Below are 115,343 nucleotides of genomic sequence, written 5' to 3' on the forward strand. Positions count from 1 at the left end.
TTCCATGAGGTGCCGCTATGGAGCTTGGTCACGCTGATTACCGCACTGTGCAGGGCACTGACGTTGCGGCTGACAATGGTCTGCAGCGCAGTTACGATATGCGCGGCGGCCACAATCGGATCAATGCCCGCTTCCGGCACAGCCGCATGCGAACCGGAGCCGGTCACCTCGACCACAAAACCGTCCGCAGCCGCCATTAGCGGTCCAGCCGTAATGCCGATGGTGCCGACCGGCAGATCCGGCTTGTTATGCATGCCGAAGATGGCGCGGACATCCTTCAGTACTCCGCTGGCGATGAGCTGCCGCGCACCGCTGGCTTTCTCTTCCGCAGGCTGGAACAGCAAACGGACCGTTCCCTTCAAGCGGTTCTCCTCCCGCTTCAGCAGCAGCGCAGTGCCAACCAATGCCGCAGTATGGAAATCATGACCACAGGCATGCATGTTGCCGGGATAGATGGAGGCATACGGCAAGCCGGTCTCCTCCTGAATCGGCAAAGCATCAATATCTGCACGCAGAGCGACAACAGGTCCGCCATGATGCCCGCCGATTTCGGCCACTACGCCCGTCTCCAGACCATAATCAATCACCTTGATTCCGGCCTGCTCCAGCAGCGAAGTCAGATAAGCTGTTGTTTCATACTCTTCATTGGAGAGCTCCGGATGCCGGTGCAGATGGCGGCGTATCCCGGTTAGCTGCTCACTGAACGCCTGTGCTCCAGAAATCACGGCCTCACTAGACATGACACCCTCCCCTTTCATATATCAATCATCTTCTAAAGACAGACATCCGGGTGCTCACACCTTCGCAGGCACCTCAGCCAGCGCTTCGCTCAACAGTTCAAAGGAACGCAGCCGCTTGTCAAAAGGCTGGACATTTGTTGTGACTATGAACTCATCCACACCGGAGGCTTGCTGAAGCGCCAGCAGTTCCTCCCGGACTTTTTCCTTTGTCCCTTTCGTAATGACCGGTTCTTTCTCTTCGATCGTATATTCCCCTTTGCTCTGCCGGGCGAATTCCTCGGCCTGCTCCCGGGAAGCTACTGTCAGTGTCTTCCCCCCGGCGAGATGAATCCGGTACAGCTTCTGGGCTCCGGCCAATTCCCCGGCCTCTTCGCCTGTTTCCGCTGCCAGCACAGCAAGCGCGATAATGGCTTGCGGCCTACTACCGCCTGAGGAAGTGAAGCTGCTGCGGTATACCCGGATCGCTTCCAGCGCTTCTGCCTGATCCCCGTTGATGAACAGGGAGAAGACATAAGGAAGACCCAGACTGGCCGCGATTTCCGCACTGGCTACGCTGGCGCCAAGCACATACAGCTCAGGGGCCACTGCCGGGATGGGCCCGGCTTTTAGCCCGGCCAGAGGATGGTCCTGCTCCAGCCGGTTATGGATATATTTCTCCAGCTCTATAATTTTGTCCGTTAATGCAGCCGGCTCGGCATTCCCTTGCCGCAAAGCCTGTGTGCTGCGGGGCAGACCGCCGGGAGCACGCCCTACGCCAAGATCCACACGTCCCGGAGCGAGCGAAGCCAGGACATTGAAATTCTCCGCTACCTTGTAGGGACTGTAATGCTGGAGCATAATACCGCCGGAACCGATGCGGATGTGTTCCGTCCTGGCCAGCAGATGAGAGATCAGCACCTCCGGGGAACTGCCGGCCACCTGCTCGGAGTCATGATGCTCCGACACCCAAAACCGCCGGAACCCGAGCTGTTCGGACAGCTGTGCCAGCCGTATGGTATGCCTGAAGGCCTCCTCCGCTGTTTCCCCGGGATAAATCGGGCTTTGATCCAGTACACTGATCTTGATCGCCATAGCGTTCCACGCCTCCTATATCGAATAATTCAGTTCCGGCGTGATCCGCTTCAGGAACTGTTTAGTCCGTTCTTCCCGGGGATGATTGAAGACCTCCACCGGTGTTCCTTCCTCCACAATGAGGCCGCCATCCATAAAAACCACATGGTTCGCGACATCCCGGGCAAAACTCATCTCATGCGTCACCACAATCATGGTGATGCCTTCCTTGGCAATTTTGCGGATGACCGCCAGCACTTCCCCTACCAGCTCCGGGTCCAGCGCCGAGGTTGGCTCATCGAAAAGAATAACCTCCGGTTCCATCGCCAAGGCCCGGGCAATCCCGACCCGCTGCTGCTGGCCGCCGGACAACTGGCTGGGATAGGCGTCCAGCTTGCTCCCAAGGCCCACCTTTTCGAGCAAAGCGATACTCCGCTTCCGGGCATCCTCCTTAGGCAGTTTTTTCACCACCAGCAGACCTTCCATCACATTCTCAAGCGCCGTCTTGTGCCGGAACAGGTTGTATTGCTGAAAGACCATCGCCGTCTTTTGGCGCAGCTGATGGATTTCCTTCTTGCGGGCATGTTTGCAGTTAACGCTGAAATCGCCGATGGCAATTTCTCCGCTGCTGGGCTTCTCCAGATAATTCACACAGCGGAGCAGCGTGGTTTTGCCGGAACCGCTGGGGCCCAGAATAACCACCACTTCACCTTTGGTCACCGTTAGATCAATATGATTCAGCACCTGCTGGCGCCCGAAAGACTTCGATATCCCCCGCAGCTTAATCATGCCACTCCCCCCCGGTTGTACAGATTGATCCGCTTTTCGATCAGGGCCGCCGCCCGCTCAATGAGAACGGTGAGCCCCCAGAATATCAACGCCGCCGCCAGATAAGCCTCGAAGAACTTCCAGTTCGTGGACGCCACAATCTGTGCTTTGGCATTTATGTCCACTACCGATACGGTAAAAGCGAGCGTTGACCCGTGCAGCATCCCGATTACTGAGTTGGACAGGTTGGGCAAGCTTGCCGCCAGCGCCTGCGGACAAACGATCCGCCGCAGCGCTTGCGGCGTCGTCATGCCTACGGCATGCGCGGCTTCCAGCTGTCCTTTGTCCACGGCAAGCAGGCCGGAGCGGACCACCTCGGACATATAGGCACCTGCCGTGATCGAGAAGGAAATGTAAGCAAAGCCGATCATCGGAATCGAGGCCGCCCGGAAGCTCCAGCCATAATGGACCGCCAGGCCGTCAATGATCATCGGCAGCCCGAAATAGATCAGCAGCAGATGTGTCAGCATCGGGGTGCCGCGGATAAAGGTCACATACCCTGCGGCAACCGGATATAAGACCGGCACCTTATATATCCGGATCAAGGCCACGCAAGTCCCGATGAGAAAACCAACCAGGACAGAGACAATTGTAATGTATAAGGTAGTTGGGATTACGCTCAGCAGCTGCAGGAACGCTGTCCATATAAATGACGGGTCCAGCTTCATAGGCCGACACCTCCTTTACCCGACTCCATCTCGGCGATGATCCGCCGGTAGGATCTGTTTCTGTGGATGCCAAATGTTTTCTTGACCGGGCTGTTCCGGTCCTCATGCCGCAGCAGACGATGCTCCGCCATCCCCAGCAGCTTCTCAATCGAAAAGCTGATGACCAGATAGATCAGGGCGAGCGCAATGTAAGTTTCAATGAAATGCTGCGTAACCGCACCCAGCGTCTGCGCCTTACCCGTCATCTCCATTACACCCAGCGTGAACGCGAGTGATGTGTCCTTGAGCAGCGCAATCACCAGATTGGAGAAGACCGGTACGGCAATTGCCAGCGCCTGGGGCAGGACAATCCGTGTAAACGCCTGGTACCCTGTCATTCCCGCCGCATAGGCTGCCTCCACCTGTCCTTTATCCACGGCTGTTACAGAAGCACGGATCATCTCCGACATATACGCTCCCGTATGCAGGCCGTAGGTTAGAATCACAAACACCAATACCGGTGCCCGGGTTACGTCCACTTGAACCAGCTTCAGGATCTCGGGCAAGCCGTAATAGAACAGGAACAGCTGGATCAGAATGGGCGTGCCACGGAAGAATGAAATATAAATCTCCGAAAGCGTCCTGAGCACCGGCACCTTATACAGTCGGGGAAGGGCCACGATAAATCCGACAATGATCCCGGCCAGCAGCGAGCTGACGACAATCAGCAGCGTTGTGCTTAACGTGCTCAGCAGCTTGGGCAAGAAAGACCAGACATAACTGAAATCAAAGGGCTCACCCATTCATTCACTCCCCTCCCCATGTTCAACAAAGCTAATCATTTCACTTCATCCGCGGTAACATCCGCTCCAAGCCATTCCGTGCTCAGTTTGCCCAGTGTGCCGTCCGCCTTCAGTTCCTTTAGCGCTCCATCAATGGCATCGGCCAAGGTCTGGGAGTCCGCATCATCCTTGCGCAGCACATAAAGAATGTCGGCGGATGACAACTCGTCGCCTACCGCTTTCAGCTTGCTTTGCGGGTCGATGACAGGCAGAACGAAATCTGCTGCGAGCGTGGCGTCCACCCGTCCCGTGGTGATCTGGCTTACGGTATCGTTGGCCGCCCCATTTTGATACACAATGCTGATGGCATTGTCATGTTCCTTGTTATAGTTCTCCAGGATTTGAGCCTGTGCGCTGGTTGCGCCGGTTAAGGCCTTTTTGCCTTTCAGATCGTCCAGAGACTGAACTGTGTTATTGTCCTTAGCCACAATAATCCGGTTTCTCCAGTGTGCATAAGGCTCTTTATTAAAAAGATACTTTTGTTCTCTCTCCGGATTTTTCTCCATCACGTGCGCCACCAGATCAATCTTCCTGGTGTCCAGACTCAGCAGCAGATTGCTGAAATCCATCGTCTGCAGTTCAAACTCATATTGCGCCAGGCGGTTGTCGATCTCCTTGAGCAGTTCTACATCGAAGCCGGTAAGCTTGCCGTTCTCATCAATAAAGCACACCTGGGGAAAACCGGTTCCTGTGCCGACAATAATTGGGGTCACCTTGGCCGGCTCAGCCGCAGCTGCCGTATCTTTATTCCCAGGTGCAGCTTCAGCTGCATTTCCGTTACTGCCGGCGCTGCTGTTGTTCCCGCATCCCGCGAGAGCCAGGGCCAACACCGTCCCCAATACGATTCCGATGCTCTTTTTGACCTTTTTCATCTGTTTATCCCCTTTGAGTGTTGGTTTGTTTGTATTCAAGCGTCTTACGCATCAAATACATGATGCCGTCCCCGTTCTGCGTCTCGATCTCGTGAATCCGTGCATACCCGCGCCGTTCGTACATCGGGACCAGCCAGGGGTGTTTATGGGCAGTTGCCAGCGTAACGGCCGGTGCACCCAGCTGGCCATGAATGACATGCTCCTCCACCCAATCAAGCAATTTGCCGCCGTAACCTTGTCCGCTGCTATCCGGGTTGACCGCGAACCATTTGATAAAAGGCAGCTCCGTAAAGGCCTTGACCTCATCACCTTTGGACAAGGTTATGGTCGCTAGAATCGCACCGTCTTTCTCCAGTACATAACAGTCATTGGTCGCTATATTGTCCTGAATCAGGGCCAGGTCGGCATTGGCTGCCGGCCAGTGCAATCCCAGCTCACGGATGAGCGCGTAGGCACGATAGATAACATCCAGCAACACCTCCGCATCCCGCAGCTCTGCGAGCCGTACCCTCTCACTCATCCTCCAACCCCCCTTTTGAATTTAACTTCATAATTCCTATCAACATAGTCGTGATTATGGGTATGAAGTTAACTTTATCACTGCACTGCCGGCTATGCTAATAGAGTTATTCTATCTGTTTATACAATTTGTCGATTGCCCTGAATGGCCGCTCCCGTCTCCAGAAGCGTATCGATAAATCCGGCATTCTCGCCGTTCAGCGTAATCAGATTCGTCCGCAGCGAAATGCCGGCTGTCTCGGCAACTTCAACGGGAATCAGCTTGCCGGATTCCACTTCCTCTTGCGTACTCAAAGCCGGCAGGAAGCAGATGCCCGCTTTGCGGATCACCAGCTTCTTGGCGGTTTCCAAATTATCCACGTGATACACGATGTCCGGCGGCTGTTCCAGATTCTCGAACACCCGGTGCAGGCGCATCCAGTCGAGTGATCCGCATTCAAAAAACACCAGCGGCTCCTTCCGGATATCCCGGATCGAAGCCTGCCCCGTCTTCGCAAGCGGATGCCCTTCATAGACATACAGAGAAATGGGATCGTCCCAGAAGGGATACGATTGGAACACCGGATTTACTACCTTGCGGATAAAGGCCAGATCGATATCCTTTGATTTCAGCTTCTCAATCAGATCATCGGTGGGGGCTGTGGTCAGCTTAAATTGAACATGGGGGTATTTGTGTTTCAGATGAATCAGCAGATGGGGCAACACGTAGTTGGAGACGGAGACGGTACTGCCGATTCTCAGCTCATTCGGAATCGTTCCTTTGGATTGAAGCTGAAGTTTGCCCTTTTGATAGACCTGCAGAATTTGCTCGGCATAAGGCAGGAACTGCTTGCCTTTATCCGTCATTTGAATCTGCCTGCCAAGCCGGTCGAACAGCTTGCTGTCGAGCTCCCGTTCCAGCGACTGAATCCGCGCCGTAACCGTCGGCTGTGAAATATAGAGCACATCCGCAGCCTTATTGAAGCTTCCATAATGATTGATGTAGACAAAGGCCTCAATATTCTCAATGTTCATTCAGGTTCCCTCCACAACGAATTCATTTAAGTGTATTATTCCTATAGATTAACACCGAATTATAGCAGTACGTGACCGTTAAGATTGTATTTATCTTAGTCACGGGCCCTTTTTTTGTCAACAGACAAAACGTATAGAACTTTTCTATTTAATTATCAGAAAATTTTAATTCCGTTTAAATACATCGGTTTTATGTACTATAATCAATACAAAACATGAATTTGTGTACATGAGGAGGGCAAAAATGAACAACATCAAAGAGGTCACGGTGCGGGAAGCCACGGTGCGGGACCGCGAAGCCATTGCTGAAGTTATGCTGGAAGCTTACAGTGAATATGCCGCCCTTCTCCCCGGGGAGTTCTGGACGTCGTATCGTGATTCCATCCGGAGCTCCGTCTACAGCGCCGGACCTGCGGCCTGCATTATTGCCGCTATCGATCAGGATATCGTCGGCAGCGTCCAGTTGTACCTCTCGTCGGCGGCGGCTTACGGGAAACCTGAACTGGGCATTGAATCACCGATTATCCGCCTGCTGGCGGTATCTCCACGGGCCCGCGGGCAAGGGATTGCCACCCTGCTGATCCGCGAAGCCGCACGGAGAAGCCTTGCGCTGGGAGCCCACACGCTGAACCTGCACACCTCTGATATGATGGCTTCCGCCATCAGGCTGTACGACAAACTTGGCTTCCGGAGAGCTTATGAGACGGATATGGTGAACGGTGACAGGCTCGTCAAAGGCTACCGCCTGGACCTGTTCAGTCTCCCACTTGCACAAGATACCGTCTCCTGAGGCATTTTTGCCTCTCAATTGGGCTTTTTCCGCTACAACCGCTCATCCTGAGGCATTTTTGCCTCCCAATTGGGCTTTTTCCGCTACAGCCGCTCATCCTGAGGCATTTTTGCCTCACAATCGGGCTTTTTCTGCTACAACCGCTAGCTGCGGATGATCCGCTTGGCCTTCGCCGCCTGCAGCCACTGCGGAAATTCATTCAGCAGCCGGTCATACAGCTCTTCATCCGAGACCGCCTCGATGCGGTCCATATGAATAAAATTGGCATTATCGACCACACGCCCCTGCATGGTGTCCAGCTTCTTCAGCACCTCAAAATCGGAATCCCCAATGCCTACAAACTGCCAAAATATCGGCTGGACAGAGGCAGCTGTAATGATTTTCCGGACCGTCTTGACCATCCCGCCGTCGTTGATGAAAATGATAAATACAGGGGTAGACTCATCCTCTTCCACTGTATACTTGCGGATGACATCCTCCATCACCGGCGGCTCATTGTTGCGGCCAAACTTATGGATGTTCGGGTTGCTCAAGATGCTTGAAGACACATAATTCTGGAAATCCCGCTCGGTCACAGGCGGCAGCCGGCTGAATTCCGTGTCGTATACCCACACATCTAGCGAGCCATTATCGTCAAATTTGCTGGCTACCGCCAGAATCCGCTCCACCACTTCCTGTACAGTTCCATTGCTGTACAGGTTCCGCATGGAACCGGTAATATCAAGCACAATTCCAACCCTCGCGGTTACGCCCGTCAGCTGCTTTTTTTCCAGCGTGGACTGCAGAATTTTTTTACGTAAATCAATGGAGGATAATACGTTCGTAGCCACGGGTACCGGCGGTGCTGCAGGCCGCAACAGTTCTGCCGTTGCCGCTGCCTCCGGCTCCCCTCCCTCTTCCAGCTCCAGTCCGTAATGGGTGCAAAGGGCCGCCAAACCTCCATTAAAACCGCTGCCGATCGCACTAAACTTCCATTCCGCGCCATGCCTGTACAGCTCTCCAACGACCACTGCTGTTTCTGCGGACAAATCAGCACCATACTCAAAACGGAAATATTCTTCGCCGCTGTCCTGATCGACCAAAGATAAATAGGCACCCGAGACGGCCAACATGGAATGTCCCAGCTTCTCGCCCTCATAAATGGTCAGGGTTACTGCTATTCTGGCAACGTCCGCAGGAAGCTGGTTCAATGAGACCCGGATGGCCTCCTTATCCCCTTGCTGTACCACGGAATGCTCAACCGTCCCGCCCATAAACAAGGGATTTCCATAAAATATAAAATGCTCATCCCGTTCACAAATGTCCTGTTCGGACAGTAGAAAAGCAGCCGCATCGACCCCCATTTCTTCCTTCCCGGCCGTCCAGCCGAAACGCAAGGCAAGGTTCCGGATGCTGTGCCCTTTGGTAATGTCTACCTTTTGTCCTTTTACAATTTGCATGCTTCATCTCCTGACCGTCAAGGTTCGCACCCTGCTCTGTTTATTTAATGAATATCATAGTTGCATCTTTTTGTAAATTCAGCGGATTGTGTTTAGTCTCCCCCTCCTTTAGTATGGGAGTATACACATGAGAGGGTGAGGAGCTTTTTAACATGGACTTTACCGCAATTGACTTTGAAACGGCTAATTCAAGCCGCTCCAGCGCATGCGCCTTGGGGCTTGTGGAAGTTACGGCAGGACGGATCAGTGCAGAGCATGTCTGGCTGATCGATCCGCAGCAGCGGTTTGACGGCATGAATATATCGATCCACGGGATTACCCCTTCCATGGTTCACGGCAAACCAACTTTTGCTGAACTGTGGCCCACGATTGAACCCCTGCTCAAAGGAAGGGTCGTCGTGGCGCATAATGCCGCTTTTGACATGAGTGTCCTGCGCTATTGTCTGGACGGCGAGACCCTCGCCTATCCGGAGTTTCAGTACCTCTGCACTTATATTCTGGGTAAAAAAATGCTGCTGGACCTGCCATCGCATAAACTGAATGTTGTCTCCCAGCATTTCGGGATTGCCCTCAGGCATCACGATGCCCTGGATGACGCCCGGGCCTGCGCAGCCATCATGCTCAAGCTGATGGAGCAGGAGGGACAATGGGACCCGCTGCTGCTGGCCGCCAGCCGGGGTTATCAGAGCGGGAAGATGTACGCGGGCGGCTACACGCCTTTCTCCGTACCGAAGAAACCCAAGAAGAAACGGGCCGTTAAGGAACTGCCCTCCGCAGCTTCCCGTTCGGTGACGGGATAACCCGGCAGAGCGCTTGTGGCTGACCAAAGGGACAAGGACCACAAGGACCATAACAAAACACCCAACAGGCGGGTTTTCCGCCGGATTGGGTGTTTTGTTGTATCCGTCTGTATTCTAAATCTTCAGGCGGTACACCGCCTTATTCTCAAGCCCCCGGATGAACGGAGTCCATTCATCCGTCTCCGGTGTAGTGTCAAGTGCATCCTCCACCATTTGCAGCTTGGCGTCCATGGCATCAATGTGATGCAGGGCGACCGCCTCGGCGGTCTGCGGCTGCACCGGACTGCCCCATTCCCCCAGATTATGATGAGACAACACCAGATGCTGCAATCCAAGCACTTTTTCCGAATCCAGAGCAATGTTGGAACGAATCGCCGCCTCTGTAATCCAGTTCGAGGCCATAGAGATGTGTCCGATCAGCTTACCCTGAACGCTGTAGTCGGAGACAATTCCGAGCTGCGAGATCATTTCCTCGGGTTTGGCGATATCATGCAGAAGGATACCGGCTTTCAGCAGATCGGGATTCAGGAACGGGCGCTGTTTGCACAGGAAATCGCCTATTTCCAGCATGCGCACGATATGATACGCAAGTCCGGCAAAATAAGCATGATGATGTGTCTTCGCCGCCGGATAATGCATCAATTTCTCTTCTACCTTGTCGACACAAAAAGCGACGATGGTGGCAATCTCCGGATCCTTGATGCTGGCCATCACATTTTTAATGGTATGAACCAGATCGACGGGGCGGATCGGCGCTGAACGGATAAAATCAGTCAGGGCTACGCCGTCGGTTTCGTTAACCAGTCTCATTTTGGACACTTTAATTTGCAGCTTTTCTCTGTAGGTATGCGCAAGTCCGCGCACCTTGACCAGCCCCATCGGAAAAAAAGTCTCTTTATCCGCCGTACTGACATCCCAGAATTTAGCGGACAGCTGTCCGCTTGAATCACCCAACACCATATCAAAGTAATCCTTTGGAGGATTACCATTCGTTTGTTTAACCGTCAGCTCCCTCAGTAGATAAAAGCCGACAAATTCATCTTGCGGAGCTAGCTGTTTGATCATTGTCATGTAGAAGCCTCCCATTAATCACAGGCTTGGATACCTGCTCTGTCTACTACACTTTTGACATACACCTGCGAAATTCCTTTAAATTCACAAAAAGCCCACGGAACACTATGCCCGTTTTCATTGTGCCTTGAATACAATCATGCTATTTTTAAACGATCCCAAGATTACGGAAAGGGGTTTCTGCGATGAACCCACAGCCTCCTATCGGAGTCATACTTGCCCAAATCGGAACGCCCGCCGCACCCACCGCACAAGCCGTGCGTCCTTATCTGCGGCGTTTTCTCTCCGACCGCCGGATCATTGATTATCCGCCGCTCCTCTGGCAGCCTCTGCTGCGGGGGATTATCCTGCGGGTTCGCCCGCGCCGGTCCGCCCGGCTGTACAAAGAAATCTGGAGCGAATCCGGTTCTCCGCTGCTGCTCCACTCACGGGCACAACAAGCCGGCCTCCAGAAGCTGCTTGGGCCTGACTACCGGGTTGAGCTTGGCCTGGCCTACAGTGAACCCGGTATGGAACAAGCCATGTCCCTGCTGGAGAAGGCCGGTGTGACACGGATCATCATAGTTCCGCTGTTCCCGCAATATTCTTCCACGACCACTGCCTCCGTCTATGATGCGGCTTGCTTTGCCGCCCTTGGACGCCACAGCGCCGGCGGACCGGTGACCAAACGTTTTGTGCCAACGCTCCGTTTCATGGAAGCGTATTATGATGCTCCGGGCTATATCTCGGCCATGCAGGCCCATTTGCAGCGTCAATTGGCCGATCTGCCGGAAGAACCGGATTATTATGTGCTCACTTTTCACGGCATTCCCGAGCGGTATGCGGATACCGGTGATCCCTATCCGCAGCAATGCAAGGAAACAGCCCGGCTGCTGGCTGCCGCCATGAACTGGGAGGAGGGACGCTGGCAGGTAACGTTTCAATCGCGGTTCGGACGTGAGCCCTGGGTAGGTCCTGCCACAGCGGAGGTGCTGGGGGAGCTGGCAGGACGGGGCATCCGCCGGCCAATGATTTTCTCACCGGGACTGGTTACGGATTGCCTGGAGACTCTGCACGAGCTCGCTGTAGAAGGCCGCGAGTTATTTGCCGCCGGCGGCGGGGACGCTGCGAACTTCTGTGCCGCTCCATGCTTGAATGCAGACGGGCAATGGCTGGATTTCCTGGCCCGCAATGTGATCGACAACGCCGGGAGCTGGCAGCCGCAGAAAAGCCGCCTCCCCGCAGAAATATGCGAAGAAAGCGGCTTACGATAAAAACATCTATTCAATCCGTCTTAGGCGGTAAGTTGTTTGTATTTCCGGGTCAGCTCTTCGAACCATTGTTTGTCCTGCAGCGCCAGCGCGAAGTCAATCAATTCGGCAATCTCGCTCGGCTGAAGCTCCGGCGAATCATTAAAGGAGATCTCGGCCGTAGCCGCTGCAGCCCCGTTGGCCCCTTCGGCAAAATCAAACGAAAAGTCGAGCTTGATCTCACTCTCCATAAATTCGTTGCGCAGGAAGTACAGCACCTCACACATAAGCACAGGTCTGACATGATTATCGGCGAAGACGCAATCCATAACTTTTGCCCAATACTGCTGATTGTTGAGGTGCAGCTTATCGTTGGTCAAGAGATACTTTTCTCCTTGAAAATCATTAACAAATCTCAGCTCAAGCGGCTCCATTTTGAAAATTGCGGCAATTTGCTTTTTGGCGATACTCACAATATCCTGCGTTTCTAATCTGATCATCTCTCACGCACCCCATCTCTCTTATTTGGACTTTCCGTAATTTCTCTGCATACTCGCGGCAACTTCATACCATTCATTAATTATTTATTTAAAATTATTATCGTCTAATTCGTATACTTTGTTAATGCTTTTTACTGAATTCGTCAAATAAATGTTTCATTTTTTTGAGATTTGTTTAATATATGAGTCTTTTGCGTGCTGACACCCTCATTTACACAACTAAAAACCCGTCAGCATTATGCTGGCGGATTTTGGCAGGAGCTTTTCAGTTGCACACTTCATAAATCTAAATCTAAAAAACCGGGACAGCCGGGTCTATTTTACAAACAGCGGCACCAGCTGAATTCCCTCCTCCGGGGAGATCCGCACCAGGCCTTTGTCAGACAGGCGCAAGGTCGGGATGACCGCCAGGGCCAGCAGAGATAGAGTCATGAAAGCATAGTTCAGGGTACAGCCCGCGTCGTACAACGCTTTGCTGACCGCCGCCGACTGGGCGGCTGCAGTCTCGAACGGCTCGGCGGACATAAGCCCGGCGATGGCAAGCGGGAACAGGGTTGTTCCGGCTGCCGTTAGGACGGCTACCCCGCCCTGGACATCGACCACCGCGTTGACCGCTTGGGCCATTAATTCGTCATCGTTGCCGATGACCAGTATGTTGTGGCTGTCATGGGCAACGGTCATGGCAATGGCGGCCGGCTCATGGAAACCGATGCCCTCCACCACGGCCACGGATTGATTGCCGGTACCGTGGTGGCGTTCGAGCACGGCGATTTTGCACAGGCCAGCTACTCCGTGAACCTGAAGTTTCCCGTTCACTACCGGAATCGTATGGATACGCTCAATTGTCTCCACATGATTCTCCAGAACCTGAATGACCCGGGTGGCGATGCTGCCAGAGGCAATCGGCGCAGGGATAATAAAGTCCCCGGCCACCGGACGCTGCGGTAAATGAACCGAAGCCAGCACCTCGTCCGGATAGGTGAATGCAGGCAGATCCGTTGTCATAACTCCGTTCTCGGCAACCACCACACCGGAAGCAATGGTGAGCACTACATTGACATCAGCCAGATTGCCATCCAGCAATATGATATCGGCACAAGAGCCGGGCGTAATCGAGCCGATATCCCGGGCAACCCCGAAACGCTCGGCCGTATTGATCGTCGCCATTTGAAAGGCGGTGACTGGCTTCACGCCTTGGGAGATGGCATGGCGGACCACAAAGTCCATATGCCCTTCATCCCGCAGCGATTCCGAGCTGCGGTCATCGGTAACGAGCAGCATCCGCCGCGGGTCCAGCCCATGTTCCGTATGTGCGGTAATCGTTTGGGCAACGTCATGCCAGGCAGAGCCGCGGCGCATTTTGGCATACATGCCCAGCCGTACCCGTTCAATAACATCCTGCGCCGTAACACATTCGTGATCGCCGCTCACACCTGCTGCCGCATACACCGGCAGTCTCCAGTCACTGGACGGCCAGGTGAAATGACCGTCCGCTACCCGGCCTGCACGCAAAGTCTCCTGAATCTCGCCGATCATTTTATCATCACCGTACACGACGCCGGGAAAGTTCATCACTTCGCCGAGGCCGATCACATCCGCGCCCCAGGTATAGGCTTCGGCCACTTCCGCAGGTCCGATGGATGCGCCGGTGGTTTCGATGTCCGCCCCGGCCGCAGGCACGCAGGAAGCTACCTGCATGTAGGCGGCCAGCGGAGTGCCGCGCATCTCGTCGAGCATCAGCTTGATGCCCTTCAGCCCGAACACATTGGCAATCTCGTGCGCATCAAAAAAGCCCCCGGTGGTCCCCAGCGGCAGCACCGCCCGGGCGAATTCGGTCACAGTCAGCTGGGTGCTCTCAATATGGCAATGTCCGTCAAGCAGCCCCGGTGCGATATATTTGCCGCTTGCCTCAATGACCCGGGTGTCATCGCCGATCATATGGGAGACATCTTTGCCGACATAGGCGATACGGCCCCCTTGAATGCCGACAGACATTCCTTCCAGAATCTCGCCGGAGCATACATTGACCAGCTTTCCTCCGGTAATGACCAGTGAAGCCGGCCGATCGCCCCGGGCCGTAGCGACCAGTTCAGGCACACAGTCGGCTAAAGGTTTTCTAGTAAAAGTCATTATTTTTTCTCTCCCCTCGTCTACTTCCCCAGCGTGTATTAAATAGCAGTCTGCAAACCGCCGTCCTCCCGTTTACCCGTGCTTCGATTGAGAGAGAGGTTCTGATGTATTTAGTGCAGCGTAATCGCCTTTCGGATACTCAAAAGTCCATTCTGATGTATTTCGTACAGTGTAAAATTAGAAAACAGGCGTTTTTCAGTAATCCCCGCTATTTCTGATGCATTAAATGCAGTCAAATCGAACATCAAGGCCGGTAAACCCGCAGCCTGATGTACAAAATGCAGCGAAACACCCCTTTAAACCTTGGTGTGGTGTGCCGTTCCATGCATCCATAAGGCGAAATATCTCCCTCTTTCCCCGTAGCAAAAACGGCATGACGTCCATGGACGAAAGGCCGCTGTATGGCAGTGCTCGGCTTCTCAAGTATTCCACTGATTATCCACTTTCCGCTTCATATACGTCAAGCGCCGCCTGTACTGCGCGGCCGCAGGCTACCGGATACCCGTGGCGTTGCAGAGCGGCTTCCAGAGCCCCAAGCAGCCGCAGCACGTTGTTCTCACGGCAGCTGAAGCCCATTGTGCCGATGCGCCAGATCAGCCCTTTCAGGGGGCCGAAGGAGCTGGCGATTTCGATGCCAAAGTGCTCCAGCAGCAGCGAGCGCACGGCTTCGCCGTCGATCCCTTCCGGGATAAGCACACAGGTCACGACCGTCAGCTTGCAATCCGGATCGCCATAGAGCGCAAGCCCCATCGCCGTCAGCCCGGCCACGAGAGCCTGCTCATGCAGCTTATGCCTCGCGTACCTCGCTTCCAGCCCTTCCTCCAGCACCAGCCGCAAGCCTTCGCGCAGCGCATAGAGCATGGAGGTCATTTCCGTATGATGATTCAGCCGGGCGGGGCTCCAGTAGTCCTGAAGCATGCTTAAATCGAAATAATTGCTGCGGACAAAAGAGTGCTCCCCCGGCTGCACCTCCCCACCTCTCAGCCCGCGCTCCACCCGCTTGCGCTTCAGCAGCTTTGCTTCGGCGCGCGCATTGTACGTGACCGGGGCCATTCCGGCTGGCACCGACAGGCATTTCTGGGTGCCGCCGACAACGGCATCCAGCTTCCAGGCATCCGTCCTGACGGGAATGCCGCCGATGGTCGCCACAGCATCCACGATCAGCAGCGCATCTTGCTCCCGGCAGGCCTGCCCGATCTCCGCCAGCGGCTGCACACGCCCCGTAGAAGTCTCGCCATGCACCAGAGCGACAACATCGGGCCTTATCCTCTTCATGGCGGCGATGATCTCCCCCGGCTCGAAGACGCTGCCCCAGCCGGTTTCTATCGTATGCACCTCCGCACCGCAGCGCTCGGCTATCTCATGGAGAAGATGCCCGAACCGGCCGTAGACCGGCACCAGCACCCGGTCCCCCGGCGCGATCAGGCTGACCATCACCGCTTCAATACCGGAGCGGGAGGTGCCGTCCACCGGATACGCCCACTGGTTGCCGGTAGCGAACAGCTCGCGCAGCATCTCCATCGTTTCATTCATGATACCGGTAAATTCCGGGTCAAATTGGCCCAGTACCGGAAAAGACATCGCCCGCAGCACACGCGGATCAACCTCCACGGGTCCCGGGGTCATTATGCAGCGCAGCGATGGCGACAAGTCTTCATACCGCTTCATGAGCCTTTCCCCCTCTAATGTTCAGTAACGCATAGCTGCGGTACACATCTATATTCCTGTCTCCTTATATGCAAGATCATATAACAAGGCCGTCAGCACCTCGAGGCCGGCCGCCAGCTCCCCGGGTGAAGTGTATTCCTCCGGCGAGTGGCTGATTCCAGCCCGGCTCGGCACAAAAATCATCGCGGTTCTACACCTCGGGGCGAACAGTTGGGCGTCATGCCCGGCACCACTCACCATCCTCCGGTGCGTCCGGCCCTGCTCCCGGCAGATCCGCTCCAGTCTTTCGTATAATCCGCTGTCCATCAAGGCCGGAACGGCACAGAGCGCCCGGGTCATCGTCAGCTTCAGCCCGCGCCGTTCCGCAATTTCCTCATAAGCCGAGATCACCCGGTTACAAAACCGCTCCAGTGCGTCTTCCTCACTATGACGAATATCGAGTGTGAACAGCACTTCTCCGGGAATTACATTCGGCGTATTCGGCTTAACCTCCAACCTGCCGGCGGTAGCCACCAGCGGTTCCCCCGCCTCAAGTGCCGCGCGTTCCAGCACCATCAGCATCTCGGCAGCACCGGCCAGCGCATCCTGGCGCATGTGCATCGGGGTCGTCCCGGCATGATTGGCTGTTCCGTCCAGCGTAACCGTGAACCGTCTCTGACCGGCAATCGCCTGAACGATCCCAATCTGGGTCGCCGTCTTCTCCAGGATAACCCCCTGTTCAATATGCAGCTCGACAAAAGCGCCAATATCACTCCTCAGCGCGGTTTTGCCGGTTCCTGCAATACGAACCGCACCGTTGCCTGCCGCCTCTTCTTCTCCGCCAAGTCCACAACCGCTCAGCGCCGCCGCAAGTGTCACTCCCTCAGCATCGGCGACCCCCTCCGCTTCACTTCCGTCATACAACCCCGTCACCTGGCCGGAGCCCCAAAAAGTAAGCGGAAACCGGCTGCCCTCTTCCTCGCAAAAAGACACTGCCTCCAGTGTACGCAGCGGCTGCCCGAACGTACGCCGCAAGTACCCCAGCGCCATAACCGCAGCAGCGATGCCATAAGCTCCGTCATATTTCCCGCCGCTCACCACAGTATCGATATGGGATCCGGTTACAATCACTTTCGCCGCCGGATCAGCGCCTTCCAGCCGTCCATAGACATTACCAACGGGATCTGACCTGACTTCAAGTCCGAGTTCCGACATGGTTGCCAGCACCAAAAGCTGGGCTTCCCGCCACTGCGGCGTATACAGCAGCCGGGTCACCCCCGGGCCGGGGGCGCTGAACAACGCCAGCTCTTCCAGCAGCTCCTGCATCTCTAGCGCATACTCCAACGGCATTCCGGCCTTCATCGGCCGATCCGGCCTCCGGTGAGTCGCAGCCACTGGCCACCCCCGCCTGAAGGCACTCCGTCTTCCGCAGTATACACGACCGTTCCACGGCTAAGTGTAGCAGTGACTTTGCAGGATAAAGTCATGCCGGTATAAGGACTATGCTTATGGCGATACAACAAATCATCAGCGGCAAGGGTGTAGGCACCGTGAGGGTCCAGGAGGACCAGGTCGGCATCAAGACCAACAGCAATGGAGCCTTTGCGGTCCTCAAGCCCGAAGCGCCTGGCCGGAAGCTCTGAGAGCAGCTGTGAAATCAGCGTCACCGGGAGGCCCCTGACATGCACGCCTTCATGGAACATCAGCTCCAGGCTGCTCTGTGCCCCGGAAATCCCGCCCCAGGCTTCAAAAAAAGACAACCCCGGCTCCAGCTTGAGCTCCGGCGGACATGGGGAGTGGTCCGAGGCAATAAGATCAATTTTGCCTTGTGCCAGCACATGCCAAAGCTTCTCCTGTTCTTCCCGGCTACGCAGCGGCGGTGCACACTTCGCCAGCGGGCCAAGGTAATCCATATGCCGCTCGTTAAGCAGCAGGTAGTGGGGGCATGTCTCCGCAGATACATCCATTCCGCGCATCTTCGCGGCGTGGATCTTCTCAATGGCCGCCGCCGTGCTGATATGCACAAAATGCAGCCTGCAGCCGGTCCGCTCGCTGTACAGAAGCGCTCTCGACACCGCTTCAAGCTCTGCTTCGGCAGGGCGGGCAGCCGCAAAGTCGCGGGCGCTGTTCCGGCCCTCCGAAGAGGCCGCCGCTGACAATACAGCGGTCATCTCTTCACTTTCGGCATGCAGCGCCAGAATGCCGCCGAATGAGGCGATTCTGACCATCCCCTGATACAGGGTTTCATCATCAACTTCACGGAAACGTCCTTCGCCTTCCCCTCCGGGATTGCTGATAAACGCTTTGAACCCGATTACACCGCACGCCGCCAGTTCTTCCAGATCGTCCAGATTCCCTGGCACCAGCCCTCCCCACAGCATATAATCCACAGCGGAATTCCCGGCGGCGAGTCCAGCCTTCAATTCCAGCGCGGCTTTGTTCACCGTTGGCGGATTGCCGTTCAACGGCATATCGGCATACGTGGTGCAGCCACCGGCAGCAAGTGCCGCCGAACCGCTGCGGAAGCCCTCCCAATGGCCAAACGCCGGTTCATTGAAATGAACATGCATATCGATCATGCCCGGCAGCACATATTGTCCTTCGGCATCCATGATCAGGGTGTCCGGTGCAAGGGGCAGCGATTCACCCAAGGCGGCAATACAGCCGCCGCTGATGCCGATGTCCAATTTCACCACTTTGCCGGGCAGCACTACCGTTCCATTTTTGATCACCAGCTCATACAAATCCTTCATGAAACGCCACCTCCGGTCATTCAATTGGTCTTAGCTTCCCCGGTACGTACTGTATCCCCCCGGAGCCATGAGCAGCGGACAATGATAATGCTCAGCTGGGCTTCCTATGTTAAAGCGAATGGGAATGTGTTCGAAGAAACAAGAAACCGGCTCTCCCTCCGCCTCTCCGGTTGCTCTCTTGCGGAAATAATCTCCGGCCATAAACAGCAGCTCGTAGCTGCCCGCTTCCATCTCCGCCCCTTCCAGCAGCGGAGTATCCAGCCTGCCGTCACGGTTGGTGACGGCTTCGCACAGCAGCTCGGCAGCTCCTTCCTTCAGCCGCCGGAGCTGTACCGCCACCCCGGCAGCCGGAGTGCCCTGTGACAGGTCCAGCACATGCGTTGTCAGCCGTCCGCTCATAACATCAGCCCTCCCTCACCAAATCACGCAGGCGGAATCCGGTGATGTGGCCGATTTCCGCCTGCGCCTGCGCCCATTCTTCGTCCCGGGAACGGTGAACCCGCTTCCCGATGGCTTCTATAATCTCATCTTTGGTTTTGCCGCGCACTGCCAGAATAAAGGGAAACTTAAATTTGTCGGTATACTTCCGTTTCAGCTCATTCAGCAGCGTAAATTCCTCAGGCGTCAGCCGGTCCAGTCCGGCTCCCCGCTGCTCGGCTGCCGACAGCGGTGTGACCTGAAGCCGGGTGGCGAGATCCGGATGAGCGCTCAGCAACGCCGCCACCTGTCCGCGTTCCGCCTGGCACGCCGTGTCCAGCATCGTCTTGTGCAGTTCCTCGACAGAGCGGAAAGGAATATGCCGGTAAGCTCCCTCGGCGACCCAGGGCGAATGCTCAAAAATCCCGCCCAGGGCCGCGATGAACGCCGCCTTGTCCATGGCGTTAATCTCATCCAGTGTTACAGTAAATGACGGTGTCATCTTTTTTACCAGCCCCTCTCTTCGATTATGAATTCAACACAGCAATTATCCCTGTAGCCCCTAACGCCAGCGCTAGGTTCTTTGGCCCCCAGGCTAAAACCGTTGCTCCCGGATATAAGGCACACCCAGTGCCTCCGGTGTACCGGAAGGTTTGTTGCGGTTGCGGTACCCCAGGTACATCAGAACGAGTATGGTTACGATGTAGGGGATCATTTTGAGAAAATAGGGCGGCACTGTGCTGCCCAGCAGTTGAATACGGAAGCCGAGGGAATCCAGTGCTCCGAAAAAGCAGGCGCAAAATAGCGCACGCAGCGGATTCCACCTGGCAAAGATGACCAGCCCGACCGCAATCCAGCCGCGGCCCGCCGTAAGACCTTCGTTCCAGGTCGGTGCATACGCCAGCACCATATCCGCTCCGGCGAGGCCAATAAGGGCCGCCCCGGCAATTACATAACTGTAGCGGATCAGCTGAACACGGATGCCCATGACATCCGCCGTCGCGGGATTGTCGCCGACTGCCCGCAGATGCAGCCCCCAGGATGTCCGGTGAATCAGCAAATGCAATACGAGTACCAGCAGCAGGCTGAGCCAGGTCAGATAATCCATGCGGCCAAAAATCGGGCCCAGTACCGGGATCGGCTCCAGCCAGGGGAGATGCAGCTTGGGCGAGGTTCCCGGCAGCGGAATGCCGCTGACCGGTTTGCCCAGATAGGCGCTGAGGCCGCTGCCGAACAAGGTCATCGCCAGGCCCGACATAGTCTGGTTTGCACGCAGCGTCACACAGAGGAACGAATGCAGCAGACCGAACACAGCGGTCACCGCTACGGTGGCCAGCAGGGCAAGCCATAAATTGCCGGTGCGGAGGTAGACAATACAGGTGGTAACCGCCCCCATCAGCATTAGCCCATCGGCTCCAAGCTGGATAATTCCGGCACGTTCATTGAGAATGCCGCCTAAGGTGGCCAGCAGCAGCGGCGTTCCAGCCGAGATTGCGGCGATTAACAATTGTGTAGTGAAATCCATGGCCTAACTCCTTTCCGGGCTAAACACTCCGGCGTATGCGGAACCGGTGAATCATTTCCCCGGCGATCAGAAAAAACAGAATGGAGCCCTGCAGCATTTCCGAAATCGACGAAGGGAGGCCAATAGTCTGAACGCTGTAGCCCCCGACGATCAGGCCGCCGAACAGTACCGAGGTCAAGATCAGACCCAGCGGATTAAGCTTGGCGAGCCAGGCCACGATGATTGCCGTATAGCCGTATCCCGGCGAGATACCCTGCATCAGCTTATGCGTCACACCCGACACCTCCGCCATTCCGGCCACTCCGGCCAACCCGCCGCTGATCAGCATCACGATTATAATGTGGCGCTTGATATGAATCCCCGCATAACGGGCAGCCGCCGGATTGGCGCCCATCAGCTTCAGCTCATACCCCCAGCGGGTGAAGCGGATCATCAGGAAATAGATCAATACCGCTACAAGCCCGAATACCAGCCCGATATGCAGCCGTGTGCTTCCGAGAACCGGCAGCGACTGCGCTGCGGTAAACATGGGTGAGCCGGGAAAGTTAAAACCTTTCGGATCTTTCCAAGGCCCGAAGACGACATAATCCAGCGCAAGCAGCGCCACATAATTCAGCATCAATGAGGTAATCAGCTCATTCACGCCGAAATGAGTCCGCGGCACAGCCGTCATCAGCCCCCAGAGCGCTCCGGCAGCAATGCCCAGCAGCAGCATCAGCAGAATGGACCAGAAGGAAGAGAGTCCCGGACAATAAATCGTCACCGCCGTAGCCGCCATCGCACCTACGGTAAGCTGTCCTTCCGCCCCGATATTCCAGACGGAAATCCGGTAGGCCACGGCGATGCCGAGGCCGCAGAGGAGCAGCGGAATCGCCTTTACCATCGTCTCAGTAAAGCCGTAGGCGGTGCCGAAAGCGCCGCGGAACATTCGCTCATAGACGGTTATCGGGCTCATGCCATTAGCGGCAATAAAGATCGCGCACAGCACCAGAGCCAGAACGACCGACAGGATCGGTGTCCACCAAGGGGATCGCGCCCGGCTTGAATCATATTCGAGCCGGTAAGACATCCGCCAGACTGACTTGCCGGGAGGAGCAGGACGGGATACTGCAGCATTGCTGCGGTTCTCCAGACTCATACCGCATCCCCCTCTCTGCTCCGAACTCCGGCCATCAGCATGCCGAGGGTCTCCCGGTCCGCTTCTTCATGTGTTTTTTCACCGATAATCGCGCCGCCGTACATCACCAGAATCCGGTCAGACAGCTGGAGCAGCTCATCCAGATCCTCCGAGATTAGCAGCACCCCGCTGCCTGAACCGCGCAGCTCCATCAGCAGCTCATGCACACCCGCCGTGGCCCCGACATCCAGCCCCTGCGTCGGGTGAACGGCAACCATCAGCTTCGGACGATGGCTGACTTCGCGGGCGAAGAGCAGCTTTTGCTGATTGCCCCCGGAGAGCTGCTGGACCGGAGTGTCGAGCCCCGGTGTCTTGACGTCGAACCGCTGCACCAGCTCCTGCGACCAGGAACGGTTTTTGCCCGTCTTCAGAAATCCGTAAGTGGAATGGTCGGTACTGCGGTACGATTTGAACAGCAGGTTATCCACGGAACCGAGACGGCCGGCGAGTCCGCTCTTCATGCGGTTCTCGGGCACATGGGAAATGCCCGCGTCGATCGCCCCGCGCACCGAAGCCAATTTCACCGTATTCCCGTCAAATATAATTCCGCCCTTTTTCCAAGCCCGAAGTCCCGTCAGCACCTCTGCCAGCTCCTTCTGTCCATTGCCGGCCACTCCGGCCACCCCGACGATTTCCCCTTTGCAGACACTTAAGGACAGGTTATCCAGCGCCTTGCGCCCATGATCGGCAAAGACCTCCAGATTCTTCACTGTAAGCAGCGCTTCACCCCCGGCTGTTTCCCGCTCCCGCCTCTTAATCGTGACCTCCCGGCCTACCATCAGACGGGCCAGCTCCAGCTCATCGGTATCTGCCGTCGCCAGCGTGGCAATCATTTTGCCCTTACGCATGATGGAAATGCGATCCGTGGCTGCCATAACCTCCTTCAGTTTATGAGTGGTCATAATGACCGTTTTGCCTGCCTGTCTCATTACACGCAGCGTATGAAAGAGCTGCTCCGCTTCCCCTGGCGTCAGCACGGAGGTTGGCTCATCCAGGATGATAATATCCGCGCCGCGGTACAGCGTTTTGACAATCTCGACCCGCTGCTGCTCACCGACCGACAGCTGCCAGATGGGACGGTCTGCGGGAAAGGCCAGCCCGTAACGCTTCGCCAGTTCTTCTATCTCCTGATACTTGCGCTTGATGTACCCGCCACCGCGCCAGAAAGACGATTTTTCGCCAAGCACGATATTCTCCGCAGCCGTGAGACTCTGCACCAGCCGGAAATTCTGAAACACCATTCCGACGCCGAGTACAGCCGCATCTTTTGGGGAACGGATTTTGGCCGTTTTTCCGTGAATGAAGATTTCTCCCTCATCGGCCCGGTACACCCCTGACAGCATGCTCATGACCGTGCTTTTGCCCGCCCCGTTTTCGCCCAGCAGCGCATGAATCTCACCCGCATTTGCCGAAAAATCGACTTGATCGCTTGCCGTCACCGTGCCGAATTTCTTCACAATTCCGCGCATCTCCACCGACGTTGTCAACATGATGGAACGCCTCCTCCCCCTTATACTTATAGTACGGGTGGGGAAGGTCCCTCCCGGAACCCGCCCCACCCATAGTGTTCTGCTTCAGTATGCAGTTTCGTCAGGAGGACTATTGCGGAATTGTACCTTCCACGCCGTTGACGAGCCAGTTCATGCCCAGCACTTCCTCAAGCGTCAGCTTTTGGCCGTCCTGAATCTTCACATTGCCCTGGTTATCCGAGACTGGCCCGGTGAAAACATTAAGCTCTCCGCTGATGATCTTGGCCTTGGCTTCCTCCACCAGCTGCTTCACCTCATCCGGCACCTTGTTGCCGAACGGAGCCAGCTCCACCATGCCGTCCTTCATGTCTCCGGAGTACTGCTCGCTTTTCCAGGTTCCATCCATAACGGACTGTACGGCTTTTACGTAATAAGGGCCCCAATTCCATACCGGGTTCGTCAAATAATGATCAGGTGCGTATTTGCTCATATCAGAGTCATTCCCGCCTGCAAAAGCACCCCGTTCCGCAGCAGCTTGCAGTGTCGCAGGGGAATCCTGATACGCCAGCAGCACATCTGCACCTTTGTCGAGCAAGCTGATCGCCGCCTGGCGTTCGGTCGCCGGGTCATACCAGGTATTCGTCCAGACGACGCTGACCTTGGCTTCCGGGTTCACGCTTTGTGCACCCAGGGCAAAGGCATTCAGGTTATAAATGACCTCGCTGATCGGAAAAGCGCCAACATAGCCGAGCTGATTATTTTTGGTCATCTTGCCGGCGGCAATTCCCGAAAGGTAGCTGGCCTCATAGTTTTTGCCGAAGTAGGTTCCCATGTTCTCCGCAGTCTTGTAGCCGGAAGCGTGGAGGAACTTCACGTTAGGGAACTTACCGGCTACATTCAAGGTGAAATCCATATATCCGAAGCTCGTGGTGAACACAATGTCATGGGTTTGCGCCAATTCGGTAATAATCCGTTCCGCGTCGGCACTTTCGGGGACATTCTCGACGAAGTCCGCTTGGATGCCAAGCTCCTTCTCCATGTACAAGCGGCCTTGATCGTGCTGGTAAGTGTACCCGCCATCACCGGGAGGCCCGATGTAGACAAAAGCGACCGTGGGCTTCTCCGCCGCCGGCTCTGTTGCTACTGGCGCTTCCCCGTCGTTACCCGTATTTGCCGCTGGCGCCTTTGTTGCCGCCGTATTCGTGGTCGCTGCGTTGTTGCCGCCACAGCCCGCCAGGATTACCGCAAACAGGAACATGAATGTCAAGCTGAAGGTTAAAGACCGGCCCCTTTTTTTCATACTTCTCCTCCTCCAAACTTATCTCCCCTAATGGCGACAGCCATTAATGTATCTCTACTATACTGAGACACCACCATCGCGTAAATTTAGTTGACATACGTTTGGTCCCACTTCTAAAAATAGCCGTTTCCTTTGTGCCTCATGCATGAAGCGGAGGAGGAGGTCACTTCATGGAGTTATATTTCATTACACTCAACTTGGAATTTGCACATCCGTCCCGTTATGCCCGCCTCAAACCTCAGCCTTAGCTTCCAGCACAACCCCTTTATAGTCTGGTGACCGCAAGAGCCCGGCCATCCCTTCATCCTCATTCAACCCTTGCAGGGCATTAAACATTGCTTTGGAAAATAAAGCCGGCGGCATCAGCAAACCGCAGCCTGCATCCGCCACGTAGTCCAGCTCCGGCGACTGTCTGAAGGTGTTGATCAGCCGGTTCACATGCAAGCTCGTAACCCCCGGCTGATCCGCCTGGGCAACAATGACGGCATCCGGCTGCAGCGGCAACACGGCATTCAGCCCGCAGCGCAGAGAGAACGAGAGGCCCAGATGGGCGGTCAGACAGGTCTCTGTGCGTCTTGCGCTTTGCTTGTTCACGGCTGGAGGCAGCCATTCCAGTGTATCATTCGCGCGCACGACAACTACCAGCGGCTCCAAGATGCAACACTCCAGCTCACGAAGCGAAGCCCTGCTGCCGGGAAACTCCTGAAGCTGCTGCCGGGCAGCTTTTGATATCCCCGTCCGCCTGTTATGTCCTGCTGCCAAGTATATACCGGCCACTTTCAATGTTCTCCACTCCTTGGGGCAGCTCCTAAAAGCTGCCTATTTAATATATGCCCGTGTAATCCGGGCACGTTAATCCCGGCCCAGCATTCTGCGGAACATGAAGACCAGCTTCATCCTCATCAGATCATTGATTTTTTTGAAGTCCACCTCCAACAGCTCGCTTAGCTTATCGATCCGGTAGGTCGCGGTATTGCGGTGGATAAACAGTTTTTTGGCGGTTTCGTTGACATGGCCGTCATTCTCCAGATAAACCTCCAGCGTATGCAGCATTTCTTTCACATATTCCGGCTCCCGGCTGAGCAGCCCGCGCAGACTGTTATTCACATACTTCTCCATCACAGCCGCCGGGATCTGTCCGAACAGGAGATTCAGCTCAAGCTGGCGGTAATGCACCACATTCCCGAACCTTCCCCATTGCTGCGCCATCCCCATACATTCCTTGATCTCGGCAAAAGCCTCCCTCAGCCCTTCAGGCTTCGCTTGGCAGCTGCTGACCGCAGCAAACGGGGTGAATCCTCTGTTCAGCTTCAGGCGGTGAACACATTCGCCGACACTGTCCCGGAATTGTTCCTGAGTATGCCGGTCACCAGGATACAGGGACAGCAGCCCCTCAGCAACGATAAGGTGGATGCCTGACAATTCCCGCAGTAACGTATGGGAGGCGTACTCTTCTTTGCAGCGGAGCAGCTCGCTTTGCCGCCCTTCCCCGGCGGCCGCCACGTCTGTCAGCATCAGCTGAAACGGTGACTTCAGCAGTTCTATCCCCAGCTTGTCGGCAGCCTGTGCCAGTTCACTGCAAGTGAGGCTTCCGCCCAGATAATGCCGCAGCAGCGCGCTGAATTCCCGGTGCTCAGCTTGCTCCAAATAATCATGCGCACCCGTGCGGATATGATACGAAATCAGCTCGGCCCCTTGAACGAATAAACTTTCTTCCACAGGCAGGAGCAGCGGATCAATGGAACAATATAAAAGATATCCGGAGCACTCTCCCCCTTGCTGAAGCGGAATCCGGTAGCCCGATTTGTCGCCGATCCGCAGGCGCTGGTTGCGGGATGGCCAGGGCCAGCCCTCCAGCAGCTGCGGATCTGCATACTCTGAATTATTGTATATAACAGAGCCATGGGTGCTGATTACGGCAAGAGGATGCCCAATCACATTGGATACAGAATCGAACAGCGGAAGACCGTGCTGCGAATGGAGCGCTAGTCGCATTAGCTCCCTCTGTTTCTCCAGCATGCTCTGCAGGACACTGGTGCTGCGCGTAAGCTCAGCGCGGAACAACCCATTCATCTGATCAGAAAAGGTAAACTGAAACGGCAGCTCTATCAGCGGAAAATTCAGCATTTCCGCTTCGGCGACCAGCTTCTCGGGCACCGCATCCCAGAATCGCCCCAGCTTAATGCCAAGACCGGCCGATCCTCTGCGGTTCAGGGTTTGCAGCAAAGCGGAGGCCTCTTCGGGATTGTCTTTGATCAGATATGCCGTAGTCAGCAGCATCTCCCCTTCCTTGATCCAATCCGAGATATCCGGGGCATCCATGACATTAATGGATTTGACGATCCGGTGTTTGCCTTTGGAACCGGCAATCAGCCGGGCTTCCGATAAAGGATAAATGGACAACGCCTCTTCAACCGTCAGATGCATGTAAGCCACCCCTCCATTATATGGGACTTGTAAACTTCCCAACGTTCTATAATGTTACTTTATGTAACATTATAGATAAAATGAACAGGATTGAAAAGAGAAAATGTGATTCACAATAATTAATGTTAATTTAAATAACATATAAATAACATGAATTACCACTCTCCCTCTCTATCTAAGGATCAGGTATACTTGAAAAGTTGTTTCATACAGCTGAGGAGGAGATTATTTTGCTAAGAAAAAAAGTGTTTACCGGCTCTCCCTGGGAGTCACGTGTTGGTTATTGCCGCGCCCTGCGAATCGGCAGCCGGATCGAAGTGGCAGGGACCACAGCGATGAAAGACGGTAACGTGGTCGGCACAGGAAATCCTTACGAACAAACCAGGTTCATTCTGCAGACCATCGAACAGGCACTGCATGAGCTGGATGCCGGATTGTCCCACGTAATCCGAACCCGGATGTTTGTAACCGACATTTCCCAGTGGGAAGAAATCGGCAGAGCGCATGGTGAATTCTTTAAAGACATCCATCCGGTCGCCACCATGGTCGAGGTTAAAGCGCTGATTGACCCGGAGCTGCTGGTTGAGATCGAGGTGGAGGCTTACGTCGAGTAGGCCGGGCCGGATTGGATCGGATCGGATCGGATCGGATCGGATCGGCAAATTCTAAGGCATTTTTGCCTCCCACGTGCCTCCTTCGGGCCGGATTGCCAGATTCTAAGGCATTTTTGCCTCTCATGTGCCTCCTTCGGGCCGGATCGGCAAATCCTAAGGCATTTTTGCCTCCCACGTGCCCCCTTCGGGCCGGATCGGCAAATCCTAAGGCATTTTTGCCTCCCACGTGCCTCCTTCGGGCTGGATTGGCAAATGCTAAGGCATTTTTGCCTCTCACGCGCCTCCTTCGGGCCGGATTGCCAGATTCTAAGGCATTTTTGCCTCTCATGTGCCTCCTTCGGGCTGGATTGGCAAATGCTAAGGCATTTTTGCCTTTCATCAGCTTCAACTTGCCGGGATTGCTCAAAGAGACGTTAAAGTTGTTTAGAGTCTGCCAGTTCAAAAGAATATCTCTCACTTTCAGTTCAGGCATTTCATTCTGCATACAAAAGAAACTCCCAACGCGCTCATTAACGCAGCCCGGGAGTTTCTTCGTCCAGAGATCATATGAGTAGTAAGGCTGTGTTATTCGCCTAAGTTGCTGATTAGTTAAAGTTGAACCCGGTATAGTGCAGCTGGACGTTATAGTTACGCCATACGTATGCTGTAATTCCCCTGTAATCCCCTGCAATATCGGCGTGTTATTGTAGCCACACTTTGCTGATCCAGGACAGCAGCCGCTGGTCCTGTCCGTACCCGCCGATCACGGACAGGCCAAGCGGCAGTCCGCCTGGGCCGGATACGGGCAGCGTAATCTGCGGCAGCCCGGCCAATCCGGCGATGCAGCTGAGTTTCATCGCCCCGCTGCGGTTCTGCTCCAGCTGCCGCAGATCCCCGCCGCGTTGCGGCGCAGGGCCCGGCACGGTCGGGAGGACGAGACAGCCGTCCTCTCCGAGCAGCAGGCGCAGCCGGGCGGCAATATCCCCGCGCAGAGCCTTCGCGTGGCTGTGGTCCTGCCCGGACAACATCGCTGCCCACGCGAAGCGGGCCGCAATATCCGGGCCAAAGACCGGCTGTTCCCGCTCGATCCATGGCCCATGCGTGGCCCAGATCTCAGCACCCTGCAGCTCGCGGAACACATCCATCCAGGCCGCCAGCCCCTCCGGCGCAAGCTCTGTTTCGGCGGAACGCTCCACGCTGCCCTGGATCCGCCGCAGTCCTTGCGCCAGGCTTGCCGCATACCCAGAACCAACAAGCGCCCAGCACTCCACCGGGATATACACCTGCGCCATCGCCTGCTGACGACTCCTCCGCCCGCTGCTTCCTGAACCCAGCAGCACCTCTCCGGCCTGCCGCAGCACCTCCGGGCGATCTGCGATCCACCCTACAGTATCGAAACCCGGCGCGAGCGGAATGACCCCTTCCATCGGCACCGTTCCATGTGTCGGGCGGAAGCCGTAGACCCCGCAGTACGCGGAAGGCACCCGGATCGAACCTCCCGTATCGGTGCCAAGCGCAAAGTCTACGCAGCCTGAAGCTACGGCCACGGCCGAACCGCTGGAGGAGCCGCCGGGGACGCGGCCTTCCGCACGCGGATTCTCCGGCGTCCCATAGTGAAAGTTCTCGCCGCCAAGACTGTACATCAGCTCATCCGTATGGGTTGCTCCCCGAAGGGAAGCTCCTGCCCGCAGCAGCTTGCTCACCGCAGCTGCATGCTTCTCTGCCGGAGGGTGGCTGCGCTGCCAGTACGGATTGCCGGCCGAAGAGCGGTGGCCGGCGACTGCGAATACATCCTTGACCGCAAAGCTCAGTCCGTCAAGTGTTCCATGCCCCTGCGCCGGAACATGAAGCTCCGGTGCAGCAAATGCCCCGTACCGATTATCCAAGACCATCCTCCCCTTTCTGTTCTCCGCCCTGTTCAAGAACCTCCTGTCACCATCCAATAGCTGCCCCGTCACAGCGCGGATCGGTCCCCCCGCTGCGGTAGCCGTTGTCATCGATGGATATGGCATGGGCATGACCCATAATGCCGTCATAGTCATCTACAACGCACACCCTATGTCCACCTTCTGCCAGCGCTGCCAGCACGCGGCCTTCCACCCGGCTCTCCACCTTCAGCTCCTGCGTAAGTTCCCCCCAGGTACGGCCCCATACAACACGCGGCGCCGCCACCGCCGCTTGCGGATTCATCCCGTAATGCAGCATCCGTGTCAGCAGCAGTGTTTGTGTCTGCGGCTGGCCTTCGCCGCCTTGGGTACCGTACAGATAGGCCGGCTTGCCATTGCGGAAGGCCATGGCCGGCATGAGTGTATGAAAGGTCCGCTTATGCGGCTCCAGTGTATTAATGTGGCCGGGATCAAGCGAAAAAAACGAACCTCTGTTTTGCAGCAGAATCCCCGTATTCCCCGCCACGATACCCGCCCCGAATTCGAAATAGAGGCTCTGGATAAAAGAAACGGAGTTGCCCTCCGCATCTACCACCGCCGCATAGGCCGTATCCCGGCCCATCGGCTCGCTGCCGAGCTCAGCCGCCCGTTGCATGGATATGGAGCCCGCCAGCTCTGCTGCATACTTCTTGCACAGCAGCCGTTCCAGCGGAATCGGGCTGAACTCGGGATCGGTCAAGACCTTATCGCGGTCACGGAAGCTCAGCTTTAGCGCCTCGACGAGCAGATGATAATACTCATAGGAGCCATCGGCAATGGTTCCAAAATCAAAATGCTCCAGAATGTTCAGACCCATCAGCGCGGCAAATCCCTGGGAATTCGGCGGCGCCTGGTATACGGTATGCCCGTGATATTCGGCAGCGAGCGGCTCGCTCCAGTTCCCCTGATGGGCAGCCAAATCCTCCGGCTGAAGATACCCTCCCGCCTCCTGCATATACTTACAGATCTCCCTGGCAATGGCCCCTTTATAAAAAGCATCCCGGCCACCGCCGGCCAGGCAGCGCAGCGTTGCCGAAAGCTGCTTCTGCACAAACCTCCCCCCGGCTGCGGGAAGGGTTCCGCCGGGGATATAAATCGCTGCCGCTTCCGCCGACAAGGCAGCTCCGGCGGCCAAAGTGTTGCTCCGCTGGTCGGAGGACAGCGGGAACCCTTCCGCCGCGTAGCCGATCGCCGGCTCCAGCACCTCGGCCAAGGTGAAGCGGCCATACTCCCGCAGTATCGCATCCCAGCTGTCTGCCATACCCGGCACCGTAATGGCGCTCCTGATCCCCCGCCGCGGAATCGCCGCTTCACCGGCATAGCTGGCCCGGCTGACAGCGTTGCCCGAACGGCCGCTGCCGTTGTAGGCCCGGACGCGCCCTTCGCCTGGGCTGTAGGTCAACCAAAAGGCATCGCCCCCAAGCCCTGTCATATGCGGATACACTACAGCCAGCGCAGCGCTGACTGCTACCGCAGCGTCAAAGGCATTGCCGCCGCGCTCCAGCATACGCGCCCCGGCAGCCGAAGCCAAATAATGGGGGCTGACGACCATGGTTTTTGTAGCCATTACCGGTTTTTCAGTCCTGCTGTCCACGGTCCACTTCCTTCCCCTCGTCGCTTTGATAAGTGTCATTTAACATTACACGAAAAACCCTTGTCAATCGCTTCGGGCAAAACACGGTTCCGGCACCTTCTTTTTGTGATTAACGCACAAAAAAATCCGCCTGGCCGCCCGTCCGGTGGATAGAGTCATACGAATTGTATAAAATGACTGTATAGAGGAGGTTTCACGTGAAAGCAATTTCTGGAGAATACATGCAATTAACCATAGCAATGTTCAGAACCGGCATTCTTGGTTACGGGGGAGGGCCGTCCGTAATTCCGCTCATCCGGCATGATGCGGTTACCCGGTACGCCTGGCTGAGCGATGATGAATTCGGCGAGACTCTAGCCATTGCCAATGCCTTGCCCGGACCGATCGCCACCAAAATGGCAGCTTATCTCGGCTATAAGCTGAAGGGGATCAGAGGCGCCGTCATATCCGTGCTCGCCCATATCTTGCCCAGCTGCATAGCAATGATTGTTCTGTTGTCTGCGGTGAATTATTTGAGCGGCTCCAAAGCGGTGGCCGGCATGATTGCGGCGGTATCGCCGGTGATTGCAGTGATGCTGGGGCTGATGGCTTACGAGTTTGCACAGAAGGCTTTTAAAGGCTTGGGGGCAATCATTGGCGTGGTTTCTTTGCTGCTGGCGCTGCTCCTGCTGGAGGTGCTGCAGCTACATCCGGCGGTGGTGATCCTGCTGTTTCTCGGTTACGGAACGGTACACTACAGGCTGCTTGCCAAAAAAAATAAAGGAGGGACCCCCTGATGGAGTGGCTGCAGCTGATTTACGGATTTTTTATGGCTAATCTGCTGGGTTACGGCGGCGGTCCCTCTTCGATTCCGTTGATGTATGAGGAGATAGTACCGCATTACGGCTGGCTAACAGATGAAGAGTTCTCGAATATGCTGGCCCTCGCCAACGCGCTCCCCGGTCCGATTGCCACCAAAATCGCCGCTTTTGTAGGCTATGATGTGTATGGCTGGGCGGGGCTGGCTGCGGCTCTGCTGGCTACCATTCTGCCTTCCGCAGCAGCGCTTATTGTTCTGCTTCGTGTGCTGCAAAAGCATAAGCAATCACCGGTTGTGAAGGGCATGACGCTGCTTGTTCAGCCGGTGATTGCGATAATGATGGTGACGCTCACCTGGAAAATGGCCAAAACTCCGGCGGAATCCATCGGCCTCTGGCAGACGCTGATTATTGCAGCAATCGCGTTATGGGCCATCCAGAAGCTGAAGCTGCATCCGGCGCTCGTTATCCTTGCCGCTTTTGTCTATGGTGGGCTGGTGCTCCCGTATACCATCTAGATAGTTAAGCACCAGCACTGCTGCATCTTATCAGTACTACAGTACCTAACCAGCACTGCAGTAAATCATCAGCATCGCGGTACCCATCAGCACCGCGGTACCTCATCAGCACTACGGCACCTAACCAGCACTACACGCCATTCCAGTGTATTTCGTGCAGCGAAATCGCTCTCTGATGGGCTCCAAAGCCCTTTCTGATGTATTTACTGCAGCGGAAATTTGAATAATAAGGGTTATTCAGCTTTTCCGGCTGTTCCTAATGCACAAAATGCAGTCAAATCGAAAATAGACGGCCTCTACTCGCTTTCTGATGTACAAAATGCAGTGAATAAACAAACTTTATCCTGAACACCCGGCACTGGCAGCGAACTATCAGCGAGCAATTCCCGACGATAGGAAGGCACCATCACACTATGTCTTTGAATAAGCTATTTCAGAATATATTGTGAAAGCACAGCCTGCACTTCATAAATGTTCACGCTTTTGTTAAAGGTCTTTTTGACCGGCAAGGTGCTGCTGGAAATATAGATGCACAGCTCCGCGTCCAGATCAAAGTGTCCCGCTGTTTCCACCGAATAATGCGTGATGCTTTTGTAAGGGATGGAGTGGTATTCCGTCTTTTTGCCGGTCAGCCCTTGTTTGTCCACGAGAATGAGCCGTTTGTCCGTAAAAATAAACATATCGCGGATCAGCTTGTAGGCCCGTTCGATTTTCTCCTGCGGAGCCAGAATCTGCGCATATTCGCGCTGTACTGCGGTCAGATCGACCTGTGATGCATTGCCCAGAAGACCGTCAAATAATGCCATAGGATGTCATCCTCTTTCTGCATCTTAATTTGGCGGACCTTCTCCGCCCTGAAACCATATTATTCTTATTATGATAGAATATGCAACGACAAATATGCAGCTGCAATCCGGGCTTGCAAATTACACGGAAATTAATTACAATGAGTTTAAATTTGTTGAAAAAGGAGGTGTGGTAGGAATGGATCATAATTGGACCAACAGTGTTATTAGTCGGCTGCCTATAGCTACAGCTGGCATTGTTCATGCCTATGGTGATAACGGGAGAAGTCTGTCCATTTCCATGAACTTAATAACACTACACAATTGTGAAATGTCTTTCCTGCCATCATCTTAGCGGATCTTGCTTCCTAAGAATGATAAGGCCGCGGGGAACTTTCCCTGCGGTCTTTTTTGTGCCCTTATACAGGGCTGTGGCGGCGTAAGGGCATTCCTATAAAAGGAGAATCCCTATGATTATTCAATGTCAAAATGTTCAAAAATACCACGGTGCCCAGCTCGTGCTGAATAATATTACCTTCGATATCCGCCAAGGCGAGAAAATCGGCCTGATCGGCCGCAACGGCTGCGGCAAAACGACCCTCTTCCATCTGCTTAGCGGCGGGGAACGCCCGGATCAGGGGCAAATCTCAATCCGCAAGGGCAGCGTTATCGGACTGCTGGCCCAAATTCAGGAAGCCGACGGGAATGAGACCGTTTACCACGTGCTGCAGCGCAGCTTCGCCGAAGTGCTGGCCTGGCAGAACCGTATGCGGGAACTGGAGCTGGAAATGGCAGCCACTGATGCAGGGACGGAAGATGCCCGCTGGAATCGGCTGCTCAAGGAGTACGGCAGCCTCCAGGAGCAATTTGAGCGGGCTGGAGGTTACGAGGTCGATGCCTCTATCCAGCGCATCGCCACAGGACTAGGCATCGGACCCGGGCAATATGACCGCCAGTTCGCCTCCCTCTCCGGCGGCGAAAAGACCAAGGTTGGCCTGGCCGAACTACTGCTGCGCCAGCCGGATGTGCTGCTGCTGGATGAGCCGACCAACCACCTCGATATGGACGCCATCGAGTGGCTGGAGCAGTTCCTGAAGGACTACGACGGAACGGTCCTTGCCATTTCCCATGACCGCTATTTCCTCGATGCTGTCGTGAAAAAGGTGATTGAGATCGAGGACGGCGAAGCCATTACGTTCCATACGAACTACAGCGGCTACCAGATCGAAAAAGAAAAGCGGCTGCTCCAGCAGTTCGCGGATTATCAGGAGCAGCAGAAGAAAATCAAGCAGATGCAGGAGAGCATCAAACGGCTGATCGAATGGGGCAACCGCTCCAATCCGCCGAACCCTTCCTTTCACCGCCGGGCCGCATCCATGCAGAAGGCGCTCGACCGCATGGTCAAGGTGAAGAAACCGATCCTGGAGCGCAAAGCGATTGATTTGCAGTTGGAACAGAATGACCGCTCCGGCAACCAGGCCGTCATTCTGGACCGGGTTGGCAAAGCCTATGGCGGGCGGAAGCTCTTCAGCGGGGCCAGCGATGTGCTGCGGTACGGGGAGACCACCGCCCTGATCGGCGGCAACGGTGCCGGGAAAAGCACACTGCTGCGCATCATTCTCGGGGAGGAATCTCCGGACAGCGGAAGCTGCACCCTGGGCTCGCGGGCCGTCATCGGCTACCTGGCCCAGGAGGCGGTGCCGGAGGATGCGGGACAATCTGTACTCCGCTTTTTCCGTGAGGAGGCAGGCCTGGAGGAAGGCGAGGCCCGGGGCCAGCTTGCCCGCTTTCTTTTCTACGGTCCCGACGTCTTCAAACGTGTTGCGAACCTCTCGGGCGGAGAATGGACCCGGCTGCGGTTCGCAATCCTGATGCACCGCCGCCCGAATCTGCTGATCCTCGATGAGCCGACCAACCATCTGGATATCGACTCCCGCGAGGCGCTGGAAGAAGCATTGGAGGACTATCCCGGAACGGTGCTGGCGGTATCGCATGACCGCTATTTCATTAACCGCTGCTTCGGCAAGCTGTGGTCCATCGAGAATGGCCGTTTCAGTGCCTTCACGGGCAATTACGAATATTACAAAGAAAAACAGGCCCAGAAAGCGGCTGCGCTCACAGGCAGCCTGGAGACCCAGACTGCCACTCCAAACACTGGCTCCACTCCCGCAAATCATAAAGCATCAGTACGTTCCGGGAGAGTTGATTCCGGGAAATCCGCCTCAGGCAGTACCCTGCCCTCCCGCTCCCCGTCCGATTGGGAGAAGGACATCGCGGAGGCCGAGGCTTTGCTCGCAGGGATCGATGCCGACATGCTTGAGCCGGCTCTGGGCAGCGACGCGGAAGGCCTGGCCCGGCTGCAGCTTGAGCGGGATGCGGCGCAGGCCCGGCTGGATGAGCTGTATGCCGGCTGGATGAGCGTGGCTGATGAACATTAAAGAGAACATTAAGAGGATCATAATAAGAAGGGGCGATTCCCATGACTAACTCCCCAGGCGTGGAGCTTTTTTGGAACGAATATTTGCAGGAACATCCGCTGGCCGCAGACACTTATGAGGTGTGGTCTTTCGGCGACAACGCGCCGATGGCGGATGAATTGCTGGAGCTTGTGCTTCAGGGCATCAAGACCGGAACAGCCTCCAATTACCAGTTGTACGAAGCCGAAGGTGCTGCCCTGCCGCAGGCCGGGGGACACAGCATTATTCTGGACAGCAAAGGGGAGCCGCAGGTGATTGTGGCAACAACCCGGGTTGAAGTTGTTCCTTTTGATGAAATAAGTGCTGAATTCGCTTATTCCGAAGGCGAGGGTGACCGTTCCTTGGAGTATTGGCGCCAGGAGCATGAGCGTTTCTTCACCAGAGAAGCCCGGGAGCTGCTGAACCAGCCGTTTGACCCGCAGATGAAGGTTGTCTGCGAGAATTTCAAAGTTGTATATCTGCCGTCCACACGCAAATAGCCCGCTCGTGCCGGATCGCCGCAGCCTTTCATAAATGCCCAAAAAGGCTGTTCTTCCACCGGAAGAGCAGCCTTTATATGTACTATCCTTATCTAAGGTTGCATAAAATTAGAGTTGTAGTCCTGCTTACCGCCAAAAACCCATAACCCAGCCAAATACTGAAATCCACAACGGGATGCTGATGAGGATGCCCCATACCAGCCCAGTGGCAATATTGCCCTCTGCAGGACGCACCACACTTTCCTGTTGCAATGGAAGTCTCAACTCTTCTTGTTCCATGCGATCCCCTCCTAAAATTCTTATCGACACAGTAGAGGAAAAAATGTAGACCGCCTGACCCAAAAAAACAAGTTTTTTTGGCTTAGGGTAGATATAAAGGCTCAGCGGCTCGGGATTGTAAGTGCTTTCATAATAGTTATTACCCCATGCTCCATGATTTCAAAACGTTTCAGGCAGAGAAGTCATATATTATATGCGAGGCATCTAGTCCAATATTACCGGAGCGTTCGGGTCCCGTAAAAATTGAAACATGGTGTTCAGCTGTTCCTTGGTGTTCCGTTCCTCTGACAGCTCGGGCAGTTTATCGAGGGCAAAAAAGGATACCCCGCTTGTTTCCACTCCTTCTACCGCTTCCCCGCCCACAATCCGGCACAGAATAAACAGCTTGTAGATATGGTACGGCTCAGGCGGATGATTATGGAATTTCTTGTCCAGTACGGCCAGCAGGCGCACTGCCTGGGTCTCAAATCCCGATTCTTCCCTGATTTCCTTCACCGCCACTTCACTTGGAGAGAGGCCAATATCGGCCCAGCCGCCCGGCAGAGCCCATTTGCCGTCCAGCTTCTCGCGGACCAGCAGAATATGCCCTTCCCGGAAGACCACACCGCGGATATCCACTTTGGGTGTGCAGTACCCTTCATCTCCGGCAAAAGCAAGCCGGATCTTCTCCTTGCTCTCGAACGAATAATTCGCCAGTATATCCACACTCAGCTCACGCAGCGCCTGATACCGTTCAATATCGTAGACATCCTTGGCGTAAGCAAGGCCTGTTTGCGCGATGGACTGGATTTCTTTGGCCCAAGATAACCATTTCTGTTCCATACAGTTACACCTCTTCCACCCCGCCGGGGAAGGCGGGCTATTATTGGCAAAGCATAATATGACGGGAGAAACCCGCTTTTTTGGCAATACAACGGTCTGTAATGGTAAATCCCGCTTCACTGATCATGGCATCCATCGCCTCAATCGCGACAATAACGGCCCGGTCGGCAATCCGGCGGGCATGTACCAGAATAGAGAACTGCTCCTCCGGCGTAATACTGGAATACAGATTATAGGGCATGTCCACAAAAGCTACATCATAATGCCCGCGGATATCGGCGATATCGCCGAGAGTCACTTCAGCCGCAAAACCAAAATGGGCAATATTGGTCCGTGCTCCGGTTGCAATCATCGGATTAATATCCCGGCCCACAATGTCGATGCCCATCGACAAAGCTTCCACCATAACCGTGCCTATTCCGCAGCAGGGATCAATCGCTCTGATGCCTTCAGGACGGGGAATGCCCATATTAACGGCGGCCCGGGCCACTCGTGTACTGAGGGCGATCGAGTAGCTGCGCGGTTTTTTCATATGACGGAACCAGTCCGCTTTGTTCTTGTGATAGTGCCCGAAGTACCAGCGGCCGCCGAGGGTCACAATCCCGTATACCAGCTGCGGATGGTTGACATCCGCTTCCCCTTCGATGTGCATGCCGATTTCCCGCTCGATCACTCTGCGTTCAGCATACTCTATTTTATCAGCGGCGGAGAGATCATTTGTTTTCACAAAAATAGCCTTAAACGACTTGCCCTCCACTTCCACCTGCTCCACCTGTGTATAGATCTCGGGCAGGCTGTCCCCCGCATACATCACGTCAATCCGCTCCTTGAGAAAAGGGCTGCGGCTGACATCTACAGCAATTCCGCTGGCAAAAATAGCCGGAGGCACCTCCATTCCGAACAGGCAGCGCAGCTCCATCCGGCACAGCGATTCTTCATCCGCCGAATAGGCGTAGGTGTATATATATGATGCCTTTCCACTTGCATTAGTCAATTCGTCCCATCCTCTATCCTTGTATATTCTCCTGCTGGCCGTCATAACTGCTCCGTGCCTCGACAATCTCCCCACGGTTGCTGTCCACCCAATCCACCAGAGTCTGCAGGGGCCCCAGCAGAGATAATCCCAGAGTCGTCAAGCCGTATTCTACTGTCAAAGGAACCGTAGGCGTCGCTTTGCGCCAAACCATGCCGTCCCGTTCCAGATGTCGCAGCGTCTGCGTGAGCATGCGCTGTGAAATCCCGCTGGAGCGTCTTTGCAGTTCCTTGAACCGCAGCTGGCCCGCCCCCAGATTCACAACAATCAGCATACTCCATTTATCCCCGACCCTGTCCAGAATCTGACGGGTGATCATGCAATCCTCCAGCAGGGGCAGCTCAGTCGTCCGCTCCGTTCCTGTGTTGTCCAAATGTGGTTACCTCCATGTAACTTGAGCATGTAATAGTGCCTTCTTGCCGCTTGAGCTTCCCCAGTCTATCATGGTTACTGATAGTAATCAACAACCGGGAGGGAACTGCCTATGATGAAGATATTTTCTCATGAATACCTGTCTTCAAACTACGGCCCAACCTCACCGCTTTGGCTGCCCCAATGCCAATGGACAAGATACTTAGGATAAAGGCAAGCTGTCCAAGCCCTGGCAGAAAAGAGAACACCACACTCCATGGAGCTACGTAATGACTCAAGCCATACAATATGACTACAGGAACCAAGACGTTGAATACAACCAAGAAAAGTGCAAAAGTGGTGACACGCAACGGGGTAAACTTCTTCCTATTGTTCCACCTAAACAACCTAAAGATCGATACTCCCAGTAAAATGACTGCTGCTGCACAAAGGAGATCTATGACAATATAGGTTCCGGTGATACTGCCAACATTATTGTTGGAGGGTTCCCGCCCGTTCATTATCTCTAGAATTCCGGATGCAATCTTGCCGAATTGAGCGCCCCTAACCAGATAGTCATGGGCATTAATCAATACAATAATGCCTGTATCCCCATCGAGTATCATATCGGAATGGAAGCTTTCAACATCACCCGCATGTTGAACGACGTTGTCTACGATCTCCCAGCCCATTCCATAAAAACCACCGATCGAAGGATCTTCAACCGCAGGCCGATGCATGATATTTATACTTTCAGCAGTAGCTACCGAGCGGTCTTGAAACTTACCTTTATTGATCTGAGCGTTCAAATAATTGGCCATATCTTCAGCACTTGAAATCAAATAAGCAGAAGGGAGCATCGACTGGTTCACAGTTTGAATCACAGGGCGCATAACGCCGAAAAAGGATTGATGTCCAACAGCCAGCCCGTTTTTTTGCGCTTCTGTTTTAGACGTATAACTATTTTTCATATCGAGTGGGTTAAAAACTTGGTTCTGTATGTAATCTGCATAAGACAAACCGGATACCGCCTCTATAATGCCGCCCAATAGGTCATAATTTAAATTCGAGTACTGATATGTACTTCCCACAGGCTCCGTTAGCGAGACGTCCTTCGAGTTTGTTATAAGCTCTGCAATCGTTGAGAATTTATTGCTAAAAGCAATTCTCCCCGCAGAAGTGGACAAACCACTGTTATGATTCAGCAGATGCTTAACCAGAATTGTCTCGCTGGCTTCCTTGTCGGCTAATTCAAATTTTGGTAAGTAGCGCTTCACAGGCGTTTCCAAATCGATTTTCCCCTGTTCAACCAACTGCATGATCGCCAGTGCTGTAAAGGATTTGCTGCTGGAACCCAGAACAAAAGGTGTCTGCGGTGTGATCGGCTGCTGATCATTCCCGGAAATCCCGTAACCCTTTAGATACACAGTTTCATTTCCCTTTACAACACCCACAGCAACTCCAGGAATTGAAAGCTTGTCCATCATAGATTCAACATACTCGTCTATTTCAAGAGCATTAGTGGAAGTCGAAGCCATTTTTGCTGCATGAGCCTCATCCGGTTGCATCACGTTTAACAAGCTTGCTGAGAACATGATCAGACAGATTGGCAAGATCAGAATTTTTTTCATACCTTGTGGGAGTTGCATTATACCTCTACCTCTTCCTTTAACTGAATTAAAGCACCGTAGAACTTTGAATTAAATTAAAGGTACCATGTCAACCATACAATAATATTTCACGAATCTTAACTTAAACTTAACAGCAAGGGGATGACAAGCTATCGGCGGAGCCTGTGAGCTGAAATGTTTGGTGATTCCTGAAATGATCCTGCTTCATTTTGATCCATAGTGAGTTCTCCAGTATAATATCTCTATAAATGCTAAACAAGACGGTGGCAGAGCGCCATTATGCATAGGCTTACCAAGCCGGCTTTGCGAAGCAATACCTAAGGAGGTACATACTCACTATGTCATACGAAACCTATTTTCAGAATCAGCGGGAAGCCCAGCTGGAGGAGCTCAAGCAATGGCTGGCCATTCCCAGCATTTCGGCGTTGTCCGACCACAAGGAAGATGTGCTGAAGGCGGCACACTTTCTCCTGGACACCCTTAAGCGGGCCGGACTGGAGAACATTGAGCTGCACCCGACTGCCGGCCACCCGGTCATTTATGCGGATTATCTGCACGCACCGGGCAGACCTACCATCCTTGTCTATGGACACTATGATGTGCAGCCGGTAGATCCGCTCAACCTCTGGACGACCCCTCCTTTTGAACCCGAGATCCGGGACGGCAAGCTGTATGCCCGCGGCGCAACGGATGATAAAGGGCAAGTCTTTATCCACATCAAGGCCATCGAAGCAATCCTTAAGCAGGAAGGCTCGCTTCCGGTCAACATTAAGGTGTGCATTGAGGGAGAAGAGGAAATCGGCAGCAAACATCTGCCTCCGTTCCTGGAAGCCAACAAGGAGAAGCTGGCCGCCGACGCGGTGCTTGTCTCCGACACAGCCCTGCTGGAGCGCGGACGTCCGGCCATCTGCACCGGGCTGCGCGGGCTGGCTTCGCTTGAAGTCAGTGTAAATACCGCTGCAACAGACCTGCACTCCGGCTCTTTCGGGGGCGGTGTTCCCAATGCGCTGCACGCGATGGTCTCCCTAATGGCCTCCCTGCACGACGACAAAGGGCGCGTAGCTGTAGAAGGATTCTATGAAGGCGTGCCCGAGCTGTCGCCGCTGCTGCGCGGGGAATTTGCGAAGCAAGGTGTGAACGAAGATACCCTCAAAGCGAACCTGGGACTCGAATCGCTATATGGCGAAGAGGGATATTCTTTTGTAGAACGGGTTGGCGCACGTCCAACGCTGGAGCTGAACGGTGTCTACGGCGGCTTCCAGGGCGAAGGCAGCAAGACCGTCATTCCAAAGGAAGCCCATGCCAAGATCACCTGCCGTCTCGTCGGCGATCAGGACCCGCAGCATATTCTGGATGCCGTTGAAGCCCATCTGAAAGCCAATATCCAGACCGGCGCAAAAGTCAAAGTCGTGCAAATGGAGAAAGCGCGTGCCTTTAACAGCGACCCTACGAATCCGATTCTGCAAACGGCAGCGGACGCTTACGGCAAAGTCTACGGCACCCGCGCCCTTTTCACCAAAGACGGCGGCTCGATCCCGATCATGGAGAGCTTTGCCCGTGTGCTGGAGGCCCCGGTCGTGCTGATGGGCTTTGGACTGGACGATGAGAACCTGCATGCCCCGGATGAGCATTTTAATCTGGAGAATTTCGATAAAGGCCTGCTGACGGTGGTGGAGTTCCTGAAGTCGGTGTAACCTTTTATCCAATAGAAAAGCCCGGCCACCGGAAGGAATCCTTCCGGTTGGCGGGGCTTTTTGCGTGGAGTGAACCCTCCTCAGCCAGATCTCCGCCTTGCAGCAGGTTGTGGAGTTGTTGATTGACACCCACCTCAGCTTAGGCAGTGCTCCCGGGCAGGATAGCACAATAACCGATGGAGTCCGCCAGAAAGTTACGCCCTGCAGTCATCTGTACAAGTAACTTCACCGTAATTTCTCTTGCGGCGAGTGGCAGACTGCATTTAGTGCAGCAGAATTGCCTCTTTCGAGCGTAAAAAGTGATTCTGCTGTATTTAGTGCAGCAGAATTTTAGGCAGCCGCCTATAAAGGCTACTTTCCGGCATTTTGAATGTACAAAATGCATTCAATCAGCAAATCCCAAGTGGCTAAGTCCATTCTGCTGCACGAAATGCAGTCAAATGTTCAACTCAATAGCTGCCCTTTTCCTGGCTAGTTCCCCCTCCCCTCACTTTCACCCGCCCTGCTTAATTAAGCACGGTAATTAGAAAGAGTGATGCCTTTCAGGTTTTTAAACATACGGGCAAAGGCCGCCGGGAGTTGATCGGGATCGTCAATGGAGCATGGGCGCACCGGTACGGATCGAAATGATACCTGCCGCCGGCACCTCCAGAGCATGGACACCTGCGGCCCAAGCCACCGTGTGCCTCGCAACTATTGTACCTTGGCAGTCGCGGACGGTTATTTCTTTCTGCCCCGAGTCCTGGTCCAGCTCCAGCACAAGACGGGTGAGCAACGTCCCGTTCACGACCAGCACCTCATCGGGCAGCTCGCCGGTCAGCGGGATTACCGTGTCATGATAGGCTGCCACGATCCATTTCTTAGGCATGCGGGCGAACACAAGCGGATACAGCAGCTCGGGATGCCATGGCTCCAGGACGCCGTCCAGCAGCACCTCACGGTGCTCGCGCCAGAAGGCCAGCTGGTAGGCCAGCATCGCAAAATGCGGCTGCGGCAGACGGTCCAGCCGCATCGAAATCTGCGGCACGGAGAACAGCACATTGATCAATTGCAGCGCTGCATTGGCTACAGGTTCCTCCGGGTGCCACATCAGCATATCGGCATGAGCCGCTGTACGGTCGCAGATCAGACGGATGTCCAGAGTCTTGATCCGGTTCTGCACCGCATCGTTCGGGCAATCCCCGGCCCGGAACATGTTGCCGTATTTACGCATCAGCGGACCGATATAGTTCTGGCGGAACTCGATCATAATGTCCGGCTTCAGCTGCCGCAGACGGAAAATCACTCCGCTCAGCAGCTGGTCAACCGCTGCCGGCACAGAATCCGTGTCCCTGCCACCGCCGCTCTGCCGGGAGCTGTCTCTGGTTTCGTAGAAACTGTCTACAAAATCAAGCTTAAAGCCGTCCAGGTCATAGTCCAGCAATGCCTGCTCATAAATGCCTGTTAAATAACTCCGTACCTCGGGATAACGCGGGTCCACAACTCCCGCTCCCATCTCTTCATTAAAGTACAATAATTTATCCTTATAGCTGTGCCAAACCTCGCTGTGTTTCCCGATGAACGGAACCGCATACCAGAGAATCACCTTCAAGCCCTGCTCATGAATTCGGGCTACATGGGCCTTCATATCGGGGATTTTGGCAGGGCTCACCTTCCAGTCGCCGCAGTAGGCATATCCCCTGGCTTCATCCGAGGTCTGCCAGCCGTCATCTATAATAACCGCCTTGCAGCCCAGCTCCGCTGCAGCTTTGCACTCCGCCTCCACCGCTTCCGGCTCAAGCTGCTGGTGGAAGCTGTACCAGGTGGAATACATCGGTTCCCGGGCCGTATCCGGAACCGGAGACGGCTCGCAGCCCGCTAGACCGGCCCACCATCCGGACACCCCGGACAGTGCTTCGAAATACGGAACCCTGCGGGAGTCCAGGCGCAGCACCAGCTCATAATGGGCCAGGGGCGAAGCGGGCCCTTGGAAGATCGTCACCGAACAATGGAAGCTGGCTGTCTCCTCATTCAGGCCCGCATGCAGCCGGAGCGGATGCAAGACATCGGAGCAGGCGAAGCTTAATACATTGTTGCTCCTGTAGCCATGCAGGCAGACGACCGGTGCGGAAGAAGTGGCTCTGGAAGAGAACCCTGGCCACCAGTCGGGGATCAGCGCCCGGCTGCGCTCCGCAGCCGGATGCCACAAGCCTTGCACATCCACCGCCGGGCAGCTCCATTGCAGCGAAAGCTCCGGGGGAGCTGCCGGAACATCGGCGTCCAGCGCAAGATGCACAAACTTCACCCCTGCCTCCCCATCTTCCACATAAAGCGAGGTGCGGAACCCCCCGGAATTTCCTTGCAAGGTGATCTCATATAGATCAGCGCTTATTGTCTTCAATAGAGTCTGAGTCCGCGTAATCATAATTTCGAGCCTCCCAGTGTTGACAGGTCCCATTCCTCCTGCCAGTGCACAGTAATTTTGCCGTCTTGAATCCGCAAAGGCAGCCATATATACCGCGAATCTGCCAGATCTTCCCGGTTCCAGCGGTCAGCCATAAAGACAAATGCTCCCGGCCGGCCCTCCAAGGGCAGAATGAACGTCCCCTGAGAATGGAATGTCGTTCCCGCCTCCGCCCCGCTGCAAGGATTGCCTTTCACCGTCCAGGGACCCATGATGTCGTCAGCCACCGCATATTCCGCCTCGTTCGGGTCCCAGCCAGTGCAGCCGGAGGTGATCAGATAATATTGGTCACCCTCTTTTACAATCGCCGGAGCCTCCCGATAGCAGTCAATGAACTGCCGGGCGCCGCTCCCGGTGGTCCGCAGATAATCATCCGTCAGCCGAAAAATGTACAGTGTGCTGTTGTTGTCCGAGGAACAAAGCAGATACGCAGCAGCATCGCTGTCCTGGTAAACCGTCATGTCCCTGCTCATAACCCCGCCGGGGCGGAAGCTGCCCAGATAATGGAACGGACCTGCCGGACTGCTGCTAACAGCCACCCCCGCTCTGGCCAAGGCGTAATCTGCTGTATCGATATGCATCCACATCACAAACGCGCCGCTGGCTTTGTTATAGATCACCTTCGGGCGCTCCAGCACTTTGGTGGGATGCAGCTCATGCCGCGGATCGTCCGGCACAGCCGGCAGAACGATCCCTTCATTCTGCCAGTGTTGCAAATCGGCGGAAGAATAACAGGACACACCGATCACATCACAGCGGTCCCCTTGCGTAATGCCATTTTTATTCTCACCGTACCAGTAGTACAGGCCTTCATGATACAGCATTCCGCCGCCATGGGCCTGAATCACTGCTCCGCTGCTGTCTCTCCAAACCTCTCCCGGGCGGATCTTGCCGCTTGGTTCCTGTGTGGTCATAGCGTATGATGCTCCTTTATACCAGATTTGCTTTACGGCAGCTACATTTTGCAGGGAATCCGAATTTGAACACAGGTACCGATCCCGCTGCGGCTGGCAATGTTGACCCCGTACCCGCTGCCGCCGTGCAGCTTGATCCGAGAATCGACATTGCGGATGCCATAGCCCATACGTGGGCCTTCAGGGTCCAGAATCTGCTGGATGGTATCAGCACTCATCCCCACGCCGTTATCAATGACTTTGAACACAATATCCGTCTCCCGCTTCTCCACCACCAGCCGGATGCCGATCGTGCTGCCGAACCAGGCATGCTCCAGGGCATTCTCAATCATTGGCTGCAGAATCAGCTTGACGGTCGTGTACTCCAGCGCTGCGGGATCGATGTCGTAGTACACAGCCATCCGGTCGCCATATTTGATGCACTGAATGGCAATGTAGGCTTTGGCATGCTCAATTTCCTTGCCTACTGTGGTCAGGATTTCGCCCCGGTTCAGGGAGAGCCTATAGAACTTGGCCAGCTCCTGCACAAGAACATGAAGTTTCTGAATGTCGCCGAATTGCGCCAGACGGTTGATGGAGGAGAGGGTGTTGTAGAGGAAATGGGGATTGATCTGTGCTTGCAGCGATTCCAGCTCCGCTTCTTTCTTCTGAAGATTGGCGACATAATTCTTGTGAATCAGCTCTTCGATATTGGTGCCCATCCGGTTGAAAGCCGCTGCAATCTGTGCCAGCTCGTCATTGCCCTTGTAGCTGATCCGCTTCTGAAAGTCCCCGTCACGAAAAGCGTTCAGCGAACCCACAATCTTCTGAATCCGCCGTGAAAAATAACTGGATACCCCGATGCCCAGACAAGCCAGCACAAAGGCACTGACCAGACAGACGACCAGCGTCATCCTGCGCACCTTGTTGGCACTTTCATCGAACAGGCTGTTCGGAATGTGCGCTTCCAGCACCCAGCCAAGCCCATCCAGCGGTTCACTCAGCAGCAGCCGGTTCGCCGCTGATGCCTTCACGTCCCCGGCCACTCCTTCAGGGGAAGACTTAAGCACCGTGTTGCCTTGGTTATCAAGCACCATAAGGGTGCTATATTCGCCAACCTTGCGGTAATCTACCGAGTCCAGCAGATCACGGATCTGTACCCTTACCCGGATCAGCCCCATCTCCTGCCCCCGCTGGACATCATCCAGCCGCTGAAGCAGTGAAATATTGCCGTCCCTTTCGTCGCGCTGAATCTGCTGCCATAAGCTGTGACCAGCCTTTTGCCTGGAAAATTCCAACCCGCCGTACCAGTCTTCATTCTGAATCCTGTTCAGATGGAAGATCTCATACCGCTTGGTCGAGAGCAGCGGATTCTGTTGTCCGTCCTTATAGAATAATTCCGGGAGGGTATCGTTCTTCAGATAGAGGGACAAACCGATATTGCTGGCTGTATAGTTCAGCAGATTGGCAAGCGTGGGCATCAGTGTTTTGGTCATCGTCTCGTAACTGTACCAGCCTTGATCGTAACGGCGGAGGGCATTTTGTAAATTGTAATTGTAATACAGCATATCGGAAATGCGCTGGATATCATCCGTGCGGTAACGGATGTTGTCCCGTATCTGCCGCAGCGTACCCTGGATATTGTCCCGAGTCTTCTCCTTGAGAGAGCTCACCGAGTGGGCATAGGCGAACATTCCTACGGTCAGCACAGCCAGCAGCAGACACAGCAGATAAGGCAGAATCAGCTTGTAGCCAAAAGGCACATTAAGCATGCGGCGCATATTACAGATGTCTCCTGTAATCGCCCGGACTGACACCGTAATACTCCTTGAATTGCTTGCTGAAATGGGACAGGTTCTTGTAGCCCACCCGGTGGGCGGCTTCATAAACCTTCAGCTTCGGATCACCGAGCAGCTCCTTGACCCGTTCCAGCCGCCTGAGACTGACAAAATCGGAGAAATAGACCCCCGTCTCCTCATAGAAGATTTGCCCCAGATGATTGGGTGAAAAGGAAAAATGATTGGCCGCATCCCGCAGCATCACATTATGCTCCAGATGCTCTTCGATATAAGCTTCGATCTCTTCTACGAGCTTGCGCTTTTTGCCTTGCCGTTTGCGCTGCAGATGCTCCGAAAGCTCGAACATCCGGCGGCGGAGCCAGGATTTCATATCCTCTATCGTTTCAAAATGGTACAGGATGCTGAGATGCTTCCGGTCCAGCCTGAGCAAGGCATAAAAGTCTTCATTGATCGTATGCAAATAGGCATCCAGCTTGGAGACAATGTGGAGGAACAGCTGATAAATCTCCAGCTTGTTCTCCATATTCCCCACAAGGACAAACAGCTCCTCATTGCAGTCGTCGACATCAACGAGCCGGTAGGAGGACATGGCCGCGAACAATGATTGCAGAATACCGTCCAGATCCCGCGCTTCAGCCGAGATCGGGCCTTTGGCATCCGTATGGAGGATCAGCTTGCCTTTGCCCAGGAACAGCTTCAGTTCCAGAGCTTCCCTGGCCCGCCGGAAGGAGAGGTGCAGCTCCTTCAGACGGGTTACGGGCGGGCCCACGCCTATAGTGACCGTAAGCGGAGTACCGCAGACCGCCCGGCGAATCAAGCCGTACAGCCGTCCGCTGTCGTAGCTCTCTTCAAGGATCAGCGCAAAATGGAACCGATCCAGTCTGCAGGCCTGAATCCGCTCCTCCGCACAAAAGTGCTCTACGGCTGTTTCCAGCTTTTTCTCTATTTCCGCCTTAGCCTCATCCCCAAAGCCGTTCAGCTTCCAGGACAAGTCATCCGGTTCCAGCAGTGCCGTATACAAGTGTGTGGTGTGCCAGGGCATCCCGATCCGCCGCAGCAGTGACAGCACCTTCTCTTCATCCGGCAGCCCGTCCAGAAGCTGCATGAACAGCTCTCTTCTCAAAAGAGGCTCCGATTCCGAGAAATAGAGCTCCAGATGGGAGTGGGCCCGCTCCCGGTCCAGCGACTCCCGCACTTCTTCCAGGGTTCTGCGCATATCCTCGTCATCCACCGGCTTCAGGACATACCCCGAAGCGCTCATGGAAATAGCCTGCTTGGCATACTGGAAATCTTCATAGCCGCTGACAAAAACAATCTTCAGCTTCGGATTCAGCTCCAGGGCTCTGCGGGCCAGCTCCATTCCCGACATAATCGGCATTCTGATATCGGTGACGATAATGTCCACAGTCCCTGAGCGCAGCATCTCCAGTGCCTCAAAGCCGCTGCTCGCGGCAGCGTGCACCTCCATGCCCAAAGCCTCCCAGTTCATGAAGCGCTGCAGACCTTCCAGATCCAATAGCTCATCGTCCACCAGCAGCACCTTGTACATACCATCCCATCCTTTAAAATCTGTATAGATGAAACTTCTGCCTGCCAACCTGACATTTTTTAGTGAAAGGGGTATACCTGATTCCAGTATACCCCACGATTCCGGCAGGCCCTAAACGTTATTCCATCTTGCTGAGATTATTTTGCCATCTTTCAGTCTGGAATTTAAGCAGCTTAGCATAACCGGCGCGCTCCGCGTCCTCATCGGCTTTTTTCAGAAGCTGCTGGACCTCCTCATCGCTTTTGGCATACAGCGCTTTGGCATAGACTTCCAGATAGATATCGTTCACAGTCGTTGCAATGGTACCTTCCTCTGAATCAGGCAGCGGGTCCAGGTTCACAAATTCCGTAAAGTTGCGGGAAGTCTTCCAGGCGACTTTGGTTTGGGCCAGCGTCGTCCAATTTTGTTTGTCTTCTGGCAGCTGCGCATCCATCTTGGCCTTGGTCTTATCGATAAAGGTGGTGTTGCCCACCCAATTGAACCGGCCGATCTTTTCTTTGTCCTTCTCCGACTGCGGCGTAGTGAGCCCCCGTTCATTCTGAATCGGTACGCCATCCGCATCCGTCTCATCCCAGTACAGACCCTGGCGCCCGAAATTCAGGATACGCTGGCCATCATCACCCGTCGCCCAGTCCAGATAGGAGAAGATCGCCTCCGGGTCCTCTGCTTGCTTCGTAATCACCAGCACATTCCAGCCCAGAGAGTTGTAATTGTTCGGGGTGATCTTCTCGGCATTCAGCCCGGCCTTATGAATCGGCCAGATGATATCGTAGCCGGCTTCAGGATCGGCGGCCCGCAGCGCGGAATTGGCACCCCGGCCCGGATTGGCAACGTCCCCGTCCACGAAGACCGCCACCCGGCCCGTGTTCAGCTTCTCCGTAATCTGGTCGCTGGTCTGGGTGAAGACATCCTGGGAAATCAGCTTTTCACGGAACAGCTTGCTGGCGAACAACATGTTCTCGATGAACACCGGATCCTTAAAAATCGATTCCAATGCATTCCCTACCGGATTGGCTTTGGACAGATAGGGTTTATTCTCGGCAAAGCCGCCATACATCGTATCGATCCCCCGGCCCTTAGCCCCGACCTCCAGCGGAACCACGTCCGGATACTTTTCCTTCACCAGCTTCAGATAGGCATACAGGTCATCGAACGTTTCGAGCTTCGGCGAGTTCAGTTCTTTATATATTTTCCGGTTGACGAGCCAGCCGCCGTTGCCGTTGGGACTGGATGTGTACCAGTTCGGGAACTGGTAGAGCTTTCCGTCGTCCGAGCGGAGCATATTCAGCGTAGCTTCACCGGCATTTTTTTTCAGATTAGGGTATTTATCGAGGTATTCATCAAAGGAAACCAGCAGACCGGCCTGCCGCAGACGCTCCACGTTCGCTCCACGGTCCATCATAATCACATCCGGCAGACTGCCCGAGGCAATCATTGTGCTGAATTTGGTCTCTGCCGCGCCGCTGGACTGAACTGGTGTAATGTTCACCTTAAGCGTGTCGATAATCCAGCGTGTCGTGGAATCGTCTCCCCAAGGCTCCGTGGTGTCCCAGTCGTAGTTGCTGTAATAACTGAAGGAGACCGGCTTCACCGTCGTTCCCTCTGCTGGCGTTGCTACTGCGGCTGTCCCGGCGGGTGCCGGTTCTTTGCCGGGCTCGGCGGTACTTTGAACAGCGGCATTATTCCCTCCTCCGCAACCCGACATCAACAGCACGGTGCACAATACGACCGACAACAGCGGCATTTTCTTCATACGCTTCAATTGAGCAGCCCCTCTCTAATACTTACTATACGCAGGATGAATCTGAAACAGACAAAGAATCGGCTTCCCGGGCCTGGCTATTCTTTCAGAGAGCCGATGAGTACACCTTTGACAAAATACTTCTGTAAAAAGGGATAGACCATAATAATCGGCAGTGTAGCTACCATGGTTGTTGCCATAATCAGGGATTTGCTGGTCACCGACTGCATCAGAGCCAGTCGGTCCTGAGCTGCAGCACTGCTGCCAATCGCCTGCAAGAGCTGATCCGTCACAATATTGGAATTCAGAATCTGCTTAAGCAGCGTCTGGATCGGAATCAGATCCGGGTTGTTGATATAGATACTCGCTGAGAACCAGTCATTCCAGTGTCCCACCGCGGTAAACAGGGACAGGGTCGCCACAACAGGCCCGGAGATCGGCAAAATAATGCGGACCAGCACCCCGATATGATTGCAGCCGTCAATTCTGGCCGATTCAGCCAGACCTGCAGGCAGCCCCAGAAAAAAAGTCCGGAAAATAATCATGTTATACACACTGATCAGTCCGGGGATGACCAGCACCCAGAAGGTATCCATCATGCCAAACTCACGCATCAGCAGAAAGGTGGGAATCAGCCCGCCGCTGAAATACATTGTAATCACGCAAAAGACCATATAGAATTTCCGGCCCATCAGCTCCTGCCTTGACAATCCATAGGCCAACACAGCCGTGAATAGAACGGACAACACAGTACCGACCACCGTCCGCAGGATCGAGATCAGAAAAGCCTGGCTGATCCTGTCATCGCGGAAGACCACCATGTAGTTGTCGAACGTCGGACTGCGGGGCCAGAAGGTGATACCGCCAAGCGCCGTATCAGAGCCCGTATTGAAAGAGATCACCAGCGAATTCCAGAAGGGGTACAACGTGATGAAGCCCAGCAGGAGCAGGAGTAAATAAATGAACACCTGCAGCACTTTATCTCCCGGCGACAGCTTCATCATAACCCGTTCCCCGCTTTCCGGTAGATTGTGATCTTATGCAGCATAGAATCAGGCGGCGTCCATAGCGCCTTGGAGGACAGGTGGCTTACCATAGGCTGGAACCCATTTTTCTGGCAGCCCTGTTGGCGATTGCGAGCAGCCCCACACTGACCACCGCCTTGAACAATCCTGCCGCCGCCGCATAGGAATAGCGGTTGTTGAGAATCCCCATCCGGTAGACATACGTATCAATAACATCCGAGACATCCCGCAGGATCGGGTTGGTCGCCAGGATCAGAATATCCTCAAAACCCGCGTTCAGGATATTGCCCACAGCGAGGATCATAAAGATGATAATGACCGGCCGGATGCAGGGCAGCGTAATCAGCTGAATCTGCTTGAAACGGCCGGCACCGTCAATGGAAGCGGCTTCATACAGATGCGGGTCAATGCCGGCAATCGCCGCCAGATAGACAATGGCCGCAAAGCCCATTTCCTTCCAGATTCCTGTACCTACGAGAATCCCCCAGAAGTATTCCGGCACCGACAGAAAGCTGATGGGCTCGGAAGTCAGATGCAGGTTCATCAGCAGCATGTTAACGCTTCCATTATCAGTCGAAAGCATAGAGCCGACGAACCCGCCTACGATCACCCAGGAGAGAAAATGCGGCAGATAGCTGACCGTCTGAATCACCCGCTTGAACATCATGTTTCTGACCTCATTGAGCAGCAGCGCCAGCAGGATCGGAGCCGGGAAGCCGATGCACAGCTTCAGCAGGCTGATTACAATCGTATTGCGCATAACTGTCCAGAAGTCGGGAGAATTAAAGAAGGCCTCAAAATGCTTGAATCCCACCCACGGACTGTTAAAAAAACCGCCAAACAGCTGATAATCCTGAAAAGCCATCAGCACGCCATACATGGGCAAATAGCTGAAGATAAAGATGAACAGCAGTGCCGGCAGCACCATCAGCTGGATATCCCACTGTCTGAACCACCGGAACCACCAAGTAACAGAACTTCCTTTCGCCTGATTTAGAGCTCTCCGTTCAATCTCCACGTCGGTCATCCTTCCTGGTTCTTTGCTTTACACCTTAATCTTATGCAAAGTGGGAAGGACACACCAGTACCGGGGCCAACGAAAAATGTGGTTCAACAACGATTACTTAATTACGTCATTCCTCCTCAACGGAAAGCTTGATCGCCTTCACATCATCAATGTAAAGCGTCCCGCTTCCCGTACTGCCATTTCCCTGAGCCACATAAAAACCAAACTCCTTAATGGAACCCAAATCCATGACCCCATTGCCGCCGGAGGACCATCCCGGGTTCACAAACTCTGTAAAGGGAATCGTTACAAGTCCCGCCGCCGTCCCCTCAATCCGGTAGCTGGCTTCCCACACCTCACCGCCCGTCTCATGGAACTGGACTGCCAGCTGCCGGCTGGAATCATCCGGCTGCAGCCAGAACGAAATCCCCTCCATGCCGGGCCATTCCTTGCCCATGCTGCGGTATACTCCGGCATACCCCGGATTCCCGACAGTATAATCAAGCTTGAGCCCGTAGGTGCCGCTGTTCAGCTGATAGGTATCCAGCGTGACCGTCGCGGCATTGCCGGAGACATTGCGCTGCCATTTGGAGCGCAAGCTGCTGTCCGAGCCGCCATATTGCTCAAAATCATCGATAATATAGCTGTCCATCGGCGGTGGAACATACGGTCCGCTGCCGGTCTCGCCGTTATTGCGCGCCCGGGGATCACTGTAGACGGACTGAATGCCGCTGAGGGAGTTCTTGTCGGTCAGATACTGGGACCAAGTCATGAAATAGACGTACCGCGGCTGCTTCTCGCGCAGCATCTCCATATCCGGCAGCTCCCCGTTTTCCCCAATGGCTATAGGCCGGCCTCCGCTGAGCTGCACAAGCTTGTTGTAATACGTATCGCGGTAATCGTTGTTATAGATATCCATAGCCAGCACATCGACCAGCCCATGCCCAGGATAATAAGGGGCTGAATCATAAGCCCAGGAGCTCTCTGCATTCGGACTCCAGACCCAGATCAAATTGTCCAGCCCATGCATATGGGTGAACCGGTCATACATATTGCTCCACAGCTGGTTGAACAGCTCAGGCCGCGCTCCCCACCAGAAGAATTCCGCATTCATCTCATGATATGGCCGCCATAACACCGGAACCCCTGCGTCCTTCAACTGCGCCAGATAACCGGCCACCTCATCCATCTGGGCTGCCCATTGGTCATATAAAGCCGTACCGGGAGTTACAATATCCGTCATCTCGGCTTCCGTCACATCCGCCGTTACACTTTCCCAGCCTGCCGTTGCAGAATCCATCGGGCGCGGCTGGTGGTAGGTCAACGTCACCATGGCTCCCGCCTGGCTTTTGGCTATCGCTTCGTCAACCATGGCCTGCCGCAGCGCAGCGAAATCGCCGCCTGTGTAATAGGCAAAATCCGACCCCCAGAGCGCCGGATAATACCCGGTCAGTTCCGCCGCCTGATCATACCAAAGCGTGGGTTCTTCGTAATAATTATGTTGTCCCGTATAGACGGCATTGCCTACCGTGGCATACAAACGGTCCAGCAGCGCAGCGGCTTCCTCCGAAGCATCCGGATTCACCGGGGACATCGTGCCGGTTGTTGCCTGCACCGTGCTGGCGGCCGAAACAGCCGTCCCCTCACTTACAGCCCGCACCTCAATGTCATATAGACTTTCAGGCGATAAGCCCTCAAGCTTGTATTCATACAGCGATTGGCCGGGAACATAAGGAACCGTTAGACTGTCCCACTCGGTATTCGCGGCTTTTTTATACGATATTCTGTACTCTCTTACGCCAAAAGAACCTGTCGAAGCTTCCCATTCCAGCTCCGCAGACACACCGTCCGTCCCCTTCACCTGGAATCCGGACGGCGCATGAGGTGCCAGCTCAGCCGGAAGCTCCGGCAGTGCGCCCACAAACATCTGGTCCAGGAACAAATCCGCACCTGTAGAATTTTTGGCAAGAAGCTGCATAAATTTATCCTTGGCCCCGGATCGCAGCTGCTGCTCCGAACGGGTCCACTCTGAAGCGGTGTTGGCCAGAATCGGCTGCCACTGACAAATACAGCCTTTATAAAAACCTGCCTTCAACGTAAAGGTGTCCGGCGTCTCGGCTGCAGACCTGCTCCAATAGGAGATCAGATAGGTGGTATCCTTCTCAACCGGCAGCCCTGTAGTCCTGATTTGTGAATAATTTTGCAGCAAAGCGGCATATTGCCCTGAATACGTATCATAGGTCACGGTCTGCACGGTCCCTGTGGTTTTCCACGGAGCCGTTGTGCCAGTCTCCCAATCCCCATTTACGAGCAGATTGGACCCCGGCGTTGCCTCAAGCCCCATAACGGCTTCGGAGGTATTGCCCGCGCCATCCTGTGAGCGCAGCATCACCGCATAGACGGAGAACGGGTCAAGACTCTCCAGGGTATAGGTATACTGTGTTACCGTTTCCTGATGCGGAATGGACACTGTATTCCAGTCGGGCGCATCTGTTCTTTTGTAGGACAGCTGATAGGATTCGACTCCGATATCATCCGTAGACCCCGTCCAGGTCAGCGCCAGTGCCTCCGGCTCATGCCGGGTCTGCCAGGCACCCGGTGTTGTCGGATCTTCAATGTCCACATTTTCACGGATCACTGCGTCGTCGATGTAATAGTCCATGCTGGTATTGTTCCAGAACGAGAAACGGACATACTCCACGCCGGGCTCCGGCGTGTACAGCAGCTGCTGGTATTCCCAGTCTGTCGAACCGGTGAAGGCGAGGGGTTCTTTCCCCTGCTCAGTCCCGAAAAAATCCATATCGATGACATGACTGCCCACTCCGGCTCCGGCGAATTTCACCCATAAACCGACACGGTAGGTTTTGCCTTCCTGCACTGCCACGGATACTGACGCTCCCCCTGTGTTCCGCTTCACCTGAAGGCTGTGTTCGCCTCCATGTTTCTCGGTGGTGGTCACCACCGGACTGCCCCATTTCTCCCAGTTCGCGTCCCCCGCTTCAAAACCGGGATTGCTAAGCAGATTCTCCCCTGCAGCCTGTGACGTCACAGGTGCCATAACAGGTGCAACGATAATTGATGCAACAAACAGAGCGACGGCCAGCCAACTATGGAACCATGTTTTGCCCGTTTGTGCTACCACTTGGATCAAGCCTCCATTGGATACAGCCGGTTTTGGTTTCGATGTTCGCATCGTCCGGCTTCTCCAATGTAAGCGTTTACTATAAAACTGAGCAAGGTGCATCAGCAACGAAAAACTTGCTCTGGCAACGATTATCCTAATTGGACAGCTCTAAAGTTCTTGACCGATGATCGTATGGAATGCCCCGTTGCCGCAGGTCACGGCAAGAGCCTGTTTCCCTTCACAATCGACGGCGATTCCTTTCCAGCGAACCGCGCCAAGTGCGGCCTGATCCCACTCCTCCCAGCTCGCTCCTCCATCCCGGCTGCAGACCACCCTTGACTCCGTTCCGGTACAGATCAGCGGCTCGCTGGCCAGAACCAGCAGGTCCCTCCCTTGCTCCCAAGTTCCTACTGACAGTGCCGATACATTAAATACTTCCGTAGGTCCGGAGGGATACAGCTTGTGCCAGCTTAACCCGTCGTTTTCACTGCGCCACAAACCTTCCGTAATAAAGCCGGCATACAGTGTGCCTGAATGATTCGGCGAGTAGGCGACAACATTTAATACAGAAGCCAGGCCGTGCTGCTGAAACGGCAGACCGTCTCCAAGCGGGTCCCAGGAGTCCCCTCCGTCTTGCGAGCGCCAGAGTCCCTCGGTCCATTCCCCAAGCAGCAGATGTCCCGGCCTCTGCGGGTCGGTATCCAGCAGCTGGTTCGTACCGCAAGCGTTCTTGACCTGATAGACCACCACGGACAGCAGCTCCGCTTCGATCCAGTTCTTCTGATGCGGCAGGGTCCGTATCCCGGCCGGAGGACGGAAGGCCGTTTGTTCCCATGTGCTTCCCCCGTTCCTGGAACGATAGACTCCTGCCCCGGCGGACACCGGGCCATCTACAAACGCATAAAAGGTCCCTGGCTGACCGCCGTCTTCACGCAAAGCCTGCACAAAAAGTCCCGGCTCAAGCGCAAGGACTTCGGCCGCGGTTGCCCCGCCATCCTTGCTGCAGGCAATGCAGGCCTTTCCTCCATGACCCGTCAGCCCATACAGATAGTGCCGGCTATCCGCCTTGGACATGACTGCTGCAGTGCTTCCCGAATATCCCGGCAGGCCCGGCAGGCTGCGGAAGGTCCGGCCGCCATCCTCCGTCACCTTCGGAGAATGGTCTGCCATGGTGACACAGAACTTCCCCGGCTGCTGCTTGCCGGCGGTTACGGCTTCCATGCAGGTTGTCTCCAGCCCGCGGAATTGCCCGGCCCGCCAGCTTCTGCCGCCGTCCTCGCTAATGGATACTCCATACCAGTTGCATAAATAAAGACGTCCTTTAACAAAGCGGTCAACGGTTATTTGGGAGATGGCCCACCCCGCTGCCGCTGCCCGTGACCCTTCGCCAAAGCCGTCCATATAAGCCGGAAATCCACTCAGATCCTCATCCTTGTGGCAGTGAACCAGCCGCCAATGCACTCCGCTATCCTTGGAAACATACAGCGGAATCGGCGGCATGCCTTTCATATGCGGCCGCAGATCCGGTGCCGTATACAGAGACTTGTGGTCATGCGGGTCCTGCACAATTGTGCCGTACCGCTGCCCGCCCTGCAGCAGGCCTTCCCCGGCCGCTTCCCAGGTCTGTCCTCCATCACAGCTTACGCGGATGCCGTCCCAGATACAGGCCGCCAGCAGCCGCTGCGGGCTGACGCTGTCAAAGGACAACTCGGCGAAGCTTGGGCCTTCGTGGAGCAGCTGCCACGACTCCCCGTGGTCGAGGCTGGCATACAGCCGGCCCCGTTTGCCCCGCGGCTGGTCCTGCAGCAAACCGAGAACGCCGCCTTCGGCCACGTCGGCGTAATCCATGTTCAACCCCTCGTCGCTGATCGTCCCAGCGTACAGAACGCCAGGCTGAGCGGGATGAAAGGCAACGCACCCGAACCGCTCCGCCGGGAGCGCCGCCTGATTCCAGGTCTCCCCGCTGTCCCGGCTGATCCATAATCCGCCGGTATATCCCCCGGCGGCCACTGTCCCCGGGTCATACGGGTCCACGGCAATCACCTCGCCGTACATCCGGGTCGGCCCGTTGCCATAGAACCCCATACTGCCGCAGACCTCACGCCAGCTCTGCCCGCCATCCGCTGATTTGTGCACCGAACCATAGAAGGTCCGGCCCCTCACCTCACCGGAGCAGCGGAACATTATCTCCGGATCATGCGGGCTGACTGCAAAGCTCTGTACCTGATGATGATAGGCCTGGGTCAGCCCCCCGTTCAGCGTCTCCCAGCTCTCCCCGCCGTCGGAGCTGCGGAACACACCTGCCACATCACAGCGGGCATACAAAATCCCGGGTTGTCCAGGGTGCTGGATCAGCCCGGTGATATAACCGCCCCCGCCAAGTAGTGCCGGAGACCAGCTGTGCTTAGTCTTCATTCGGTTATGCATTTTCTTCCTCCCTCCATCCATCTCCTTAAGCTTACCGTCAGGAGTTGAATATGGGCATCCCTGACGGCAACGAAATCTAATGCTGAGCAAGGAAATATGCGAGGAAGGGGTGTTAATTCACTTTATTATGTATAGAGGAGGCAAACCTCTTGCCTCCTCGTTGTGTCAGCTAATTACGACAGCTTTCAGTACCCTGAGCGTCGACACGCTCTGTGTCCTCTGTGCGGATGGCAATGCTTGCAATGCTTGCGCGGCGCATGCTTGCAGTGAACCTTTTTACAGCCAAGCTTTATCTTTTTTTCACAGCACTTTTCGATTACCGGATCATATCTGACGGTAATGTACTTTTTCACCACTTCGGTTTTCACAAAGCATTTTCTATAGGAACTTGTCGTACCCCAACAATCTTTCCCTTTTCTCCTAGTCATCTTCCATTACCTCCCATTTTTTAGTACGGGATAATATACGTACAGGGACAATAATTGGATAGATATGCTTGCCTACGCATAATAACTTGGGTTGCCCTTTTTTGAATCTCGCATTATACGCAAAGAAAAAACCCTTGGATACCCAAGGGTTTGGAAGTTTAGATTATGGAGCGGGTGATGGGAATCGAACCCACGCTATTAGCTTGGAAGGCTAAAGTTCTACCATTGAACTACACCCGCAACTCAAAGTTAAGACAAGAAATAGTATAACATCTCATTATATAAAATACAACCTTTTACGATAAAAAGTTCAAGAATGCAGACGCAGCAGAGGTTTTAGAAAAGAAAGCTCAAATTCAGCCGCCTGAATGGGCTTGCTGAACAAGAAACCTTGCGCCTCATGACAGTGCTGCTGGCGCAGGAATTCCAGCTGCTCCACATTCTCCACGCCTTCGGCAGTTACCTTCAGCTTCAGGTGATGCGCCATGGAAGTGATGGTCGAGACAATAGCTGCATTATTGCTGTCTTCCAGCACATCCGAGACAAAGGAGCGGTCAATTTTCAAACGGTCGATCGGCATATCCTTGAGATAATGCAAGGAGCTGTAGCCGGTTCCGAAATCATCGATACTGATAAACACGCCCAGTTCCTTCAGCCGGTTCAATTGCTCAAACGTCGTCTCCTTGTCCAAGGTCATGCTCTCCGTAATTTCCAGATCGACGTAACAAGGGTCGAGCCCGATTTCGTCCAGAATAGCACCAATCTTGCCGGCCAGATTCGGCTGCAGGAACTGGCGGATCGATAGGTTGATAGAGACGCATATCGGACGATAGCCCTTCATCTGCCACTCTTTATTCTGAAGACAGGCTGTTCTCAGCACCCATTCGCCAATAGGGACAATAAGCCCGCTCTCCTCTGCAATCGGAATGAAGTCTGCCGGGGAGACCAGGCCGCGTTTGGGATGATTCCAGCGGAGCAGGGCCTCCATCCCGACGGTCTCTCCCGAATCCAGCTGAACCTGCGGCTGATAGACCAGATAGAATTCGCCGCGTTCAAGCGCCCTGCGCAGATCGTTCTCCAGCTTCAGGCGTTCTTTGGCCTTCATCTGCATGGCTGGCGTATAGCGGCGGATTTCCACATTCTGATCCTTGGCATTATGAACAGCGGTATCCGCATTCTGGATCATCTGCTCGGCAGTGGTCCCGTCCCCGGGATAGATGCTGATCCCCATACTGAGCGAGATGTGATATTCTCCCGATTCCAGACTGACCGGACTCTCAAACAGCCGGAGCAGCTCGCGGGCCCGGATCAGGCAGCCCTCCAGACTCGATCTGTCCGTCATTAGAAAAGCAAACTCATCCGCCCCCATGCTGAACAGCTCTTCGTTCCGATCTACCTGCCCCGCAATCCGCCGGGATACCAGCTGCAGCAGAAGATCTCCGGCGTAATGTCCCAAGGAGTCATTGATATTCTTGAAATGATTGATATTCATAATAATCAATGCAGAGAACCCCTTGCTGGTGTCCTTCTGGGAAATCTGGATCATTCCTTCCACCCGCTGCATCAAGCAACGGCGGTTAGGCAGCCCGGTCAGCTCATCATGATAGGCCAAATAATTAATACGGGCTTCGATCTGCTGCTTTTCATGGAAAGGTTCCTCAATCGTCAAACGGTATACACCGGTAAGCAGCAAATAATAAGCGATCCCGCTGCAGACCATGCCAAAAAGATGATCCAGCTCCCCAATGCTGAGGGGATTCATACAAAAAGCCTGGCCCAGGGAGAAAAAAATGAGTGAACGGATAATAATCAGCAGCGAGGCGGATTTCTCCACTTTTCCGGGATAGACAATAAGGGCTACGCCGATCAAATAAATAAAGAGCACTACCAGATCCAGCGTCTGCTTCAGTGCATTCAACCAGGCCTCCCCGATCAGCTGCGGAATTAAGGAGCGCCCAAAAATGAAGACACCCAATGAAAGGATGATCAACAGAAAGGAGATTTTGAACGCTTTTCCCTTTGCGGCGGCAGATACCGGCCCGTCTTCTCTGCTGAAAATAAACAAGATGCCCACCGCGCTCGCAAGGCGCGAGGATATCAACAGCCAAAGCGAATCATCAGCGCTTATAAAGGAAGATATCCATGGAATCCCGACGTAACTGACTGTATGTATGAAATCAAATACGCAGACCCCTAAAAAAAGAGCAGACGCATACAGTCTTCCCCGCGATAGCTGATTGGAGAAGAATAGCCAGCCCTGTGCAAAAATCGCAAATCCAAAAGCCACATTGCAGAAGCCCGCAATGAGATAAAGTGCAGAAAGCAGATCCCAGTCATCCACGCCCTTCAGCGATGTATGAAAAATCTGAATCAGAAGGAATAGGATGGCTCCTAAAACAGCCGCACGAATTGTTTTTTTCTCTTCTTGTCTCATAAGTCCCTCGCGTCCGAAAGTGATATCTATATCTAATGACGGGAAATATTCATGTCCTATGTATAAATATCGGCTAGTTAAGCCAGTAAAGTTACAGCGTATTTTCGACAACATCAAAGAAATCGCAGCATTACATCGTGTAAACAGACCGGAATTTTGCATATTCACGTATGTTTTTGGCTCCAGCAGCAAGAAAAAAGCACTTCCCTCTGCATAAGAGTTCAGTGCTTTCCGCTCAATCGGTTATTTATCTCCGAAGGTTACTTCCGGGGTAGTCAGCTTGTCATAGAAATCGACAGCTTTATCTTTGTCTACAGAGGAACGCAAAGCCATAGCAGAACGCGGATGCTCATCAAGCGTGCCAGTAATCATATAAGGAATAATGTAGCCCCACTCCTCTTTTTCCCGCAGAGGGATCATCAGGCGCTCCACGATATCCAGCACAGGCCGGAGTTTGTATTGCGTATTCTTGAGATGGGTTACCAGCAGCTCGGTAGGACAATTGCCAGCCGCACGGCCCATGCCGTAGCAAGAAGCATCCAGAAGCTCTACGCCGTTCTCCGCAGCAATAAGGGTGTTGGAAAAAGCCAGCTGGAGATTGTTATGTGTATGCACACCCAGGCGTTTGTTAGGCAAATGTTTCTTAAACTTATCCACCAGATATTTCATGTCATTATGATCCAGACTGCCGTAGGAATCGACGATATATACAACATCGACAACACTTTCGTTAATCTGCTCAAAAGCTTCAAGCAGTTCATTCTCCATTACATTCGACAAAGCCATGATGTTGATGGTAGTCTCGTAACCCAGATCATGGAAGGTCTGTACCAATTGCAGGGCCTTATCCACATCCTTGCTGTAGCAGGCTACGCGGATCAGGTCGAGCATGCTTTCGCTGCGCGGCAGAATGTCCGCTTCATCCACACGGCCGATATCAACAAGTGCGGAGAGCTTGGTGTGTCCTTTTTGCGGGATAACCTTACGCAGAAAATCATCGTTCAGGAAACGCCAAGGACCGGCACCTTCAGCTCCCTTAAGCAGCTTCGGTGAATTCTTATATCCGATTTCCATATAATCAACACCCGCTTCATTTAAGCCGGCGTATAGATTCTGCACAAACTCCACACTGAAATCCCAGTTGTTCACAAGTCCTCCGTCACGGATCGTGCAGTCGACAATTTTGCTCTGATTAGTCTTCACCATATGTTCTCCCTTCAACTGTTGCAATCAACATGCAATCATTATCGTTTAATCATACTTTAATGAAGAATAAAATGTAAAGGATATTCGCCTATACCCGCATATACTCAAGCTACGTCGCAGCAATGATAAAGGTCACAGAAAAAAAGGGACAAAAGTGATAAATTACAAGAAAATCACTGAGATTGATTCTCAATCTCTTTTGGAGGAATTTAAATGGCTGTTTCCCCCTGCTCGCTGCTGCGTTTACATCCGGGCTCAACCGGCTCCATCCATAGCATTGAAGGCATGAATCCCATCCTGCGGCGCCGGCTTGCTGATCTCGGGGTATTTGAAGGTGTAGTTATCCGGCTCAAAGGCAAAGGTCCTTTCCTGGGACCGGTTACCTTAGAATGCAACGGCCAGCTGTTCGCTATTCGCCGGAAAGAAGCCTCCAGAATTGAGGTCAATGTATCATGAGCTCTATAGCCCTTGTCGGCAACCCGAATACCGGGAAAACCTCGCTCTTCAACACCCTGACTTCCTCTTATGAATATGTAGGGAACTGGGCGGGGGTAACGGTAGAGAAAAAGATCGGCAGCTTGAAAAACGGTGCCGGCATGTTGATTGATTTGCCGGGCATCTACTCCCTGCACCCGCTGTCCCGCGACGAAAGCGTTGCTGCCAGGTATCTGGTGGAAGAATCGCCGGGGGCCTTGATTAATATTGTGGATGCCTCACAGCTGGAACGGAACCTGCTGCTGACACTCCAGCTCCTTGAGTATGGCAAACCTACTTTGCTTGGACTGAATATGGTCGATGTTGCCAGCGCACGCGGTATTCAGGTCAATCCTGAAGTGCTGCAGACCTGGCTCGGTGTTCCTGTGCTCCCGCTGGTAGCCAGAACAGGAAAAGGCAGCGGACAAGTTCTTAGTCTGCTGAAGAATTCTGCTGCTATCCCTGCAGTTCATTTCAGGCTTGATTACGGCGAGCCGGCTGAGCAAGCGATCGCCGCAATCGAGAAGATGCTGCCTGCCGGCGCCTCTTTGCCTGATTCCCGCTGGGTTGCCCTCCAGCTGATGGAGCAGAATCCGGTTATTCTGCAGATCCTGAAATCACAGCTGGACGTAACCCCGCTGCTCGCCATCTGCGACGTTTGCCAGAGTGAGCTGCAGAGCAAGAAGCTGGCCTTGACGCTTCCCCAGTGGATCCGCTCAGTACGGATGGATTATATCCGCTCCTTGTGCCAGGCGGCGATGGATACCACAGCACGCAAACCTCACAATTTAACGGAAAGACTGGATGCGCTGCTGACCCACCGTTTTATGGGATTGCCTCTCTTTATTTTCTTTATGTATGTTTTGTTCAAAACGACCTTTGATTGGGTTGGCGGGCCGTTGTCCGACATCCTGGACGGCTGGATCTCCGGTCCGATCAGCGATGGCGCAGGCACCCTGCTTCAATACCTTGGGGCCTCTAGCTTCGCCCACGCGCTGGTTGTTGACGGAATTATCGGCGGGGTCGGCGGGGTTCTCGTGTTTGTCCCGCAAATCTTCATCCTGTTCCTGATTATTTCCTTTCTCGAGGACTCCGGTTATATGGCCCGTGTCTGCCTCCTGATGGACAGCACAATGGAGCGTATGGGGCTTAACGGAAAAGCCTTCATTCCGTTCATTATCGGCTTTGGCTGCAATGTCCCTGCCATTATGGCTGCCCGCAGCATTGAACAGCCAAAGGACCGGATGCTCACTACATTGCTTATGCCACTGATGTCCTGTTCAGCCAGACTGCCGGTATATGCTCTGTTTGCCGCAGTTTTCTTCCCGAGCCGGCAAGCGGCAGCCGTCTTGTCCATGTATGTGCTGGGTATCGTATTTGCGCTGATTCTTTGTAAAGTATTCTCTAAATTTCTCTTTAAGAATGAGTCCTCCATCTTTATTATCGAGCTTCCCCCCTACCGTCTGCCGCAGATTAAGACCTTGCTGCGCAGCACCTGGGAGAAAGGCAAAGGATTCCTGCGCAAGGCCGGAACGATCATTCTCGCCGGCTCCGTAATCATCTGGCTCATGTCCTATGCCGGACCCGGAGGGCTGGATGTAGCCATGGATGACAGCTTTCTGGCCAAATTTGGCGGCCTGATTGCCCCACTGCTGCAGCCGCTCGGCTTCGGAAACTGGCAGGCCGGCTCAACACTGGTTCCCGGTTTTCTGGCTAAAGAAGTTATTGTATCGACCATGAATATTATTTATCACGCACCGGATACGGCCGGGCTGGAAACCCAGATTGCCCAAGTGTTTACACCGCTGAGCTCCATTAGCTTCATGGTATTTATCCTGCTCTATATTCCTTGTCTGGCAACAGTAGGCGTGATCAGAAAAGAAACAGCTTCCTGGAAGTGGACGTTTTTCTCAATGGGCTACAGCCTGGTGCTGGCCTATATCGTTTCTTTTGTTGTGTTCCAAGGCGGGCGTTTGCTTGGATGGTCCTAAATGTGAAAGCGGGGTGCAGTTCATGATTAACATTCTAATTATAGGCGGAGTCTTCGGATACTCAGGCTGGATGATTTACCGTCATTTTCAAAAAGGCAAAAAAGGAGCCTGTGCTGGCTGCGACAAAGGAAAAACCTGTGCGGCAGCCTCACTGGATTCGCCCTTTTCCTGCTCGGGAGACCCGGTCCGCAACAAATTATAATCAAGTGGTAAATTCAGCAAAATCCATAAACTCGTTTAATTTCCCCACGTTACGGGTATGTTTGTTATAAGCAACTGCACCCTGAAACCACCAAGGAGGGAACTACAATGAACACCAAAAAAACGTTATTCACCACAGTGGCACTCGGAGCAGCCTACTTATTGAAAAACAAGAATACCCGTGACAAGATTATGCACGGAATTCAGAACTTCACTTCACAGATGAAATCCAAGAAATCCGGCAGTACTTATTAACTTTAAGTCTCTTTGAATGATCAGACTGACCATGCTAAAGGGGTAACCCGGCAGACCTTTACGGTTGCCGGGTTACCCCTTTATGGGTTGCCTGCTGTCTCTTCCCCTGCCGCTGCCTTGCACTACTCCTGATGCCCGCTTTGGCTTAGCAGCCATTCCAGCAATGTGCGTACCATCACGCCGGAAGCTCCTTTGGGATTCACGCTTTGTTCCTTGCCCAGATAAGCCGTCCCGGCAATATCCAGATGAATCCAAGGCAAACCTTCGGCGAACTCGCCGATGAACAGGCCGGCTGTAGTCGCTCCGCCGTACCTTCCCCCGGAGTTGCGGATATCAGCAACTTCGCTCTTCAGCGCATCGCGAAATTCCGGGTATGAAGGAAGCGGCCAAATCTTTTCCCCCGCCCGGCGGGATGCCTCCAGAAATTGCTGCAGGAATGCTTCATCGTTCGTAAGGGCTCCTGTAGCGGTATCCCCCAATACTGACAACACAGCACCGGTTAATGTGGCTACATCAATGAGCCGCTCTGCTCCCCAATGCCGGGCATACGTAAGCGCATCTCCCATCACAATCCGGCCTTCCGCATCGGTATTCAGCACTTCTATGGTGCGTCCGCTAAGTGAAGTAATAACATCGCCGGGTTTAAAGGCATTGGCAGAAGGCATATTCTCTGCCGAGGGAATGACCATAAGCACGTTCAGTTGTGGCCGCAAGCGGCCCAGAGCCTCCATCACGCCCAATACGGCTGCCGCACCGCTCATATCGCTGATCATATTCTCCATACCGGCCGCTCTTTTTAGAGAAATCCCGCCCGTATCAAACGTGATCCCCTTGCCCACCAGCCCGGTGACATTGTCCCATTGCTCTGTACCCTGATATCGGATAACGATCATTCGGGATGGATTGGCGCTGCCTTTGCCGACTGCGGTCAAGCCGCCCATGCCTCTTTGTTCAATCTCACGCTCATCCAGTACTTCGGCCGGGAACCCGTGCCGTTCAGCCACCTCAATCGCTGCCACCGCGAGATCCGAAGGAGTCATCAGGTTACCGGGGGTATTGATTAAATCACGGGCCAAATTTGTCGCCTCTCCAAAAGCCATCCCCTTCAGGATGCTGCGGTCCCAGCGTCCCGCTTCAGTCGCTTCTACCGGTTGCTCCAGCTTAAACAGCACCGCTTCCAGACCCGCATACTCCAGCTGCTCCTGCTTGTACCTTCTGCGCCGATAAGCTCCCAGCAGCAAGCCTTCCGTCAGGGCAGAAACAGCATTCCCCTGAGCCTCCCCAAACATTGTCCTGAGCTCTTCAGGGAGCAGGAGGACCAGTCTCCGTGCTTTTATTCGCAGGGCAGCCCGTGCAGTCTGGGCCGCCAGCTCCCGCAGTCCCTCGGTTGTCAGAGCGCCGTCCCCTCTTCCTGCCAGGATAGCCGCAGGATATGGCCCTTCCAAGGGGAGGACATACGTCTCAGCGTGTCTCCCGCTGAAGAATCCGGCTGTCCCCAGGGCAGCCACCCGGTCCTCCCATTCCGCAGCCCCTCCGCCGGACTTCACCTGAGTCTCTGACAGAATAAATACCAGGGCATCCCCTTTCCACGAGGCTGACGGCTTACCACTGCTCCATTCAATATTCAACATGTGTTCCCTCCAGCTATTGTTACAGAAGTCGTATGGTCCATTCTAACACACAAAGGCTGATTCCCTGCGGCAACGCACCGCAAAAGATCAGCCTGTTGTTCTCTAAATACGGCCTTCACTTCATTGCCGTATTACTGTCACCACTGAGCTATTGGATTAACGGCAGGGAGATTACAAACCGGGTTCCTTCGTTCACCCGGCTGCTGACTGAGATACAGCCCCCGTGATTCTTGACTATCCGGTCACTGACTGACAAACCCAGCCCCGTCCCATTCTCCTTCGTCGTAAAGAAAGGACTGAACAACCTGTCCAGAGTACAAATATCCATCCCCTTGCCATTGTCAGAAATAAAAATACGGACCTCAGCGCCTTCTCTCCGCGCTCCGATCTCAATCGTTCCCGTATAGTCATCAGATCGTTCTGTAATCGCTTCCATAGCATTTCTTATCATATTAAGGATAACCTGCTTCATTTGCTTGACATCAACGGAGATGGCCATGTCGCCTTGAAGCGGGTGAAGATGAATCTGACAGCCTTTCATTAAAGCTTCACTTTCGGTTAACAAAACCGCTTCCTTAAGCAGTGCCGATACTGAAATCATTCCTACTTGGGGAACGGAAGGCTTGGATGACATCAGGAATTCATGAATGATATCATTAGCCCGGTCGATCTCTGCAAGAATAATTCTGGCATATTCATCCTTGCCCAGCTGGTGAAGATGCGGCCGCAGCAGTTGTATAAAGCCGCGGATAGCCGTCAAGGGATTGCGGATCTCATGGGCGATGGATGCGGACAGTTTGCCCAGCATAGCCAGGTTGTCGTTCTGATAGGCCGTTTGCTCAATCAGCTTGTAATCGGAGATCTCCTTGACCGTAAATAAATAATAACCCTTCATTGTCTCACCCGACGAGAGCGACACCCGCCAATAACGTCCGAACTCGTCCACAAATTCGTAATTGGGTTTCCCCTTGTAGATCATTTCCCGATAGCTGCTCAGCAATTGTCTTTTCTTGAAGCGGTTTAACTGGATATGGGACAGGAGATGGGCCATTGTACATCCCACAAGAGAGTGACGCTGCAATTCAAGCATGCCGTACATCTGCTTGTTGACAAAACTGATGACCCCCAATTCATCAAACAGAATGATTCCACTGTCAATGTTCTCCAAAACATCCTCATAGGTAGCGTCCAGAAGTCCGGATTGAAACGTTCTTGCCGACAAGAGTAAACTTTCCTGATATTGGCTTATCACGATATTAAGTTCCCCCTTCTACTGCATTTGACGAAGGCGTCAGGCGACAGCAAATTGCTATGTATTTAAGTATATGACGAAGACGCCAGAACATTCGGTAACCGCTCCCTATTATCCAACCGTTTCAACTATATTCCAATCATATCCAAGAGAAGAAGACAACGCAATCAGAGAATCTGTCGAATGCCAAAAAAATTTATAAAATGATTCCAAAGACATACTCCATACCCTTAATTCCTTCACATCACATGTTACATCTGCTTTGATTTCCTGAAAACTGAACAAAATCACCCTACGGGTGAATAACAACTCGGAGCTTACGAGGCACGAATTTTATACAATAGGCAAGATTATCGTCATTTGGCTTGCTTAGAGCTCACATTGTTGTACACGCGCACAACTCTCGCCCATATAGCGTGGTTAGGACATGCATTGTTGACCGTGCGATTTTGCGTGGGTCCCTCAGCGGACATGATGAGGTTCCTTCACGATCTATCCGCGGCTGATGCGGACAGGAAATCTATTGGGGAGGATTCAGCTATTTAGCAGGACAAACGGACAGAGATTCCGCTATTGGGGAGGATTCGGCTATTCAGCAGGATAATCGGACTGAGATTCCGCTAATTGCCTATTTCCCCTCATTCTAGGCTCAATCGAACGATATAACGGCTCCTGAGTCCAAATCCCCCAGGAAATCACACTTTTTCGCAAAATAGGGTCTTCTCTGTCCGCTTCACTCCGCGGATGGAGCCCAATCCCACTGCACCGCTATATCATCTGAAGGTTCCAAGATATCCACAATTTTTTACATTGTATAATTTCCTATACAACAAGAAAAAGCCTCCGTTGCCATGGAGGCTCTTCTCAAGAAGCTTTTTCGTTCATTACACACGTAACCGGTGGGAATCAGGCTTTCTGCTGCAGACGATGGCGGCGCTGGCTCATCACGGCCAGACGTTTCTTCAGTTCCCGTTCCCACTTGGCATCCTCAATCTGCTTGGCTACAGCCAGCAGGTCCAGCGCCATATCAATCTGGCTCTGAACGATGGCCAGTGGATCTTCACTTTCCACATTGATCACGTTCTCAAAAATCGCCGACTCGTCCTCCAGGACATAATCCTGGAAATCCACATCGGTAACCCCGTCACCATGCGCGTACTCCGCCAGAATCTCATATTCGCTCTCAACTTTATAATGAACCTCTACCCGGTGGCATACCGGACAAAAAAGCAGGGGAACATTATGGACTTGCGTGCGATAATGTTTTAGGGTTCCCTTTGTTCCTACCATACTCGCTCCACAGCAAAAGCTCATACTTGTTCACCCTCCTTGGTTAATTCCAATGGTTTCATATTATTGTATTGCCTTATTCCTTTGGAGATTCCTCTCCTTGAAGCATATATTAACCTTTACCACTATTTTCAAACACGTTCTGGCGAGCGAAAAGGGGTTTTGTTGCAAAAAACCCCCTTGCCGGAAAAATCATCCGTAAGGAGGTTCACATTTGTCTATCAAAGATCATTACTTATGGTCTCGGAGACAACCGGAATTTACAGGTTTTTGTCGCCTGGCTTCCAGTTCATGGCACACAGTCCACCGGACTGCAGTGCTTGCAGAACACGCAGTGTTTCTTCCACGCTGCGGCCTACATCATTGTGGTTGACAACTTGATATTTCAATTCGCCTTCCGGATCGATAATGAACAATCCGCGCAAAGCAATACCTTCTTCTTCAATCAGAATGCCATAGTCTTTGGCAACCTTCTTGGTAAGGTCTGCTGCCAGCGGGAAGTTCAATTGGCCCAGGCCATTGGAATCCTTAGGTGTGTTGATCCAGGCTTTGTGGCTGTGGATCGAATCTGTGCTTGCACCAAGAATTTCAGTATCCAGTGCAGCAAATTGGGCTGCCGCATCACTCAGAGCTGTGATCTCGGTTGGGCATACAAATGTGAAGTCAAGCGGATAAAAGAACAGTACCAGCCATTTGCCGCGATAGTCGGACAAGCTTGCTTTACCAAAATCCTTCCCATCACCCGATACGGTTTCCATTGTAAAATCAGGAGCCGGTTTACCTACCAAACGTTCTGCCATTGCTGAAATCCTCCTTTGATTATGTAAGAAAAACACTATCCGCACGCAGTCCTGTACTGAACTGTCGCACATTATGCTTTTCTTGATATATAAGCTTAGTAACTAGTGTTGCTGCTACATAACAAATGGTATCATCGTACAAAATCAAAGTCAATATTACAGTGATTACTTTTTTATAATTATTATAAATAAGCAATTTTTTGTGACGTTTCAGTCCCCATTTAGAACGCTTGGACCGGATTAAGCCCGCTTACGCTTTACGGATTGCAGCCGCGATAAGGTCACCCATTTGAGTAGTACTGATGGCTTTGCTCTTGTCTACAGCAATATCACTTGTCCGGTGTCCGGCATCCAGCACCTCTGCCACAGCCGCTTCAATTGCAGCCGCTGCATCTTCATATCCAAAAGTCAGGCGGAACATCAGAGCCAGCGAAAGGATCGTTGCGATTGGATTGGCAAGTCCTTGTCCGGCAATATCAGGTGCCGAGCCATGTACCGGCTCATAAAGGCCATAACTGCCCTCGCCCATTGAGGCCGAGGCCAGCATGCCGATCGAACCGGTCAGCATCGCAGCTTCATCGCTCAGAATATCACCGAACATGTTCTCCGTAACAATTACATCGAAGCTGGAAGGACGGCGCAGCAACTGCATGGCACAGTTATCAACCAGTACATGCTCCAGCTCCACATCCGGATATTCAGGGGCCAATCTGTTCACAACCTCACGCCATAGACGCGAAGTTTCCAGGACGTTGGCTTTGTCTACGCTGGCCAGCTTTTTGCGGCGTTTGCCGGCGATTTCAAAAGCTTGGCGCACAATACGTTCTACTTCCGTTACGTTGTATACACAGGTGTCTACCGCTTCTTCGCCATGCTCGCCTTGGCGGCGCAGCTTCTCCCCGAAGTAAATGCCTCCGGTCAATTCGCGAACTACCATCAGATCCGTGCCTTCCAGCACTTCCGGCTTCAATGTTGAGGCATCCTTCAGGCAATCAAATACAACGGCCGGACGCAAGTTGGAGAACAAGCCCAGCGCCTTGCGAATGCCCAGCAGCCCTGTTTCCGGGCGAAGCTCCTTGGAATTGTTGTCCCATTTCGGGCCGCCGACGGCTCCCAGCAGCACAGCATCGGCGCTGCGGCAAATCTCCAGCGTATCCTCCGGCAGCGGTGTTCCCCGTTCATCAATGGCGATCCCGCCAAACAGCGCATGTTCGGTTTCGAACTTGTAGCCGAATACCTCTTCCGTAACTTTTAATACTTTTTCCGCTTCAGCCACAACTTCAGGACCAATACCATCCCCTGCAATTACGGCAATTTTCTTAACCTCACTCATCCCAGTCACTCCTCAAGTGGTCTGCAGCTCACAGACATAGTTCTTCTGTATATTGTTTTATCATAATGGAAGCCAAAGGACAAAGATACACATTCTATGGAGCTTATAGGTTTAACCTATAAGAAGTCATAACAGAACGGCTATGTCATGCAACTTTTTTCGATATAATCCGTATAATAAGTCGGGCATTTCGCTTATGATGTCTTTATATATCAGGGAAAGCAGGGTGAAGCAAGCTGGAAGACGAATTATTTAACCAGACAGTGTCGGACCTGTTAGGCCGATCAAGGAGCCAGGTAACCGTCACCCTGGAACCCCGGTTCGCCGGAAACCGGCTGGTCGGCGGGAAATATCATATGGGCAGCCATACTATATATTTGTATAAGGATCAAATTAAAGAGCAATGCTGCAAACTGTTCGGTTCAACGAACAGGCTGAAAGAATATATAGCTGTTATCCTCGCCCATGAGCTGGGACATTCCGAGGATGTGGAGCTGGAGCAGCTGGCCCTGGCTTTGGAGGAACCCTTGACGGCCCGGCAACAGGCAGAGATCAGGCTGCGGATTGAAGAAAATGCCTGGCATTATGCAGCTGTTTTGTTAGCGGATATGGACACCTCCTTTCTCCAGATCATTATAGAGGAATCTCTTTTCAGCTATCGCCGCAGCTTTGAGCTTAGTATTGCTTAAGAGAATATAAATACACAAACAAGATCAGGCCACGTAAGAGGGCCTGATCTTGTTTGGTTAGTGTTGATTACAGCTTATATTGGCTTGCTTAATTATCACGTTGACGGGCCCGGGCTTCTCCGCCTTTGCGCCCTGCCTCTTCACGGCTCATTTTGCCGTTGTCGTTTCCATCGCCTTGACTGCTGCGGTCGCTTCTCGCTTCGCCGCCTTCATGTCCAATCTCTTGATAGAACTCACGGTCATGGTTTCTGGCCGTTGCTTCGCCACCCTTACGTCCAGCTTCTTCGCGGCTCATCTTCCCATTCTGGTTGTTCTGTGCCATTTCGAATTCACTCCTTGTTGGGTATTGAGTATTTTTGTTACATCCTTATTTTACCCGGCTCGCTGGAAACAAAACACCCACTTGAACAAGTTTTACCGCTTCCGTGTTCATTTGCCCTTCCTCTGCCAGAGGGTTACAATTAATAAGTAGTCCAATATTATAGCTCTCTTACTCAAACCCATTGAAGGAGTGATAACGAGTGCAATACGCTAAACTTGGCAAGTCCGGGATGAAAGTCAGCCGCCTGTGTCTGGGTACGATGAATTTCGGTCCGCAAACGGATGAGAAGGAAGCCTTTCGAATTATGGATGCCGCAGTGGATGCGGGAATTAATTTTTTTGATACTGCCAACGTTTACGGCTGGGGGGAGAACTCCGGCCTGACAGAGACCATCATCGGCCGCTGGTTCAAGCTGGGCGGCGGACGGCGGGAAAAGGTTGTACTGGCCACCAAAGTCTATGGTGCGATGAGCGACAAGCACGATGGCCCCAACGATGAAGGCGGTTTATCGTCGTACATTATCCGGCGCCATCTGGAGGCCTCCCTGCAGCGCCTCCAGACCGATCACATTGAACTGTACCAGATGCATCATATAGACCGCAGTGTCTCTTGGGACGAGCTGTGGAGCGCCTTTGAGCTTGCTGTGAGCCAAGGCAAGATCGGTTATGTCGGGTCCAGCAACTTTGCAGGCTGGGATATTGCCGTAGCCCAGCAGGAAGCAAAAGCACGCGGTTTCCTGGGGCTTGTCTCGGAGCAGCATAAATACAGCCTGACCTGCAGACTGCCCGAGCTTGAGGTTCTGCCCGCCTCCCGGAATCTGGGCTTGGGGATTATCCCCTGGAGCCCCCTGGATGGAGGCCTGCTGGGCCGCAATGCCCTCAAGAAGATCGAAGGCAGCCGCAGCGGCGGCAATGCCGAGCGTGTAGAGCAGCATAAGGACCAGTTGGAGGCTTTTGCGGCACTGAGCCAGGAGCTTGGGGAACCGCAGGACAACATCGCCCTCGCCTGGCTGCTGGCGAATCCCGCTGTGACCGCACCGATCATCGGCCCCCGTACGCTGGAACAATTCGAGAGCGCCCTGCGCAGTCTCGACGTTGTGCTGGACGAGTCTGTGCTTAAACGCCTGGATGAAATTTTCCCCGGCCCGGGCGGGGAAGCGCCCAAGGCTTATGCCTGGTAAACATCGGCATACCGGAAGCAGGTCATTTATATATTGACGCTATACACAACAAAAAAGCCGTTCCCGGTACATAGCCGGGAACGGCTTCTTTACTATTTTATTGACCGGTATCCACAGTTACACTTCCATTGCTTGAGGATATGTTTACCTCGTAGGTTCCTTTGCCCAGCACAGCGGTTCCATGATTATTGTCTTCTCCCTCTTCGAGTACCCAGGGGAGATTTCCTTTCAATGAACCACTGCTTGAATCTCCGGTTACCTTGGCATCCGTATCTGCCGGCACACCAAGCACAACCTTGCCGTTGTAGGAGGTCAGCTTCCAGTCTCCCTTTACTGCCGAGTTGAGCGTGATTCTGCCATTGCTGCTCTTGGCTGTCAAGGCACCGTCAATATTATCGAGCGTCATGGCTCCGTTGGAGCTGACCAGCTCGGTCTCGCCCTGTATGTTCTTAATCGTGAGTGACCCGTTGCTTGAGTGAGCATTCAGGCCCCCTTGGATATCTTGGATATCCAGCTTGCCATTGGAGCTGTCCACCGTTAAGCCGGATTGAATCCCGGAGGCTTCGATAGAACCGTTGCCGCTCTCCACTTTAACAGCCAGATTCTCAGGAAGATTAACGTTCAGATAGGCACTTTTGGTCACGAAGCCGATCTGAATATTGGCCAGCCAGTTGTCATTCTCTTCCATCTCGAGAACCAGCGTATCCTCTCTGGTTGAGATCTTCCATCTTTTCTTCAGCTCCTGAGCGGCCCCGCTATCGGAACTGCCCGAAACCAGCAGGCTGCCCTCATATTGAAGCGCGCTTCCGGCAGCCTCGCCGATCACTTTAATCTTGCCATCCGGAATAATGATCTTAACGTTTGTGATCTCAGGGCCGATCTCCTGTGTTCCGCTAAGCGGAGCCAGCCTGTTATTGCCAAGAAAACCGCTTAACGTGCCCCCGGCCAAAACCGTTTGGCCGGCACTTGCCGCCACCAGCAATACAATCAAAACAACCGCCCAGCCGCTTATACGGCTTTTGGTATCGGAACGAACAAACAATCTAAGCAGCATTTCTACCCCAAACAGGATTAACAAAGCCGGCCACAAGTAGCCCAGCGCTGCGTACGTTATAAGCCCATATTGGGCCATTGCGACAATGATCCCTACTGCGATACATCCCAAGGCAGCGGTAAAGCTGCCAATTTTCCATCTCCCCATGAAAGACTCCCCGTTTCTCTATACTCTAGGATTGCTCTTTAACATTTTGAGCCCATACCCGATCAGTCCCAGGGACAGCAGGATGGTTCCGATCTCAATCTGGTTCAGGAAGCTCCATACCGCCGGAAAGACGGTGATCAACAGCATCAGAATTCCTGCAGCCACACAGCCAAAACCTATCCAGGCCGGATTTACCTCATCATGCGGATAACCCGGAGCAGCGTGCATATCCATCATCCATGGTGCACCAAAGCCGTCCGGATGGAACATCATCCGCTCATGCTCGGCCGCCGTCAGCTTCATCCAGGCCACCTTTTGCAGTGCATCAAACAGTTGGTAGAACCATAGCGCAGCCAGAACGAATGGGAAAATCATCGGCTCGGCCGGAATAAAGATGATGCACAAAGAGGCGCCAAGCATATACTGCACACCAAGTTTTTTGAATCCCAGATACATATGGCCTACCCCCGGAAGCATAGCCAGAAAAAAGGTGAGCCAGCGTCTTTTCTTAATCATACGACATCCTCCAATATTTGTAATAATATTAGTTATCTATTTGTATCCTTCCGAATGGAACCAAGTGGTGACGGATGTTGACACGTGACCGTTTATTTCGGTAATCCCATATGCCAAATTCTCAAACACCCCAAACTGCATCAATAAAAAGGTCAGGCAGGCAGCAAGACCATAATGCATCCACGCTGTCTTGGGAGCAAAACGGCGTCTGGCCATTGTCGCTTTGACGGTCCGCTCTCTGCGCCCTGTCTCCAATTGCTCGATATGCGCCATTACACCCCCCGCAAGATCGGGAATGTCCATCGGAAGTATATCCTCAAGGATGTCCCTGTGAACCTCCATATCTGACCACATGGCCGACATTTCCCTGGCTTCCTCCAGCCATTCAGCGCAGTCGGGACACGACTCTATGTGCAGACGGATACTCCGTTCCATCTCGGGTGTCATCAAGCCATCAATATAGTGCGGCATCCATTCCTTAACCGTTGCACATTTCATCGCCATTCCTCCCCTGTCTTGCGCATCATCTGCCTCGCCCTGTATAGCTGTGATTCCACTGTTTTGACAGAAATCCCTTTCTGATCTGCAATCTCCTGATAGGAATGCCGCTGAAAATAATACATCTGCACAACCGACCGGTACGGTTCCGCCAGACTATTCAGATTCTCGCCCAATTCAAAAGAAGCTTCTTTGCGAAGCGCCTCTTGCTCGGGTGTTTGCGACGTTACCCAGTCATTCTCCGTATATTCGGCCATACTCCGGTGCCGCCATTCCCTGTCATTGGCCCGTTTCCAGTCCAGGCAGGTCCGGTAAGCAATCCGGTACAGCCAAGTGGAGAAAGAGGATTGTCCCCGGAAGGAAGGGAGTGCTTTATAGGCTTTGATAAAAACCTCCTGGGCCATATCCTTGGCCGACTCGGCTTCTCCTGTAATCTTAATGCATACTCTGTACACCATGCCCTGATACCGTGTCACCAAATGCCCAAAGGCCTGATGCTGACCGTCCAGCACGGCAGAAATCCACTCTGCCTCTTCCAGTGTTCTCCCCTCCTCCAGCTTCATAAAGTTAGACGCCGGTAATCCGCCTATCCCTGCAGTCCCGTACAAATAATTTATTTAAAAATAACGAAAAAATGATTTTCTCTAAATTCTGACAACAAACCTGTATATTTTTAGAAGGAAAACGCCGGATTTTGTCGAAATACTTTATCTATTATAACAAAATGAAGACCTCTCTTATGATTTCTAAAACGAAATAATTAAAGCAACCTGCCCACATTATGCTTGCAAGCTGCCAAGTGAAGACCTAAAATATGGCTGTGTAAGCTATAAGTAAGGCTCATATGATTCACTCCGGTACCCTTTTAGCCGAAATATTAAATGTACACTTTCAAATATACTGAGTCTGAGTGGTGAAACAGCAATGATCCAGGCAGTATTAGTAGATGATGAACGACTTGCCCTTATGAAATTGGAGCGGATGCTAAAGGAACATAAGTCCGTGAATATTGCCGCTGCATATACCGATCCCTCCGAAGCTGTTCAAGGAGTGGTTCAATGGAAACCCGACGTTATCTTTTTGGATATTGACATGCCTGAGCTGAACGGGCTGCAGGCCGCGGAAATTATGCAGGGGCTGTGCCCTGATGCCGATATTGTGTTCGTAACAGCATATAACAATTATGCGATGGAAGCCTTTGAAGTAAATGCTCTGGATTATGTACTGAAGCCTGTGCAGCACGAACGGCTGATCAAGACGGTCCAGAGGCTGGAGGATCGGCTTGCCTTGACAACCACGGCCTCCAAACCGGAGGAGGAACTAATGATCCGCTGCTTTCAGTCGCTGCGCTTCGACCGCGGAGGGCAGTCCGTAACCGGTCTGCGTTGGCGGACGACCAAAGCCCAGGAACTGTTCGCCTATCTGCTGCACAACCGTAACCGATTCGTCAGCAAAGATACGTTAATTGAGTTGCTCTGGCCTGAGTTCACCTTCAAAAGGGCCTCGACCCACTTATACACGACGATCTATCAAGTGCGGCAATGTCTCAAGCAAAGCGGTGTCGAACTGCAGATCAATAACTTCAGCGGCGGGGAAGGTTATACACTGGAGACGGGTTCAATGCTTGTCGATGTGACCCAATGGGAGAACGGCATTCTTAATCTGGGACCCATCGGGGAACACAACTGTGCAGAGCATCAGCATTTGTTCGATCTTTACACCGGTGACTATTTCGGTGACTATGATTACCTTTGGGCTGAAAGTGAACGCCAGCGTCTGCGGACAATCTGGCTGCATCATGCAATGGGTATAGCCGATTATTATACTAACAGCCGTAAAATCCCCGAGGCGGTTACTGTCTATCAGCGGATCGTGCAGCTGCAGCCTTATTTTGAGCAGGGATATCTCGGTTTAATGAAGGTCTACGACAGCATAGGGGAACGTATAGCGGTAGAAGAACAATATAGAATTCTCACGGATTTGCTAAGGGGAGAGCTCAGTATCCAGCTGCCGGACAATATAGAGCGCTGGTATGAGCAGTGGAAGATGCAGAATCTGCGGAGCAGCTAAACAAAAGACAAAGACACCCGGATGATTCCGGGTGTCTTTGTGTATTTCCCAAAGTCCGTTCTTAACAAAACTCTTGTTTTAGAACTTGATTTAGAGCTGGCTGCCTAATTCACTTTATGGTTTGGCGCGTTTGAATTTCCTGGTCAGCACCAGTCCAAGAATCACCAGGGCGGCCCCTGCCAGGTAAAGCGGAAGCGGGCTTTCTTCACCTGTCTGTGGAAGTATAGCAGACTTGTTCCCTTTGCCCTTACCGTTTCCTGGTTCATCGGTTACTGTACCCAGAGGTATTTCTTCGACAATAATTTCGATTTCGGTTTCTTCCTCATTTCCATCTTCATCGGTGACAATAATCGTGAATTTGTCTTTTCCGATAAAACCAGGATCCGGAGTATAGATCCATTTCCCATTGTCGGTGAAGGTAACCTTACCATGCGCAGGCTGTTCGCCAATGCTTGGAATACCTCCAAGCGGAATCTCGCCTTCAATCGGAACTTCCTCCGTTGTAGTCTCCTGCTTCACAACCGGAGTACTGGTGGCTGCAGGTTCACTTGGCACTGCTGTTGGTTCCGTAGTAGGTTCCACAGCTGGCGTAGATGTTGCTGCTGGTGTTGCTGTTGCCTCCGGTGTTGGCGCAGTAGTTACACCAGGCGTCGGCGATGGCTCTGAAGTTACGATGACCCCTGGCACGGATGTAGGAGTCGAGCTCGGCGTTGTTGGCGTCCAAGGAATTACCGGCGTCTCCGTTGTTACTGGTGTTGGTACCGGTGTTGGTGCTGTTGTTGGTGCTGTTGTTGGTATTGTTGTTGGTGCTGTTGTTGGTATTGTTGTTGGTGCTGTTGTCGGCGTCGGTGTTGCTGTTGGCGCTGTTGTTGGCGTCGGTGTTGGCTTCACTGTTGGTACTGGAGTCGCCGTTGGCGCCGGTGTTGCTGTAGCCATTAATTTGTTCTTGAAGTCCAGTGTAGTGTCGCTGTCAAGCGTCACCGGATGTTCCGTGGAATCAAGAATATACCCTGCAGGTGCAGCCGTTTCGATCAGGATATATTTCCCTGCCCACAGGTTTTTGAATACTGCCGTTCCTTCTGTACCGGTGACGATGGTTTTCACCAGAGCGCGGTCCGTTCCGGACAAGCGGTACAATTCAAAGGTTGCTCCGCTGAGCAGCTTGGAAGGATTCGTCTCGTCAACCTTTTTCACCGTCAGAATTTTTCTTGTACCGTCTCCTGTACCTGATCCGCTGGATACTCCGACAATAACCTCTTCGGAAGTTTCTTTGGACACAACCTTTACATTTTCACCTTCGAGTTTAACCGTATTCGTAACCTTGTCCCCATTATTCGCTACAATCAGGGATTGGTATTCAAGAATATAAGCCGTATCAATGTCCTTGGTGAAGCTTAATACGAAAGTCTGCTTGCCTGTATCATCATCTGTCGTAATGTCAAGCGTATAATCCGTACCTTTGGCAAGCTCGGTACTCTTGGAGATGTCCCCATTAACTGCAACCTTAGTGGAGAACAGGTGGAAGGAATCCGCCAGCAGAATTTGATTGCCGCTTGGCTCATCCGTCAGCTTGGCTTTTTTCACAACTGACTGGTTGCGGTTAATATTAATCTTCCAATTGATTTTGCCGCCGCTTTGCGTACCCTCTTTGTGAACATATTCCCCGCTCTTGGGCACATTCACGGAAGCCTTCAAAACTTTGGACTCCGCCTTGACCCCATCCAACAATTTAGCTGTGTTGTTGAACGTGGTATCGATAAGCTGGCCATCCAGAGTGGTTTTGAACACAATATAGTAAGGTTTGGTGATTGAGTTGTTGAATTTCACCCGTAGCGGGTTGCCTTCAGTAATTGTGTACTCACTTTCGTTTACACTGGTTCCCTGTTTCGGGTCACCGTTCGTTCCAATTTCCATATTCAACACTTTAACGGAATCCTTAACCAGAACCTGTCCGTCACCTGCCGGTAGCGTATCTACTACTTCAGCGTTCGCAATCGTTTTGCCGTTATAGTTGACACCGATAATCCAGGTGATCTCTTTGGTAATTGCATTGTATGATCCGTTTTTGAAACCATTGTTCTTCGCTTCATCACGTGGATTAAAGGTGGCGCTATCGGTCCGGGTCAGAACATCTGTGGAAATCGCACTTTCTTTCCAATAGATCTCCCCTTTGTTGATAAAACTTGCCGCTTTTGCCGGGTCCCGCCAGTCGTAGTTCAACCAGTCGTTGTTGAATTCCGTTTTGTAGGTAATGGTATGCTTTTCGGTAATCGGTCCATCAAACTTCACTTCAAAGCCGTTATTTTCCTTGACCGGGGTCGTATAGATGACCTCATATTCCGAAGCAGGCACTACATTGCCGGATGAGTTTTTAATAACCAGCGTGCCTGGAATAAACTTCAGTCCGCCTTGGGTGAAGCTGTCCTTTAGGACAACATCGTACATATCGTACTTGTCGTCGTTAATAATGATTTCCCATTCTACCGTCTTGTTGAGGTAATCCACGGCCCCTTTATTTTTATTAATAATGACCTGATGGGTGTTTTGTTCGGCATTATCAGTATGAGTATCAGAGGTTACTGTATTATGGATGGTCTGATCACCATCGACACGATCTGCTGCTTTCGTCTGATACTCAATTTTATACGCGGAAGAAACAGCATTTTTAAAGTTTAGCTGGAACCCATTTTTGCCGGTATCACTTGCAGTGGTAACGGTGTAATCCGATGCTGACAGTTCCGCTCCTTTAGTCTCCTTGCCTGAAAGATCCAGAGTAACCGGATAGACTTTGATCGACCCATCTACCAATTTATGGGCATCATCAAACAAGTCCTTTACCCAAGCCTTGGACTGTGCAATCGACTTTTCGTTGTAGTTATATTTGATTGCCCAGGAAATGGTCTGAGAGGCGGGATCATATTTTGTCACTTCTTTCTCCAAAGGTTCCCCGTACTGCACATTCACTGTAGCCGAAGCCGAAACGGCAGACTGGTTATCCCCTTTTAAAGTCCCCGTATTGACAAAAGATGTTACGTTCCTATCGGTAATTTCAGTCGTATATGTGATCTCATAAGCACCCGTAATCGGGGAAGCTACAAATTGAATGTCCAGCACGCCGTCAACTACATTTGCAGTGTATTGGCTGCTGTCCAGCAAAGGGCCCTGAGTTGCCGTTCCGTCAAGGTTGACCTTCAGTTCGTAGACCTTAATATTGGCCGGATCTCCGAGCCCCGCCGGCATGGGATCGCTGATTACCGCATTTGTAATGCTCTTCAAGCTTTTGTTTACTTGGAGTGTCCAATCAATGTTTTTGGCATTGTAGCCTGCAGGAGTTCCGCTTTTCTCAATCAGAGAGGTGGTATTCGGCTTAAAGTTGACCGTAACTACATATGGCCCTCCATTAATAGGGAAAACAATCTCCTGTTTCGTACTCCCTGTTATCGTCTGCTTGTCAAATTCGGTCTTCACCTGGATGGTTCCATGAACACCCGCATGCGTTTCGATATAATCATTAAATGTCATTACGGTCTCATGTGTGGCCTCTTTCACCACAAAATAACCTACCTCATTGCCACCAATAACAAGCGGCAGCGGGCCGATGTCATTGAAGAGCTTGAACTGCTCCGGCAGCTTAAAAGTAAAGGTATCGCCAGCCTTATACGAGTGGCCATCCTGAAGCGCCCATGTATAGTCCAGCTGTACTTTGGAGCCCTGTTCATATACGGCGTCGGTCACCGTCTGGCCGTCCTTATTGTACACAGCCATCGTTACACTAGTTATAATATCCGTGTCCGCTTCAATTCCTGCAGCCTGGACTTCATTCGTGAAGCCGGGACCAAAGTTCCACTGCGAAAAAAGCAGGATAATAACCAGGATTGCTGCCAATCTTTTCTTCATCATTCCTTGAGTACGCCTCCGTTTCTTTAATGCCTGATTGTGATTCTTGATTCCTGTTGATTGGATTTTACTTACTCTGTTTTGGCTATACTCAACTGTAATCCAGGCACATGAACAATTTCTGAACAAGACGGCAATACTTGGAGACAACAACAAAAAAGCCGCCCCAACCGCAGATTTTCGTCTACGATCAGAGCAGCTTTGATGTGATAGAACCCTCAAATGCGGCTCGCATATGTGCGGCCGCATCTGAGAATTGCAGTATAGGTTTAGTTAATAGTTCAAGTATATGAACTTATTTCTTGATCCAGTGCATCATCTCACGCAGTTGGCCGCCGACTACTTCAACCGGATGAGCAGCTTCATTGCGACGGGTAGCTGTCAGGAAAGCACGTCCGGACTGGTTCTCCAGGATAAAGTCGCGCGCGAATTTACCTTCTTGGATGTCAGTCAGTACTGCCTTCATTGCTTTTTTGGTGTCTTCAGTTACAATGCGCGGGCCTGTTACATAGTCGCCATATTCAGCAGTGTTGCTGATGGAATCACGCATGCTGGACAGACCACCTTCATACACCATGTCAACGATCAGTTTCAGCTCATGCAAGCACTCGAAATAAGCCATTTCCGGAGCATATCCGGCTTCTGTCAGCGTTTCGAAACCAGCTTTGATCAATGCGGATACCCCGCCGCAAAGTACAGCCTGCTCACCGAACAAATCGGTTTCGGTTTCTTCACGGAAAGAAGTTTCGATAACGCCTGCACGGGTACAGCCGATACCTTTGGCATATGCCAGTCCGATATCCTTGGCTTTGCCGGTTGCATCCTGTTCAATCGCGATCAGGCCGGGAACACCAAAGCCTTCCACGTAAGTACGGCGAACCATGTGACCAGGGGATTTAGGGGCTACCAACAATACGTCCGCATCCTTAGGAGCAACGATTTGTCCGAAGTGAACGTTAAAGCCGTGGGAGAACATCAAGGCCGCGCCTTTTTTGAGGTTCGGTTCAACTTCATTTTTATATACGGATGCCTGAGTTTCGTCCGGCATCAGGATTTGTACTACGTCTGCACGGGATACTGCTTCGGCTACAGGCAATACTTCAAAGCCGTCATTTTTGGCAGTGTCGAAAGATTTCCCTTCACGAAGGCCGATGACAACCTGAAGACCGCTGTCACGCAGATTTTGTGCTTGGGCATGGCCTTGGCTGCCATAACCGATTACTGCAATTGTCTTTCCTTTTAGTACACTCAATTCTGCATCCTGTTCATAGTACGTTGTCACTGCCATTGTCAATATCCTCCTTTAAATTGGGACCCATCGTAAAGAGCGGGTGCTTCAAGAGCATACTGTCATAGAAACGCTGCTCCTCAAGCTCCCGCTCTTTCGCGGGAATACCTTTCATTATCCTCTATCATAGCAGATTAAAGCTAACAAGCAGTAATTCGTTAAAGCCGTAAACTATGCTCTTTAAGCATTACCACGGATCATCGCCGTAACACCGGTACGGGAGAGCTCTTTTATGCCGTATGGCTTCAGCAGCTCAATCATCGCATCAATCTTTTGGGTATCTCCTACAGCCTGTACCAAAAGACTACTACTGCCGATATCTACAACGGAAGCGCGGAAGGTCTCGACTACACCCATAATTTCGGGACGTTCCGATGGCTCAGCCTTCACTTTAATCAGTGCCAATTCCCGGGCAACCATCGGTTTGGAGCTCAAATCAACCACTTTAATGACATCAATGAGTTTATAGAGCTGTTTCTCTATCTGTTCCAGAGTAGCCTGGTCACCCAGCGTCACGATGACCATCCGGGACAGTCCAATCTCTTCGGACTGCCCGACAGTAATACTCTCAATATTGAATCCGCGGCGGCCGAACAGGCCCGACACCCGCTGCAGCACACCCGGCTGGTCATTCACCAATACAGCAATCGTATGTTTCAACACGGCTATTCATCTCCCATCAGCATTTGATCGATGGTCGAGCCTTGGGTGACCATCGGATAGACGTTCTCGTCCTTCGGAACGAGGAACTCTACCAATACCGGACCCGGTGTTTCCAGCGCTTCCTGCCATGCCGCACTTGCTTCTTCTTTATTGGTAGCGCGCAGGCCTTTGACTCCGTAAGCTTCAGCCAGTTTCACAAAATCCGGGCTGCCGGCCAGATCGGTATAGCTGTAGCGCTTCTCATAGATCAGATTCTGCCACTGCCGCACCATGCCAAGCACCTCGTTGTTAATAACAACGATCTTCACCGGAATGTTATTAATGGCGCAGATCGCAAGCTCCTGGGCACACATCTGCATGCCGCCGTCCCCATTAATGGAGACAACCAGCCGCTCCGGATGGGCCATTTGGGCTCCGATCGCCGACGGAAATCCAAAACCCATGGTTCCAAGTCCGCCCGAGGTTATCCAAGAACGCGGGTGATTGAATTTATAGTATTGGGCAGCCCACATCTGATGCTGGCCTACGTCCGTGGTTACGATCGCTTCACCTCTGGTCGTGTCATTGATCATCTCAATAACCCATTGCGGTTTAAGCTCCGTCTCCGAATCTTTATAACGCAGCGGCTGATCCAGCTTCCACTGGGCAATCTGCGTTCTCCAGGCATCCGCTTTGGCTGCGCGGCCCACCTCAGGATTCAGCATTTCCAGCACAGTCTTCACGTCGCCAACGATCGGAATGTCAGGCGTTACGTTTTTGCCAATCTCTGCCGGATCAATGTCGATATGAACGATTTTGGCTTTCGGGGCGAAACCGTCCAGCTTGCCGGTCACACGATCATCAAAACGGGCACCAATGTTAATGAGCAGATCACACTGCTGAATCGCATTGTTGGCAGTGTAGGTGCCATGCATTCCCGGCATTCCCATCCACAGGTCTTCCCCGCTAGGGAAACAACCGAGTCCAAGCAATGTGGTCGTGATTGGAATTTCGGTCCGCTTCACGAATTCGAACATTTCTTCGTGCGCACCGGAATAAATTACACCGCCGCCCGCAATGATAATCGGACGTTCTGCCTCGGAAATGGCACGTACGAGCTTATCAAGCTGCAGCTTATTCGGGACGGTACGCGGGTTATATCCGCGAAGGTTAACTCCTTGAAGCTGTGGTGGAGAGAACAAAGTCTTCGCTGCGGATACATCCTTCGGAATATCAATCAGCACCGGGCCTTTCCGGCCAGTATTGGCGATGTGGAACGCTTCATGAATGACACGCGGCAGATCCTCAACATCCCGTACAAGGTAGCTGTGCTTGGTAATCGGCATTGTAATTCCGGTAATATCAGCTTCCTGAAAAGCATCCGTCCCGATCAGGCTGGAGAATACATTGCCCGTAATCACCACCAGCGGTACAGAATCCATAAAAGCAGTGGCGATTCCAGTAACCAAATTTGTGGCCCCCGGGCCCGAAGTAGCGATACACACACCTGCTTTGCCACTCGCTCTGGCGTAACCGTCAGCTGCATGAATGGCTCCCTGCTCATGACGGGTCAGAATGTGATTAAAGTCATCAAAACCATGGAGAGCATCGTAGATGTACAATACAGCACCACCAGGATAGCCGAATACAGTATCTACACCTTCCAGTACTAAACTGCGAAGCAGAACTTCCGAGCCGGTAATGACCTCCGGCGTACTCCATTTCTCACGTAACTGCTCTGTAGACCGCACTTCCGGCATTTGCGCGCTCATCAGTATTCCTCCCTTCAATTGTGAACCTTCCTTATGCGAATGACCTTCCGTCTTATAGCCAACAAGTGATTAGAGGGGCTTCTTATAACAACAAAAAAACCTTTCGCCTCCCACGCACAAATGAAGCGCGTGAGGGACGAAAGGTTGATCTTCCGTGGTACCACCCATGTTTGCATTACATCTCACGATGAAATGCCTTATCAGGTATACAAAAATCCATCGATGTAGGCAGAGGGCCCCAATCTTTGTAACCTGAAGTCCGTAACGCGGACCAAACGATTCCCCCTAATAATTCCACCACTCCAGCCGATGGACCTTTCAGGAAAACAGCTCCGAGGTGAGCTCGTATATAAGGGATTCTGGTGGAGGTTGCAGCATATCCTCTCACTCTCTGAGCAAAAGAGCCCTTAAAACTTCGTCCTCATCATTGCCGATACATGTATGATCGATAAAATGTTTAGACACATTATATGATTCCTCACACGGATAGTCAATACCCATCTTTTCTTAAATTCCGTGCAGCCTGCTCTCCAGCCCCGGAACGCCCAACCTCTTGCTTTCATATGATGTATGACTATCCGTGAAAAGGAGGCTCGGTATGATCCGTTATCGGAGGCCTAAACAGGATGATACCGTCATTCTGGATTTGATTGAGCGCCAGCTTGTCCCGCTCTCCCATCTGCCGCAAAAGGTCATCAGTCAGCTTAGAGCGGATTTACCCCGGCGGCTTGGACACGGGATGACCCTTGTGGCTTGTCCCGATTATGAGAGCGAACCGTTCGGCTTTGTTCATTTTATGCTGCATGGGGATTTGTTATTCATTGATATGCTGGCCATAGCACCCGCTGCCAGGCGCAAACGCTGGGGCAATATGCTCATGGATCGAGCGGAGCGGTTTGCACTATCACGCGGGTGTCAGAGGGCCAAGGTTGCAGTGGATGCCGGTAACGACGCAGCTCTTTCCTTTTATCAGAAGCTGGGCTACAGGGTAGCCCGTTATCAAGCACAGAACTGCTGCTATGAACTTGAGAAAAGATTCTCCTAAAGACGGCTCTACTTAGAAAAATCCATACGGAGGATAGGGTGCCCCGCCATAAGGGCCCGGACCGTAGCCATATCCGCCATTACCGTAGCCACCGCCATAAGGTGCACCGTATCCGTAACCCCCGCCATAGGCGTAAGGAGCTGTACCCACAGCCAGCAAATCAAACAGCACGAGCGGAATCAGGGCCTTTGTTTGTACTTTTTTACCGCTGATGCGCTGCAGAATCAGACGGTTTCCCGAAATGCGGAGCAGTTTCCCTGTCACTTGGGAGCCATCTTTTTTCACGGCAACAATTCGTTTGCCTACCAGCTTCATGACTTGTTTCTTGGTAACCTGCTGTGCCATACGATCCCTCCTACAAATATCTGTTTCAGCACAGTCTATTCTTCGGATAAGCCGTTCGCCTGTACGCCTGCCCCGTTTCCTGCAACTTCGACATGAACAAGTTCTTCCCTCCGGCAACCTCCCCATACAAGAAGAAACGGCTTCGCCGTCCTCAGGAAGAGGAGGGTATCCGTTTCTCGTAGAAATATAAAACTGATTTATGGCGTAGAACATATAAATCCTTATATTTTAAAAAAGCCGTATTCCCGGATAAACCGGAAATACGGCTGCATACTTCTGCTACTATGGTCTGTCCATAAACAGGGCTAACGTTTGCTGGGATCATAAGGCTGCCCTAATGCGCTTGGAGCCGAGGAACGCCCTACAGCACTCACCAGTACAATAATCGTCAGCACATATGGCAGCATAAAAATAAATTCCTGCGGGATATCTCTGGACCATTCGAACAATTGCACATAATTGCGGATCGCTTGGGAGAATCCAAAGAACACAGCTGCTCCAAAAGCACCAAGCGGATTCCATTTCCCAAAGATCATCGCTGCAATCGCAATAAAACCTTGACCTGAAATGGTATTATGCCCAAAAGTTCCTGTCGTCGTCAAGGTGATCGTTGCTCCCCCTATTCCGGCCAGCATACCACTCATCATAACACCGATATATCTCATCCGGTTTACGTTCACACCCAGCGTGTCCGCAGCGCTGGGATGCTCACCGACCGCACGCAGCCGCAGCCCGAATGGGGTTTTGAACAGAATGAAATAAATAACGATGACCATCACAATTGCCAGATAGGTGGTCGGATATGAATTAAAGATACCTTCTCCGATAATGGGGATTTTCGAAAGTACTGGAATGGCATATTTGGTGAACCCATCCAGCAAAGGGGTTTCAGCAGAACCATCGAACAACAGCTTAACGATATAAAGCGTACTGCCCGCTGCCAAAAAGTTAATGACCGTACCACTAATGGTCTGGTCCGACTTGAAGGTAATCGACGCCACAGCATGGATCAGTGATCCAATAATTCCGACAGCCATCGCACAGAGAACGCCAATCCACGGGGCCAAATCCCCCATCCCGGCATCCTGAGCATAATATCCCCCTACAGCAGCTGCAAAAGCGCCAAACATCATCAAGCCCTCAAGCCCGATGTTGACTACACCGGAACGTTCCGAGAAGATGCCGCCTAATGAAGCAAAGATAAGCGCTGTGGAAAACACAAGTGTCGTATTGAGCAATTGGCCTAGAACATCCATCTATAACACCTTCTCTTTCTTGCGCTTTAAATAAAACGGCTTCAGCACCCAGCGTACAATTCCCTGCGCTGCAATAAAGAATATTATAGAGCCAATTACAATACGAATCAGCTCAGGAGGTACATCGGCACCAAAGCTCATACCCGCTGAACCGTAGGTGAGCGTTCCATACAGAATCGCTGCCAGAATCACACCAAATGGATGAGTTAACCCGAGCAAAGCAACAGCTATCCCGTCAAACCCGTAACCTGGCGATGCTGCAAAGACGGATTGAAAATGAAATACGCCAAGCACCTCTCCGGCTCCGGCCAATCCGGCGAATACACCGCTGATAAACATGGCTTTGACAACGTTACGGCCCACGTTCATCCCTGCATATTCGGCAGCATGCGGATTTAAGCCAACCGCCCGCATCTCATACCCCTGCTTCGTTTTCCAAAGATAGACATAGAAGAATACGGCTGCAGCCAAGGCAATTGCTGTTCCCCAATGCAGACGGGCATTGTCAAACATCGAATTCAGAAAGGTCATCGACATGGATGCCGGAATATCCTCGGACCGGTTCTGGCCGGGAAGCAGCAAAAAGGTTCTGACAATGAAATTCGCTAAAAACAAGGCAATCCAATTAAGCATAATGGTAGTGATAACTTCATTAATTCCACGTTTGGCTTTTAGGTAACCCGCAATTCCTGCCCACAAGCCGCCGCAGAGTCCTGCAGCAATAACGGCAAGAGGGACCAGCAAAAAAGAAGGAAGAGCAGCCAGCTTAATACCAACGATAGTCGCTGCTGTCATCCCGATGATAACTTGTCCATCGGCACCGATGTTAAACATTCCCGAACGGAAGGCAAAGGCCACTGCCAGGCCTGTAAGCATCAGCGGCGTCATTTCACGTACAGCCTCACCAAAGTCGTAAGGGCTGCCAAACACACGTTTAAAAAGCGCTGAGTACGCAGCAACCGGATCGTAACCGCCGACCAGCATAACGATTGCACCTACAAGGAACCCCATCAGAATGGCAACCAGAGGAACAATGTAGCTGTCTGTTGCAAATATTTTTTTCAGTTTATGCACCGGCGTTGCCTCCCCGCTTCAAGCTGCCCGCCATCATCAGACCCAGTTCCTGATCATTGGTATCCTGCGGGAATACTTCACCGACAATTTGCCCTTCATAAATTACGGCAATGCGGTCAGATACATTCATAATTTCATCCAGCTCGAAAGAAATAAGCAGCACGGCTTTACCCAGATTGCGCTGTTCGATCAGCTGTTTTTGCACAAATTCGATAGCACCCACATCAAGCCCCCGTGTAGGCTGGGCAGCAATGAGCAATGTCGGATTTTTGTCTATTTCCCGAGCAATAATCGCTTTCTGCTGATTACCGCCTGACAGGGAGCGCGCATTATTCTCAATGGAAGGTGTCCGCACATCAAACTGTTCCACCAGCCGCCGGGCATGCTCATTGATAATATCCTTTTTGAGGAACCCGTTCTGATTGTACGGTCTCTTATAATAGGTTTCCAGAACCATATTCTCACTCACTGTAAAATCAAGAACCAACCCGTGTTTATGGCGGTCTTCAGGGATGTGCGATACGTTCATCTCCGTAATCTTGCGGGGTGACAAGTTGGCAATCTCTTGTCCTGACATGGTGATGGAGCCGGAATCAATCTTGCGCAGACCCGTGATGGCTTGAATAAGTTCACTTTGCCCATTTCCATCTACACCGGCAATTCCGAGAATCTCCCCGGCCTTGACCTCAAAGCTCAAGCCGTTCAGCACGGCTACACCATCTTTGCTCTTGCTGCTGACATTATTCAGCTTCAATACAGGCGCTCCTACATGCGGAGCCTGCTTGTCCACCTTAAAGGTCACGCCGCGTCCGACCATTTTCTCAGCCAGCTCGTTCGGGTTGGTCTCGGAGGTGTTAACCGTATCAATGACTTTCCCCCGGCGGATAATGGTTACCCGGTCGGATATATGCATGATTTCTTTAAGCTTATGCGTAATCAGAATAATAGATTTGCCTTCCGCAACCAGCCGCTTCATGATAGCCATAAGTTCTGTAATCTCTTGCGGCGTCAATACTGCTGTCGGCTCATCGAATATTAGAATATCCGCACCACGGTACAGGGTCTTCATAATCTCTACCCGTTGTTGCATGCCCACCGAAATGTCATGGATTTTGGCGTTTGGATTGACTTGAAGGCCATACTGCTCCGATAGCTTGCGCACTTTCTCCGCAGCGGATTTATAGTCAATTTTAAGACCTTTCTTCGGCTCCATACCCAGAACAATATTCTCTGTAACCGTAAAAGGCTCCACAAGCTTGAAATGTTGGTGAACCATGCCAATGCCAAGTTCGATTGCTTTATTGGGATTATCAATAATCACCGGTTTCCCGTCGACTTCGATGCTGCCTTCATCCGGCTGGTACAGTCCGAATACGATATTCATCAGGGTAGATTTGCCTGCTCCATTCTCGCCAAGCAAGGCATGAATCTCCCCCTTCTTCAATGTCAGACTAATGGAGTCATTAGCGACAATACCGGGAAAGCGCTTTGTGATTTGCTTCAACTCTACGACAGGAGCCGCAGCACTCATGGAATCACCCTCATCACAGAATATAATAATGCTGTAGACACGGCGGTACCGCTCCATTCTGAAGCGGCATCGCTGTGTATCTTGCCTATTTAAAAGCTCTAAACCTGGAACAAGGCCGGCATCACAACCGGCCTTGTTCCTGTACACTATTGTAATGCAGACAAGCTGAGGTGATTATTCGGAAGGAACTGTAACCGTTCCAGCGATAATTTGTTGTTTGTACTCTTCAACTTTAGCCAGGATTTCAGGAGTTACGTTGGCTTTGGAAGTCTCAGGAAGGCCTACACCATTGTCTTTGAGCGTCAGTGTTGTAATTCCGCCTTTGAACGTTCCATCAATCACTTCTTGCGATACCTTTTTAACAGCTTCGTCTACACGTTTAATCATGGAAGTCAGTGTCACATCATCACCAAACTCTATGGATTGGTCTTTGTCTACACCGATAACCCATACTTTCGTGCCGCCTGCCTTGTTGCGGGATTTCGCTTCGTTAAACACACCATTTCCTGTTGCGCCGGCAGCCGGGAAAATGATGTCGGCTCCATCGTTGTACAGCGTAGCAGCCAAGGATTTACCAACATCCGGCTTGTCATACGCGCCTGCATAAGTGATCTTAAGTTCAGCTTTAGGATTTACAGCAGCAATACCTGCTTTGAAGCCCACTTCAAAACGTTTGATAACCGGGCTTTCCGCTCCGCCGATAAAACCGATTTTGTTGGTTTTTGTAGTCAGACCAGCAACAACACCGACAAGAAAGGAACCTTCATTCTCGGCAAAGGTCACGGATTGAACATTTGGTGCATCCACTACACTGTCAATGATAGCCAGGTTAGCATCAGGATTCTCGGTAGCTGCCAGTTTAATGGCATCTCCCAGGTCAAACCCGATACCCCAAGTCAAGTTAAAACCGCCCTTAACAAATTGATTCAAGTTAGGCTGGTAATCCGCACTGGATTTACTTTGCAGGTATTTAACTTCGATACCCGCTTCCTTTTCAAGAGCCTGCAATGCTTCCCAAGCGGATTGGTTAAATGATTTGTCGTTTACTCCGCCGATGTCAGTAACCATACCAACCTTGATATCGGATTTAGGTGCATCCGTTGGTGCCGCAGTTGCCTCGGCGGGTGCATCCGTTGCAGTTCCTGCATTGGTGTTCGCACCTCCGTTAGCAGCATTGTTGGTGCCGCATCCTGTCAACATCATACTGAAGGCCAGAACTGGAGCAAGAGACAGCTTGAAAACCTTTTTCATTGATTGTGATCCCCCTTAAAAAATTGGATGTCTTCTGTGTTCTGCTTGGACATTCCATTAGAACAAATTATAACTGTAAAAAATGCTAAAATCCAGTCTATTAATGACCTCAGGTCAATAAAAATTCGCATCTTTTCGCTAGAAAACGGTTACCTTAACATAGTACGTCACTATTGTGAACGAATGATGGGAGAAAACCTCGATTTCACTGAAATTTGTCGACTACAAATAGTATTGCACAGGAAATGGTTTTCTATTATTATAAGTGCTTACCAATGTAATGTAAGGAAAGGGCGTTTTCAGAAAATGGACGAAAAATCTCATGTTGCACCAACAGCGGTTCCCGCTTCCAAATACTGCCGGGAATCCCGTGTATTCAAGACTGGACGTGTCTTCCCCAATGATGTCAATAACCATATGACCTTATTCGGCGGCAAACTGATGAGCGGCATTGATGAGGTCGCTTCCATCTCAGCTATGAGACATTGCCGGTTGAACGTCGTCACCGCCTCCACCGATTCCGTCGACTTCCTGCTGCCAATCCGACCTACCGACTCAGTCTGTTTCGAGTCTTTCGTCTCCTGGACAGGACGGACAAGCATCGAAGTATTCGTAAAGATTATCTCGGAGAATCTCTATACCGGGGAGCGGGTAGTCGCTGCCACCTCATTCCTCACCTTCGTAGCCGTTAACGAGGATGGAACCCCTTCTCCTGTTCCGGCCATTATTCCCGAGACGGATGAAGAGAAACTGATCAGCGAATCTGCCAACGAACGTTCGGAACTGCGGAAAGTAAGACGGGCAATCAGCAAGAAACTAGCTTCCCAGCTTGGAACTACAAAATATTGGGAATAACATCCATCCCAAATCACCGCGCAAAAAAGCACCGCTTGCGGATTACCCGTGCAGCGGTGCTTTTCAATTACAACGGCAATTAAGCGTTGATTTTTTCTTTAGCTACTACAGCCAGAGAGTTGAATGCGTTCAGATCATTTACAGCCAGATCAGCCAGCATTTTACGGTTCACTTCCACACCAGCCAATTTCAGGCCGTGTACAAGCTTGCTGTAGGACAGACCATTCAAACGGGCTGCTGCATTGATACGAACGATCCACAGTCTGCGGAAGTTACGTTTAGTTTGACGACGGTCACGGTATGCGTATACCATCGATTTCATTACTTGTTCTTTAGCTGTTTTGAAAATGCGGTGTTTGGAACCGAAATATCCTTTTGCCAATTTCAAAACTTTTTTATGTCTACGACGAACTACAAATCCGCCCTTAACTCTTGCCATATTAATAAACCTCCCAAAAATGTGTAATAAACTATTTCAAATTAGCCAGTTGTTGTTTCAAACGTCTTACATCCCCAGGGGCCATTACCGGATTGCCGTTCAATACGCGCTTAGCACGCTTGGATTTGTGGGACAGCAAGTGGTTCTTATGTGCTTTGTAGCGAGTTACTTTACCAGATCCGGTAACTTTGAAGCGGCCTTTCAGGCTGCTGTGTGTTTTCATTTTAGGCATGGTGTTTCCTCCTTGAATATTATGCGGCGCCAATTTGCTATGCAAGTGACTCCAGTTCTTATTGTGCTTTTGGAGCCAGAATCATGATCATGCTGCGGCCTTCCAGCTTCGGATGACGCTCAACAACCGATATCTCAGCTACCTCGTTCTTCACGCGCTCCAAAATCTTCTGGCCAAGGTTCGAATGTGCAATCTCGCGTCCGCGGAAACGAACGGAGCATTTCACTTTATCGCCTTCACCCAAAAATTTGATCACATTGCGGAACTTGGTTTGATAATCATGTTCTTCGATGTTGGCACGGAACCAGACTTCCTTGATGTCCACGATCTTCTGGTTCTTGCGTGCTTCCTTCTCTTTCTTCTGCGTTTCATAACGGAACTTGCCGTAATCCATGATGCGGCATACCGGCGGTTTCGCCTGCGGTGCTACGTTGACTAAATCCAGATTAAGATCAATCGCCATTTGCAACGCCTCGCGGATCGGCTTAATTCCGATTTGTTCACCTTCCGCACCAACCAACCGAACCTCTTTGGCCCGAATTTCATCATTGATCATATGTTCCTTACTGATAACTCTCCACCTCCGGATCTTGATAACCATTTACTTCTGGCCTACTCCATAAAAAAGGGGTGCCGGTAACTCCCGACACCCCGTTTGATCAACGTTCATGAATAAACAACCATTCATAAAGCATTGAGATCAAAACCAGCCGGCATTTGTGCCAGTCAGGTGAGAAGCCGGTGCTTCTTCTTGCAATCCCTATGTTTAACATACTTGAATACTATACCATCACCGGGTAAGAAGTGTCAACACCTCAACCTAAAATTATAGAACGCCACCTTGCTTGCTCTGCACTTCCTCCAGCCTTACAACACGCGTATGCTTGGTGTGGCTCCATTGCTTATTGTTCTGCGTGAAGAACGCATAGAACGTAATAGGATACCAGGAGATCAGGTAGATCGGAAAGAGCAGCATATAAGCGTACACTTTCTTGAACTTGACTTTCTCCAGCAGCATCGCGATAAAGAAGGTCAGAAGGTTCGCTCCGATCGCTACATAGCTGAGCCAGAGCGGCAAGTGTCCGTATATATTCGCTATGTTGGGACCGTTAAGCAAGGCACTGTCCACCCACATCACTGCTGTCATCAGGAAAGTCAGCAATACAATATATACATTCGCCCCATACAGGGCGAGGTCAAACTTGGTCAAGCTGCGTTCTTTAATACTTTGCCACAGCAAAGGGAAGAAATAACGGCGGGCTACAGTAAAATGTCCCTGCATCCAGCGCAGCCGTTGTCTCGATGAGGCCTTGAATGTTAACGGCTTCTCATCAAACACTTTGGCATCATAGTTGAATTTCGGATATACGCCTTTGGATGCGCTACGCATGGTGAACTCCAAATCCTCCACCAGACTTGTGGCACCCCAGCCCATTTCCTTGAGAAGATTGGTCTCAAAGCACATCCCTGTGCCTCCAAGGAAGTTGGCCATATTCAGATTATGACGCGACAGCTGCCATAACCGGTTGATGTACCAGTAAGATACCCCATAAGCAGCCGTAATCCAGGAATCCTCAGGATTCTTCGTATCAATATAGCCCTGAATCACCTTGCTGCCTGAGCAAAGGTCATTATTCATTTCCATCAGGAATTCAGTATGCGCAAGGTTATCGGCATCGAACATAACAACGGCGTCATATTGCCGCGGCATAGCCCATAATTCCTTAAGCATCCATTCGATGGCGTATCCTTTGCCCCGAAGGTTGCTGTTGGTGCGGACGCATGCATTCAGTCCGTGCTCTCTGACAATCCGTGCTGTTCCATCCGTACAGTTGTCGCAAATGACAAACACATCGTACAGGTCAGCCGGATAATTAAGCTGCTTCAAATTCTCCATCAATGCACCAACGACTTCTTCCTCGTTGTGCGCTGCAACCAGTACAGCAAATGATTTCTCCGGTTTGAACTGCTCTTTTCTCTTTTTCTTGTGCAGTCCGAACAACGAAAATGCAAACTGATAAATCGCGATTGCCGCCAAGATCACTTGGAGCGTTACAAACAGTGCGTCTATCATGGCCTTTTGATGCCCCCTTTTCCACTTCTGTGTTCTTTCTCTCTAGCTTATCAAACGTTCTTGCTGACCCTTTTGTTGCATCCCTTACCCCTAGACCTCAGGCGTTCCTTTATTGTAGGCAGGCCGCCGAATTTTTATCTCTATGACATTCAAAGGATTTGTACAGATTCCATACTTTGGAATCCTCTTATTTCTCTGTTACCTTTTAAACGTGTTCGGCCCACTTGAATCATTGTAAAGCGTAAGGGCGCTCAAGTCAAAGCTGGCAATTTTCGGGCAAAGACGACCTTTTTCTTGAAATGGACTACCTTAAAAAAGTATGATAAGGATAGTTGCATGTCTAAAGGACAGCTTGCAGCAATTGCTTCAAATATCGGCAGCCGGACTAGCGGAGGGACTAGAAATGAGAAATTTATTCATGAAACTGATTCTCTTGGAACGGCGCCTTTTTCAATGGATTAATGGAAGAATGCACAATCGCTTCCTTAACTTTTGGCTCTATTATTTGACCCATCTGGGAGGAGCTACAAGCGCGATCGGCATCAATCTGCTGATTGCGGCCTTTGCTCAGCAGCCTTGGAGAACTACAGGAATTCAAGCACTGGCTGCTCTGGCGATCAGCCATTTGCCCGTTGCCGTCGCCAAAAAGCTGTACCCGCGCATGCGTCCTTACCTGGCGTTGCCTGGAACCCGTACGTTCCACAATCCGCTGAAGGACCATTCTTTTCCATCGGGACACACCACAGCAATCTTTGCTTCTACAGTTCCTTATATGGTTGCTTTTCCCTCATTGACCGTTGTTCTGCTTCCGCTTGCCTGCATCGTGGGATTCTCGCGGATCTATCTGGGTCTGCATTATCCATCCGATGTGCTCGCAGGTGCCGCCATTGGAACCAGTGTAGCGGCAGGTACGGTAGCACTATGGATCTGAAGCAAGTAACGGAAACAGGTGAATCCACATTGCGCAAAAAAAGGGTATTATTGCTGTCAGAGGGTTTTGGCGCGGGACATACACAGGCAGCCTATGCATTATCCAGCAGTCTGCGAAAATTATCTCCCCGGGTGCAGACAAGGGTGCTGGAACTGGGTAATTTCTTAAACCCCAGGATGGCACCCCTTATTGTCTCTGCTTACCGGAAGACGGTTACCGCCCAGCCCCGGCTGATGGGGTACGTGTACCGTCACCAGAAATCGTTTAATCGTCTTACCACGCTTGCCCTGCACCGCATATTTTATACGCATACCAAGAATATTGTCAGGCAACTAAGGCCGGATATTGTCGTCTGCACGCACTTTATTCCCGGGGCTGTGGTCTCCCGTCTCAAGAGGATCGATCCCAAATTCAATATGCCGCTCGTAACGGTAATTACCGATTATGATGCGCATGCCAGCTGGATCAGCCCCGAGGTCGACCGATACCTGGTTTCTACGCCGGAAGTGAAATCCAAGCTCCGGCGGGCTGGGGTGGCTGCCGGCAAAATTCGGGTAACCGGCATTCCGGTGCATCCGAATTTCTGGGAGCATCCGGGCAGGAATGAGATTCTGCTGCAGTTTAATCTGCAGGACATGCCTACAGTTCTGGTCATGGGCGGCGGCTGGGGACTGATGAACGATGAAGTCGTCAATGCCGTCCTGGCCGGATGGCGGGATCAGGTCCAGATTATATTCTGTCTGGGCCACAATGAGAAACTGCTGCAGGAAATGACCGAAGATCCCCTGTACAACCATCCAAACATCACCCTCATCGGTTTCACCCGCGAGATTGACAAGCTGATGGAGATCTCCGATCTGCTGGTTACCAAGCCGGGCGGGATGACCTGCAGCGAGGGACTCGCCAAAGGCATCCCGATGCTCTTCCACAACCCGCTGCCCGGACAGGAAGAAGAAAATTGCCGCTATTTGACGAATGCGGGCTTCGGAGAAACCATCGATTCCCCCGAAGTGGTCGGCAAATGGATACACCGCCTCCTTCATCATTATGAAGAAGTCCGGCAGCAGCGAAAGAACCATCTGGAGGCCATTGCCCGTTACCACCCGCTGGAAAGCGCACAAAGCATCCTGGAGATGCTGGACTTATAAGAGGTCGCCCTCCGCTTCCGGGGGGCGACCTTTACGCATTCCTTCTAGAGTCTGTACTTGTCCAGTCGCGAAGCCTGATAACGCGCCAGCGCCTCAGGACCGACAATGGCCTCGCAGCGGTGAATGTTTACGCCCCGGCCCACGAATTTTGTCTCGTATTCGGTCATGATGTGTTCTTCGTTGATAACGCCGTCCACATGCAGGTCCAGTGAGATGTTCTTCATCTGCAGTCCGAAATCGGCAAAAGCATTCAGGGAGAACTCGAACAGACTGCGGGAGTCCGTCTTTAAATGAATTTCGCCTAATGGGGACAGAAGTCCGCGGTATTTGTCGAGAAAACGCGGATGTGTCAGGCGGCGGCGGGCATGTTTGCTTTTGGGCCAGGGATCGCTGAAGTTCAAATAAATGCGCTCCAGCTCTCCGGGAGCAAATACTTCCTCCGCATAATCAATATTGGCGAGCGCCAGCTTGAGGTTCGGCGGTGTCTCCTGTCCTGCCGGTTCCCATACTGCCCGGGCCTTGTCACCGGCGCGGCGGATTAGTTCATCGTACATATCCACACCGATAAAATTAATATCCTGATATTTGAAGCTCATTTGGCTGATGAACTGCCCTTTACCCATTCCAAACTCTACATGGATCGGATGATCGTTGCCAAACAGGTCGGACCACTGTCCTTTTAAACTGCGAGGATCGAGGATGACCAGATCGGTCTGTCCTTCCAGACTCTCGCGTATTCCTTTTCTTCCGCGTAAACGCATAGGTATTCCTCCGCTTATCTCTTTTGCTATAACTATCACTTGCAATATTGTGCCGAACTTGTACGTAAAAGTAAAGTCATTTAGTTAAAAAAGAAAAAGGAATTCTGTGGGCCAGCCCGAAAGGGGCAGCTTGAAGAATTCCTTGATGACTCTATATTTGGAATTGGGATCCATGCATAGTTCTAAGCATCGTTTATTTCGGTGTTGAATTGAAATCGAATGTCTTCTCGAAAGCATTGCGGATCTTGCGCTGTGCGTCTGACTTAATCTTGTGGTTGCCGTTAAATTCGACGCCTGTCAGCGCCAAAGCTTCGTCGGGAGTTAATTGTACATCGATTGAACCTTTTCCCTCGGCAGAGACTGTTTGAGAATTCATCGTTATCACCTCACGGTTATTAGTATGGACCGGTCGACACGAAAATATGAATCCTAAATGAATTTAACGTTGTTGCATCAGCTTTTTTACAATTTAAATATAACATAATGTGTAAGTATTTACAAGCCGGAGACCCCCGGCTTACGGCCTATTTTCCACAACATTGCCAAGGAGGAATGTTACGCAACACGCACTTTTTTGATACAATAGATGGGATCTAGAAAGGAGCTACCCATGTCTAACCTTTTACAGGCCTCCTCCGCACCCTTTTGGGGGGATAAACGTTTTCATACCTGGAACTATGAAATGCGTGAGCAATTGGATACCAAAGTGTTCAAAGTCATGCTGGACGCGGGGTTCACTTGCCCGAACCGTGACGGTTCCATCGCCAAGGGAGGTTGTACCTTCTGCAGCGCCAGAGGCTCCGGGGATTTTGCCGGCAGCCGCCGCGACGACCTTGTCACCCAATTCAACAATGTGCGCGACCGGCAGCATTTGAAATGGCCGAACGCCAAATATATCGGATACTTTCAAGCCTACACTAACACCTATGCTCCGGTAGAAGAGCTGAGAGAATATTATGAAGTGATTCTGCAGCAGCCTGGCGTTGTAGGCCTCTCCATCGCGACCAGACCCGACTGCCTGCCGGATGATGTGGTGGAATATCTGGCAGAGCTTAACCAGAGAACTTATCTGTGGGTTGAAATGGGTCTGCAGACGATTCACGACTCCACCTCGGAGCTGATTAACCGGGCGCACGATACCCAGTGTTATATAGAAGCTGTAGCCAAGCTGCGCCGCCATGGCATCCGGGTCTGCACTCATATCATTCACGGTCTTCCACAGGAGACCCATGAAATGATGCTTGAAACGGTATCGGCAGTGGCCAAGATGGATGTTCAAGGCATCAAGATCCACCTGCTGCATCTGATGCGCAAGACTCCCATGGTGAAGCAATACGAAGCAGGACTGCTGCGTTTCATGGAGATGGACGAGTACGTGAAGCTGATTGCCGATTCCCTGGAGCTTCTGCCGCCGGAGATGATCGTGCACCGGCTGACCGGAGATGCGCCGCGCGATCTTCTGATCGGCCCGATGTGGAGCCTGAAGAAATGGGAAGTCCTCAATGCCATTGACAACGAGCTGGTTGCCCGGGATAGCTGGCAAGGCAAGTATTGGAGAAAAGGGTAATGGGGTTCATGTCCGTTCTCAGCTTTGCCCACAAATCGATAGCGGAGCGGCTCGCCCCGGGTGAGCGGGCAATCGACGCTACGGCAGGTACCGGCGCAGACACCCTCTTCCTCGCCAGAACCCTCGGCCCCCGCGGTGAAGTCTGCGGCTTTGATATCCAGCAGGCGGCCCTGAAGCTTGCCACGGAGCGCCTGAATGCGGCCAGGGAAGAGTCTCCCCTGGCCCTTGCTCCTGTGACTCTGCTCTGCCGGAGCCATGCGGAGATGGCCGAAGCCGTCCCGGCCGCCTGGCGCGGGACGGTAGGCGCGGTGATGTTCAATCTCGGCTATCTGCCTTCCGCAGATGCCGACAAGAGCATCATCACCGAACCGCACAGCTCAATCTCCGCTCTCGAAGCGGCGCTCTCGCTGCTTCGCCCCGGCGGCATCATCACCGCCGTGCTCTACCCCGGACATGCCGGCGGCGATCTCGAAGCCGCAGCTGTCGAAGCCTGGGCGGCGTCCGTTCCTCTGCACACCGCCCAGAGCATCATTTACCGGCAGCTGCAGCGTGCAGCAGCCCCCTATGTGGTTGCGCTTGAGAAGAAATAAGCTTTTCCTACTTTAGAGAACCTTGAAAGGGAGATGTACACATGACTAAACCTTATCCATTGAAATTTGAGCCGGAGTTTAAAGACCGGGTCTGGGGCGGCCGCGCCCTGGAGAAATTCGGATTCAAGCTGCCGGAAGGCCATATCGGGGAAGGCTGGACCATCGCCGACCACCCGAACGGCACCTCTTCGGTAGTCAACGGTGAGCTGGCCGGACAAGGCCTGGATCAGATCCGCGAGCAGTTCGGACGCGAATGGTTCGGCACCAAGGGCATTTCTGAAGCCGGCGGAAGATTTCCGCTGCTGGTCAAACTGCTGGACTGCAATGACAATCTCTCCGTACAGGTCCATCCAACCGACGATTATGAGGGATTGCCGAAGGGGGAACTGGGCAAAACAGAAATGTGGTATGTGCTGGACGCCAAACCGGGTGCCAAAATCATCTACGGCCTCAAGGAAGGCGTAACCCGCGAGAGCTTGCAGGCAGCCCTCGATAACGGCACCGTCATGGACAGTCTGCAGGAACTTTCGGTTTCGGCAGGGGATTCGTTCTACATTCCGGCCGGGACCGTACACGCCTTATGTGCAGGAGTCGTAGTGGCAGAGATTCAGCAGAACTCTGATACTACATACCGGATTTACGACTATGACCGTCCGGGCCTGGACGGCAAGCCACGCGAGCTGCATATTGAGGATTCACTGAATGTAACGGCCTACGAAGGCGCCGGTGCCACGGCAATGAAGACGGACAACGCCGTTCCGGGAGAATGGCTGCAGCTGGCGGCTTCGCCTTATTTTATTGTGGAAAAAGGGATCGTCAACGGCGCATGGAGCCTTGCAACCACACCGGACAGCTTCACTATTCTGATTATCTGCGAAGGCAGTGGACATCTGAAATGGGATGGCGGCTCCCAGCCTTATGCCGCAGGTGAAAGCTATTTGCTGCCTTCCAGCCTGGGGACTTATGAAATGGATGGGCATTCGACCGTGCTCCGTTCTTATCTGCCTTAAGAGATAACCTGTAGGAGGAAAGGCACAATGACGGAAAACAGCTTTATTGTGACCGATCCGGTAGGTGTTGGCCTTCATGTCTATGAATGGCTGCCGGACCCGGATGTGGCTGTGCGGGGAATCGTACAGATCTCCCACGGCATGTGCGAGACAGCGGCCCGTTATGCCCGCTTTGCAGCGGCGTTAACCGGAGCCGGCTATGCCGTGTATGCCCAGGACCACAGGGGCCATGGCCGGACGGCAGGCAAAGTCAACCTGCTCGGGGATGTGGGCGAGGATGGTTTTTACTGGATGCGCCGCAACCTGCTGCAGGTGGCAGCCATCGCAATGTCCCGCCATGAAGGACAACCGATCTTTCTGTTTGCACACAGCATGGGCTCCTTTCTGGCACAAAAGATCATGTGTGAAGAAGGCGGCGACGTGTACGCCGGTTATATCCTCAGCGGCACCAATGGCCCGCGGAGCATGCTTGGCCTGGCCGAATCGGTAGCCAGTATCCAGTACAGGCTGCAGGGCCCACTCCACCGCAGCGTACTGCTGAACAGTCTGGTATTCGGCAATTACAACCGGGGCTTCTCCCCGGTGAGAACTGCCTTCGACTGGCTCAGCAGCGATCCGGCTGAAGTCGATCTTTTTATCAAGGATTCCTTTTGCGGAGCGATCTGCACTACACGCTTCTTCCGTGATTTCTTTCAGCTTCTGCGGGAGCTGCACACCCGGGAATCGCTGCGTACGTTATGTACGGATAAGCCCGTATATCTGTTCTCCGGGGACAAGGACCCTGTCGGCATGAATGGCCAGGGGCTGCTCCGCCTTGCCGCAATCTACCGGGAACGCGGAATAAGGGACGTGGAGCACCGCCTGTACCCCGGAGGACGGCACGAGATGCTGAACGAGGTCAACCGTGATCAGGTGACGGCCGATGTACTTGACTGGCTGGCCCGTCATCTTCCTGCAGACTCCATGGTGCTGGAATCCACAGCAACCTAGCAACTGCTACACAAAAGACAGGCTTTCCCCATCCGGGGAGCCTGTCTTTTTATTTTTCCGCTATAAATCTAGCAAACATCCATTTTTTAACAATCTAAATATGATATGATTTACTTGTACAACACTGACTTTTAGGGCCGGCGGTCGTTCTCCTGAAAAGGAGGTGACTGAGATGGAGGTTAAAGATGCACTGACACTAATGTTCGTATTCGGCATGTTTATATTGGCACTCCTGAGCTATATCAAAAAGAAATAGACCGCCCCGGCAAGGTAACGGTCTATTCCTGACACCAAAGACAAGCGCCCGACTGCTCTATCAGCAGTGGTTGTACAAGTGGAGCAGTGCTCATGGCACAGCTCCTTTTTTATGGATATTATAACATAAACCAATTTATTACATATAGACATGCTGTGAAAAAAATAACGGCCGCCGCTCCGGGTGCCACATGAGAGGCAAAAATGCCTCTCTTTCTGCCCAAAGCCGCTCCGGCCGACCCATGAGAGGCAAAAATGCCTCTCTTTACGCCCGAAGCCGCGCTGGACGCCACATGAGAGGCAAAAATGCCTCTCTTTACGCCCAAAGCCGCGCCGGGCGCCACATGAGAGGCAAAAATGCCTCTCTCTCTGCCCAAAGCCGCGCCGGGCGACCCTTGAGAGGTAAAAATGCCTCTCTTTTCGCCCAAAGCCGCGCTGGGCGACCCTTGAGAGGCAAAAATGCCTCTCTTTACGCTCAAAGCCGCGCCGGGCGCCACATGAGAGGCAAAAATGCCTCTCTTTCCGCCCAAAGCCGCGCTGGGCGACCCTTGAGAGGCAAAAATGCCTCTCTTTCTGCCCAAAGCCGCGCCGGGCGCCACATGAGAGGCAAAAATGCCTCTCTTTCCGCCCAAAGCCGCGCTGGGCGCTCCATGAGAGGCAATAGATAAGGCCAGTTATTCTCTATAGTTAGCCACTGCCCCGTCCAAACACTGTTCAGGGTGTTGCTCCATTACGCAGACTGCACCTTACCTCCTACACCATCGGCAGCGCATAATAATACGCCTGCTGACTCTCATCCTGCTGGTACATCACGACAAGCAGCGTGCTTCCACTTCCGCTGAACGGACGTTCCAGCGTAGCTGTTGCGGTTCCGCTTGTTAATTCAGCGTCAAATGCAACACCCGGCGCTTCTGTGTCTGCGGAGGGGAGGGTCTCCAGGACAGGTACCGGCGGCTGGTCGGCCCGCAGTCCGCTAATCGACTGCAGCACGGCTTCCAGCGGGAAGGGCAGGATTTCAAGAACGGTGTACTTTTGCAGCTCCCGCTCCGTAAGCTTGGCTTCCGCCAGCTTCGCGGAGATTCTGCCCGGATCAGCCGCCAGCTCCTTCAGGTAACGGGACCAATCCGTTTTATCCAGGGTGAAATCCCACCAGACTTTGCGCGGCTTGTATTTGTGGCCGAGGAAATAGTCCAGCTTCATCAGTCCCGTGATAACATCCATGGACTGTGTTCCACGGTCCTTCAGGAAGGACTCCAGACGAATGAACAGATCCTCCAGCTGATGCCCGATCTTCTGCCAGCCCCGCTCTTCCCAGTAATCCCCGAACTCCTGAAAGAAGTCAAACGGCGAATCGAACACATGGCGGATCAAATATTTCACGGAATGATCCAGCCGGTGGCTATTCCAATATTTCTCCAGCACATCCTCCAGCCGCTTCAGGCGGACGATGTCGGAGAACGGCATGACATGGCTGCTCAGAATTTCGTAAGGCGCATGCTCCATGTACGTATATTCATATTTCGCCGCCTGGGCACGCAGGCCGGTACCGCGCAGCATTTTGAGAAATCCAAGCTGGAGCTCTTCGGGTTCCATGGCGAATACGTCATTGAAGGTCTTGCGGAAGGTAGCGTAATCCTCCTGCGGCAATCCGGCAATCAAATCCAGATGCTGGTCAATATTGCCGCTCTCCTTGATCTTCATGACGGTGCGCGACAGCTTGGTGAAGTTCTGGCGGCGTTTGACCAGCTCATTCGTCTCATCATTGGTGGACTGCACCCCGATCTCGAACCGGAAGATACCCGGTGGGGCATTTTTCGAGAGGAAATCAAGCACCTCCGGCCGCATAATATCGGCGGTAATCTCGAACTGGAACACACACCCGCGGTGGTTGTCGATCAGGAACTGGAACATTTCCATCGCATAATTGCGGTTGATATTAAAAGTCCGGTCGAGAAACTTAATGATCTTCGCACCATTGTCGATCAGGTACAGCAAATCGGACTTCACTCGCTCAATGTCATAGTAGCGCACCCCCACCTCTATGCTGGAGAGGCAGAATTGGCAGTTGAACGGACAACCCCGGCTGGTCTCAAAATACACAATCCGTTTGCCCAGATCCGGCAAATCCTCGGCGAAACGGTGCGGGGTCGGCAGGGTGTTGAGATCGGTTTTGGGACGCGGCGGATTGACGATCAGTTCCTCGCCTTTGCGGTAGGCGGCGCCATAGACAAAATGAAACTTGCGGTCATCGCGCAGCTCCTGCAGCAAATGGTGAAAGGTCTCTTCCCCGTCCCCGTTGACTACAAAATCGATGCCGGGCTCGCGCTTCATCCAATACAGCGGCTCGTAGGACACTTCCGGTCCTCCCAGCACGATGGATACTTCGGGCATAACTTTTTTGAGGATGCCGATCACTTTGATCGTCTCCTCGATATTCCAGATATAACAGGAGAAGCCGATCACATCCGGCCGCTTCTGGAACAGGTCGGACACGATGTTCATCACGGGGTCTTTGATGGTGTACTCCGCCAGCTGGATATCCCCGAATTCATGCTCGCTGTAAGCTTTCAGCAGACGGATGGCAAGCGAGGTGTGGATATATTTGGCGTTCAACGTTGCTAGGATGATTCTCATGCTTCACGACCTTCTTTACATTTCATTTTGAAAAAACTCCAGGAATTCCTTCCCGTACTTCCGGTATTTCACTTCACCGACACCCTTCACTCTCAGCATCTCCGCTTCCGTCTGCGGACAAACCACACTCATCTCGCGCAAAGTCGCATCATTAAAAATAATGTAGGATGGCACATGCTCCCGCCCGGCCAGCTCGCGGCGGATCAACCGAAGCTGCTCAAAGACCGTCTCGTTGACGGCCGACGGCCCCAAATCACGGGTCCGGCTGCGGTCACGCGAACCGGAGCTGCCCGAACGTGTTGGCCGGGCGACCCGTTGCAGGACCTCCCGCTGGCCGCGCAGCACTTCAGCAGCTTGAAGCTGCAGCCTCACTACCGGATATTGGCCCTCCGAAAGAGCCAAATACCCCTCCGAGATCAGCACATTGATAATCTCGGTAATCTCCTTCTCGGTCTTCCCCGCCATCGCACCATGCGTCGGCAGCTTGTCGAAGCCGTATTGCAGCACTTTCTGGTTGCGCGAACCTTTGAGCACGGAGGCTACCAACGCTACACCATAACGCTCACGCATACGGTGAATGCAGGAGAAGATCTTCTGGGCATCCACCGTCATATCCACCAGTTCCCGCTCATCGGTGCAGGAGCTGCAGATGCCGCAGGGCTTGTCCGCGTGGACTTCGCCGAAATAATCCAGCTGCGCACTCCGCAGGCAGCGGGTGGTGTAGCAATAATCGATCATCTGCTGCAGCTTGCGGTATTCATTATGTTTGCGGTCCCCGTCCTGCGGGTTCTGCTCAATGAGGAACTTCTGCGTCATAATATCCTGAGCGCTAAAGAGCAGGATACATTCACTCAGCTCCCCGTCACGCCCGGCACGGCCAGCCTCCTGGACGTAAGCTTCCATATTCTTCGGCATGTTGTAGTGGATGACGTACCGGACATTGGACTTGTCGATCCCCATGCCAAAAGCGTTGGTCGCCACCATCACCCGAATATCATCATAAAGAAACTTCTCTTGGGATTCGGCCCGTTCCTGGTCATTCATTCCGGCATGGTAGCGGCCTGCGGCGATTCCCGAAGCCTGCAAACGCTGGTAAAGATCATCTACCTCTTTGCGTGTGGCGGCATATACAATGCCCGGCTGATGGGAATGCGCAGCGGCATAATCCATCAGGAATTCCTTCTTGTTCTCCCCGCGCAGCACGGACATCGCCAGATTGTCCCGGCCAAGTCCGGTCATGAAAACACCCGGCTGATGCAGCCGCAGCAGCCGGACCATATCTTCCATGACCTCCGGTGTCGCCGTCGCTGTAAAGGCCGCAAGAATCGGCCGTTCCGGCAACCCCTCCACAAACGGCGAGACCGCCAGATAGCTAGTGCGGAAATCATGGCCCCATTGCGAGACACAGTGGGCTTCATCCACCGCTACGCAGGAGATGGATAATTCCGCCATCTCCATGCGGAACCAGTCCAGCTCCAGACGCTCCGGTGCCACATAGAGCAGCTTCAGCTCGCCCCGGCGCGCCGCCCGGATCCGTTCATTGACTTCTTTGCCGCTCAGCGTGCTGTTGATATAGGCTGCGGGAATACCGGCAGTGGTCAGCGCATCCACCTGATCCTTCATCAGTGAGATCAGCGGGGAGATGACCAGCGTCAACCCCGGCAGCAACAGTGCCGGAACCTGATAGCAGATCGACTTTCCGCCTCCGGTAGGCATAATGCCCAGCGTATCGCGCCCTTCGAGCAAATTCCCGACAATCTTTTTCTGGCCTTCCCGGAAATCGGGATAGCCGTAATATTTTTGCAGTTCAGACTGCGCCTGTTCCATGGTAGGTGCTTGCATCTTCATCTCTATCATAACTCCTTAGGCATTTCCTATCTTTAGTTTACCGGGCAATGAAGCAATGAGCAACCATCCGGACGATTCTCTCTTTTGAAAAAACCACATAAAAGACCTTGGTTTAAGCCAAACTTCATATAGGATAGATTCCTCATCAGGAGGTGGGCCCGTGGAGAATTGGAAACGGAAATATACGTCTTTCAAAGAGAAGCAACACTCCAAGACACCGGGAGCCCGGCCGGAACAGAAGCTGGGCTCCCTGCTGGAGCCCAATCTGCAATCCATCCTGCAGGTACTCGGCGAAGACGGGGATCTGATCATCCGCCGGTTCCGGATGTATGGGCTATATGACGCGGCCATTATCTTTTTCTCATCCATGGCGGACCTGAGTCAGATCCATGAACATCTGCTGAAGCCGCTGATGAATCCGCCCGCCGATCCTTCCTCCGTTCCGGCCGATTCCCGGGACTTGCCCGACTTTATCTGGAACCTGACGATTCATGTGGCCCAGGGCGACCGGACATCCGACCTGAGCTCATTGCCGGACTCGCTCGTCGCAGGTAATGTGGTGCTGCTTGTGAACAGCATGGAGCAGGCCCTTTATTTCAATCTGCGTAAAATTGAGCAGCGCAGCATGGAGCAGCCGCAGACGGAACAGATTCTGCGGGGCTCACGGGAAGGGTTCATCGAGAATCTGGAATCCAATCTTTCGCTCCTGCGTTACCGGCTGCAGACGCCGGATTTCCGCGTGCAGACCTGCCCTCTCGGGGCGAGAACCCATTCACAGGTGGCAGTCTGCTATATCGACGGGATTGCCAATCCCGCACTAGTGGAAGAGGTCATGCGAAGGTTATCCATGATCCATACCGACAGTATTATTGATGCCGGATATATAGAACAATTTATTGAAGATCAGCCCTTGTCCCCCTTCCCGCAGGTTCAGCCCACCGAACGCCCGGACCGATCCACTGCGGCCCTGCTGGAAGGCAGGGTGATTATTCTAGTGGACGGCTCTCCTTTTTCACTGATTGTACCGGCACTCTTCAATCAGTTCCTGCAGACCATGGATGATTATACCGAAAGGTTTATTGTCGGCTCGCTCATCCGTTTTGTCCGCCTGATCGCCTTGATATTCTCCTTGTTTTTCCCCGCTCTGTATGTATCCATTATTTCGTTTAATCCGGAGCTGATGCCTACGGAATTTGCGGTAGCCATCTCGGGGGGAAGAGCCGGCGTTCCCTTTCCGGCTGTGCTGGAGGTGCTGGTCATGGAGGTCTCCATGGAAGTGCTGCGCGAGGCCACTATCCGGCTGCCCCAGATGATCGGAGGCGCCCTCTCCATTGTAGGGGTTCTGGTCGTTGGACAAGCTGCTGTAGCCGCAGGCCTCGCCAGCCCCACCACGGTGGTAATCGTCGCTTTGACGACCATCGGCTCGTTCGCCACACCGGCCTACAACGCTGCAATCGCTCTTAGAATGCTGCGTTTCCCCTTGATCCTCATGGCCGGTCTGTTCGGCCTTTACGGGGTGATGATCGGCACAATTGCCGTTATCAACCATCTGCTTGTTCTGGAATCCTTTGGTGTTCCCTATATGACCCCTTACGTTCCCGCTCTATGGCGGGATATGAAGGATTCACTGGTCCGGGCACCCTTATGGTGGATTAAACGGCGCCCCAGCTTCCTGCATGCTCCGGATCCGGACCGGCTCTCCCGTTCGATGCCCAAGGAGTATGCCGCACAGATTTTTACAGAGGAAGGTGAACCCTATGAACAACAACCGGCCCATCACGACCCTTCAGGTCACAGCGGTAATCACTAGCACAATTATTGGCGTAGGCATACTAAGCTTTCCAAGATACATGGCGGATGCCGCAGGCAGCGGCGCTCCTTTGGTGACGGCAGCCGGCCTTCCCGTTGCTTTTGCGGGTCTTTGGTTCACAGCCGCCGTCTGCCGCAGATTTCCGCAAGAGACCCTGTTTGTTTTCAGCCGCCGTCTGCTGGGAAGAGGTTTTGCCGATATCTTGAGCTTTTGTATCTTTCTTTTTTTTGCATTCTCTACCGGGCTGACCATGCGCCAGTTCGGTGAAGTCTGCGTTACGGTTATTTTCAAAAAAACTCCGGTTGAAGCCGTCATTCTGATGATGCTGCTGCTTGCGGCTTTAAGCGTGCGGAGAAACGTAATCAAATTCACCTATATTCATATTTTTTATGCCCCCTTCATCTTGTCCTCTATCTTCATTATTGTGCTGGTTGCGTTAAAAGACATCGACGGATTAAACTTGCTGCCGCTGACCGGCAACCACACCACGGCGGCCAGCTTCTTCAGAGGAATGGTGACTTCCTCTACCCTGTACCAGGGAACGATTGTGCTTGCTCTGCTGGTTCCACTGATGAAGAATCCCCGGAAGGTGCTTAAGGCCGGCACCGCAGCCCTGCTCATTGTCGGAATCGTCTATATCCTGATTGTATTGATTACTGTAGGGATGTTCGGCGCCTATGAAACCCGGTTGCTCCTGTATCCTACCCTGGAGACGGCCAGGTCCATCTCGATCGGAGAGGGAGTACTGGAACGTTTTGATGCCATCTTCATCATTGTTTGGGTCATTTCCATTTTCACCACGATTTTCACCAACTATTATTTGGCTGCTTATGCACTGCGCGAGGCGACCCGTTTCCGTGATCAGCGCCTTCTGGCCAGTTTTCTGCTGCCTTTCATTTTCACCGCTTCACTGCTGCCCAAAAATGTGTTCCAGTCCTATTGTTTGGCATCAGTCACCGCGATTGTCGGGCTTATTCTTCTGACACTGTATCCATTGCTGCTGTGGCTAACCGCTATCCTCCGCAATCAGGGAGGCGCATCCTCATGATCTTCCGATTCCGCAGACAGCTCTCTCTATGGCTGGCCTTGTCCATGCTCTCCATCGTTCTGACCGGCTGCTGGGATCAGCTGGAGATTGAAGACCGGGCACTGGTACTCGGTCTGGCAATTGATCAGGCGCCTGAAGACAGCCAGCCTAAGAGTGATCAAGTGACCCATATTAAGGATAACCTTAACCTTCCAATGATTCGTGTGACTGCCCAGATTGCCGTTCCCGGCAGAGTGCCGCTCGGACCCAGCAACGGGGAAAGCGGAGGCTCGGGCGGCAGCCAAAACCCGGTCTGGGTCGTACAGGTATACGGCTACACTCTGGACGACGCCATGAACAACCTGGAGCAGCAAATCTCCGATCCCAGATACCTGATTCACCTGCGGGTCCTTATTATCAGCGAAGAGATTGCCCGCACCAATCTGGGAGACCTGAATGATTATCTGCGCCGCAACCCGGAGGTCAGACGCCGGACCTGGATGCTTGTCTCCGAAGGAGAGGCCTCTCAGTTCATGGATGTTAACCCTCCACTGCAGCGCGTTCCTACGTTGTACATTCTTTCCATGATGGAGAAAGCCGTAGAATCCGGTAAATTCCCGGCCGATTATATTGGTGTCTTCTGGTCATCAGAATCCAAGTGGGGCGAAAACGGGTTTCTCCCCTATATTTCGAGACGCAACAAGGAGAACATCCTGATTAAAGGGCTGGCTTACTTCAGTGACGGCAAAATGGTCGGAGCGACGGTTCCCATTGAAATTGGCGCATTCATGGCCATGAGGGGCATTGATCCGGGGGGCTACTCCATTCTGTTCAAATCCGAGACGTATGGGCCCGTCATGATCATGGTCAATAAACGCTTTTCCAGAATCAAGGTCCACATCGTAGACGGCAAACCCCAAATCACTTATCATATCGCGCTGGATACGGGTCTGGACGAACATGTCAATACTAATGTATCCGTGAATTCTACGCAGAAGCTCGAAGACCTGGAAGGTGAGTTTCGTAAAGGGGCGCTGAAGATTTTTCAAAGTGTTATCGATAAGACCCGGCAAAAGCAATCAGATATCTTTGGGTTAGGTGAGCATGTCCGTGCGCATGCCCCGGCGTTCTGGAACAGCAGGATTCACAGCAAAAGCGACTGGGAGCAGTTATACAGCAGCTTGACCATCCATTTGGATGTGGACGTAGCCATCCGCAGAGTCGGGCTCAAGGAAAGGTAAGGGGGGGCTCCATGTTTCGTGAATTAAGCTTTTTAGCTTTGTCCCTGCTGCTTTCCGGCGGGCTGCTGCTTACCGTGGACAGCAAAATTTATGCTGTCAGCCACATGGCCAGAGAGAAGAAATATGCCCGGATTCTGGGCTGGACCCAGCTGCTTCTGCTGCTGCTCATCCTGATCTTTCTGATCTTGTTCTATTAATGACCTTCTTGGTTGATAGTATTTCTCTACTACCCGTGTTATATTGAGGAGTACAATATTAGAGGACGGAGAATGCACTCATGAACACAAGACGAAATCCCAAAGACACATCCAAACGGGGCTTAAAGCCCGCCCTCACCAGCAAATCCAAACCCGACACAAATGCAAAAAAACATAATAAACCGAATAGCCGTCCCAATTCTGCAGGCAAGGCTCCAGCCAAAACCTATACCATCACCGAGCCGGCCGAACTGCTGCCCTTCCTGCTGGCCCAGATAACCGGACGCGGGCGTAATGCCATTAAATCAATCCTCTCACGCGGACAAGTATCGGTCAACGGGAAGACCGTGACGAAGCACAACTTCCAGCTGCACCCGGGCCAGACTGTTGTGGTCGATCAGGAAAAGCCGGTGGACGCTCCGGAAATGATCGGGCTGCAAATTATGCATGAAGATGAGGATCTGATTATTATTCAAAAGGATGCCGGTCTGCTCTCCATCGCCACCGCCGGGGAGAACGAGCTGACCGCTTACCGCCAGCTGATGGAGCATGTGCGGGTCAGCGGGCCGAAGAACCGCATTTTTGTCGTGCACCGGCTGGACCGGGATACTTCCGGCGTCATGATGTTCGCCAAAAGTGAACGTATCCAGCAAGCCTTGCAGAATACCTGGAAGGATACGGTGAAGGAGCGGGTCTACGTTGCGCTGGTGGAAGGCGCCGTGAAAAAACCGTCAGGCACCGTCAGTTCCTGGCTCAAGGAAACCTCAACGCTTAAGATGTACTCCAGCCCCCATGAGGGGGACGGGCAGCATGCGGTGACGCATTATAAGCTCATTCAGGGCAACCGCCACTTCTCCCTGCTGGACGTTACGCTTGAGACCGGGCGCAAGAATCAGATCCGTGTGCATATGGCAGATATCGGCCATCCCATCGCGGGTGACAAGAAATACGGCGCAGAGACCAAAGCCGTCGGCCGTCTGGGCCTTCATGCCCGGATGCTCTCCTTCATCCACCCGGCCAGCGGGGCGCTGATGACCTTCGAGAGTCCGATTCCGAAGAGCTTCCTGAAATATACCGCGCCTGCGGAAACGAACTGACAGAATCCTTTAACTTAGGAGTGCTTTGTGGATTTTCACGGAGCACTCCTTTTCTTTGAGTCCGGCCAGCAACATTTTCTCTGCCATTACGTCATGATACAATAAGAAGAAAACGTTAGAAGGTGCAACTGTTGTTCCACCCCACCGTCTTCGACAACCTGAAGGTTGCCATCGAGAACCAAATTTACGACTATGATAATCTGGATGGGCTGCTGCTCGTTACAGACCGTTCCGACCTGCTGGATCTGGCACTGATGTCCAGGGAATTCTTGCTCTCCTTCCGGCTCACCGGCAGCGAGAAAGTCACCTCGCAGATCGTCTTAAGCTCCACGGTCAAAGACCTCGGCGATGAAATTCTGGAGAATCCGGATACCCATCCCGGCTGCCAGCTCCTGCTCCGCTTTTATCTGGAGACAGCCGATGTCTCCGTTCAATGCCCGGCGATCGGACAAGTGCTGACCTCCATATGGGGGCCCGAGATTCAGCCTGTCCAATCCCTTGTCTTTGTCTACGGGCAGGCCGAAAACACCTATCGCAACACTGTTGAACTGCAATTTAACCGGCAAATTACCGAGGACCAAATGGAGGATATCCCTGAGCTGCTGCAAGCTGTACTGAAGAGTGCCGAACAGTTGGAAGCTATTTAAAGGAACCAAGGGGGAATCGCCATGAAGTTTCTGCCTGCTGCCAAACGAAAAACCTGGTTCATCTGGATGATTGTATACGCTCTGCTGCTATGGCTGCTCTTTGCCGTACATCGCTTTGCCCTGCTCGCGCAGGACTTCGACCTTGTCATCCTGCTGCGCTATGCGCTGCTGGCCTTAGCCGTCTCCCTGATCCTCCATACGTTCGGCTGGCTCGGCGCGAAGCTGCTCTACCTGCTGGCGACTGCAGGAATCGGCCTCGGCCTTGTGCTGATGTACGCCTACACCTACCGGAACATGTCAGGCTGGGAAGATCTGGCCGGATTCCTGACTTTCGGCTTCTGCATGATCGGCGGCTTCATCATTGGCTTGCTGGCAGAAGGCATTCGCCTGCTGGTACAGCGTTCGCGCAAGTCGTAACTTCCCTAAGGAGGCAATCTGCCCATGTCCAATTCTCTCCTGACCAAAAATGCGTTGGCCCATTCGCTCAAGAGGCTGATGGAGCACCTCCCGCTGAATAAAATTTCGGTCAAACAGCTTGTGGACGATTGCGGAGTTAACCGCCAGACTTTTTATTATCATTTTCAGGACATCTTTGAGCTGCTGGGCTGGATTTACAAGACCGAAGCCGTGGAAAGTGTGGCAGCGTACCGCAGCTACAGCACATGGTCGGATGGATTTTATCGAATTTTCTGCTATATCGAGAACAACCGCGCCTTCTGCTGCAACACGCTCGATTCGCTGGGAAGAAACCATCTGGATGCTTATCTGTACGAGGTGGCCTACGATCTGCTTATCGGTGTCGTTCATGAGCTTGCGGAGGACATGGCGGTCGGCGAAGACGACAAGCACTTTATTGCCAACTTCTATACGCTGGCGTTCACCGGTCTTGTCATTCAGTGGATGCATAACGGGATGAAGGAGCCGCCGAAGCAGATTGTCGAGAAACTCAGCGGACTGATGGAAGGCAACTTCCTGAAGGCGCTGCATAAATACGAGAACAAGCCGTCGTGACCCTTTGGGTGCGGCGGCTTGTTTTGGAATCAAATCCTATTAACTTTATTCCTGCCCCGAATCTAGACAGTTTGCCTAAAGTGACCAAAAACGTTACACTCCACGGGTTTTGCTTATACCCTCTACAGCAGCCTTGGTTTACATTAAGGGTGATTACAGTAACTTTTGGAGGCGAATGATCGTGAACAAAGAGTACAGTAACAGACAGGTCTATTTTGTAGGTGGCGGGATTGCATCGTTGGCAGGTGCGGCCTATCTCGTCAGAGACTGCGGCTTCCCTGGACAAAATATTCACATTATCGAAGAGATGCCCATTCTCGGCGGCAGCAATGACGGCGCAGGCAACCCTGAGCAGGGTTATGTCATCCGCGGCGGACGCATGCTGAACGACGAAGCTTATGAGAATCTATGGGAACTTTTATCGTCCATTCCTTCGATTGATCATCCGGGTCAATCCGTAAGAGAAGAAATCACTGCATTTGACGACGCCAATCCGACCCATTCCAACGCCAGACTTGTGAACCGCGACGGTCTGGTGGAGGATGTGCTGTCGATGGGCTTTGATATGACGGATCGCCTGGCGCTGGGCAAGCTTATCGTTACACCCGAAGAGAAGATGGGCAAGGCGCGGATCAATGACTGGTTCGGCCCGCACTTTTTTGAGACTAACTTCTGGTATATGTGGGCCACCACCTTCGCGTTCCAACCTTGGCACAGTGCTGTGGAGTTCAAAAGATACATGCTTCGTTTCTTTCACGAATTCCCGAGAATCCAGACACTGGAAGGAGTTACGCGTACACCATATAATCAATATGACTCTATTATTCTTCCTATGCAGAAATATCTTGAGCCATTCGGTGTAGATTTCACCCTGAAATGTACAGTGACTGACCTTACATTCAAAGAAGGCGACGACATTACGGTAACCCGGATGCA

General features: G+C 52.7%; 103 protein-coding genes, 1 tRNA gene and 1 pseudogene (2 of these 105 cut by a window edge). 34 read left to right on the plus strand and 71 right to left on the minus strand.

The window, feature by feature from the left end; translation table 11 throughout:
* From IEY53_RS13720 to IEY53_RS13755, 8 genes are all read right to left on the minus strand, one after another.
* Positions 1-740 carry the 5' portion of an amidohydrolase gene (locus IEY53_RS13720; protein WP_189025748.1) on the minus strand. 442 nt of this gene lie to the left of the window's left edge, so the window shows 740 of its 1,182 coding nt (coding positions 1-740); it begins with the start codon at positions 738-740; its stop codon lies beyond the left edge, outside the window.
* Between the two features lie 54 nt (positions 741-794).
* A complete protein-coding gene (locus tag IEY53_RS13725; RefSeq protein ID WP_189025749.1) occupies positions 795-1,811 on the minus strand; it encodes an LLM class flavin-dependent oxidoreductase in 1,017 nt (338 codons plus the stop codon).
* A gap of 15 nt (positions 1,812-1,826) precedes the next feature.
* Entirely contained in the window at positions 1,827-2,579 is a 753-nt protein-coding gene (locus IEY53_RS13730) for an amino acid ABC transporter ATP-binding protein (protein WP_189025751.1), read from the minus strand.
* Entirely contained in the window at positions 2,576-3,286 is a 711-nt protein-coding gene (locus IEY53_RS13735) for an amino acid ABC transporter permease (RefSeq protein ID WP_189025753.1), read from the minus strand. The genes IEY53_RS13730 and IEY53_RS13735 overlap by 4 nt, the downstream gene beginning before the upstream one ends.
* Positions 3,283-4,068, minus strand: coding sequence for an amino acid ABC transporter permease (locus IEY53_RS13740; RefSeq protein WP_189025755.1), 786 nt, complete (start codon positions 4,066-4,068; stop codon positions 3,283-3,285). The genes IEY53_RS13735 and IEY53_RS13740 overlap by 4 nt, the downstream gene beginning before the upstream one ends.
* A 35-nt stretch (positions 4,069-4,103) precedes the next feature.
* Positions 4,104-4,979 carry a transporter substrate-binding domain-containing protein gene (locus tag IEY53_RS13745; protein ID WP_189025757.1) on the minus strand — a complete coding sequence of 292 codons (876 nt, stop codon included), beginning with the start codon at positions 4,977-4,979 and terminating at the stop codon, positions 4,104-4,106.
* Between the two features lie 4 nt (positions 4,980-4,983).
* Positions 4,984-5,499, minus strand: a complete 516-nt coding sequence (locus IEY53_RS13750; protein WP_189025759.1) for a GNAT family N-acetyltransferase — start codon at positions 5,497-5,499, stop codon at positions 4,984-4,986.
* A gap of 119 nt (positions 5,500-5,618) precedes the next feature.
* A complete protein-coding gene (locus tag IEY53_RS13755; RefSeq protein ID WP_189025760.1) occupies positions 5,619-6,512 on the minus strand; it encodes a LysR substrate-binding domain-containing protein in 894 nt (297 codons plus the stop codon).
* A gap of 244 nt (positions 6,513-6,756) precedes the next feature.
* Here IEY53_RS13755 and IEY53_RS13760 point away from each other — a divergent pair, with 244 nt between their 5' ends.
* On the plus strand, positions 6,757-7,302 hold the full coding sequence (locus IEY53_RS13760) for a GNAT family N-acetyltransferase (protein WP_189025762.1): 546 nt from the start codon (positions 6,757-6,759) through the stop codon (positions 7,300-7,302).
* Positions 7,303-7,445: 143 nt separating this feature from the next.
* Here IEY53_RS13760 and IEY53_RS35115 read toward each other — a convergent pair whose 3' ends face one another.
* Together IEY53_RS35115 and IEY53_RS35120 are read right to left on the minus strand one after the other, a co-directional pair.
* Positions 7,446-8,132, minus strand: coding sequence for a vWA domain-containing protein (locus IEY53_RS35115; RefSeq protein WP_229696157.1), 687 nt, complete (start codon positions 8,130-8,132; stop codon positions 7,446-7,448).
* A gap of 93 nt (positions 8,133-8,225) precedes the next feature.
* Positions 8,226-8,741, minus strand: a pseudogene (locus IEY53_RS35120) (TerD family protein); the annotation flags it as partial.
* Positions 8,742-8,893: 152 nt separating this feature from the next.
* Here IEY53_RS35120 and IEY53_RS13770 point away from each other — a divergent pair.
* A complete protein-coding gene (locus IEY53_RS13770; protein ID WP_189025766.1) occupies positions 8,894-9,541 on the plus strand; it encodes a 3'-5' exonuclease in 648 nt (215 codons plus the stop codon).
* Between the two features lie 114 nt (positions 9,542-9,655).
* Here the strand turns inward: IEY53_RS13770 and IEY53_RS13775 are convergent, their stop codons facing one another.
* Positions 9,656-10,612 carry a 3'-5' exoribonuclease YhaM family protein gene (locus tag IEY53_RS13775; RefSeq protein ID WP_189025768.1) on the minus strand — a complete coding sequence of 319 codons (957 nt, stop codon included), beginning with the start codon at positions 10,610-10,612 and terminating at the stop codon, positions 9,656-9,658.
* A 185-nt stretch (positions 10,613-10,797) separates the two neighbouring features.
* On the opposite strand from IEY53_RS13775, the gene hemH reads away from it, so the two are divergent.
* A complete protein-coding gene (gene hemH / locus IEY53_RS13780) occupies positions 10,798-11,865 on the plus strand; it encodes a ferrochelatase (protein WP_189025770.1) in 1,068 nt (355 codons plus the stop codon).
* A 20-nt stretch (positions 11,866-11,885) separates the two neighbouring features.
* Here hemH and IEY53_RS13785 read toward each other — a convergent pair whose 3' ends face one another.
* The 13 genes from IEY53_RS13785 to IEY53_RS13845 form a co-directional block, all read right to left on the minus strand.
* Complete coding sequence (locus tag IEY53_RS13785; protein ID WP_189025772.1) at positions 11,886-12,341, minus strand: IDEAL domain-containing protein; 456 nt, start codon at positions 12,339-12,341, stop codon at positions 11,886-11,888.
* A gap of 315 nt (positions 12,342-12,656) precedes the next feature.
* A complete protein-coding gene (locus tag IEY53_RS13790) occupies positions 12,657-14,471 on the minus strand; it encodes an adenine deaminase (protein ID WP_189025774.1) in 1,815 nt (604 codons plus the stop codon).
* A gap of 435 nt (positions 14,472-14,906) precedes the next feature.
* Positions 14,907-16,139: a pyridoxal-phosphate-dependent aminotransferase family protein gene (locus tag IEY53_RS13795; protein WP_189025776.1), complete on the minus strand. Its 1,233-nt coding sequence runs from the start codon at positions 16,137-16,139 to the stop codon at positions 14,907-14,909.
* Positions 16,140-16,187: 48 nt separating this feature from the next.
* Positions 16,188-17,468, minus strand: coding sequence for a Zn-dependent hydrolase (locus tag IEY53_RS13800; protein ID WP_229696142.1), 1,281 nt, complete (start codon positions 17,466-17,468; stop codon positions 16,188-16,190).
* Between the two features lie 8 nt (positions 17,469-17,476).
* Entirely contained in the window at positions 17,477-18,871 is a 1,395-nt protein-coding gene (gene allB / locus IEY53_RS13805) for an allantoinase AllB (protein ID WP_189025780.1), read from the minus strand.
* Between the two features lie 30 nt (positions 18,872-18,901).
* The gene (uraH, locus tag IEY53_RS13810; RefSeq protein WP_189025782.1) at positions 18,902-19,270 is read right to left on the minus strand and encodes a hydroxyisourate hydrolase; all 369 of its coding nucleotides are present in this window, start codon (positions 19,268-19,270) and stop codon (positions 18,902-18,904) included.
* 4 nt (positions 19,271-19,274) lie between these two features.
* Positions 19,275-19,790: a 2-oxo-4-hydroxy-4-carboxy-5-ureidoimidazoline decarboxylase gene (gene uraD, locus IEY53_RS13815; RefSeq protein WP_189025784.1), complete on the minus strand. Its 516-nt coding sequence runs from the start codon at positions 19,788-19,790 to the stop codon at positions 19,275-19,277.
* Between the two features lie 93 nt (positions 19,791-19,883).
* Positions 19,884-20,813 (minus strand): ABC transporter permease, encoded by a 930-nt coding sequence (locus IEY53_RS13820; RefSeq protein WP_189025786.1) that lies wholly within the window; start codon positions 20,811-20,813, stop codon positions 19,884-19,886.
* A gap of 19 nt (positions 20,814-20,832) precedes the next feature.
* Positions 20,833-21,951, minus strand: coding sequence for an ABC transporter permease (locus IEY53_RS13825; protein WP_189025788.1), 1,119 nt, complete (start codon positions 21,949-21,951; stop codon positions 20,833-20,835).
* Positions 21,948-23,480, minus strand: a complete 1,533-nt coding sequence (locus tag IEY53_RS13830) for an ABC transporter ATP-binding protein (RefSeq protein ID WP_189025790.1) — start codon at positions 23,478-23,480, stop codon at positions 21,948-21,950. The genes IEY53_RS13825 and IEY53_RS13830 overlap by 4 nt, the downstream gene beginning before the upstream one ends.
* A gap of 109 nt (positions 23,481-23,589) precedes the next feature.
* On the minus strand, positions 23,590-24,759 hold the full coding sequence (locus tag IEY53_RS13835; RefSeq protein ID WP_189025792.1) for a BMP family ABC transporter substrate-binding protein: 1,170 nt from the start codon (positions 24,757-24,759) through the stop codon (positions 23,590-23,592).
* A 231-nt stretch (positions 24,760-24,990) separates the two neighbouring features.
* Positions 24,991-25,536, minus strand: coding sequence for an NTP transferase domain-containing protein (locus tag IEY53_RS13840; protein WP_229696158.1), 546 nt, complete (start codon positions 25,534-25,536; stop codon positions 24,991-24,993).
* Between the two features lie 75 nt (positions 25,537-25,611).
* The gene (locus IEY53_RS13845; RefSeq protein ID WP_189025795.1) at positions 25,612-27,186 is read right to left on the minus strand and encodes a PucR family transcriptional regulator; all 1,575 of its coding nucleotides are present in this window, start codon (positions 27,184-27,186) and stop codon (positions 25,612-25,614) included.
* Positions 27,187-27,416: 230 nt separating this feature from the next.
* Here IEY53_RS13845 and IEY53_RS13850 point away from each other — a divergent pair, with 230 nt between their 5' ends.
* Positions 27,417-27,800 carry a RidA family protein gene (locus tag IEY53_RS13850; protein WP_189025797.1) on the plus strand — a complete coding sequence of 128 codons (384 nt, stop codon included), beginning with the start codon at positions 27,417-27,419 and terminating at the stop codon, positions 27,798-27,800.
* Positions 27,801-28,480: 680 nt separating this feature from the next.
* On the opposite strand, the gene IEY53_RS13855 is transcribed toward IEY53_RS13850, so the two are convergent.
* Positions 28,481-29,665 carry an amidase gene (locus IEY53_RS13855; RefSeq protein WP_189025798.1) on the minus strand — a complete coding sequence of 395 codons (1,185 nt, stop codon included), beginning with the start codon at positions 29,663-29,665 and terminating at the stop codon, positions 28,481-28,483.
* Positions 29,666-29,711: 46 nt separating this feature from the next.
* Positions 29,712-31,271 carry a gamma-glutamyltransferase gene (gene ggt / locus IEY53_RS13860; protein ID WP_189025800.1) on the minus strand — a complete coding sequence of 520 codons (1,560 nt, stop codon included), beginning with the start codon at positions 31,269-31,271 and terminating at the stop codon, positions 29,712-29,714.
* A 248-nt stretch (positions 31,272-31,519) separates the two neighbouring features.
* Between ggt and chrB the strand changes: the two genes are divergently transcribed.
* The gene (chrB, locus tag IEY53_RS13865; protein ID WP_189026028.1) at positions 31,520-32,074 is read left to right on the plus strand and encodes a chromate efflux transporter ChrB; all 555 of its coding nucleotides are present in this window, start codon (positions 31,520-31,522) and stop codon (positions 32,072-32,074) included.
* Positions 32,074-32,613, plus strand: a complete 540-nt coding sequence (gene chrA / locus IEY53_RS13870; RefSeq protein WP_189025802.1) for a chromate efflux transporter ChrA — start codon at positions 32,074-32,076, stop codon at positions 32,611-32,613. The genes chrB and chrA overlap by 1 nt, the downstream gene beginning before the upstream one ends.
* A 428-nt stretch (positions 32,614-33,041) precedes the next feature.
* Here chrA and IEY53_RS13875 read toward each other — a convergent pair whose 3' ends face one another.
* Positions 33,042-33,419 (minus strand): PH domain-containing protein, encoded by a 378-nt coding sequence (locus IEY53_RS13875; RefSeq protein WP_189025804.1) that lies wholly within the window; start codon positions 33,417-33,419, stop codon positions 33,042-33,044.
* 449 nt (positions 33,420-33,868) lie between these two features.
* Here IEY53_RS13875 and abc-f point away from each other — a divergent pair, with 449 nt between their 5' ends.
* Positions 33,869-35,836, plus strand: coding sequence for a ribosomal protection-like ABC-F family protein (gene abc-f, locus IEY53_RS13880; RefSeq protein WP_189025806.1), 1,968 nt, complete (start codon positions 33,869-33,871; stop codon positions 35,834-35,836).
* A gap of 41 nt (positions 35,837-35,877) precedes the next feature.
* Entirely contained in the window at positions 35,878-36,354 is a 477-nt protein-coding gene (locus IEY53_RS13885) for an ASCH domain-containing protein (protein WP_189025808.1), read from the plus strand.
* 126 nt (positions 36,355-36,480) lie between these two features.
* Here IEY53_RS13885 and IEY53_RS13890 read toward each other — a convergent pair whose 3' ends face one another.
* The 5 genes from IEY53_RS13890 to IEY53_RS13910 form a co-directional block, all read right to left on the minus strand.
* Positions 36,481-36,633 carry a hypothetical protein gene (locus IEY53_RS13890; protein ID WP_189026051.1) on the minus strand — a complete coding sequence of 51 codons (153 nt, stop codon included), beginning with the start codon at positions 36,631-36,633 and terminating at the stop codon, positions 36,481-36,483.
* A 204-nt stretch (positions 36,634-36,837) separates the two neighbouring features.
* On the minus strand, positions 36,838-37,455 hold the full coding sequence (locus IEY53_RS13895; RefSeq protein ID WP_189025810.1) for an NUDIX hydrolase: 618 nt from the start codon (positions 37,453-37,455) through the stop codon (positions 36,838-36,840).
* A 40-nt stretch (positions 37,456-37,495) separates the two neighbouring features.
* Positions 37,496-38,449, minus strand: coding sequence for a TRM11 family SAM-dependent methyltransferase (locus IEY53_RS13900; RefSeq protein WP_189025812.1), 954 nt, complete (start codon positions 38,447-38,449; stop codon positions 37,496-37,498).
* Between the two features lie 13 nt (positions 38,450-38,462).
* Entirely contained in the window at positions 38,463-38,861 is a 399-nt protein-coding gene (locus tag IEY53_RS13905) for a winged helix-turn-helix transcriptional regulator (protein ID WP_229696143.1), read from the minus strand.
* A gap of 109 nt (positions 38,862-38,970) precedes the next feature.
* Complete coding sequence (locus IEY53_RS13910; protein WP_189025814.1) at positions 38,971-40,470, minus strand: serine hydrolase domain-containing protein; 1,500 nt, start codon at positions 40,468-40,470, stop codon at positions 38,971-38,973.
* Between the two features lie 338 nt (positions 40,471-40,808).
* Between IEY53_RS13910 and IEY53_RS13915 the strand changes: the two genes are divergently transcribed.
* Positions 40,809-42,164 carry a dipeptidase gene (locus IEY53_RS13915; protein ID WP_189025816.1) on the plus strand — a complete coding sequence of 452 codons (1,356 nt, stop codon included), beginning with the start codon at positions 40,809-40,811 and terminating at the stop codon, positions 42,162-42,164.
* 592 nt (positions 42,165-42,756) lie between these two features.
* Here the strand turns inward: IEY53_RS13915 and IEY53_RS13920 are convergent.
* The 12 genes from IEY53_RS13920 to IEY53_RS13975 form a co-directional block, all read right to left on the minus strand.
* Positions 42,757-44,568 carry a glycoside hydrolase family 36 protein gene (locus IEY53_RS13920; protein ID WP_229696144.1) on the minus strand — a complete coding sequence of 604 codons (1,812 nt, stop codon included), beginning with the start codon at positions 44,566-44,568 and terminating at the stop codon, positions 42,757-42,759.
* Entirely contained in the window at positions 44,565-45,521 is a 957-nt protein-coding gene (locus tag IEY53_RS13925) for a glycoside hydrolase family 43 protein (protein WP_189025818.1), read from the minus strand. Before IEY53_RS13925 ends, IEY53_RS13920 begins: the two co-directional genes overlap by 4 nt.
* A gap of 41 nt (positions 45,522-45,562) precedes the next feature.
* Positions 45,563-47,281, minus strand: a complete 1,719-nt coding sequence (locus tag IEY53_RS13930) for a cache domain-containing sensor histidine kinase (RefSeq protein ID WP_189025820.1) — start codon at positions 47,279-47,281, stop codon at positions 45,563-45,565.
* Between the two features lies 1 nt (position 47,282).
* The gene (locus IEY53_RS13935) at positions 47,283-48,848 is read right to left on the minus strand and encodes a response regulator (protein ID WP_189025822.1); all 1,566 of its coding nucleotides are present in this window, start codon (positions 48,846-48,848) and stop codon (positions 47,283-47,285) included.
* A 118-nt stretch (positions 48,849-48,966) separates the two neighbouring features.
* On the minus strand, positions 48,967-50,601 hold the full coding sequence (locus IEY53_RS13940) for an extracellular solute-binding protein (RefSeq protein WP_189025824.1): 1,635 nt from the start codon (positions 50,599-50,601) through the stop codon (positions 48,967-48,969).
* A gap of 86 nt (positions 50,602-50,687) precedes the next feature.
* On the minus strand, positions 50,688-51,593 hold the full coding sequence (locus IEY53_RS13945) for a carbohydrate ABC transporter permease (RefSeq protein WP_189025826.1): 906 nt from the start codon (positions 51,591-51,593) through the stop codon (positions 50,688-50,690).
* A gap of 85 nt (positions 51,594-51,678) precedes the next feature.
* Positions 51,679-52,542 (minus strand): ABC transporter permease, encoded by an 864-nt coding sequence (locus IEY53_RS13950; protein ID WP_373293857.1) that lies wholly within the window; start codon positions 52,540-52,542, stop codon positions 51,679-51,681.
* A gap of 205 nt (positions 52,543-52,747) precedes the next feature.
* On the minus strand, positions 52,748-55,813 hold the full coding sequence (locus IEY53_RS13955; protein WP_189025830.1) for a glycosyl hydrolase: 3,066 nt from the start codon (positions 55,811-55,813) through the stop codon (positions 52,748-52,750).
* Positions 55,814-55,912: 99 nt separating this feature from the next.
* Positions 55,913-58,171, minus strand: a complete 2,259-nt coding sequence (locus IEY53_RS13960) for a sialidase family protein (protein WP_189025833.1) — start codon at positions 58,169-58,171, stop codon at positions 55,913-55,915.
* A 594-nt stretch (positions 58,172-58,765) separates the two neighbouring features.
* Positions 58,766-58,839 (minus strand) — tRNA-Gly (locus tag IEY53_RS13965).
* Positions 58,840-58,909: 70 nt separating this feature from the next.
* The gene (locus IEY53_RS13970; RefSeq protein ID WP_189025835.1) at positions 58,910-61,033 is read right to left on the minus strand and encodes a putative bifunctional diguanylate cyclase/phosphodiesterase; all 2,124 of its coding nucleotides are present in this window, start codon (positions 61,031-61,033) and stop codon (positions 58,910-58,912) included.
* 243 nt (positions 61,034-61,276) lie between these two features.
* On the minus strand, positions 61,277-62,239 hold the full coding sequence (locus IEY53_RS13975; RefSeq protein WP_189025836.1) for an aldolase catalytic domain-containing protein: 963 nt from the start codon (positions 62,237-62,239) through the stop codon (positions 61,277-61,279).
* 213 nt (positions 62,240-62,452) lie between these two features.
* Here IEY53_RS13975 and IEY53_RS13980 point away from each other — a divergent pair, with 213 nt between their 5' ends.
* From IEY53_RS13980 to IEY53_RS13995, 4 genes are all read left to right on the plus strand, one after another.
* On the plus strand, positions 62,453-62,695 hold the full coding sequence (locus IEY53_RS13980) for a FeoA family protein (protein WP_229696145.1): 243 nt from the start codon (positions 62,453-62,455) through the stop codon (positions 62,693-62,695).
* Positions 62,692-64,704, plus strand: coding sequence for a ferrous iron transport protein B (feoB, locus tag IEY53_RS13985; protein ID WP_189025838.1), 2,013 nt, complete (start codon positions 62,692-62,694; stop codon positions 64,702-64,704). Before IEY53_RS13980 ends, feoB begins: the two co-directional genes overlap by 4 nt.
* 22 nt (positions 64,705-64,726) lie before the next feature.
* On the plus strand, positions 64,727-64,906 hold the full coding sequence (locus IEY53_RS13990) for a FeoB-associated Cys-rich membrane protein (RefSeq protein WP_189025840.1): 180 nt from the start codon (positions 64,727-64,729) through the stop codon (positions 64,904-64,906).
* 107 nt (positions 64,907-65,013) lie between these two features.
* The gene (locus IEY53_RS13995) at positions 65,014-65,160 is read left to right on the plus strand and encodes a YbyB family protein (RefSeq protein ID WP_189025842.1); all 147 of its coding nucleotides are present in this window, start codon (positions 65,014-65,016) and stop codon (positions 65,158-65,160) included.
* A gap of 122 nt (positions 65,161-65,282) precedes the next feature.
* On the opposite strand, the gene IEY53_RS14000 is transcribed toward IEY53_RS13995, so the two are convergent.
* From IEY53_RS14000 to leuB, 5 genes are all read right to left on the minus strand, one after another.
* Complete coding sequence (locus IEY53_RS14000; RefSeq protein ID WP_189025844.1) at positions 65,283-66,791, minus strand: leucyl aminopeptidase; 1,509 nt, start codon at positions 66,789-66,791, stop codon at positions 65,283-65,285.
* Positions 66,792-66,939: 148 nt separating this feature from the next.
* Complete coding sequence (locus tag IEY53_RS14005; protein WP_189025846.1) at positions 66,940-68,043, minus strand: ATP-binding protein; 1,104 nt, start codon at positions 68,041-68,043, stop codon at positions 66,940-66,942.
* 906 nt (positions 68,044-68,949) lie between these two features.
* Positions 68,950-69,357, minus strand: a complete 408-nt coding sequence (locus IEY53_RS14010; protein ID WP_189025848.1) for a hypothetical protein — start codon at positions 69,355-69,357, stop codon at positions 68,950-68,952.
* Between the two features lie 236 nt (positions 69,358-69,593).
* Positions 69,594-70,133 carry a peroxiredoxin gene (locus IEY53_RS14015; protein WP_189025850.1) on the minus strand — a complete coding sequence of 180 codons (540 nt, stop codon included), beginning with the start codon at positions 70,131-70,133 and terminating at the stop codon, positions 69,594-69,596.
* Between the two features lie 250 nt (positions 70,134-70,383).
* Positions 70,384-71,466 (minus strand): 3-isopropylmalate dehydrogenase, encoded by a 1,083-nt coding sequence (gene leuB / locus IEY53_RS14020; protein WP_189025852.1) that lies wholly within the window; start codon positions 71,464-71,466, stop codon positions 70,384-70,386.
* A 263-nt stretch (positions 71,467-71,729) separates the two neighbouring features.
* Here leuB and IEY53_RS14025 point away from each other — a divergent pair, with 263 nt between their 5' ends.
* Entirely contained in the window at positions 71,730-72,155 is a 426-nt protein-coding gene (locus IEY53_RS14025; protein WP_229696146.1) for a hypothetical protein, read from the plus strand.
* Positions 72,156-72,243: 88 nt separating this feature from the next.
* On the opposite strand, the gene IEY53_RS14030 is transcribed toward IEY53_RS14025, so the two are convergent.
* Complete coding sequence (locus IEY53_RS14030) at positions 72,244-72,477, minus strand: KGG domain-containing protein (protein ID WP_189025854.1); 234 nt, start codon at positions 72,475-72,477, stop codon at positions 72,244-72,246.
* A 199-nt stretch (positions 72,478-72,676) separates the two neighbouring features.
* On the opposite strand from IEY53_RS14030, the gene IEY53_RS14035 reads away from it, so the two are divergent.
* On the plus strand, positions 72,677-73,657 hold the full coding sequence (locus tag IEY53_RS14035) for an aldo/keto reductase (protein ID WP_189025856.1): 981 nt from the start codon (positions 72,677-72,679) through the stop codon (positions 73,655-73,657).
* 97 nt (positions 73,658-73,754) lie between these two features.
* On the opposite strand, the gene IEY53_RS14040 is transcribed toward IEY53_RS14035, so the two are convergent.
* The 4 genes from IEY53_RS14040 to IEY53_RS14055 are packed head-to-tail and all read right to left on the minus strand — an operon-like array spanning position 73,755 to position 76,435.
* Positions 73,755-74,858 (minus strand): DUF4097 family beta strand repeat-containing protein, encoded by a 1,104-nt coding sequence (locus tag IEY53_RS14040; RefSeq protein WP_189025858.1) that lies wholly within the window; start codon positions 74,856-74,858, stop codon positions 73,755-73,757.
* A gap of 18 nt (positions 74,859-74,876) precedes the next feature.
* Positions 74,877-75,374 carry a hypothetical protein gene (locus tag IEY53_RS14045; RefSeq protein ID WP_189025860.1) on the minus strand — a complete coding sequence of 166 codons (498 nt, stop codon included), beginning with the start codon at positions 75,372-75,374 and terminating at the stop codon, positions 74,877-74,879.
* A 36-nt stretch (positions 75,375-75,410) separates the two neighbouring features.
* Positions 75,411-75,872 (minus strand): zf-HC2 domain-containing protein, encoded by a 462-nt coding sequence (locus IEY53_RS14050; protein ID WP_189025861.1) that lies wholly within the window; start codon positions 75,870-75,872, stop codon positions 75,411-75,413.
* Entirely contained in the window at positions 75,869-76,435 is a 567-nt protein-coding gene (locus IEY53_RS14055; RefSeq protein WP_189025863.1) for an RNA polymerase sigma factor, read from the minus strand. The genes IEY53_RS14050 and IEY53_RS14055 overlap by 4 nt, the downstream gene beginning before the upstream one ends.
* A 361-nt stretch (positions 76,436-76,796) precedes the next feature.
* On the opposite strand from IEY53_RS14055, the gene IEY53_RS14060 reads away from it, so the two are divergent.
* The gene (locus IEY53_RS14060) at positions 76,797-77,942 is read left to right on the plus strand and encodes a response regulator (protein ID WP_189025865.1); all 1,146 of its coding nucleotides are present in this window, start codon (positions 76,797-76,799) and stop codon (positions 77,940-77,942) included.
* A 114-nt stretch (positions 77,943-78,056) separates the two neighbouring features.
* Here IEY53_RS14060 and IEY53_RS14065 read toward each other — a convergent pair whose 3' ends face one another.
* The 4 genes from IEY53_RS14065 to ilvB form a co-directional block, all read right to left on the minus strand.
* Positions 78,057-81,842 (minus strand): collagen binding domain-containing protein, encoded by a 3,786-nt coding sequence (locus IEY53_RS14065; RefSeq protein WP_189025867.1) that lies wholly within the window; start codon positions 81,840-81,842, stop codon positions 78,057-78,059.
* A 292-nt stretch (positions 81,843-82,134) separates the two neighbouring features.
* Complete coding sequence (gene ilvC, locus IEY53_RS14070; protein WP_189025869.1) at positions 82,135-83,127, minus strand: ketol-acid reductoisomerase; 993 nt, start codon at positions 83,125-83,127, stop codon at positions 82,135-82,137.
* Between the two features lie 180 nt (positions 83,128-83,307).
* Positions 83,308-83,790, minus strand: a complete 483-nt coding sequence (gene ilvN, locus IEY53_RS14075) for an acetolactate synthase small subunit (RefSeq protein WP_229696147.1) — start codon at positions 83,788-83,790, stop codon at positions 83,308-83,310.
* Between the two features lie 2 nt (positions 83,791-83,792).
* Complete coding sequence (gene ilvB / locus IEY53_RS14080) at positions 83,793-85,541, minus strand: biosynthetic-type acetolactate synthase large subunit (protein WP_189025871.1); 1,749 nt, start codon at positions 85,539-85,541, stop codon at positions 83,793-83,795.
* Positions 85,542-86,139: 598 nt separating this feature from the next.
* Between ilvB and IEY53_RS14085 the strand changes: the two genes are divergently transcribed.
* Complete coding sequence (locus tag IEY53_RS14085) at positions 86,140-86,586, plus strand: GNAT family N-acetyltransferase (protein WP_189025873.1); 447 nt, start codon at positions 86,140-86,142, stop codon at positions 86,584-86,586.
* A 12-nt stretch (positions 86,587-86,598) separates the two neighbouring features.
* On the opposite strand, the gene IEY53_RS14090 is transcribed toward IEY53_RS14085, so the two are convergent.
* The 5 genes from IEY53_RS14090 to IEY53_RS14110 all read right to left on the minus strand — a co-directional run bounded on the left by IEY53_RS14090 (position 86,599) and on the right by IEY53_RS14110 (position 92,043).
* Positions 86,599-86,931 carry a hypothetical protein gene (locus IEY53_RS14090; protein ID WP_189025875.1) on the minus strand — a complete coding sequence of 111 codons (333 nt, stop codon included), beginning with the start codon at positions 86,929-86,931 and terminating at the stop codon, positions 86,599-86,601.
* Between the two features lie 305 nt (positions 86,932-87,236).
* Positions 87,237-88,187: an ABC transporter permease gene (locus IEY53_RS14095; RefSeq protein ID WP_189025877.1), complete on the minus strand. Its 951-nt coding sequence runs from the start codon at positions 88,185-88,187 to the stop codon at positions 87,237-87,239.
* Positions 88,188-89,261 (minus strand): ABC transporter permease, encoded by a 1,074-nt coding sequence (locus tag IEY53_RS14100; RefSeq protein ID WP_189025878.1) that lies wholly within the window; start codon positions 89,259-89,261, stop codon positions 88,188-88,190.
* Entirely contained in the window at positions 89,254-90,792 is a 1,539-nt protein-coding gene (locus tag IEY53_RS14105; protein ID WP_189026040.1) for an ABC transporter ATP-binding protein, read from the minus strand. The genes IEY53_RS14100 and IEY53_RS14105 overlap by 8 nt, the downstream gene beginning before the upstream one ends.
* Positions 90,793-90,966: 174 nt before the next feature.
* Positions 90,967-92,043: a BMP family lipoprotein gene (locus IEY53_RS14110; protein WP_189025880.1), complete on the minus strand. Its 1,077-nt coding sequence runs from the start codon at positions 92,041-92,043 to the stop codon at positions 90,967-90,969.
* Positions 92,044-92,349: 306 nt separating this feature from the next.
* Between IEY53_RS14110 and IEY53_RS14115 the strand changes: the two genes are divergently transcribed.
* Entirely contained in the window at positions 92,350-92,898 is a 549-nt protein-coding gene (locus tag IEY53_RS14115) for an acyl-CoA thioesterase (RefSeq protein WP_189025882.1), read from the plus strand.
* A gap of 79 nt (positions 92,899-92,977) precedes the next feature.
* Here the strand turns inward: IEY53_RS14115 and rplT are convergent, their stop codons facing one another.
* From rplT to IEY53_RS14135, 4 genes are all read right to left on the minus strand, one after another.
* Complete coding sequence (gene rplT, locus IEY53_RS14120; protein ID WP_189025884.1) at positions 92,978-93,337, minus strand: 50S ribosomal protein L20; 360 nt, start codon at positions 93,335-93,337, stop codon at positions 92,978-92,980.
* A gap of 31 nt (positions 93,338-93,368) precedes the next feature.
* Positions 93,369-93,569: a 50S ribosomal protein L35 gene (gene rpmI / locus IEY53_RS14125; RefSeq protein ID WP_189025886.1), complete on the minus strand. Its 201-nt coding sequence runs from the start codon at positions 93,567-93,569 to the stop codon at positions 93,369-93,371.
* A gap of 58 nt (positions 93,570-93,627) precedes the next feature.
* Positions 93,628-94,125, minus strand: a complete 498-nt coding sequence (infC, locus tag IEY53_RS14130; RefSeq protein ID WP_189025888.1) for a translation initiation factor IF-3 — start codon at positions 94,123-94,125, stop codon at positions 93,628-93,630.
* 270 nt (positions 94,126-94,395) lie between these two features.
* The gene (locus IEY53_RS14135; RefSeq protein WP_189025890.1) at positions 94,396-95,643 is read right to left on the minus strand and encodes a glycosyltransferase family 2 protein; all 1,248 of its coding nucleotides are present in this window, start codon (positions 95,641-95,643) and stop codon (positions 94,396-94,398) included.
* A 403-nt stretch (positions 95,644-96,046) separates the two neighbouring features.
* Between IEY53_RS14135 and IEY53_RS14140 the strand changes: the two genes are divergently transcribed.
* Positions 96,047-96,574 (plus strand): phosphatase PAP2 family protein, encoded by a 528-nt coding sequence (locus IEY53_RS14140; RefSeq protein WP_189025892.1) that lies wholly within the window; start codon positions 96,047-96,049, stop codon positions 96,572-96,574.
* Positions 96,575-96,603: 29 nt separating this feature from the next.
* Entirely contained in the window at positions 96,604-97,722 is a 1,119-nt protein-coding gene (locus IEY53_RS14145; RefSeq protein WP_444544130.1) for an MGDG synthase family glycosyltransferase, read from the plus strand.
* Between the two features lie 44 nt (positions 97,723-97,766).
* Here IEY53_RS14145 and trmB read toward each other — a convergent pair whose 3' ends face one another.
* Together trmB and IEY53_RS14155 are read right to left on the minus strand one after the other, a co-directional pair.
* Positions 97,767-98,483, minus strand: a complete 717-nt coding sequence (trmB, locus tag IEY53_RS14150) for a tRNA (guanosine(46)-N7)-methyltransferase TrmB (protein WP_189025896.1) — start codon at positions 98,481-98,483, stop codon at positions 97,767-97,769.
* Positions 98,484-98,676: 193 nt separating this feature from the next.
* A complete protein-coding gene (locus IEY53_RS14155) occupies positions 98,677-98,859 on the minus strand; it encodes a hypothetical protein (protein WP_189025898.1) in 183 nt (60 codons plus the stop codon).
* Positions 98,860-99,093: 234 nt separating this feature from the next.
* Here IEY53_RS14155 and mnmL point away from each other — a divergent pair, with 234 nt between their 5' ends.
* The 5 genes from mnmL (at position 99,094) to IEY53_RS35125 (ending at position 102,896) form a co-directional block, all read left to right on the plus strand.
* Positions 99,094-100,050: a tRNA modification radical SAM protein MnmL/YtqA gene (gene mnmL / locus IEY53_RS14160; RefSeq protein WP_189025900.1), complete on the plus strand. Its 957-nt coding sequence runs from the start codon at positions 99,094-99,096 to the stop codon at positions 100,048-100,050.
* The gene (gene mnmM / locus IEY53_RS14165; RefSeq protein WP_189025902.1) at positions 100,050-100,640 is read left to right on the plus strand and encodes a tRNA 5-(aminomethyl)-2-thiouridylate-methyltransferase MnmM; all 591 of its coding nucleotides are present in this window, start codon (positions 100,050-100,052) and stop codon (positions 100,638-100,640) included. Before mnmL ends, mnmM begins: the two co-directional genes overlap by 1 nt.
* Before the next feature lie 41 nt (positions 100,641-100,681).
* Positions 100,682-101,650, plus strand: a complete 969-nt coding sequence (locus IEY53_RS14170; protein ID WP_189025903.1) for a type I phosphomannose isomerase catalytic subunit — start codon at positions 100,682-100,684, stop codon at positions 101,648-101,650.
* Positions 101,651-101,677: 27 nt separating this feature from the next.
* A complete protein-coding gene (locus IEY53_RS14175) occupies positions 101,678-102,640 on the plus strand; it encodes an alpha/beta fold hydrolase (protein WP_189025905.1) in 963 nt (320 codons plus the stop codon).
* 172 nt (positions 102,641-102,812) lie between these two features.
* The gene (locus IEY53_RS35125; RefSeq protein ID WP_229696159.1) at positions 102,813-102,896 is read left to right on the plus strand and encodes a putative holin-like toxin; all 84 of its coding nucleotides are present in this window, start codon (positions 102,813-102,815) and stop codon (positions 102,894-102,896) included.
* 752 nt (positions 102,897-103,648) lie between these two features.
* On the opposite strand, the gene IEY53_RS14180 is transcribed toward IEY53_RS35125, so the two are convergent.
* Together IEY53_RS14180 and recQ are read right to left on the minus strand one after the other, a co-directional pair.
* Positions 103,649-105,529, minus strand: a complete 1,881-nt coding sequence (locus tag IEY53_RS14180) for a B12-binding domain-containing radical SAM protein (protein WP_189025907.1) — start codon at positions 105,527-105,529, stop codon at positions 103,649-103,651.
* Positions 105,530-105,544: 15 nt separating this feature from the next.
* On the minus strand, positions 105,545-107,377 hold the full coding sequence (recQ, locus tag IEY53_RS14185; protein WP_189025909.1) for a DNA helicase RecQ: 1,833 nt from the start codon (positions 107,375-107,377) through the stop codon (positions 105,545-105,547).
* Positions 107,378-107,537: 160 nt separating this feature from the next.
* On the opposite strand from recQ, the gene IEY53_RS14190 reads away from it, so the two are divergent.
* The 9 genes from IEY53_RS14190 to IEY53_RS14230 form a co-directional block, all read left to right on the plus strand.
* Positions 107,538-109,187: a spore germination protein gene (locus IEY53_RS14190; protein ID WP_189025911.1), complete on the plus strand. Its 1,650-nt coding sequence runs from the start codon at positions 107,538-107,540 to the stop codon at positions 109,185-109,187.
* On the plus strand, positions 109,135-110,235 hold the full coding sequence (locus IEY53_RS14195) for a GerAB/ArcD/ProY family transporter (protein WP_189025913.1): 1,101 nt from the start codon (positions 109,135-109,137) through the stop codon (positions 110,233-110,235). The genes IEY53_RS14190 and IEY53_RS14195 overlap by 53 nt, the downstream gene beginning before the upstream one ends.
* Positions 110,232-111,455, plus strand: coding sequence for a Ger(x)C family spore germination protein (locus IEY53_RS14200; RefSeq protein WP_189025915.1), 1,224 nt, complete (start codon positions 110,232-110,234; stop codon positions 111,453-111,455). Before IEY53_RS14195 ends, IEY53_RS14200 begins: the two co-directional genes overlap by 4 nt.
* A gap of 11 nt (positions 111,456-111,466) precedes the next feature.
* The gene (locus IEY53_RS14205) at positions 111,467-111,652 is read left to right on the plus strand and encodes a CLC_0170 family protein (RefSeq protein WP_189025917.1); all 186 of its coding nucleotides are present in this window, start codon (positions 111,467-111,469) and stop codon (positions 111,650-111,652) included.
* An 80-nt stretch (positions 111,653-111,732) separates the two neighbouring features.
* Positions 111,733-112,749 carry an RluA family pseudouridine synthase gene (locus IEY53_RS14210; RefSeq protein ID WP_189025919.1) on the plus strand — a complete coding sequence of 339 codons (1,017 nt, stop codon included), beginning with the start codon at positions 111,733-111,735 and terminating at the stop codon, positions 112,747-112,749.
* Positions 112,750-112,871: 122 nt separating this feature from the next.
* On the plus strand, positions 112,872-113,396 hold the full coding sequence (locus tag IEY53_RS14215; protein ID WP_229696148.1) for a hypothetical protein: 525 nt from the start codon (positions 112,872-112,874) through the stop codon (positions 113,394-113,396).
* A 21-nt stretch (positions 113,397-113,417) separates the two neighbouring features.
* A complete protein-coding gene (locus IEY53_RS14220; RefSeq protein WP_189025923.1) occupies positions 113,418-113,813 on the plus strand; it encodes a hypothetical protein in 396 nt (131 codons plus the stop codon).
* Positions 113,814-113,837: 24 nt separating this feature from the next.
* Complete coding sequence (locus IEY53_RS14225; RefSeq protein ID WP_189025925.1) at positions 113,838-114,407, plus strand: TetR-like C-terminal domain-containing protein; 570 nt, start codon at positions 113,838-113,840, stop codon at positions 114,405-114,407.
* Positions 114,408-114,549: 142 nt separating this feature from the next.
* A protein-coding gene (locus IEY53_RS14230) for an oleate hydratase (RefSeq protein WP_268240772.1) crosses the window boundary here: on the plus strand, positions 114,550-115,343 show its start. 826 nt of this gene lie beyond the right edge of the window; 794 of the gene's 1,620 nt are visible here — the first part of the coding sequence; it begins with the start codon at positions 114,550-114,552; its stop codon lies beyond the right edge, outside the window.

Origin of the sequence: Paenibacillus albidus, assembly GCF_014644435.1 — a bacterium.
Taxonomy (GTDB): Bacteria; Bacillota; Bacilli; order Paenibacillales; family Paenibacillaceae; genus Paenibacillus_AQ; species Paenibacillus_AQ albidus.

Coding starts and splice junctions, on each gene's coding strand:
- IEY53_RS13725 (WP_189025749.1), bottom strand. CDS start 1,811: ATGGCGATCAAGATCAGTGTACTGGATCAAAGCCCGATTTATCCCGGG.
- IEY53_RS13730 (WP_189025751.1), bottom strand. CDS start 2,579: ATGATTAAGCTGCGGGGGATATCGAAGTCTTTCGGGCGCCAGCAGGTG.
- IEY53_RS13735 (WP_189025753.1), bottom strand. CDS start 3,286: ATGAAGCTGGACCCGTCATTTATATGGACAGCGTTCCTGCAGCTGCTG.
- IEY53_RS13740 (WP_189025755.1), bottom strand. CDS start 4,068: ATGGGTGAGCCCTTTGATTTCAGTTATGTCTGGTCTTTCTTGCCCAAG.
- IEY53_RS13745 (WP_189025757.1), bottom strand. CDS start 4,979: ATGAAAAAGGTCAAAAAGAGCATCGGAATCGTATTGGGGACGGTGTTG.
- IEY53_RS13750 (WP_189025759.1), bottom strand. CDS start 5,499: ATGAGTGAGAGGGTACGGCTCGCAGAGCTGCGGGATGCGGAGGTGTTG.
- IEY53_RS13755 (WP_189025760.1), bottom strand. CDS start 6,512: ATGAACATTGAGAATATTGAGGCCTTTGTCTACATCAATCATTATGGA.
- IEY53_RS13760 (WP_189025762.1), top strand. CDS start 6,757: ATGAACAACATCAAAGAGGTCACGGTGCGGGAAGCCACGGTGCGGGAC.
- IEY53_RS13770 (WP_189025766.1), top strand. CDS start 8,894: ATGGACTTTACCGCAATTGACTTTGAAACGGCTAATTCAAGCCGCTCC.
- IEY53_RS13775 (WP_189025768.1), bottom strand. CDS start 10,612: ATGACAATGATCAAACAGCTAGCTCCGCAAGATGAATTTGTCGGCTTT.
- hemH (WP_189025770.1), top strand. CDS start 10,798: ATGAACCCACAGCCTCCTATCGGAGTCATACTTGCCCAAATCGGAACG.
- IEY53_RS13785 (WP_189025772.1), bottom strand. CDS start 12,341: ATGATCAGATTAGAAACGCAGGATATTGTGAGTATCGCCAAAAAGCAA.
- IEY53_RS13790 (WP_189025774.1), bottom strand. CDS start 14,471: ATGACTTTTACTAGAAAACCTTTAGCCGACTGTGTGCCTGAACTGGTC.
- IEY53_RS13795 (WP_189025776.1), bottom strand. CDS start 16,139: ATGAAGCGGTATGAAGACTTGTCGCCATCGCTGCGCTGCATAATGACC.
- IEY53_RS13800 (WP_229696142.1), bottom strand. CDS start 17,468: ATGCCGTTGGAGTATGCGCTAGAGATGCAGGAGCTGCTGGAAGAGCTG.
- allB (WP_189025780.1), bottom strand. CDS start 18,871: ATGAAGGATTTGTATGAGCTGGTGATCAAAAATGGAACGGTAGTGCTG.
- uraH (WP_189025782.1), bottom strand. CDS start 19,270: ATGAGCGGACGGCTGACAACGCATGTGCTGGACCTGTCACAGGGCACT.
- uraD (WP_189025784.1), bottom strand. CDS start 19,790: ATGACACCGTCATTTACTGTAACACTGGATGAGATTAACGCCATGGAC.
- IEY53_RS13820 (WP_189025786.1), bottom strand. CDS start 20,813: ATGGATTTCACTACACAATTGTTAATCGCCGCAATCTCGGCTGGAACG.
- IEY53_RS13825 (WP_189025788.1), bottom strand. CDS start 21,951: ATGAGTCTGGAGAACCGCAGCAATGCTGCAGTATCCCGTCCTGCTCCT.
- IEY53_RS13830 (WP_189025790.1), bottom strand. CDS start 23,480: ATGTTGACAACGTCGGTGGAGATGCGCGGAATTGTGAAGAAATTCGGC.
- IEY53_RS13835 (WP_189025792.1), bottom strand. CDS start 24,759: ATGAAAAAAAGGGGCCGGTCTTTAACCTTCAGCTTGACATTCATGTTC.
- IEY53_RS13845 (WP_189025795.1), bottom strand. CDS start 27,186: ATGCATCTGACGGTTGAAGAGGCGTTGTCCATTTATCCTTTATCGGAA.
- ggt (WP_189025800.1), bottom strand. CDS start 31,271: ATGGCTACAAAAACCATGGTCGTCAGCCCCCATTATTTGGCTTCGGCT.
- chrB (WP_189026028.1), top strand. CDS start 31,520: ATGCAATTAACCATAGCAATGTTCAGAACCGGCATTCTTGGTTACGGG.
- chrA (WP_189025802.1), top strand. CDS start 32,074: ATGGAGTGGCTGCAGCTGATTTACGGATTTTTTATGGCTAATCTGCTG.
- IEY53_RS13875 (WP_189025804.1), bottom strand. CDS start 33,419: ATGGCATTATTTGACGGTCTTCTGGGCAATGCATCACAGGTCGATCTG.
- abc-f (WP_189025806.1), top strand. CDS start 33,869: ATGATTATTCAATGTCAAAATGTTCAAAAATACCACGGTGCCCAGCTC.
- IEY53_RS13885 (WP_189025808.1), top strand. CDS start 35,878: ATGACTAACTCCCCAGGCGTGGAGCTTTTTTGGAACGAATATTTGCAG.
- IEY53_RS13890 (WP_189026051.1), bottom strand. CDS start 36,633: ATGGAACAAGAAGAGTTGAGACTTCCATTGCAACAGGAAAGTGTGGTG.
- IEY53_RS13895 (WP_189025810.1), bottom strand. CDS start 37,455: ATGGAACAGAAATGGTTATCTTGGGCCAAAGAAATCCAGTCCATCGCG.
- IEY53_RS13910 (WP_189025814.1), bottom strand. CDS start 40,470: ATGAAAAAAATTCTGATCTTGCCAATCTGTCTGATCATGTTCTCAGCA.
- IEY53_RS13915 (WP_189025816.1), top strand. CDS start 40,809: ATGTCATACGAAACCTATTTTCAGAATCAGCGGGAAGCCCAGCTGGAG.
- IEY53_RS13920 (WP_229696144.1), bottom strand. CDS start 44,568: ATGATTACGCGGACTCAGACTCTATTGAAGACAATAAGCGCTGATCTA.
- IEY53_RS13925 (WP_189025818.1), bottom strand. CDS start 45,521: ATGACCACACAGGAACCAAGCGGCAAGATCCGCCCGGGAGAGGTTTGG.
- IEY53_RS13930 (WP_189025820.1), bottom strand. CDS start 47,281: ATGCGCCGCATGCTTAATGTGCCTTTTGGCTACAAGCTGATTCTGCCT.
- IEY53_RS13935 (WP_189025822.1), bottom strand. CDS start 48,848: ATGTACAAGGTGCTGCTGGTGGACGATGAGCTATTGGATCTGGAAGGT.
- IEY53_RS13940 (WP_189025824.1), bottom strand. CDS start 50,601: ATGAAGAAAATGCCGCTGTTGTCGGTCGTATTGTGCACCGTGCTGTTG.
- IEY53_RS13945 (WP_189025826.1), bottom strand. CDS start 51,593: ATGATGAAGCTGTCGCCGGGAGATAAAGTGCTGCAGGTGTTCATTTAT.
- IEY53_RS13950 (WP_373293857.1), bottom strand. CDS start 52,542: ATGGTGCTGCCGGCACTGCTGTTCATCTTTATCTTCAGCTATTTGCCC.
- IEY53_RS13955 (WP_189025830.1), bottom strand. CDS start 55,813: ATGCGAACATCGAAACCAAAACCGGCTGTATCCAATGGAGGCTTGATC.
- IEY53_RS13960 (WP_189025833.1), bottom strand. CDS start 58,171: ATGCATAACCGAATGAAGACTAAGCACAGCTGGTCTCCGGCACTACTT.
- IEY53_RS13970 (WP_189025835.1), bottom strand. CDS start 61,033: ATGAGACAAGAAGAGAAAAAAACAATTCGTGCGGCTGTTTTAGGAGCC.
- IEY53_RS13975 (WP_189025836.1), bottom strand. CDS start 62,239: ATGGTGAAGACTAATCAGAGCAAAATTGTCGACTGCACGATCCGTGAC.
- IEY53_RS13980 (WP_229696145.1), top strand. CDS start 62,453: ATGGCTGTTTCCCCCTGCTCGCTGCTGCGTTTACATCCGGGCTCAACC.
- feoB (WP_189025838.1), top strand. CDS start 62,692: ATGAGCTCTATAGCCCTTGTCGGCAACCCGAATACCGGGAAAACCTCG.
- IEY53_RS13990 (WP_189025840.1), top strand. CDS start 64,727: ATGATTAACATTCTAATTATAGGCGGAGTCTTCGGATACTCAGGCTGG.
- IEY53_RS13995 (WP_189025842.1), top strand. CDS start 65,014: ATGAACACCAAAAAAACGTTATTCACCACAGTGGCACTCGGAGCAGCC.
- IEY53_RS14000 (WP_189025844.1), bottom strand. CDS start 66,791: ATGTTGAATATTGAATGGAGCAGTGGTAAGCCGTCAGCCTCGTGGAAA.
- IEY53_RS14010 (WP_189025848.1), bottom strand. CDS start 69,357: ATGAGCTTTTGCTGTGGAGCGAGTATGGTAGGAACAAAGGGAACCCTA.
- IEY53_RS14015 (WP_189025850.1), bottom strand. CDS start 70,133: ATGGCAGAACGTTTGGTAGGTAAACCGGCTCCTGATTTTACAATGGAA.
- leuB (WP_189025852.1), bottom strand. CDS start 71,466: ATGAGTGAGGTTAAGAAAATTGCCGTAATTGCAGGGGATGGTATTGGT.
- IEY53_RS14030 (WP_189025854.1), bottom strand. CDS start 72,477: ATGGCACAGAACAACCAGAATGGGAAGATGAGCCGCGAAGAAGCTGGA.
- IEY53_RS14040 (WP_189025858.1), bottom strand. CDS start 74,858: ATGGGGAGATGGAAAATTGGCAGCTTTACCGCTGCCTTGGGATGTATC.
- IEY53_RS14045 (WP_189025860.1), bottom strand. CDS start 75,374: ATGATTAAGAAAAGACGCTGGCTCACCTTTTTTCTGGCTATGCTTCCG.
- IEY53_RS14050 (WP_189025861.1), bottom strand. CDS start 75,872: ATGAAATGTGCAACGGTTAAGGAATGGATGCCGCACTATATTGATGGC.
- IEY53_RS14055 (WP_189025863.1), bottom strand. CDS start 76,435: ATGAAGCTGGAGGAGGGGAGAACACTGGAAGAGGCAGAGTGGATTTCT.
- IEY53_RS14060 (WP_189025865.1), top strand. CDS start 76,797: ATGATCCAGGCAGTATTAGTAGATGATGAACGACTTGCCCTTATGAAA.
- IEY53_RS14065 (WP_189025867.1), bottom strand. CDS start 81,842: ATGATGAAGAAAAGATTGGCAGCAATCCTGGTTATTATCCTGCTTTTT.
- ilvC (WP_189025869.1), bottom strand. CDS start 83,127: ATGGCAGTGACAACGTACTATGAACAGGATGCAGAATTGAGTGTACTA.
- ilvB (WP_189025871.1), bottom strand. CDS start 85,541: ATGAGCGCGCAAATGCCGGAAGTGCGGTCTACAGAGCAGTTACGTGAG.
- IEY53_RS14085 (WP_189025873.1), top strand. CDS start 86,140: ATGATCCGTTATCGGAGGCCTAAACAGGATGATACCGTCATTCTGGAT.
- IEY53_RS14090 (WP_189025875.1), bottom strand. CDS start 86,931: ATGGCACAGCAGGTTACCAAGAAACAAGTCATGAAGCTGGTAGGCAAA.
- IEY53_RS14095 (WP_189025877.1), bottom strand. CDS start 88,187: ATGGATGTTCTAGGCCAATTGCTCAATACGACACTTGTGTTTTCCACA.
- IEY53_RS14105 (WP_189026040.1), bottom strand. CDS start 90,792: ATGAGTGCTGCGGCTCCTGTCGTAGAGTTGAAGCAAATCACAAAGCGC.
- IEY53_RS14110 (WP_189025880.1), bottom strand. CDS start 92,043: ATGAAAAAGGTTTTCAAGCTGTCTCTTGCTCCAGTTCTGGCCTTCAGT.
- IEY53_RS14115 (WP_189025882.1), top strand. CDS start 92,350: ATGGACGAAAAATCTCATGTTGCACCAACAGCGGTTCCCGCTTCCAAA.
- rplT (WP_189025884.1), bottom strand. CDS start 93,337: ATGGCAAGAGTTAAGGGCGGATTTGTAGTTCGTCGTAGACATAAAAAA.
- rpmI (WP_189025886.1), bottom strand. CDS start 93,569: ATGCCTAAAATGAAAACACACAGCAGCCTGAAAGGCCGCTTCAAAGTT.
- infC (WP_189025888.1), bottom strand. CDS start 94,125: ATGATCAATGATGAAATTCGGGCCAAAGAGGTTCGGTTGGTTGGTGCG.
- IEY53_RS14135 (WP_189025890.1), bottom strand. CDS start 95,643: ATGATAGACGCACTGTTTGTAACGCTCCAAGTGATCTTGGCGGCAATC.
- IEY53_RS14140 (WP_189025892.1), top strand. CDS start 96,047: ATGAGAAATTTATTCATGAAACTGATTCTCTTGGAACGGCGCCTTTTT.
- trmB (WP_189025896.1), bottom strand. CDS start 98,483: ATGCGTTTACGCGGAAGAAAAGGAATACGCGAGAGTCTGGAAGGACAG.
- IEY53_RS14155 (WP_189025898.1), bottom strand. CDS start 98,859: ATGAATTCTCAAACAGTCTCTGCCGAGGGAAAAGGTTCAATCGATGTA.
- mnmL (WP_189025900.1), top strand. CDS start 99,094: ATGTCTAACCTTTTACAGGCCTCCTCCGCACCCTTTTGGGGGGATAAA.
- mnmM (WP_189025902.1), top strand. CDS start 100,050: ATGGGGTTCATGTCCGTTCTCAGCTTTGCCCACAAATCGATAGCGGAG.
- IEY53_RS14170 (WP_189025903.1), top strand. CDS start 100,682: ATGACTAAACCTTATCCATTGAAATTTGAGCCGGAGTTTAAAGACCGG.
- IEY53_RS14175 (WP_189025905.1), top strand. CDS start 101,678: ATGACGGAAAACAGCTTTATTGTGACCGATCCGGTAGGTGTTGGCCTT.
- IEY53_RS35125 (WP_229696159.1), top strand. CDS start 102,813: ATGGAGGTTAAAGATGCACTGACACTAATGTTCGTATTCGGCATGTTT.
- IEY53_RS14180 (WP_189025907.1), bottom strand. CDS start 105,529: ATGAGAATCATCCTAGCAACGTTGAACGCCAAATATATCCACACCTCG.
- recQ (WP_189025909.1), bottom strand. CDS start 107,377: ATGAAGATGCAAGCACCTACCATGGAACAGGCGCAGTCTGAACTGCAA.
- IEY53_RS14195 (WP_189025913.1), top strand. CDS start 109,135: ATGAACAACAACCGGCCCATCACGACCCTTCAGGTCACAGCGGTAATC.
- IEY53_RS14200 (WP_189025915.1), top strand. CDS start 110,232: ATGATCTTCCGATTCCGCAGACAGCTCTCTCTATGGCTGGCCTTGTCC.
- IEY53_RS14205 (WP_189025917.1), top strand. CDS start 111,467: ATGTTTCGTGAATTAAGCTTTTTAGCTTTGTCCCTGCTGCTTTCCGGC.
- IEY53_RS14210 (WP_189025919.1), top strand. CDS start 111,733: ATGAACACAAGACGAAATCCCAAAGACACATCCAAACGGGGCTTAAAG.
- IEY53_RS14220 (WP_189025923.1), top strand. CDS start 113,418: ATGAAGTTTCTGCCTGCTGCCAAACGAAAAACCTGGTTCATCTGGATG.
- IEY53_RS14225 (WP_189025925.1), top strand. CDS start 113,838: ATGTCCAATTCTCTCCTGACCAAAAATGCGTTGGCCCATTCGCTCAAG.